At 46.1% G+C, this 85585-nt stretch carries 71 protein-coding genes, 1 other RNA gene, 2 pseudogenes and 1 other annotated feature; of the genes and pseudogenes, 43 read left to right on the top strand and 31 right to left on the bottom strand.

Going from position 1 to position 85585, the window contains the following annotated elements; genetic code table 11:
* Positions 1-68 precede the first annotated feature (68 nt).
* From TW84_RS09550 to leuA, 5 genes are all read right to left on the bottom strand, one after another.
* Positions 69-851 (bottom strand): DUF547 domain-containing protein, encoded by a 783-nt coding sequence (locus TW84_RS09550; protein WP_045975429.1) that lies wholly within the window; start codon positions 849-851, stop codon positions 69-71.
* Between the two features lie 287 nt (positions 852-1138).
* The gene (gene leuD, locus TW84_RS09545) at positions 1139-1741 is read right to left on the bottom strand and encodes a 3-isopropylmalate dehydratase small subunit (protein WP_045975428.1); all 603 of its coding nucleotides are present in this window, start codon (positions 1739-1741) and stop codon (positions 1139-1141) included.
* Between the two features lie 11 nt (positions 1742-1752).
* Positions 1753-3153, bottom strand: coding sequence for a 3-isopropylmalate dehydratase large subunit (leuC, locus tag TW84_RS09540; protein ID WP_045975427.1), 1401 nt, complete (start codon positions 3151-3153; stop codon positions 1753-1755).
* A 54-nt stretch (positions 3154-3207) separates the two neighbouring features.
* Positions 3208-4299 (bottom strand): 3-isopropylmalate dehydrogenase, encoded by a 1092-nt coding sequence (gene leuB / locus TW84_RS09535; RefSeq protein ID WP_045975426.1) that lies wholly within the window; start codon positions 4297-4299, stop codon positions 3208-3210.
* 60 nt (positions 4300-4359) lie between these two features.
* The gene (gene leuA, locus TW84_RS09530; RefSeq protein ID WP_045975425.1) at positions 4360-5907 is read right to left on the bottom strand and encodes a 2-isopropylmalate synthase; all 1548 of its coding nucleotides are present in this window, start codon (positions 5905-5907) and stop codon (positions 4360-4362) included.
* Between the two features lie 466 nt (positions 5908-6373).
* Between leuA and TW84_RS09525 the strand changes: the two are divergent.
* The 7 genes and pseudogenes from TW84_RS09525 (at position 6374) to ilvN (ending at position 14543) form a co-directional block, all read left to right on the top strand.
* Positions 6374-6898: pseudogene (locus TW84_RS09525) on the top strand (phosphatase PAP2 family protein).
* Positions 6899-6980: 82 nt separating this feature from the next.
* Positions 6981-7511 (top strand): phosphatase PAP2 family protein, encoded by a 531-nt coding sequence (locus TW84_RS09520; protein WP_045975424.1) that lies wholly within the window; start codon positions 6981-6983, stop codon positions 7509-7511.
* Positions 7512-7514: 3 nt separating this feature from the next.
* A complete protein-coding gene (locus tag TW84_RS09515) occupies positions 7515-8561 on the top strand; it encodes an MJ1255/VC2487 family glycosyltransferase (RefSeq protein WP_045975423.1) in 1047 nt (348 codons plus the stop codon).
* Positions 8562-8951: 390 nt separating this feature from the next.
* Positions 8952-9911 carry a transcriptional regulator LeuO gene (gene leuO, locus TW84_RS09510; protein ID WP_045975422.1) on the top strand — a complete coding sequence of 320 codons (960 nt, stop codon included), beginning with the start codon at positions 8952-8954 and terminating at the stop codon, positions 9909-9911.
* A gap of 166 nt (positions 9912-10077) precedes the next feature.
* The gene (locus TW84_RS09505; protein WP_045975421.1) at positions 10078-11886 is read left to right on the top strand and encodes an AMP-dependent synthetase/ligase; all 1809 of its coding nucleotides are present in this window, start codon (positions 10078-10080) and stop codon (positions 11884-11886) included.
* A gap of 436 nt (positions 11887-12322) precedes the next feature.
* Positions 12323-14047: an acetolactate synthase 3 large subunit gene (locus tag TW84_RS09500; RefSeq protein ID WP_045975420.1), complete on the top strand. Its 1725-nt coding sequence runs from the start codon at positions 12323-12325 to the stop codon at positions 14045-14047.
* A gap of 1 nt (position 14048) precedes the next feature.
* Entirely contained in the window at positions 14049-14543 is a 495-nt protein-coding gene (ilvN, locus tag TW84_RS09495) for an acetolactate synthase small subunit (RefSeq protein ID WP_045975419.1), read from the top strand.
* A 50-nt stretch (positions 14544-14593) separates the two neighbouring features.
* Here ilvN and glpQ read toward each other — a convergent pair whose 3' ends face one another.
* From glpQ to TW84_RS09465, 7 genes are all read right to left on the bottom strand, one after another.
* Entirely contained in the window at positions 14594-15649 is a 1056-nt protein-coding gene (gene glpQ / locus TW84_RS09490; protein ID WP_045975418.1) for a glycerophosphodiester phosphodiesterase, read from the bottom strand.
* Positions 15650-15700: 51 nt separating this feature from the next.
* Positions 15701-17065 (bottom strand): glycerol-3-phosphate transporter, encoded by a 1365-nt coding sequence (gene glpT, locus TW84_RS09485; protein WP_045975417.1) that lies wholly within the window; start codon positions 17063-17065, stop codon positions 15701-15703.
* A gap of 335 nt (positions 17066-17400) precedes the next feature.
* Positions 17401-18630 (bottom strand): phosphoglycerate dehydrogenase, encoded by a 1230-nt coding sequence (gene serA, locus TW84_RS09480; protein ID WP_045975416.1) that lies wholly within the window; start codon positions 18628-18630, stop codon positions 17401-17403.
* A gap of 253 nt (positions 18631-18883) precedes the next feature.
* Complete coding sequence (gene rpiA / locus TW84_RS09475; protein WP_045975415.1) at positions 18884-19540, bottom strand: ribose-5-phosphate isomerase RpiA; 657 nt, start codon at positions 19538-19540, stop codon at positions 18884-18886.
* 63 nt (positions 19541-19603) lie between these two features.
* A complete protein-coding gene (locus TW84_RS09470; protein WP_045975414.1) occupies positions 19604-20191 on the bottom strand; it encodes a 5-formyltetrahydrofolate cyclo-ligase in 588 nt (195 codons plus the stop codon).
* A 31-nt stretch (positions 20192-20222) separates the two neighbouring features.
* Positions 20223-20405, bottom strand: a non-coding RNA gene (ssrS, locus tag TW84_RS23845) — 6S RNA.
* A gap of 20 nt (positions 20406-20425) precedes the next feature.
* Positions 20426-20734, bottom strand: coding sequence for a cell division protein ZapA (locus tag TW84_RS09465; protein WP_045975413.1), 309 nt, complete (start codon positions 20732-20734; stop codon positions 20426-20428).
* A 234-nt stretch (positions 20735-20968) separates the two neighbouring features.
* Here TW84_RS09465 and TW84_RS09460 point away from each other — a divergent pair, with 234 nt between their 5' ends.
* Genes TW84_RS09460 through TW84_RS09450 form a run of 3 tightly spaced genes read left to right on the top strand, consistent with a single transcriptional unit; the run spans position 20969 to position 23987 of the window.
* Positions 20969-21544, top strand: a complete 576-nt coding sequence (locus tag TW84_RS09460; protein WP_045975412.1) for a YecA/YgfB family protein — start codon at positions 20969-20971, stop codon at positions 21542-21544.
* Between the two features lie 12 nt (positions 21545-21556).
* A complete protein-coding gene (gene ubiH / locus TW84_RS09455) occupies positions 21557-22735 on the top strand; it encodes a 2-octaprenyl-6-methoxyphenyl hydroxylase (RefSeq protein ID WP_045975411.1) in 1179 nt (392 codons plus the stop codon).
* A 25-nt stretch (positions 22736-22760) separates the two neighbouring features.
* Positions 22761-23987, top strand: coding sequence for an FAD-dependent 2-octaprenylphenol hydroxylase (locus TW84_RS09450; protein ID WP_045975410.1), 1227 nt, complete (start codon positions 22761-22763; stop codon positions 23985-23987).
* Positions 23988-24048: 61 nt separating this feature from the next.
* Here the strand turns inward: TW84_RS09450 and TW84_RS09445 are convergent, their stop codons facing one another.
* From TW84_RS09445 to ygfZ, 3 genes are all read right to left on the bottom strand, one after another.
* A complete protein-coding gene (locus TW84_RS09445; protein WP_006957803.1) occupies positions 24049-24255 on the bottom strand; it encodes a DUF1107 domain-containing protein in 207 nt (68 codons plus the stop codon).
* Between the two features lie 620 nt (positions 24256-24875).
* Positions 24876-25352, bottom strand: coding sequence for an aminoacyl-tRNA deacylase (locus TW84_RS09440; RefSeq protein ID WP_045975409.1), 477 nt, complete (start codon positions 25350-25352; stop codon positions 24876-24878).
* On the bottom strand, positions 25342-26310 hold the full coding sequence (gene ygfZ / locus TW84_RS09435) for a tRNA-modifying protein YgfZ (RefSeq protein WP_045975408.1): 969 nt from the start codon (positions 26308-26310) through the stop codon (positions 25342-25344). The genes TW84_RS09440 and ygfZ overlap by 11 nt, the downstream gene beginning before the upstream one ends.
* Positions 26311-26497: 187 nt before the next feature.
* Here ygfZ and TW84_RS09430 point away from each other — a divergent pair, with 187 nt between their 5' ends.
* Positions 26498-26758: an FAD assembly factor SdhE gene (locus TW84_RS09430; RefSeq protein ID WP_006957800.1), complete on the top strand. Its 261-nt coding sequence runs from the start codon at positions 26498-26500 to the stop codon at positions 26756-26758.
* Positions 26727-27125 carry a protein YgfX gene (locus TW84_RS25320; protein ID WP_420806540.1) on the top strand — a complete coding sequence of 133 codons (399 nt, stop codon included), beginning with the start codon at positions 26727-26729 and terminating at the stop codon, positions 27123-27125. The genes TW84_RS09430 and TW84_RS25320 overlap by 32 nt, the downstream gene beginning before the upstream one ends.
* Before the next feature lie 12 nt (positions 27126-27137).
* On the opposite strand, the gene nadB is transcribed toward TW84_RS25320, so the two are convergent.
* Positions 27138-28754 (bottom strand): L-aspartate oxidase, encoded by a 1617-nt coding sequence (gene nadB, locus TW84_RS09420; protein WP_045975431.1) that lies wholly within the window; start codon positions 28752-28754, stop codon positions 27138-27140.
* A 385-nt stretch (positions 28755-29139) separates the two neighbouring features.
* Between nadB and rpoE the strand changes: the two genes are divergently transcribed.
* The 11 genes from rpoE to acpS all read left to right on the top strand — a co-directional run bounded on the left by rpoE (position 29140) and on the right by acpS (position 38431).
* Positions 29140-29718: an RNA polymerase sigma factor RpoE gene (rpoE, locus tag TW84_RS09415; protein ID WP_045975406.1), complete on the top strand. Its 579-nt coding sequence runs from the start codon at positions 29140-29142 to the stop codon at positions 29716-29718.
* A 26-nt stretch (positions 29719-29744) separates the two neighbouring features.
* On the top strand, positions 29745-30368 hold the full coding sequence (locus tag TW84_RS09410; RefSeq protein WP_045975405.1) for an RseA family anti-sigma factor: 624 nt from the start codon (positions 29745-29747) through the stop codon (positions 30366-30368).
* Positions 30365-31327 (top strand): sigma-E factor regulatory protein RseB, encoded by a 963-nt coding sequence (rseB, locus tag TW84_RS09405; protein ID WP_045975404.1) that lies wholly within the window; start codon positions 30365-30367, stop codon positions 31325-31327. Before TW84_RS09410 ends, rseB begins: the two co-directional genes overlap by 4 nt.
* Positions 31327-31797 carry a SoxR reducing system RseC family protein gene (locus TW84_RS09400; RefSeq protein WP_045975403.1) on the top strand — a complete coding sequence of 157 codons (471 nt, stop codon included), beginning with the start codon at positions 31327-31329 and terminating at the stop codon, positions 31795-31797. The genes rseB and TW84_RS09400 overlap by 1 nt, the downstream gene beginning before the upstream one ends.
* Before the next feature lie 105 nt (positions 31798-31902).
* Positions 31903-33696 carry a translation elongation factor 4 gene (lepA, locus tag TW84_RS09395; RefSeq protein WP_045975402.1) on the top strand — a complete coding sequence of 598 codons (1794 nt, stop codon included), beginning with the start codon at positions 31903-31905 and terminating at the stop codon, positions 33694-33696.
* An 88-nt stretch (positions 33697-33784) separates the two neighbouring features.
* Positions 33785-34681 (top strand): signal peptidase I, encoded by an 897-nt coding sequence (gene lepB / locus TW84_RS09390; protein ID WP_045975401.1) that lies wholly within the window; start codon positions 33785-33787, stop codon positions 34679-34681.
* 163 nt (positions 34682-34844) lie between these two features.
* The gene (gene rnc, locus TW84_RS09385; protein ID WP_006957792.1) at positions 34845-35522 is read left to right on the top strand and encodes a ribonuclease III; all 678 of its coding nucleotides are present in this window, start codon (positions 34845-34847) and stop codon (positions 35520-35522) included.
* Positions 35515-36492 (top strand): GTPase Era, encoded by a 978-nt coding sequence (gene era, locus TW84_RS09380; protein ID WP_045975400.1) that lies wholly within the window; start codon positions 35515-35517, stop codon positions 36490-36492. The genes rnc and era overlap by 8 nt, the downstream gene beginning before the upstream one ends.
* A 93-nt stretch (positions 36493-36585) precedes the next feature.
* Complete coding sequence (gene recO, locus TW84_RS09375; RefSeq protein ID WP_045975399.1) at positions 36586-37314, top strand: DNA repair protein RecO; 729 nt, start codon at positions 36586-36588, stop codon at positions 37312-37314.
* Positions 37311-38042 carry a pyridoxine 5'-phosphate synthase gene (gene pdxJ / locus TW84_RS09370; protein ID WP_045975398.1) on the top strand — a complete coding sequence of 244 codons (732 nt, stop codon included), beginning with the start codon at positions 37311-37313 and terminating at the stop codon, positions 38040-38042. Before recO ends, pdxJ begins: the two co-directional genes overlap by 4 nt.
* A gap of 5 nt (positions 38043-38047) precedes the next feature.
* Positions 38048-38431, top strand: coding sequence for a holo-ACP synthase (gene acpS, locus TW84_RS09365; RefSeq protein ID WP_045975397.1), 384 nt, complete (start codon positions 38048-38050; stop codon positions 38429-38431).
* On the opposite strand, the gene barA is transcribed toward acpS, so the two are convergent.
* Positions 38416-41199 (bottom strand): two-component sensor histidine kinase BarA, encoded by a 2784-nt coding sequence (gene barA / locus TW84_RS09360; protein WP_045975396.1) that lies wholly within the window; start codon positions 41197-41199, stop codon positions 38416-38418. The two genes, acpS and barA, sit on opposite strands and share 16 nt — an antisense overlap.
* Before the next feature lie 165 nt (positions 41200-41364).
* Here barA and rlmD point away from each other — a divergent pair, with 165 nt between their 5' ends.
* From rlmD to eno, 5 genes are all read left to right on the top strand, one after another.
* Complete coding sequence (rlmD, locus tag TW84_RS09355) at positions 41365-42684, top strand: 23S rRNA (uracil(1939)-C(5))-methyltransferase RlmD (RefSeq protein ID WP_045975395.1); 1320 nt, start codon at positions 41365-41367, stop codon at positions 42682-42684.
* 73 nt (positions 42685-42757) lie between these two features.
* Entirely contained in the window at positions 42758-44977 is a 2220-nt protein-coding gene (gene relA / locus TW84_RS09350; RefSeq protein WP_045975394.1) for a GTP diphosphokinase, read from the top strand.
* Positions 44978-45295: 318 nt separating this feature from the next.
* Positions 45296-46090 (top strand): nucleoside triphosphate pyrophosphohydrolase, encoded by a 795-nt coding sequence (gene mazG / locus TW84_RS09345; protein ID WP_045975393.1) that lies wholly within the window; start codon positions 45296-45298, stop codon positions 46088-46090.
* Positions 46091-46252: 162 nt separating this feature from the next.
* A complete protein-coding gene (locus tag TW84_RS09340; RefSeq protein WP_045975392.1) occupies positions 46253-47893 on the top strand; it encodes a CTP synthase in 1641 nt (546 codons plus the stop codon).
* 78 nt (positions 47894-47971) lie between these two features.
* On the top strand, positions 47972-49270 hold the full coding sequence (gene eno, locus TW84_RS09335; protein WP_045975391.1) for a phosphopyruvate hydratase: 1299 nt from the start codon (positions 47972-47974) through the stop codon (positions 49268-49270).
* A 589-nt stretch (positions 49271-49859) separates the two neighbouring features.
* Here the strand turns inward: eno and TW84_RS09330 are convergent.
* Entirely contained in the window at positions 49860-51071 is a 1212-nt protein-coding gene (locus TW84_RS09330) for a multifunctional CCA addition/repair protein (protein ID WP_045975390.1), read from the bottom strand.
* Positions 51072-51161: 90 nt separating this feature from the next.
* Between TW84_RS09330 and TW84_RS09325 the strand changes: the two genes are divergently transcribed.
* Positions 51162-52769 carry an ExeA family protein gene (locus TW84_RS09325; protein ID WP_045975389.1) on the top strand — a complete coding sequence of 536 codons (1608 nt, stop codon included), beginning with the start codon at positions 51162-51164 and terminating at the stop codon, positions 52767-52769.
* Positions 52769-53545 (top strand): general secretion pathway protein GspB, encoded by a 777-nt coding sequence (locus TW84_RS09320; RefSeq protein WP_045975388.1) that lies wholly within the window; start codon positions 52769-52771, stop codon positions 53543-53545. Before TW84_RS09325 ends, TW84_RS09320 begins: the two co-directional genes overlap by 1 nt.
* Before the next feature lie 40 nt (positions 53546-53585).
* Here the strand turns inward: TW84_RS09320 and TW84_RS09315 are convergent, their stop codons facing one another.
* The 3 genes from TW84_RS09315 to TW84_RS09305 form a co-directional block, all read right to left on the bottom strand.
* Complete coding sequence (locus TW84_RS09315; RefSeq protein WP_045975387.1) at positions 53586-54197, bottom strand: TIGR04211 family SH3 domain-containing protein; 612 nt, start codon at positions 54195-54197, stop codon at positions 53586-53588.
* A 154-nt stretch (positions 54198-54351) separates the two neighbouring features.
* A complete protein-coding gene (locus tag TW84_RS09310; protein ID WP_045975386.1) occupies positions 54352-55611 on the bottom strand; it encodes an inorganic phosphate transporter in 1260 nt (419 codons plus the stop codon).
* Positions 55612-55740: 129 nt separating this feature from the next.
* A complete protein-coding gene (locus TW84_RS09305; RefSeq protein WP_029236343.1) occupies positions 55741-56421 on the bottom strand; it encodes a TIGR00153 family protein in 681 nt (226 codons plus the stop codon).
* Positions 56422-56625: 204 nt separating this feature from the next.
* On the opposite strand from TW84_RS09305, the gene TW84_RS09300 reads away from it, so the two are divergent.
* Entirely contained in the window at positions 56626-58143 is a 1518-nt protein-coding gene (locus TW84_RS09300) for a CYTH and CHAD domain-containing protein (RefSeq protein ID WP_045975385.1), read from the top strand.
* A 28-nt stretch (positions 58144-58171) separates the two neighbouring features.
* Here the strand turns inward: TW84_RS09300 and TW84_RS09295 are convergent, their stop codons facing one another.
* A complete protein-coding gene (locus TW84_RS09295; RefSeq protein WP_045975384.1) occupies positions 58172-58936 on the bottom strand; it encodes a potassium channel family protein in 765 nt (254 codons plus the stop codon).
* Between the two features lie 119 nt (positions 58937-59055).
* On the opposite strand from TW84_RS09295, the gene TW84_RS09290 reads away from it, so the two are divergent.
* The 3 genes from TW84_RS09290 to hldE all read left to right on the top strand — a co-directional run bounded on the left by TW84_RS09290 (position 59056) and on the right by hldE (position 64742).
* Positions 59056-60312 (top strand): methyl-accepting chemotaxis protein, encoded by a 1257-nt coding sequence (locus TW84_RS09290; RefSeq protein ID WP_045975383.1) that lies wholly within the window; start codon positions 59056-59058, stop codon positions 60310-60312.
* Positions 60313-60410: 98 nt separating this feature from the next.
* Positions 60411-63251 carry a bifunctional [glutamate--ammonia ligase]-adenylyl-L-tyrosine phosphorylase/[glutamate--ammonia-ligase] adenylyltransferase gene (gene glnE / locus TW84_RS09285; RefSeq protein WP_045975382.1) on the top strand — a complete coding sequence of 947 codons (2841 nt, stop codon included), beginning with the start codon at positions 60411-60413 and terminating at the stop codon, positions 63249-63251.
* A 60-nt stretch (positions 63252-63311) separates the two neighbouring features.
* A complete protein-coding gene (hldE, locus tag TW84_RS09280) occupies positions 63312-64742 on the top strand; it encodes a bifunctional D-glycero-beta-D-manno-heptose-7-phosphate kinase/D-glycero-beta-D-manno-heptose 1-phosphate adenylyltransferase HldE (protein ID WP_045975381.1) in 1431 nt (476 codons plus the stop codon).
* Between the two features lie 134 nt (positions 64743-64876).
* Here the strand turns inward: hldE and arcA are convergent, their stop codons facing one another.
* Positions 64877-65593, bottom strand: a complete 717-nt coding sequence (gene arcA / locus TW84_RS09275; RefSeq protein WP_045975380.1) for a two-component system response regulator ArcA — start codon at positions 65591-65593, stop codon at positions 64877-64879.
* Positions 65594-65917: 324 nt separating this feature from the next.
* On the opposite strand from arcA, the gene TW84_RS09270 reads away from it, so the two are divergent.
* Together TW84_RS09270 and TW84_RS09265 are read left to right on the top strand one after the other, a co-directional pair.
* Positions 65918-66307, top strand: a complete 390-nt coding sequence (locus TW84_RS09270; protein ID WP_045975379.1) for a DUF3293 domain-containing protein — start codon at positions 65918-65920, stop codon at positions 66305-66307.
* Positions 66308-66336: 29 nt separating this feature from the next.
* Positions 66337-66822: a putative 4-hydroxy-4-methyl-2-oxoglutarate aldolase gene (locus TW84_RS09265; RefSeq protein ID WP_045975378.1), complete on the top strand. Its 486-nt coding sequence runs from the start codon at positions 66337-66339 to the stop codon at positions 66820-66822.
* Here TW84_RS09265 and TW84_RS09260 read toward each other — a convergent pair.
* The gene (locus TW84_RS09260; RefSeq protein ID WP_045975377.1) at positions 66819-67280 is read right to left on the bottom strand and encodes a hypothetical protein; all 462 of its coding nucleotides are present in this window, start codon (positions 67278-67280) and stop codon (positions 66819-66821) included. The genes TW84_RS09265 and TW84_RS09260 overlap by 4 nt on opposite strands.
* A gap of 269 nt (positions 67281-67549) precedes the next feature.
* Here TW84_RS09260 and thrL point away from each other — a divergent pair, with 269 nt between their 5' ends.
* From thrL to thrC, 4 genes are all read left to right on the top strand, one after another.
* Positions 67550-67627 carry a thr operon leader peptide gene (thrL, locus tag TW84_RS25315; RefSeq protein ID WP_080555901.1) on the top strand — a complete coding sequence of 26 codons (78 nt, stop codon included), beginning with the start codon at positions 67550-67552 and terminating at the stop codon, positions 67625-67627.
* Positions 67563-67682 (top strand) — a sequence feature (Thr leader region). It overlaps the preceding gene by 65 nt.
* 31 nt (positions 67683-67713) lie before the next feature.
* Positions 67714-70173 carry a bifunctional aspartate kinase/homoserine dehydrogenase I gene (gene thrA, locus TW84_RS09255; RefSeq protein ID WP_045975376.1) on the top strand — a complete coding sequence of 820 codons (2460 nt, stop codon included), beginning with the start codon at positions 67714-67716 and terminating at the stop codon, positions 70171-70173.
* A 17-nt stretch (positions 70174-70190) separates the two neighbouring features.
* Positions 70191-71147, top strand: a complete 957-nt coding sequence (gene thrB, locus TW84_RS09250; RefSeq protein ID WP_045975375.1) for a homoserine kinase — start codon at positions 70191-70193, stop codon at positions 71145-71147.
* Positions 71144-72427 carry a threonine synthase gene (gene thrC / locus TW84_RS09245; protein WP_045975374.1) on the top strand — a complete coding sequence of 428 codons (1284 nt, stop codon included), beginning with the start codon at positions 71144-71146 and terminating at the stop codon, positions 72425-72427. The genes thrB and thrC overlap by 4 nt, the downstream gene beginning before the upstream one ends.
* A 216-nt stretch (positions 72428-72643) precedes the next feature.
* On the opposite strand, the gene TW84_RS09240 is transcribed toward thrC, so the two are convergent.
* The 4 genes from TW84_RS09240 to mtnN form a co-directional block, all read right to left on the bottom strand.
* Entirely contained in the window at positions 72644-73264 is a 621-nt protein-coding gene (locus tag TW84_RS09240) for a TRIC cation channel family protein (protein ID WP_045975373.1), read from the bottom strand.
* Positions 73265-73348: 84 nt separating this feature from the next.
* Positions 73349-74173 (bottom strand): vitamin B12 ABC transporter substrate-binding protein BtuF, encoded by an 825-nt coding sequence (gene btuF / locus TW84_RS09235; RefSeq protein WP_045975372.1) that lies wholly within the window; start codon positions 74171-74173, stop codon positions 73349-73351.
* Positions 74174-75127, bottom strand: coding sequence for a cobalamin biosynthesis family protein (locus TW84_RS09230; RefSeq protein WP_045975371.1), 954 nt, complete (start codon positions 75125-75127; stop codon positions 74174-74176).
* A gap of 23 nt (positions 75128-75150) precedes the next feature.
* Entirely contained in the window at positions 75151-75849 is a 699-nt protein-coding gene (gene mtnN / locus TW84_RS09225; RefSeq protein ID WP_045975370.1) for a 5'-methylthioadenosine/S-adenosylhomocysteine nucleosidase, read from the bottom strand.
* 611 nt (positions 75850-76460) lie between these two features.
* On the opposite strand from mtnN, the gene rpsO reads away from it, so the two are divergent.
* Positions 76461-76730 (top strand): 30S ribosomal protein S15, encoded by a 270-nt coding sequence (gene rpsO, locus TW84_RS09220; RefSeq protein ID WP_045975369.1) that lies wholly within the window; start codon positions 76461-76463, stop codon positions 76728-76730.
* Between the two features lie 185 nt (positions 76731-76915).
* On the opposite strand, the gene TW84_RS09215 is transcribed toward rpsO, so the two are convergent.
* Both TW84_RS09215 and TW84_RS09210 read right to left on the bottom strand, forming a co-directional pair.
* A complete protein-coding gene (locus tag TW84_RS09215; RefSeq protein ID WP_045975368.1) occupies positions 76916-78022 on the bottom strand; it encodes an ATP-binding protein in 1107 nt (368 codons plus the stop codon).
* Positions 78019-79260: a vWA domain-containing protein gene (locus TW84_RS09210; protein ID WP_240478158.1), complete on the bottom strand. Its 1242-nt coding sequence runs from the start codon at positions 79258-79260 to the stop codon at positions 78019-78021. Before TW84_RS09210 ends, TW84_RS09215 begins: the two co-directional genes overlap by 4 nt.
* A gap of 330 nt (positions 79261-79590) precedes the next feature.
* On the opposite strand from TW84_RS09210, the gene TW84_RS09205 reads away from it, so the two are divergent.
* Both TW84_RS09205 and TW84_RS09200 read left to right on the top strand, forming a co-directional pair.
* Positions 79591-82398, top strand: a complete 2808-nt coding sequence (locus TW84_RS09205) for a leucine-rich repeat domain-containing protein (protein ID WP_045975367.1) — start codon at positions 79591-79593, stop codon at positions 82396-82398.
* A 21-nt stretch (positions 82399-82419) separates the two neighbouring features.
* A complete protein-coding gene (locus tag TW84_RS09200; RefSeq protein ID WP_045975366.1) occupies positions 82420-85263 on the top strand; it encodes a BRCT domain-containing protein in 2844 nt (947 codons plus the stop codon).
* A 22-nt stretch (positions 85264-85285) separates the two neighbouring features.
* Here TW84_RS09200 and TW84_RS25040 read toward each other — a convergent pair.
* Positions 85286-85411: pseudogene (locus TW84_RS25040) on the bottom strand (IS982 family transposase); the annotation flags it as partial.
* Positions 85412-85585: the final 174 nt, after the last annotated feature.

Raw genomic sequence — 85585 nt, 5'->3', positions numbered from 1 at the left:
TTCCAGTTTTCCAGTTTTCCGTAGGGCGAAGCCCGTTCCCGCATCCCGCATCCCTCATCCTCTTTCCGCTATTCCTTATCATTCAAATCCCAGTCGTACTCATAACTAAATTTGCCGTTTAGATTTGCTAATTCTGGGCGATATTTAGCTAGGTGTTGAATTAATTCTTGTTTGTTCCCAAAGTCCTCTGCAAACCAATCATAAATGGAAGAAAGCTGAGTCTTGCCTTTTAATTGAAGGACGCCTTTATTACTGTTAATAAACTCTTTAGCTGCTTGCTCTAAGAGTTGCTCGGTATTATCAGCAGTAAAAGCTCGGGTTTGTAGATTTGGACAACCTAAGCTGGCACAGTTCACCGCATAGTGAGTACGAGGGTCATTCCAAATTGGGCGAAGAATGCGGTGTTCAATATCATTGAGAGTGAGCTTCTTACCGGCGATTGTAACCACTTCATCTCCCCATGGACCAAAACTAAATAGTCCACCTAGCTTAGTGATTGACTTGACTGGGTAGTCATCAAGGATCAAGTTGACAGTAATTGCATTATAAAGATTGATCCAATAAGCGTACTGTTCACTTGAGGAGTGCTCTCTAGGATCAATAGCCGCTAGTGTCGCTATATACTGCTTTAGGTTTTGCTTATCTCTAGGTGAAACAGAACCGTATTTCACTAGGGTATTGTCGCCATCTTTGACCAAGTAGCTATCTAGAAAAGATTGCCAGTCCTGATGAGAAATCGCGGTGGTATTACTTTGATTTGATTGCTGCCAAAAAGGCCAAAGCTCTGATTTTGGTGCGGCAAATGAATGAAACGAGATAAGAGTCAGTAGCAAAGTAATAATACGCATCATCAGGTTAAGTCCTTTGTAAAAGTGTTTTGATACCAATCACACCAATTATCTTATCATTCTTGCTTGTTAAAACCGCTGATAACTGCGTTAAAGATTTTGTAGGTAGAACAACTAGCTAGCTGCAATCTTTGCCTTGTTCTAAGCGGTTTTCCCTACGCAATTTTCTGAACATCTAATTAATGCGATTGGTCTAACTACTAGACCTAGCGAAAAGCAAGTTTGTTTCAGCGCCCCAAAAAAAAGGTTAGCCGTGGCCAACCTTTTGTTTAATAGAGTGTTAACTTAGCTTACTTTAGGAAGCTTGGAATCTTGGCTTCATAAGCGGCAATTTTATCTTCGTGCTGTAGTGTCAAACCGATGTTGTCCAAGCCATTTAGCAAGCAGTGACGACGGAATTCGTCGATCTCAAATGAATACTCTTTACCGTTTGCGCGAACTCGGTTGGCTTCTAAGTCGACCTCAACCTGTGCCCCTTCATTTGCCTCTACAAATTGGAAGATTTCATCGACTTCTTGCTCTGTGAGACGAACCGGTACCATTTGGTTGTTGATTGAGTTGCCATAGAAAATATCGGCAAAGCTTGGCGCGATCATCGCCTTGATGCCATAGTCTGCCAGTGCCCATGGAGCGTGTTCACGTGATGAACCACAGCCAAAGTTTTCGCGAGCGAGTAGGATAGAGGCACCTTGATAACGAGGTGCATTCATTACAAACTCTGGGTTTGGCTGCTCACCTGCATCATCTAGGAAGCGCCAATCATGGAATAGGTGTTTACCAAAACCCAAGCGAGAAACTTTTTGTAGGAATTGTTTAGGGATAATGGCATCAGTATCGACGTTCGCGGCATCTAGAGGAACGACTAAGCCTGTGTGTTGTTTAAAACCTGACATCTGTTCTCTCCTTAGTCCAACTCACGAATATCTACAAAGTGACCAGCAATTGCTGCCGCTGCTGCCATCGCAGGACTTACTAAATGGGTACGGCCATCACGACCTTGGCGGCCTTCAAAGTTACGGTTTGAAGTTGATGCGCAACGTTCGTGTGGACCTAAGCGATCGTTGTTCATCGCCAAGCACATTGAACAGCCAGGAAGGCGCCATTCAAAGCCCGCTTCTTTAAAGATGATGTCTAAGCCTTCTGCTTCTGCTTGCGCTTTGACTTGCTCAGAGCCTGGTACGATAAGAGCTTGCACGTTGTCTGCAACTTTACGGCCTTTTGCTACCTGTGCAGCCGCGCGCATGTCTTCGATACGAGAGTTAGTACAAGAACCAACAAATACCTTATCGACTTTGTAATCTGATAGTGCTTTGCCAGCTTCTAGCCCCATATACGCCAATGCTTTTTCTGCTGATGCTTTCTCGACAGGATCTGCAAAGCTTTCTGGTGCTGGGATAGGTTGATCAACGGCGATTACCTGACCAGGGTTTGTACCCCAAGTCACCTGAGGCTTGATTTCCGCAGCATTTAGAGTGACGACTGCATCAAACTCTGCATCTTCATCAGTTTTGAGTGAAGACCAGTACTCAATAGCTGCTTCCAAATCATCTCCTTGAGGTGCGAATTTGCGGCCTTTGATGTATTCGAACGTGGTTTCATCAGGTGCGATTAGACCCGCCTTGGCACCAAGCTCAATAGCCATATTACACACTGTCATACGACCTTCCATCGTTAGATCAGTAATTGCTTCACCACAGAACTCAACTACATAGCCCGTACCGCCAGCTGCTGTTGTCTCACCAATGATGGCTAAAACGATATCTTTCGCTGTGATGCCAGGGGTAACCTTACCTTTCACCTCAATCTTCATCGTTTTGGCTCGTGCCTGCTTTAGCGTTTGAGTCGCTAAAACGTGCTCAACTTCAGAAGTACCGATGCCAAAAGCTAATGAGCCAAACGCACCGTGAGTGGCTGTGTGAGAGTCACCACAAACGATCGTCATGCCAGGTAAGGTAATACCCAGCTCTGGGCCCATTACATGCACGATACCTTGGTATTTGTGGTTAATGTCGTAAAGAGTGACACCAAACTCTTCACAGTTCTTTGACAGCGTTTCCATCTGAATACGTGCCATCTCACCAGATGCATTGATATCTTTAGTAGTGGTGGAAACGTTGTGGTCCATAGTAGCAAAGGTCTTGCTGACCTGACGCACTTGACGACCTTTTTCACGCAGGCCATCGAAGGCCTGAGGTGAAGTCACTTCGTGTACCAAGTGGCGATCGATATACAAAATTGGGTTCTCACCCTCGGCGGCTACGGCAACGTGTGCATCGTAGACTTTCTCATACAGTGTTTTGCCCATTATTACTATCCCGTGTATAGCACCTGACAACGGCTTATCAGGTGCGAATAATTATTATGAATTTAAAATATACTCAGCGATTTTATCGCCCATTTCTGATGTCGAAAGGGCTGGATTGTCACCTGCTAGGTCGGCGGTCAGCTCTCCAGCAGACAGTGCTTTAGATACTGCTGCTTCAATATCTTGTGCAGCAGCTTCTTCACCTAGGCTGTAACGCAGCATTAGTGCAGCAGAAAGAATCTGTGCAACAGGGTTTGCGATGTTTTTACCTGCGATGTCTGGTGCACTGCCACCTGCTGGTTCATACAAGCCAAATTGGCTTTCGTTCAAGCTGGCAGAAGGTAACATGCCCATAGAACCAGTGATCATTGCACATTCGTCAGAGATGATGTCGCCGAAGATGTTTGAACACAGCATGACGTCAAACTGCGCAGGATCTTTGATTAGCTGCATGGTCGCGTTATCGATGTACATGTGTGACAGCTCGACATCTGGATAGCTTTTCGCCACTTCTTCGACCACTTCACGCCACAGGATAGAGCTCTGTAGGACGTTCGCTTTATCGATAGAGCACACTTTTTTGCGACGTAAGCGCGCTGATTCGAACGCTATTTTAGCGATGCGCTCAATTTCAAAACGGTGATAAATCTCGGTATCAAATGCTTTTTCATTCGCTCCTTCGCCTTCACGACCTTTTGGTTGGCCGAAGTAGATACCACCTGTCAATTCACGTACCACGACGATATCAAAGCCATTGCCAGAAATATCTGCACGTAGAGGTGAGAAAGCTTCTAGGCCTTTGTGAATTTGGGCTGGGCGCAAGTTACAGAACAACTGAAAGTGCTTACGCAGAGGTAAAAGAGCACCACGTTCAGGCTGATCATTTGGCGGTAAATGTTCCCACTTAGGGCCGCCGACTGAGCCGAATAGTACTGCATCTGCTTCTTCACAGGCTTTTACTGTGCTGTCTGGTAGTGGGCAACCATGGTTGTCGATGGCAATACCACCCACATCGTGTTGGTTGCGAGAGAAAGCAATACCGTGTTTCTTTTCGATGGCGTCTAGCACTTTGTGTGCTTGCTGCATTACTTCTGGGCCAATGCCGTCTCCTGGTAGAACGGCAATATTGTAAGATTTGTCTGTCATGGTAATCCTTTAATCTTTATATCTTTTGTTCCAGAGATGACTCGCATCCCTAGAGTCTATTTATACTGTTGCGATTTTTTGCTGTTTGATTTCGGCAATCTTATCTGCACGGTGAATGCTGTTGATTACGTGCAGTAGTGCTTGACCAGAAGCTTCTACGATGTCTGTTGATACACCAGTACCATGGTATTTACGACCTTTGTAGTTGGCGATAATATCAGCTTGACCAAGCCCGTCTTCACCTTCGCCTTTCGCTGTTAAATCAAACTTGTCTAGCACGATATCATATCCGGTGACGCGATAGATACACTGGTAAAGCGCGTCAACAGGGCCGTTCCCTACCGCAGCTTCAGACGTCTCTTTATCACCACATTGCAGTTTAATACTTGTGGTTGCCATGACGCTACCTGACTGAACGCTTAGGTAGTTCAATTTGTAGAAATCGTCTTCTTCACGCAAGTTAGAAAAGTGCATTAGCGCTTCTAAATCGTAGTCAAAGACTTGGCCTTTGCGGTCAGCCAGTTTCAAGAAGTCTTCGTATAGCGCATCCAAGTTGTACTCGTCTTCTTTGTAGCCCATGCTATCCATATGGCTTTTCACTGCAGCACGTCCACTGCGGCTGGTTAAGTTCAACGCTTGATTTTTCAGACCGATTGACTCTGGGGTCATGATTTCGTAAGTGTTTTTGTTCTTTAGCATGCCATCTTGGTGGATGCCTGAAGAGTGACTGAATGCGTTGGCACCAACAATTGCCTTGTTGCTTTGGATTGGCATGTTACATAACTGACTGACCAATTTACTGGTGCGATGAATCTCATCATGCTTAAGACCAGTGCGAACACCCAAGAATTCCTGACGAGTCTTGATAATCATCGCGATCTCTTCTAGGGAGCAGTTCCCCGCTCGTTCACCAATACCATTGATCGTACCCTCAATTTGTCGTGCGCCTGCTTGAACAGCTGCAATTGAGTTAGCGACTGACATACCTAAGTCATCGTGACAGTGAACAGAAATAATGGCTTTATCAATATTTGGAACACGATCAAACAGAGTTTGGATAATTCCGCCAAACTCGTTTGGCACTGTGTAACCAACGGTATCAGGAATGTTTATCGTGTTAGCACCAGCGTTGATAGCGGCCTCAACCATGCGGCATAAATTGTCAATTGGGGTACGGCCAGCATCTTCACAGGAAAATTCGACATCATCAGTGTAGCGACGGGCGTGTTTTACCGCTTTGACTGCCATCTCGACAACGTCATCATAACTGCGGCGTAGTTTGTCTTGGACGTGAACGGTGGAAGTAGAAATGAAGGTATGAATACGGAATTGATCAGCGATTTTTAACGCTTCACCTGCAGCGTCAATGTCTTTCGTAACGGCACGTGCTAACGCACAGACTCGGCTGTCTTTTACGTGTTTAGCTATGGTCTGCACGGATTCGAAGTCACCAGGAGATGAGACGGGAAACCCCGCTTCAATTACATCAACACCTAGCCTTTCTAGCGCATAGGCAATCTGCAGTTTCTCTTTAACTGTCAAGCTTGCTGACAACGCTTGTTCGCCATCACGCAATGTGGTGTCGAAAATAATGACTTGATCGTTCATGTTTGCTTCCTTCCTGACTTGTGTGTTTACCACACTGTTAATCGTTTTCTTCCGGTATTTTAGGTATAAAAAAACCCGCATCTGTGTGCGGGTTTCTGATATCTCGTTGTGGTTATTTTTCTTCCACAGCCTACCCGCGCGATCGTGTCACGATAAGGAGGAGGCTCAGCAGGATAGAAAAACGCTTCATCATTGTTAACGGTTCCTATTAGGGCGTTAAATAAACCACAAAATTAAGTTAATAAATTAGTACCGCACTCCACTGAGTACGTCAACCCTAAAGTTGTTTTTTTATTCATCAATAGTCAAATGAACTAATTTATGGCGATAAACCATATTAGATATACAGCAGATATTGTCCTGCTATTCGAGCAGTGAATGGCAGGAAGAACGAGATGATTAATCTCTGGTTCATCTCACTATACCTATGATGTGACTTCGCATGTGACCACAGGAGAAAAGTACCGTGCGTGCCGTTGAACCCATCATCAAATTTGACTTGGCATTGTCCTCATTTTGCTTAGGTCATCCTTTAATCTGCCGCTGGCTAAGCTGAGTCGCCTGATTTCTCATACTGGATGATGGGCATCTGTATTTGCTGATTGGCTTGATCGCTTGGGCGCTGGATACGACCACAGGTGCCGCTTTTCTTAAAGTCGGCATTCTGGCATTTATCATCGAATTACCCATTTACTGGGTTTTGAAGAATGGTTTTCGGCGCCGTTGTCCCTATGAACGTTCCGAATCACTCACCTCATTTATCCAACCTGCGGATCAGTATAGCTTGCCATCCGGTCATACTGCGGCTGGATTTTTGATGGCTACATTAATTGCGAGCTTTTACCCTCAATATGCGATTGCAGCGTACGGCTGGGCGGCAGCAGTGAGCACCTCACGTATTTTTCTGGGCGTGCACTTCTTCACTGATATCGTGATAGGGGCGGGTTTGGGCATTGCGTGTGCCAAGCTGGCGTTGATGTTGACGATGTAACTGAATCAACCTGAAAGCTTCACTGATTTGTCACTTACTTCTCTTAATTTGAACGTAGAACCGTCGTTGCAAGGAGTCGGTAATGCGTTCAATCGAACCAATCGCCAAGTTTGATTTGGCATTCTCACTGTTTTGTCTACAACATAAATTCTCATATCCACTCTCTCGATGGAGCAAAGCCGTCTCTCACACGGGGGATGGGCATTTGTATGCTTTGATAGGCCTTGTCGCTTGGTGGTTTGGTGGCGAAATCGGTAGGCTCTTTTTACTGGCCGGTTTGCTTGCCTTCGCCGTGGAGCTACCTATCTACTGGACAGCTAAAAACCTCTTTAAACGTCGTCGACCAGAAGAGCTGTCTGAGCTGGTGACGTCCTTCATTACACCTTCAGATCGTTACAGCTTGCCTTCAGGGCATACAGCCGCCGCTTTTTTAATGGCTACGCTGATCAGTCACTTTTACATCGACCTAGAAATGTTTGTCTTTTTGTGGGCGGCTTTGATTGCAGCTTCTCGTATTTTACTGGGTGTCCACTTTCTAACAGATGTGGTACTCGGTGCACTATTGGGTATTGGTTGCGCCCAAATTGGACTATCTGTGATCATGGGAGTGTAAAGTATGAGAGTTCTGTATGGGGTTCAAGGTACAGGAAATGGTCATATCGCTCGAGCTAGAGCAATGAGTTACGCACTCAAACGTCGGGGTATTGACGTTGAGTTTCTTTTTTCTGGTCGTGCAGTCGATAAATACTTTTCAATGGAAGCGTTTGGTGATTATCACACACGACGTGGTTTGACATTTGTGACTGAGAGTGGCCAGGTTAATTACCATAAAACATGCCTGCGTAATAACTTACTCACTTTCTGTAAAGAGGTGAGGCAGCTTGATTTAAGTAATTTTGATATCGTTTTGAATGATTTTGAGCCCGTTTCAGCATGGGCATCGAAAATCCAAGGCAAGGTTTCCATCAGTATCAGCCATCAGAATGCATTCCGATACTCTGTGCCTCTCAAAGGAGCGAGTTGGCTAGACAAAAAAATCATTAAGTACTTTGCTCCTGCTTTGCACCATATCGGTTTGCATTGGTACCACTTCGATCAACCCATTCTTCCTCCTATTGTTCATACCCATAATGAACAAGTCGAAGGTGAAGACTTTGTGCTCGTATATTTGCCATTTGAGAGCATAGATGATATCGCGGAGCTATTGCTGCGATTCTCACAACAGCGATTTGTCTGCTTTCATCCGGAAATAAGGCAGGAGCAAATTGTCGACAATGTATGCTATTTGCCATTGAGTTTTCAGAAATTTCAATATCACCTTAATCGCTGTAACGGTGTTATTGCCAATGGTGGCTTTGAACTCCCATCGGAAGCTCTGACTCTAGGGAAAAAATTATTGCTCAAGCCCCTGAGTGGGCAGTTTGAGCAGATGAGTAATGTGGCAACCTTAGAAGTTCTAGGCCTAGCCAGTTGTATGGACATGCTTGATGCTTCTGTTGTACGTCATTGGCTAGATGATGATCAAGCGGAAAGCGTCACTTATCCCGATGTAGCTGGAGCGATTGCTGACTGGCTGATAAAAGGTGACTGGGATAACAAGTCTGAGTTAACTCAAACCTTGTGGGATAAAGTAGACTTTCCAAGTTACGTCACCAATATTTAGCTTATTGCCACTTTTCTCGGGTACACAGCATCAAATTATTGATGCTGTGTTTGTATCGGCCCCATAAATTATTTTTTCTACCAATACATCTCATCACGATCTTAACTCCATGCTTAAACCTAATTGATTAGCTGATCCTTTACAGTATGTGCGATTTATAATTTTTTATATATGACATAACTTAATGATTAATAATATTAATTTTATAGCTTAAGTAAAAAATACTGATTAATTATCAATCTTGTTGCTAATCATTGATTGATTCGCTGATAGTAGAAATCCGCCGGGAAATATCTGACGGATAAATATAACACTATCTGGGTTATCTATTCCCAACCAATATTCATTTTAAGAACCATTTACATTGACGAATACAAGAGGCTTGCCCTGATGATTGATAAGAAAGAATCTATGAGTGCGATTGCTAGCTACCGAATGGAAAGTACTCTACGTGGAGTAGATCTAAACCTTCTCACTGTTTTTGATGCAGTAATGCAAGAACAAAATATTACCCGTGCCGCTCATAACTTGGGCATGTCTCAACCAGCAGTAAGTAATGCGGTTGCACGCTTGAAAGTTATGTTCAATGACGAGCTATTTATGCGTCAGGGGCGTGGTATTCAACCAACTCAGCGTGCGCGCCTGTTGTTTGGTCCAGTTCGCCAAGCACTGCAACTTATCCGTAATGAGCTACCAAGCTCAATTTTCTCGCCTGAAACATCAACGCGTTTGTTTAAACTGGCGATCTGTAGTCCTTGTGATATGCGTTTTGCGCCTAGAATTATGTCGACAATTCACGATCAGGCTCCAAATGTCCAGCTTCATCTTGATGCTGAATTTGACCGCCAATTAGCGGAGAGAATGCGCTATCAAGAAATCGACTTCGTGATTGATTACGCACGTTTCGACGAACAAGGCTTCTCAAGTACAGAAATCTTCCAAGACGAGCTTGTTGTTGTTGCTTCTAAATCTCACCCACGTATTCAGGGTGCCGTAACTGCTGAGCTTCTTAAAGGTGAGCGTCATGCGAAACTATCTCGTGTTCATGGTCAGCGCAGTTTCTCTGAGCAAGCATACCGTGATCTAGACGTGCAGGCGTATTACGAAGGAACAAGCTTGAGCAACGTGCTTTACGTGGTTGGACAATCTGAGCTTGTGACTATCGCACCACGTTGGATGGTAGAAAATGCAGCGAACAAAGAACAGTTGCAAGTACTGGATTTCCCATTTGAAAATGGCAAGATCAGTGGCTTCCTAAGCTGGCATGAATCAAGCGAAAAAGACAAAGGTCATATTTGGTTACGTGATCAGCTAATGATGATCTGCGGTGAAGTAGTTGCCCTAGACTAATTTACAGTTATTTATGGCAAGAATGAAACCTTGAGTGGCTATTCGCCATTCAAGGTTTTTTACGATTTAATGGATAAGTTTGATACCCGTCAGTTGCCTTTTATGGCCTTAAATGTACACTTGTGCGCTCTAAAAAGCTTACAGGTGTAAGCTAAAGGTAGAAAAGATGGCCAACTTAGATTTTCATATTGTAAAAAGAATTCGTGAACAGATTGCCAAAAGCGGTGACCATATTGCTCTAAAACACAAAGTGGGTGATATGTGGAATGGCATTAGCTGGAAGCAATTTGGTCAGCAAGTGGATGCTTTGTCACTTGCTTTGTTGGCTCATGGGATCCGAATTCAAGATAAGATCGGTATCTTCTCTAACAACATGCCGCAGTGGACAGTGGCGGACTTTGCTGCTCTTCAAATTCGCGCGGTTACTGTACCCATTTACCCAACGAACACAGCGGCTCAATCTGCGTATATCTTACAAGATGCAGATGTGAGAGTTCTGTTTGTTGGTGAACAGGCTCAATTTGATGCTGCCGTTTCTATTTTTAATCAATGTGAACAACTAGAACTTATTGTTGCTATGTCTGATGATATTGATGTGGGGGAGCACGGATTTGCCATCCGTTGGCAGCGACTCATTGCCAATGTAGATAAAGCCCAACAGCAAGAACTCGATACTCGCTTAGAGCAAGCGAATTTAGATGATCTTCTCACTTTGATCTATACCTCAGGTACCACAGGTCAACCGAAAGGTGTGATGCTCGATTACGCCAATATCGGTGCTCAACTTGAAGGTCATGATCAGCGTTTAAGCTTATCGCAAACTGACGTTTCTCTCTGCTTTTTACCTCTTTCTCATGTTTTTGAACGAGCATGGACTTTCTACGTTCTGTATAAAGGTGCTACCAACTGTTATCTACAAGATACCATGCAAGCACGTGATGCCTTGAGTGAGGTGCGCCCGACAGTGATGTGTGCGGTTCCGCGCTTTTACGAAAAGATCTTCTCTGCCATCCATGAAAAAGTCGCTAAAGCCCCATTCATTCGCAAAGTCTTGTTTACTTGGGCGGTTAACATGGGGGCTAAGATGGCGGTTTGTCATCAAGAGCGACGTAAGCCTTCTATTGTATTACAGAAATCTCATGATTTAGCGAACAGGTTGGTGTTGTCTAAATTACGTGCTCTTCTTGGTGGGAACATCAACTTTATGCCTTGTGGTGGCGCCAAGCTAGACGAAACTATAGGCCGCTTTTTCCATGCTATCGGTATCAATGTTAAGCTCGGTTATGGTATGACAGAAACCACTGCGACGGTATCGTGTTGGGATGACAAATGTTTCGATCCAGACTCAATTGGTATGGCAATGCCTGGCGCTCAAGTAAAAATCGGCCAAAACAATGAGATCCTAGTCCGCGGACCTATGGTAATGCGTGGTTACTACAAGATGCCAGAAGAGACGGCAAAAACGTTTGATGAGCATGGTTTCCTCAAAACCGGAGATGCGGGCCATATCGACGAAAATGGCAACTTGTTCATTACCGAACGCATTAAAGAGCTTATGAAAACATCAGGTGGTAAGTACATTGCGCCGCAGATGATCGAAGGAGCAATTGGCAAAGATCATTTTATTGAGCAGATTGCAGTGATTGCCGATACGCGTAAGTTTGTTTCTGCGCTTATTGTACCGTGCTACGACAGTTTGGAAGAGTACGCGAAAGAACTGAACATAAAATACCATGATCGTGTTGAACTGATTAAGCATCACCAAGTGGTGGAAATGCTCGAACAACGAGTCAACGACCTACAGCAAGAGCTGGCGAAGTTTGAGCAGGTTAAGAAGTTCAAATTGTTACCAAAGGCTTTCTCAATGGATGATGGTGAACTAACACCAACACAGAAATTGCGTCGCAAGGTGATTAACGACAAATATCAGGACGAAATCGAAGAAATGTACAGTGATACGGCAATGAAAAAGTAAATCTCTAACAAGTTAAATTTTGAATTGTTTAAAACTCCCTCAATCGGTTGCCTTTGACTGTTGAGGGATTTTTTATACCTAAACAGATGACCTGATGAGGGTAAAGCTTCGCTCCTATCTGACATTGGCTAATATTTTACTCTGAATTTTTTGTTTTTTTTTATCTCATTTTCTGTTTTTTTTGTTTCATCTGGTGTTCTTTCCTTATATTAGTTTGATAAATAGCATATTGCTTAAAATGAGAATTATGTCTCATTAGACCCTTTGATAAGAAAACGTTACATTTGTTGCGTGAACTTGTTTTCTGTTACGACAGAGCAAGGCATAGCCGAAAAAGTGAAAGTATTTCGATTTAGGCTACGAATAAGCCCTAGACTATGTAAAACCAGCCCAATTAGTTGACCTTATTAATTGGTATACTGGTGAGGAGAATAATATGACAGCAATGTTGTCCGGTGCGGAGATGGTTGTTCAATCTCTGATCGAAGAAGGCGTAGAACAAATTTTTGGGTACCCTGGCGGTTCCGTTTTGGATATCTACGATGCGCTTCATGCTAAGACAGATCAAATTAAGCACGTCTTAGTTCGTCATGAACAAGCGGCTACCCATATGGCAGATGGCTATACCCGTGCCACTGGCAAGCCAGGCGTTGTTCTGGTGTGCTCTGGTCCCGGCGCGACCAATACTGTGACAGGTATTGCAACCGCGTACATGGACTCGATTCCAATGATCGTGATTTCAGGTAACGTACCTAATAACCTGATTGGTAATGATGCTTTCCAAGAATGTGACATTGTCGGTGTTTCGCGCCCTATTGTTAAGCACAGCTTCTTGGTTAAGAAAGCGGAAGATATTCCTGAAATCATGAAGAAAGCTTTCTATATTTCGACGACAGGGCGTCCTGGCCCGGTTGTTATTGATCTGCCGAAAGACGTGATGAATCCGCAGGTCAAATTGCCATACGAATATCCTACCAGCATCGTAATGCGTTCATACAAGCCAACCACAACGGGCCATAAAGGTCAGATCAAAAAGGCTTTGAAGGCATTACTAGAGGCGAAAAAGCCGGTTCTTTACGTCGGTGGCGGCGCTGTGATTTCAGAAGCTGATGAGCAGCTTCTGAAGTTATCAGAGGCGTTAAACCTACCTGTTGTCAGCACTTTAATGGGGTTAGGCGCCTTCCCAGGTACGCATAAAAACTCGCTTGGTATGTTGGGGATGCACGGTGTGTATGAGGCCAATATGGCCATGCACAACGCAGACTTAATTTTTGGTATCGGTGTGCGATTTGATGATCGAACCACCAACAACCTAGAAAAATATTGTCCGAATGCCAAAGTGATGCATATTGATATCGATCCGTCGTCTATCTCGAAAAACGTCAAAGCAGATTTGCCTATTGTTGGCTCAGCAGAGAAAGTGCTGGCGAGTATGGTGTCACTCTTGGAGGAGCAAGGCACCACCAACGATGGTGAAGCACTACAAAGCTGGTGGGATGATATCCAGACTTGGCGTGATCGTGAATGTTTGTCTTATGAATCCACGCCTGAGCGTATTAAACCTCAACAGGTTATTGAAGTTCTGCACAAGCTGACAAATGGCGATGCGTACGTTGCTTCTGATGTGGGTCAACACCAAATGTTCGCAGCGCTCTACTATCCGTTTAATAAACCACGTCGCTGGATTAATTCTGGTGGTCTAGGCACGATGGGCTTCGGTTTGCCAGCTGGTCTAGGGGTTAAATTTGCTAAGCCTGATGAAGAGGTCGTAGTGGTGACTGGTGATGGCAGTATCCAGATGAACATTCAGGAACTGTCGACGGCGTTGCAATACGATATCCCAGTTAAGATTATTAACCTAAACAACCGTTTCCTAGGCATGGTGAAACAGTGGCAAGACATTGTTTACCAAGGAAGACATTCTAACTCATATATGAGCTCCGTTCCGGACTTTGTTGCGATTGCAGAAGCATACGGACATGCGGGAATTCGCATTGAAACGCCAGACCAACTTGAGTCTGGTTTAAAACAAGCATTGGAAATGAAAGATCGCTTAGTGTTTGTGGATATCAATGTTGATGAAACTGAGCATGTATACCCAATGCAAATTAAAGGCGAAGGTATGGACAAGATGTGGCTAAGCAAAACGGAGAGAACGTAATATGAGACACATTATTTCACTGCTAATGGAAAACCAACCGGGTGCATTATCTCGAGTGGTAGGTCTGTTCTCACAACGTGGTTACAACATTGAGTCTTTAACGGTGTCACCGACAGATGATGAGACGCTGTCGCGCATGAACATCACTACGATCTCGGATGACATGCAGCTTGAACAGATCCAGAAACAGCTCAATAAGCTGATTGATGTATTGAAAGTTCAGGAAGTTACCGAACTTGATCATATTGAGCGTGAGCTGATGATGGTTAAAGTGAAAGCCAGTGGCTTTGCTCGCGCAGAAGTCAAGCGCACAGCGGACATCTTCCGTGGTCAGATTGTTGATGTCACCGCTTCTCAATACACGGTTCAACTAGCGGGTACCAGTGAAAAGCTGGATGCGTTCATTCAAGCGATTTCAGAAGTGACTGATGTCATTGAGGTTGCGCGAAGTGGTGTGGTAGGGATTGCACGCGGTGAGCGTTCACTGAAGCCTTAACTTGAGAAAGAAAAGCCTTAGTCATGGACTAAGGCTTTTTTGTTTAAGGGCTATTTGTTGAGAAAGTTAACTGCTTTGTCTGGGAAATCGGTAAACAGACCATCTACTTTGACCTGATTGTAGAAGATATCTATCATTCCCTCGAAGCTATCAGTATAACTCGGAATACGCCCTGGATCGGCTCGGAAAGTGTATGGGTGAACATCTAGGCCTGCTGCTTTTGCCTCTTTCATCAAGGGTTTGATAATAATGTTGTCTTTGGTTGATTTATCATCGACCAACATTGGTTTCCAAGGGCCAATGCCTTCGGCGTACTTGGCAACTTCCTTCATTGCGCCTGATTCGAACATCCAATCATAGCTATACGGGGTTGCCGTGTCGCCTTTGTAGACCATGGTTTCGTTCCAGTCAGTGTAAGCCATCAGCTGCACTAATTTGAGATCCATGTCCATACTAGGCATGAGTTCATTGTTGATGCGTTTGAGCTCATTAGCGTCAAAGCATTGTAGGTAGACTTTGTCATCCTGACTGTCATAGCCGTACTGTTTTAATGTTTTGAGTACCGCAGAAGAGATGTCTTTTCCTTCATGACGGTGGAACCATGGAGCTTTGATTTCAGGGTAAATACCAATATCGTAACCAAGCGTTTTGTTGAGCCCTTGAATGAGCTCAATTTCTTCAGCGAGAGTAGGGACGCTGAAGTCGGATTTCCACATTGGAAAACGGGTCGGATAACCCGCAACTTTATTACCATTGTCATCAATATTGAACCCTTCTGTCACTTTTAGGGTTTTGATTTCTGCGAGCGTAAAGTCAATTGCATAATAGCGGCCATCAGCACGAGCACGATCAGGGTAGCGTTCTGCTACATCGGTGACTCGATCTAAGTAATGATCATGGAGGACAACCAGTTGATCGTCCTTAGTCATGACAACATCTTGTTCGATGTAATCCGGTTTCATTGCGTAAGCCAAAGCTTTAGCTTCTAGAGTATGCTCTGGCAGATAACCTGATGCGCCGCGGTGAGCGATGACTAGAGGCTTAGCCAAAGCTCCAGCAGATAGACTAAGAGCCAGAAATGTAGCGCAAACTGACGTTGTTTTCATTCTTCATTCCTTGATTAAAATAAGGCAGCCGTGCTGCCTCTTTGATGAGTATTAAGCGAGTGCTGCCTTTTCGGCTTCTTTCTGTTTATGGTGAGCACGTTCGCCAACAAATGCATAAATTAGACAAATAATAGATGCGATACAAGATGCGAACAGAATGATAAAGCCACCATCCCAGCCAAAGTGATCCACTGTGTAACCCAGAATCGCGTTAGCTGCAACCGCACCGCCAAGATAGCCAAATAGTCCGGTTAGACCTGCAGCCGTACCTGCAGCTTTTTTCGGAGCGAGCTCAAGAGCATACAAACCGATCAACATCACAGGACCGTATATCAGGAAGCCGATGGCAACCAGCGCCATCATGTCTACGGCAGGGTTACCAGCTGGGTTGAACCAGTAAACCAAGACCGCAACTGTCACTAAGGCCATAAACAGGATACCGGCTGGGGCGCGACGACCTTTGAACAGCTTGTCGGAAATCCAACCACACAATAAGGTGCCAGGAATACCCGCCCATTCGTAAAGGAAGTAAGCCCATGAAGATTTATCAACCGTGAAATCTTTTGCTTCTTTGAGGTAAACCGGCGCCCAGTCAAGCACGCCGTAGCGAATGAGGTAGACAAACGCGTTCGCAATGGCGATTGACCAGAGTAGTTTGTTAGAAAAAACGTACTTAAAGAAAATTTCTTTGGCCGTCATTTCCTTTTCATGTGATTTATCGTAGTCGTCTGGGTAGTCGTTTTTGTACTCTTCAATAGGTGGTAAACCACAGGATTGTGGCGTGTCGCGAACTGTCATCCAGATAAAGATGGCGACTAGCGTGGCGAAGAAAGCAGGAACGTAAAAAGCGGTACGCCAGTCGTCATTGAATGCCCACAGGCCAAGGATAAACAGAGGACCAATTAGGCCACCGCCAACATTATGAGCGACATTCCATACCGAAACGATTTCCCCACGTTCTTTACGAGACCACCAGTGCACCATAGTTCGACCACAGGCAGGCCAGCCCATCCCTTGGAACCAACCGTTTAGGAAAAGCAAGATGAACATGGCAGTGATACTACCGGTTGCCCAAGGCATGAATCCGAAGCAAAACATGATCAACGCCGACATCAGCAAGCCGCCACTGAGGAAATAGCGCGGGTTTGAGCGGTCAGAAACGCTACCCATTAAAAATTTTGATAAGCCGTAAGCAATCGAAACTGCTGCTAAAGCAACGCCAAGATCTCCGCGGCTAAAGCCTTGCTCAATTAGGTAGGGCATTGCCAAACTAAAGTTCTTGCGAACTAAGTAATAGCCAGCATAGCCAACAAAAATACCGATAAAGAGTTGCCAACGTAATCGGGAATAAGTGCTGTCGAGCTTATCGGAAGATAAGCGGTCGATGTGCGCCTTAGGTTTGAAGATTCCAAACATAGGGACCTCATTGTTATTGTGCGATGGTAAGTAAAGGGAAAGTGAACGAGCAAAATTAATTTCGTTCGAAAGCGTTGGGCATTGTATGAATAATGACAGTTATTTCTGTGATAAATGTTGCATAAATATTAAAGTTTTCGAAAATACAGAAAGTTAGTGTGAAAAAGTTCGACTTGGATTCCGTAATAGACCAGTTGCGTGATAGTTCAGAAACACATCAACGAACTGCTTTTGTTCCTAAGGGAACATTATGACTCGATACTTTTTGAGGGGAGAATGTGAGTTAACAAAAAGCCACTGCAATAGCAGTGGCTTTGATAGCGTCGAGGTTTAACTTAGTGAAGGATACGCGCGCGTAGTGTGCCTTCAATACCTTTGAGTTTCTTGAGTGCTTCTTCGGAGCGGCTGGTTTCAACATCAATGACGACATAACCGATATCGGCGCTGGTCTGCAGATACTGACCCGCGATGTTGATGCCTTCTTCTGCGAAGATAGTGTTAATTTGAGTCATGATACCTGGGCGGTTTTTATGAATGTGCAACAGACGCGAACAATCACGATGCTCAGGTAAAGAGACTTCAGGAAAGTTAACACTTGAAAGTGTTGAACCATTGTCAGAGTATTTCGCCAGTTTACCCGCTACTTCTACACCAATATTCTCCTGAGCTTCCTGTGTAGAGCCGCCCACGTGTGGGGTAAGGATAACATTGTCAAATTTTTGCAGTGGTGATTCAAACGGGTCTATGTTGGTTTTAGGCTCGGTTGGGAACACGTCAATCGCAGCACCAGCAAGGTGACCGGACTCCATTGCATGACAAAGCGCTTCAATATCAACTACAGTACCGCGTGCAGCGTTAATGAAAATCGAACCAGGTTTCATACGAGAAAACTCTTCAGCGCCCATCATGTTTTTGGTGCCCGCGGTTTCTGGAACGTGTAAAGAAATAACATCACATTTGTTCAATAGCTCACTCATAGTATCTACTTGAGTTGCGTTACCAAGTGAAAGTTTGTTCTCAATATCGTAGAAGTAAACACGCATACCTAAGTTTTCAGCGATAATACCCAGCTGTGTTCCAATATGGCCATAGCCGATAATTCCTAATCGTTTACCTCGTGCTTCATAGGAGTTGTCGGCGCTCTTTTTCCAGATCCCACGATGTGCCAGAGCGTTTTTTTCCGGAATACCGCGCAGCAAAAGCAAGGTTTGACCGAGCACCAACTCCGCCACACTGCGGGTGTTTGAGAAAGGAGCATTAAACACTGGAATACCACGAACGGCAGCAGCATTAAGGTCGACTTGGTTGGTACCAATACAGAAGCAGCCAATCGCCACTAACTTTTCTGCAGCATTAATCACTTCCTGAGACAGGTGAGTACGAGAGCGAATACCGATAAAATGAACATCCTTTACAGCTTCTAGTAATTCCTCTTCTGGCAACGAGCCTTTGTGATATTCAATATTGGAGTAACCAGCAGCCTGCAATACTTCTACCGAAGATGAGTGAAGACCTTCAAGCAGGAGGATCTTAATTTTGTCTTTTTCCAGTGAAACTTTGGCCATTGTCTTCGTCCTTAAAATGGAAATTTGGGGCTTAACTGGCGCACAAGTAGTGTAATGTCATTAAAGCAAACGTTTTGTTAGCAAAAAGACTCGCGCAAACGTTTTCCTTGTGCGTCTTCTGCTCACTAAGTTAACAAAAAAAATACACTTTGGGTAAGAAAATTACGGAATAAGGAATAATTTTTATAGGATAAAAGACAAAAACGGCACCTAATGGTGCCGTTTGTAATGAAATAACCGAAACTAGCTTGAATTAATCTTCGATTTTTGCCCCTTGAGGTGTACCCGTGATCACCACGTCCGCACCACGGTGGGCAAATAAGCCAACCGTCACAACACCTGCGATTGCATTGATTTTATCTTCCATTTCTTTAGGATTGGTGATCTGCATGCCATGTACATCAAGGATAACGTTGCCGTTATCTGTCATCACACCTTCGCGGTACACAGGGTCGCCCCCAAGTTTTACCATTTCACGAGCAACGTAAGAACGCGCCATTGGGATGACCTCTACAGGTAACGGGAACTCACCCAGAACGTCAACAGCTTTGGTACCATCTACGATACACACAAACCTATCTGAAATAGCCGCTACAATTTTCTCGCGTGTTAGCGCCGCGCCACCACCTTTGATCATGTCGCGTGCAGCGTTGATTTCGTCAGCACCGTCAACGTAGACATCTAAATTCGATACTTCATTACAGTCGAAGACTTCAATGCCTAAACCTTTCAGTTTTTCAGTTGATGCTTCTGAGCTAGAAACCGCACCTTTGATATCGTCTTTTATTGTACCGAGTGCATCGATGAAGTGATTTACCGTAGAGCCTGTGCCAACACCGACAATGCTGTCTTTTTCAACATACTTAAGTGCTGCCCAACCAGCTTCTTTCTTCATTTCATCTTGAGTCATGCCCATCTCCTGAATGAGGTTTGAATTTAACGTTTGCGGCGCGATTATATAACCAATCTAAGGCTATTCCCAATCCCAGATCTGCTTTGGTGTCACTATTTTGGGTAAAGGCACATCCCAGGATTCAATAGGCAGTTGTTCGACCTGCTGGCAGTCATGCGCGAGGCCTATGGGTTTTGGCCCTGATTGATGATGGAACCAAGGCTCTAACGTTCGGTCGTAGTACCCTCCACCCATGCCGAGACGATGTCCTTGGTGATCAAACGCGACTAGTGGAGTACAGATAAGATCGAGCTGATTGACGGGAATGACTTGAGTTTGATCCAGCTTAGGTTCCTGAATCTTATATCGATTAAGTACCATAGGTGTTTCAGCGTCGTAGCGCAGAAACAACAAATGTCCGACTGAAAATGGGTGGATAACGGGAAGATAGATCGCTTTTCTTTGCGCTCTTAACCAGTTAATCAGTGGTGTGGTATTGATTTCACCGTCAGCAGGCAGATACAGGGCAATATGCTGAGCTGAAGAGGCTTCCGGTATTTGTGCAAATTGGGCAATTAAATCGAATCCTGCTTTTTGCTGTGTTGCATCACTGAGTTGATTGCGCTTGCTGCGGATCAGCTTTCTAAAATCTTGTCGGGATAGAGTCATAAGAGTACCCATGGTTGCTGGGTACCGAGGAGGATACCCCAGAGTGCCGTTGGAGATTTTGACCCTTGAACCAGCTGGTTCAAGGCGGATCAGCAATGATAACCGTAGGCTTCTCGGTTCAAGCCGAGCTTGCTCAATAGCTATCAAGTACTAACCCTTAGGGATTGCTTATCGGCTCAGGGACTTAATCCCCTCACGAACACTCCAGGGTAAATTCTTGTTTGGCGGTAAAGGCTATTGCTGTCCTGGCTTTACTTTACTTAGTGCATCACTGAGTGATGCCGTGAGCTTTTCCAATTGCTCATTTAACGCATTTTTTTGCTGCTCATCTACTGTATCACGGCTTTCGAGCTCATGACAGACATTCAGAGCGACAAAGGTGAGCAGTTGAACTTCGTTGGTAATCTTGGTTTTAGCAGACATGTCTTGTAAGCGTTCATCAAGGCGCTGAGCTGCATTACGCAAAGACTCTTCTTGTCCTGATGGGCAATTCACCCGGGTTAGTTTGCCTAAAATTTCGACTTCAACTGCTTGATTGCTCATACTGACTCTAAATGCGTTAGTAGGGGTGATATGCAGACAATCACCGAGGAGGAAACTATAGAAAAAGGCTTGTTAAGATTCAAGCTTTTCCCAATCAAGGTGCTCAAATCATGACGTAATAACACAGTAATTGGACAAATTGTGTAAATGCTATCCACAATTGCGCAATCGCTCGTTTTCGCTGGTCTTGGTAAATGGTAGAATTGATCTTATTTAGCAAACTTAGGTCTCTTTATGAGCGAACGCAATCTTCCAGAATACCTGATATTGGCTAGTGAGCTTCAGTCGGCCGGTCTGGCAGTGAATCCTGCAGAACTGCACGGCCTTTTAGCAGGAATGCTGAGCGGCGGTTTAAGTCTGACAGACAAAAGCTGGCAGCCCCTAATTTTTGATTACACTAATGATGGTCTGGGGTGGCCTACTAAGTCATTGCAATTGGCTCAAGCGACATTGGACGCAACCATCGCTGAATTTACGGGTTCAGGTATGGATATCTCAATGTTGATCCCTGATGAAGATGCCAGTGCAAGTCTGTTTGATACGGCTGATGGTGTCGCGGAATGGGTGAATCACTACATTTCTGGTTTAGGCCTTGTGAATGCTGAACTGAAAAAAGCCTCGACAGATGTTAAAGAGGCGTTGGCCGATTTAGAAGAGATTGCCAAGCTGGGCATTGATGAAGATGACGATATGCAAGAGCAAGCTCAGCTGCTAGAGCAGGTGATTGAACATGTTAAAGCATGTGCGTTGACGATCCACGCTGAATTTGGCCAAAAGCCGGTAGAGCAAAAGGCTCCAATCATCCATTAATCAGGACTCCCCATGAAGCAGTTTGATGTTGTAATTGCTGGTGGCGCAATGGCGGGCATGACGCTGGCACTGGCGATCAATAAACTTTCTCAGCAGCCGCTGTCTGTAGCGGTTGTCGAGCCTTACAAAGTCGACCATCAGGCTCACCCGGGCTTCGACTCTCGTTCTATCGCTCTGTCTTACGGTACCGTCAATATTCTTAAGCAATTCGGGCTGTGGAAAGACATTTCAACCTTCGCGACGGCTATCCGTCATATTCATGTTTCTGACCGCTCTCATGCAGGTATGACTGAAATTGATAACCTTGAGGTTGGCGTGGAAGCTTTGGGATATGTGGTCGAGTTAGCGGATGTTGGCCGTCTCTATCATGAAAAGGTCGCGCAGGAGCCTAATATCACTTTACTGTGCCCTGCCTCGGTTAATCAGATCGAACGACGACAGCAATGCGTCCATATTGAGCTGGATGATGGTCAAACCATCAGTGGGAAACTGCTGGTGGCGGCGGACGGTGCCATTTCGACCTGTTGCCAGCAAATCGGACTTGATTTCAACGAACACGATTTCGAGCAAGTTGCGGTTATTGCTAACATTAAGGCGGCAGAGCATCACCTAGGGCGCGCTTTTGAACGCTTTACCTCTTCTGGCCCTGTAGCTCTGTTGCCAATGAGCGAACATCGCATGTCTTTGGTTTGGTGTGTAAGGTCAGATGACGCTCAGCGTATTCTGTCGCTCGATGATGATGCCTTTCTACAAGAGCTCCAGCACGCATTTGGTTGGCGATTGGGGAAATTGGTAAAGGTCGGCCAGCGTGCTGCATATCCATTATTGTTGCGCTATCGAGAGCAGAACACATCACATCGATTTGCCATTGTTGGCAATGCAGCACAAACATTGCACCCGATTGCTGGGCAAGGGTTTAACCTTGGAATTCGTGACGTAGCGACACTGGCCGAGTCGATAGCCAATCATAGCGGCGATCCTGGAGATTATTCGGTACTGAGCCAATTTAAACGTCGCCGCGAAAACGATCGTAGTGAGACGATTTCACTGACATCGTCTCTGGTTCATATTTTCTCTAATGATTATCTCACACTACGTATTGGTCGAAATTTCAGCTTGGCCGCGATGGACAACATTCCGGTGTTGAAAGCGCCTTTATTAGCAAGAACTTTAGGCTTAGTTGCTCGATAGCAGCTTGAATGAGGATTGAATTCAGATGATGCAAAGTGTTGATATTGCAATTGTCGGTGGTGGCATGGTTGGCCTAGCTTTGGCTGCAGCATTTAAAGAGACCGATTTACGTATTGCGGTGATAGAAAGCCGAGTACCTGAGAGCGAATTGGCGGACTTACCGGATGTTCGCGTGTCAGCCCTAAGCCGTTCAAGTGAAAATATATTGCGTAATTTAGGGGCTTGGAATGGCATTATAGAGCGTCGTGCCGCACCATACTCGGCGATGGAAGTCTGGGAGCAAGACAGCTTCGCTCGAATTGAATTTGATGCGCAAAAGCTCGCTCAACCCGATCTCGGACACATTGTTGAGAATCGTGTGATTCAGCTATCACTACTTGAGCAGGTGAAGCAGCAGTCGAATGTCAGTTTGTTTATGCCTGCACAGTGCAACTCTATGGCGGTTGGAGAAAGTGAAGCTTGGCTCACTTTGGACAATGGTCACGCATTGACGGCTAAACTGGTGGTCGGCGCGGACGGTGCCAACTCTTGGGTGCGCAAACAACAGGATATTCCGTTAACGCACTGGGACTATGGGCATAGCGCTGTGGTTGCGAATGTCTGGACTGCAGAAACTCATGCCAAAGTAGCACGTCAGATCTTTACCCCACAGGGACCTTTGGCTTTCTTACCTATGGGAGAAAGTAATATGAGTTCGATCGTTTGGTCTACAGAGCCGAATCGCGCAGAGAGTTTAGTAGCGATGTCCAATGAAGAGTTCAATAAGTCACTGACGGCTGAATTTGACGCTCGACTAGGATTATGTGAAGTCGTTGGTCAACGTTTTGCTTTCCCGCTCAAAATGCGTTACGCACGCGATTTTGCTGTTGAACGAGTCGCTCTAGTGGGGGATGCTGCACATACAATTCATCCATTAGCAGGTCAGGGTGTAAACCTTGGTTTACTTGATGCGGCGAGCCTAGCGCAAGAAGTGATGACTTTGTGGCGCAAGGGGGAGGATATCGGCACCAAGCGTAACCTACGTAGTTATGAACGCTGGCGTAAATCCGAAGCGGCAAAAATGATTGCTTCGATGCAAGGCTTTAAAGATTTGTTTGCTGGTGATAACCCTGCGAAGAAGCTAGCGCGAGGTATTGGCATGGCTTTGGTAGGACAATTGCCAGGAGCGAAAGATGAAATCATGAAACACGCCCTTGGTTTAAAGGGGAATCTTCCTGCATTAGCGCAATATCATGAAGCGACTTTGCCTTAGTCGTCATTTTAAATGACAAGGGTTGGCAAAATAAAAAATGCCAACCCTTTTAAATTCGTACCTACGCATATGCACAGCGCAGTCTCATGATTTCCTGATTCACTTCCTTGACTGTTTGGAAATGTCGCCGTTCGGCTTTTTCTGGCAAGACAAGCTTGCCGTTGTCAAATTCAAACTTACCAATACCGTAGATATAAATTCTTCCCTTAAATAGCCGACTTACATGTTTAGCAATCATACCTGGTGTGTATCGCTTAAACAGTCTCATAGAGTAATCCTTATGTTTAGCAAGCACTGCAAAGTATACGATTTTCCGCCTGTTATTTATGTGATTTTGGTGGAGGAATATGCAGTAAAATGAGTTTGTTTGGATATTTGTGTTGTTGTGGGCAAAACAGCCGATAAATATCCACTTTATTGTGATGATTACCTCACTTATGTTCTGTGGTGGGAACTCATCTTGGTTACTCATTCAACACAATCGTTAAACCAAGATTTATGACATTTATAAGATTAGATTATTTTTTAAATAATATGCCAACTTACGGTAAATTTTTTGCTTAAAAAAAGCCCGCATAAATGCGGGCGAATAGTCACAGATGCATTACACAAAAAGTGAATGTCCTCCAATAATCAGCGGATTCACTTTTTCGTTGGAGAAGAGGCGTGTTTATTGCTATGCAAACACTCAGCAGTCAAACACACCAAGCAGTACATCATGGTTTGCCTGTACTTTAACCAACAAAAAAAAACATAAACCAAAATACCACTCTTGACTATATATGCTTGCTTGGTGAATAAGAATTTAAACTTTTCGTGCTTTTTATTGAGGGTTCTGTCACGTAAATATTGCAATTATGAGATTGGATACAAGAAAGTTTGAATGACTTATTTACGACAGATGTCAGCAAGTATCGGATTACAAAGACGGATGAGTTCGTCTCGCTGCAATGCTATTCCTGCCATATTTGAACCGCTGCTTATAGTCACTGTCTCTTCATTCAGCAGTCGACGATCAAATATGATTGGCATCTCTACTGGCAAGAGTAGGGGGGTTACCGTGCCAATCTGGTAGCCGGTCAGTTCTTCAACCATGGAGAGATCAACACAGGTCATTCGGCGGCAAGCGAGCAACGCTCGCACTTTTTGGGGATCAACAGATTGATCACCTGGCGTACAAGCCAGCGCATACAAATCGCCCATATCACGCAAAAGCATAGATTTGACCATTTGAGCAGGTCTCACTCCTCGCTGATAAGCGGCGTCTTTAATCGTGGTTGCAGGGGTACGATGGGGAAGAATGCGGAAAGATACCCGCTGCTCGGTTAAGTAGCGGGTCAGTTTCGTCTCAAACTTATTCGTCATCTTCAAGAGAATATGGCAGTGCTTGCATTGTCCAGATCGAATCTGGCGCATCTTTCAAACGAAATTGTGTATCAGAATCAAGGTTGTTTGGCAGTACGATGAGGCCGATAGAGACGCCGTCATTGAAGCGGTAACTGCTCATCAACTGACCAGCGCTGCGCCAATTGTCCCCAACTGAACGTTCTATTTCAGCTCCGACTTTTATTTCGTAATCGGAGCGTCCTTTAAGTATTTGTAACGCGCGCTTGTTCATACCGCGGTACTTGGCACGAGCAACCGTTTCTTGGCCTGTGTAGCAACCTTTGCTGAAGCTTATTCCACCCAGAGCTTGTACGTTAATCGCTTGAGGAATATGTTCGTTTTGTTGTTCTTGTGTGACTGCAGGTATAGCGGCTTCAATATCCAGTCGAGTCCAGATATCTTCATAAGCTTTGGTCGCATTTATCGACTGGCACAATTGTTCCGCAGTCGTGGCATCTGTAGCTAGCAACCAGCGTTGGTTATCGATTTTAATCGCGGTTCCCCCATCAATTGCTCGAACATCACCGCTTTGTTGTGAAAGATCTTCAACGATATGGGTCGCTTTCTCGCCAATTAATCCGAGTAAGACATCAGTACTTTGTGTGAATTCTATTTTGGAAAAAATGGCGTATTTTTTGAGTTCGGCGAGCTCAGTCTCAATGGCTGAATTTGGCTGTAGCATTGCGTAACCGCCTCGATGGTGGAACAAACGGAATACACTCCAGACTTTTCCTTTTGCATCACAATGCGCGCCAAACGTAGCGGTATCTTCGGCTAGTTGAACAACATCGCAGGTAACCTGACCTTGTAGATAAGACTTTTTATCATCGCCTAGTGCGGTGATCATTCCCCACGATGTGAGGTGGGTGAGTACGAGCTCGGGAAGAGAGTCAGTGCTAGAAAGAGAAAGGGGAGCAAAGTCGTGTTGCCATTCCATGATGTTTACCTGAATGCTATCGAATAGTGCTATGTTAGCGCTTAAACACTAATTGAAACAACCTTTCTGATGTATGGGTTTTTACAGTAAATGCCTGAGCTACCTCTGGAGTGTGACTGAGTTAGTAGTTGTGGGCAACTTTGATTGTTACACTCGGCGCATACAACCGAACAGGTGAGGAATGAGAATGTACACCACCGAAGAAAAAGCGCGAATTAAATGGGCGTGTCGTCGTGGAATGCTAGAATTAGATGTTGTCATTATGCCTTTCTTTGAAGAATGTTTTGAAGAATTGAAAGACAATGAACAGAGGGATTTTGTGTCTCTGCTTGAGTGTGATGACCCCGATTTGTTTACTTGGATTATGGGTCATGGTCGCAGTGAAAACTTAGGTCATGCCTCTATGGTAGACAAGATTGTTGCCCACAACCTCAGTAAAGTGCGTTAGGCTATTAGCTTCAACGTCATTTGTTTCGCAACAGGTCAACTTCGGTTTGCTGATGTTGGCCTGCTGTTTTTTGATTGCCTCCGAATTACCTCTGATACCTACTATCTTTACGGTGGTGTTAATCCTTAAATATCACAGTCAAACCAACTGGCTTGTTGAACCGATGCAAGGGCGTTTGGTTTTCTTCTCTGCTAAATCATGCGAAATCGATAATGAGTCCATGGAGATCCAAAGAAGTGTCTTGAGTTTAGCCGTATTAGGAGTCCTTATTTGGTCCAAAAGCGGCAGCAAACACATTATTTGGCGAGACAGTGTGAGCGAAGAGCACTACCGGCAGTTATTAGTGGTGTTAAAAAGGGAGCGCTAAGCTCCCCCATGATTAACAGTTGATTTTCTCTGGTTCAAGGATCGTTGGACCGCTGTCTGGGGCGAGCTCTGGATAATCGAGTGTATAGTGTAGGCCTCTGCTTTCCTTTCGCTCCATTGCACAACGGACCATAAGCTCTGCAACTTGAAGTAGGTTACGCAGTTCAAGTAAGTTGTTAGACACTTTGAAGTTGCTGTAGTACTCGTGCGTTTCCTGTTGCAACAACTGAATACGGCGGAGCGCACGTTCAAGGCGTTTGTCAGTACGAACAATTCCCATGTAATCCCACATGAATAAGCGTAATTCGTGCCAGTTGTGCTGAATCACGACCTCTTCATCAGAACAGCTAACTTGACTTTCGTCCCATGCTGGCAGAGAAGGGGGGAGCTTGGCAGAGTCCATTCGGCGGATAATATCGTTCGCTGCCGACCATGCATAGACGACACACTCTAATAATGAGTTTGACGCCATTCGGTTAGCGCCATGCAATCCGGTATAGCTCACTTCTCCAATGGCATACAGATGAGAAAGGTCCGTTTCACCTTGCTTATTAACCATGACCCCTCCGCAGGTATAGTGAGCTGCTGGTACGACAGGTATGGGCTCTTTGGTCATATCGATTCCAAGGTCCATTAAGCGTGTGTAGATGGTTGGAAAATGTTTTTCGATGAAGTCTGCCGGTTTATGACTGATGTCTAAATACATACAGTCTGCACCAAGGCGCTTCATTTCGAAGTCAATTGCACGTGCGACGACATCACGAGGAGCTAATTCTTCTCTTTGATCAAAGTCTGGCATAAAGCGAGTGCCGTCCGGACGACGCAGGTAAGCGCCTTCACCACGCAGAGCTTCAGTGAGCAGGAAGTTTCTTGCTTCAGGGTGATACAGGCAAGTTGGATGGAATTGGTTGAACTCCATATTCGCGACTCGGCAGCCTGCTCGCCACGCAATGGCAATACCATCACCAGAGGAAACGTCTGGGTTGGATGTGTACTGATAAACCTTCGAAGCGCCACCGGTTGCGAGGACCACAAATTTGGCTCGAACCGTTTCAACATGTTCTTGGTTTCGGTTCCAGATATAAGCGCCAACAATTTTTTGATTGTCGCCACCGACCTTATCTTCACATATTAAATCGAGGGCATTGTGTCGTTCCAATACCGTGATATTGGGGTGGTTGTGAGCATTATCTTGCAAGGACGTTTGCATGGCCATGCCTGTGGCATCGGCTGCATGTAGAATTCTACGATGGCTATGGCCACCTTCACGTGTCAGGTGGTAGCGTGGTTTTTCGTCGCTGTCGCCATCTTCTCGATCAAATGGAACTCCGCCATCAATGAGCCACTGAACACACTCTTTCGCATTTTCAGCGATAAACTCAACGGTTTCTTGTTCACATAGACCAGCGCCAGCTATTAACGTGTCCTCTACATGCGACTCAATGCTATCTGATTCGTCAAAAACAGCAGCTATCCCTCCTTGAGCGTAAAACGTGGCGCCTTCGCTTCTCGGCCCCTTACTCAATACAATGACTTTGCCATATTCCGCGATACGTAACGCTAAAGACAGACCGGCTGCGCCACTACCCACCACTAACACATCACATTGATGTTCACGGTTTGCGTTCATAAAACTTTTAAATTCCCGAGTTAAGTTGTACTGGCGCCAATCCAACATTTTAGCGTCAGTAATAGAGCGTTCTCGCTCTCCAAATCAATTTTAAAATTGCAACATGGACCCTGAAAAAAACAGAGTTAGCTCACTATAGTAGCACTGGAGTGCTTGCAATTCTTCGTAAATAACATTGCTTTTGAACTCTTTCGTCCCCACAATCTGGAACAGAAGTTACTAGTCCATTACTTCCCAAATAAAATTCGAAGAAAGTTTGAACTTTATATTCATTACAGAGTCACAATAGTGCTCAAGTAAGCAGTGGTGTCAATACTACATTTTGCATAATTAATGCTCATATCTGTCAAGATAGGGGTTAATAACAATAGGAGTACCCGCTCGAATGAACGAGCAGCTGACCGATCAGGTGTTAATTGAGCGAGTTCAGAGTGGAGATAAGCAAGCATTTAATTTGTTGGTCACAAAATACCAAAACAAAGTATGTAATCTTATTTCTCGCTACGTCAATAATCCAGGGGATGTGCCCGACGTAGCACAAGAAGCATTTATTAAAGCTTATCGTGCTATACCAAGTTTTCGTGGTGAAAGTGCCTTCTATACTTGGTTATATCGAATTGCTGTTAATACTGCGAAAAACCATATTGTTGCTCAGGGTCGTAGACCGCCTGCGCAAGATGTGGATACTGAAGAAGCTGAATATTACGAAACTGGTAGTGCATTAAAAGAAATTTCGAACCCTGAGAACTTAACGTTGTCCAAGGAATTGAAACAAGTAGTTTTTAGTGCGATCGAAGCACTACCCGATGACTTGAAAACCGCAATGACGTTGCGCGAGCTTGATGGCTTGAGTTACGAGGAGATCGCTGCGGTGATGGATTGTCCTGTTGGAACGGTACGTTCGCGTATCTTCCGAGCTCGTGAAGCGGTTGAAAAAAAGATTCAACCTCTTTTGCAACGCTAATACCAGTAACGTTAATGGTGAAAAGAATGGCTGACAAAGAGAAACTTTCAGCACTCATGGATGGAGAGTTGGTCGATAAGGCTTTAATCGGTGAATTAGAGCAAGACCAAGCTAGCCTACAAATCTGGAAAAATTACCATTTAATTGGTGATGTGATGCGAGGTGAAGCGCCGGAAAAACCGGAGTGGAATATTGCAGACAGCGTTGCTCTTGCGCTAGAAGACGAACCAGCGCATTCAACGTTTACTTCTGGCAAAATCGCTGACATAAACCGTATAGAATCACAACCAACGCCTTCTCAAGCTCGCCGGCAGCTTCCAGCATGGCTGAGTCAGTTTGGCCAAGTAGCCGTTGCGGCCTGTGTGTCACTCGCTGTCATTTTGGGCGTTCAACAATATGGTGGTAGTGATCCTAGTCAACCAGAAACCGAACAGTTGCCCGTTCTGCAGACGATTCCATTTACCGGCAGCGCTGAACCAGTGAGCTTGACACGTTCTTCGGTAGAGCAGCAGACTGCTGCAAGTGAAGCTAACATCCAAGAGCAGCGCCGTCGAATTAACGCTATGCTGCAAGACTATGAATTACAGTTGCGTTTAAACAGCGACAGTGCTGCAGAGCATAACGACAACCCAGAAACGGTAGTTGAATGAGAAAATTTCTGATCAGTGCGCTGACACTGTTCAGTTTGAGCTCGCCACAAGCCTTTGCAGAAGAAAAACCTGCAGAGGCTTTGTTGCATCAAATGAACGAAGCCAGTCAGCATCTCAATTATGAACTGTCTTATATTCTGATTAAGAAAAACAGCATCGAACCTTTACTTTATCGTCATGCTCGTAGCGAAGATCAGCAACTCGCTCATCTTGTATATCTTAGTGGACCTGTACGTGAAGTGATTCGCCGAGGTGATGAGGTCAGCTACATAGAGCCAGGTGTTGAACCGTTTACCATAGAGTCCGGTAATATGGTTGCCCCAACTATCCCACTTCTAAATGCCGATGTTGATGAACTGAGTGGCATTTACGACTTTATCCAAGTGGGTCGAGCGCGTGAAGCGGGAGCGGCATGTCAGGTATTGAGAATCGCACCGAAAGATGGCCTACGTTATTCTTATATCCTGTGGATCGATGAGCAAACTAAACTTCCACTAAGAGCGGATCTTGTGGATCGTGATGGCGAGGTTCTAGAGCAGTTTCGCACGATTTCTTATAGCGTGAACGATCAGATTTCAGATATCTTGAGTCGACTCAATACCGTCAAATTGCCGGACGTGCTCTCTTTACCCAAAGGGGAGCTGGAGGAAAGCTTTTGGACGGTTGGCTGGATTCCGAAAGGATTTGAGTCCAAAGAATTGAATCGTTATCGAATGGCGAACACCAACCGTATGGTTGAGACACAGATGTATAGTGACGGGCTGTTTAGTTTCTCTGTTTACGTGTCAGCGAGTGACAATTATTCGCTTAAAGGTCAATTGGTTCGTCAGGGACGTCGTACACTTCATAGCTTTGTAAAAGGTGATAAAGAGATCTCAGTGATCGGGGATATCCCACCAGCAACCGCTAAGCGCATAGCGCAATCTGTTACCATCAATAAACAAACGAGTACCAAGTAATGATGACCGCGTTAGCGACAGTATCGGAAGTAAAGTCAGGGCCTAAAGGCTATGATGTTGAGCTGAATTGCGAACAGCAAACAAGCTGCAGTAGTTGTTCATCGCAAAAAAGCTGTGGTACTGGTATTGTCTCGAAAGCGGTGGGGAACAAATCTCTGCACTGGCATCTAGTGACGAGTACAAGAGTTAAAGAAGGTCAGGTTGTGGAAATCGGCTTACCAGAGAAAAGCCTACTGCAATCTGCTGCCGTCGTTTATTTGGTTCCGCTGTTTGCCATGATTTTAGGTGCAGCTCTAGGGCAGTGGCTATTCGCCCCTATTTTAGGTCTTGGTGAAGGTCCTGCTATCCTGACATCTGCTATCTTTACTATGGCAGGCATTTATGGTGCCAAAAGTTTGGCCAGTAATTTTGAACGCCAGTCGCTACGAGAAGTCATACTACTTCGGGTTTTGGGAGATCCAATTAGCTAGTGCGAAGTGCACAGAAATTGGGTAGAATCTGCCAACTTGATTGAAACGCCGTCACAAGACGGCTTTCTTATTTCCCTATTTTAAAGAGTTTAGTCACACCAAATCATGAAGCACATTCGTAACTTTTCGATTATCGCCCACATCGACCATGGTAAGTCGACCCTATCAGACCGTTTGATCCAAGACTGCGGTGGATTGAGTGACCGTGAAATGGCAGCTCAGGTTCTGGACTCCATGGATCTTGAACGTGAGCGTGGCATCACTATTAAATCTCAAAGTGTGACACTCAACTATACCGCTAATGACGGTGAAACTTATCAATTAAACTTCATCGATACACCAGGACACGTTGACTTCGCCTATGAAGTTTCTCGTTCTCTAGCAGCATGTGAAGGTGCGTTGCTGGTGGTTGATGCGGGTCAGGGGGTTGAAGCTCAGACTTTGGCGAACTGCTATACCGCGATCGAAATGGATTTGGAAGTGGTGCCAATTCTGAATAAGATTGATCTACCAGCTGCGGATCCTGAGCGAGTAGCAGAAGAGATCGAAGAAATTGTTGGCATCGATGCGATGGAAGCAACCCGCTGTTCAGCTAAAACGGGCCTAGGTATTGAGGATGTACTAGAAAACATCGTCTCTGCGATTCCGGCACCAGAGGGTGACCCAGAAGCACCACTGCAAGCTTTGATCATTGACTCTTGGTTTGATAACTACCTAGGTGTGGTGTCTCTGGTCCGTATTAAAAATGGCGTCCTGAAGAAGAACGATAAGATCAAGGTGATGAGCACTGGCCAAGTTTGGGGTGTTGATCGTCTTGGTATCTTCACACCTAAGCAGGAAGACACGACGGAACTGCGAACGGGTGAAGTTGGTTGGGTTGTCTGTGGTATCAAAGATATCCTAGGTGCGCCTGTTGGTGATACGCTAACGCTGGCAAAGCATGGTTGTGATGAGCCGCTGCCAGGGTTTAAGAAAGTGAAGCCTCAGGTATATGCTGGACTATTCCCAGTCTCTTCGGATGACTACGAAAACTTCCGTGATGCATTAGGTAAACTGAGCCTAAACGATGCGTCTCTGTTCTATGAACCAGAAAACTCTGCTGCACTAGGCTTTGGCTTCCGCTGTGGTTTCCTTGGCATGCTGCACATGGAAATCATCCAAGAGCGTCTGGAGCGTGAATACGATCTCGATCTGATTACCACGGCGCCAACGGTAGTTTACGAAGTAGAGCAAACGGATGGTGACATTCTTTACGTTGATAGCCCAGCTAAGCTACCAGCAGTGAATGATATCGAAGAAATTCGTGAGCCGATTGCACGTTGTAATATCCTTGTACCTTCTGATTACTTAGGTAATGTGATTACTTTATGTGTTGAGAAGCGCGGCGTTCAGGTTGATATGGTGTATCACGGTAACCAAGTTGCGGTGACTTACGATATTCCGATGGCGGAAGTGGTACTCGATTTCTTTGACCGTTTGAAATCAACGTCTCGTGGTTATGCGTCTCTGGATTACAATTTTCAGCGTTTTGAAGCGTCTAACATGGTTCGTGTGGATGTACTCCTTAACGGTGACAAAGTGGACGCACTGGCATTGATTACGCACAAAGATCAATCCCAGACTCGTGGCCGTCAGCTCGTAGAGAAGATGAAAGAATTCATTCCACGTCAGATGTTTGATATTGCGATTCAGGCGGCGATTGGTAACCATATTATTGCGCGTTCAACGGTTAAACAGCTACGTAAGAACGTAATTGCAAAATGTTACGGTGGTGATGTCAGCCGTAAGAAGAAGCTACTGAAGAAGCAGAAAGAAGGTAAGAAACGTATGAAGCAGATCGGTAACGTAGAGCTGCCTCAAGAAGCCTTCTTAGCCATCCTACACGTAGGTAAAGATTAATTTGTTGGGTAACGACTCAATATAAAAACTTGTTAAGTGAAAGGGTTTCGGCTCTTTCACTTTCGTATTTTTGAGGTAAGGGAAGTCAATGGCAAATACATTTTCACTGATCTTGGTTATTGTCACTCTAGTCACTGGTATTGTTTGGGTGTTGGAAAAACTGGTGTTTGCGAAGCAACGTCAGGCTAAACTAGCTGCTGTTGAAGCTCAAACAAACGGACTGGATACTGCAACGGTTGAAAAAGTGGAAAAGCAACCATGGTGGATTGAAAACAGTGTCTCAATTTTCCCTGTTATTGCCGCTGTCTTGGTATTGCGCTCGTTTATCTATGAACCGTTCCAAATCCCTTCAGGTTCAATGAAGCCGACCTTATTGGTTGGAGATTTCATCCTGGTTGAAAAATACGCATACGGTCTGAAAGACCCTGTGTGGCGTACACAACTTGTTGAAACGGGTAAGCCAGAGCGCGGTGACATCGTAGTATTCAAATACCCACCTCAGCCAAACATTGACTATATCAAGCGTGTTGTTGGCCTACCGGGTGATACTGTGCGTTATAGCAGCAAGAAAGAAGTCTGTGTTCAACCGAAAGGTGAGAGCCAATGTACTCAGGTACCGTTGTCGAATGTGGAAGAAAGCCCATTTATCCAAGATGGTGTGCCACTGATTCAACTGAATGAAAAACTGGGTGAGGTTGAACACCAAATTTTGGTGAACCCATTACGCCGTGATCGCGTATCGGCTTATCAGCCACGTGCTGGTGTTAATGAGTGGGTTGTACCGCAAGGTCAGTACTTTGTGATGGGTGATAACCGTGACAACAGTGCAGACAGCCGCTACTGGGGCTTTGTTCCAGAGGCGAATCTGGTTGGTAAAGCAGTAGGTATCTGGATAAGTTTCGAGTTCGAACGCAGTGCAGATAGCGTTTTACCATCATGGATTCCAACTGGTGTTAGGTTTAACCGCATCGGTGGTATTAACTAAATTTTCGTCATAGTTGGTTTCACAGTGTTGTGACTGCATAAATCCACCGCAACGCTGGCCGCCCAAATTATATAGAATTCTCTATGCTAATAGGGTTGGATTTATTTGTCGCCTAGCCGTGAAATCAACTATTTAGAAAATTCGAAATTATTAATGAGAGAGCATGAATTCTCCTATTGCCAAACTAGAGAAAAAGCTCGGCTATCAGTTCAATGATGCAGAGCTTATTAACTTAGCACTGACTCACCGCAGTGCTCATGGAAAACACAATGAGCGTCTTGAGTTTCTGGGCGATTCAATTTTAAGTTTTGTCATTGCTGACGATCTTTATCACCGATTCCCTAAAGTGAATGAAGGGGACATGAGCCGCATGCGTGCGACACTTGTTCGTGGCAACACGCTGGCGGAGCTAGGTCGAGAATTCGAACTAGGAGATCACTTAAAATTAGGTCCAGGTGAATTGAAGAGTGGCGGTTTCCGTCGTGATTCAATTCTAGCTGATGCTGTTGAAGCTATCATAGGTGCAATCTACCTAGACAGTGATATTGAAGTGGTGCGTGGCATTATCCTTAGCTGGTATAAGCAACGCCTTGAAGCGATACAGCCGGGCGTTTCTCAGAAAGACCCTAAAACGCGTCTTCAAGAGTTCCTGCAAGGACGAAGAAAACCACTGCCAGTCTACACAGTGACTAATATTAAAGGTGAAGCACACAACCAGCAGTTTACTGTGTCGTGTGAAGTCGCAGGTGTCGGATCGCCTGTAATAGGTAAAGGCACCAGCCGCCGCAAGGCAGAACAAGCGGCTGCTGAACTAGCACTAGAGCAACTGAGCAATGACTGATTCAACTGACAACAACGAATTTGATATCGATGCGTTTTTCTCATCGAGTGACGAGCAAACAAGTACACCAGAAAATCAACATTGTGGTTTTGTGGCGATCGTTGGTCGTCCGAATGTAGGTAAATCAACGCTACTGAATCGAATTCTTGGACAAAAAATTTCGATCACTTCTCGTAAGCCGCAAACAACGCGTCACCGCATTATGGGGGTAGATACCGAGGGTGATTATCAGGCGATTTACGTCGATACACCTGGTCTTCATATTGAAGAGAAGCGGGCAATTAACCGTTTAATGAACCGTGCGGCTAACTCATCATTGAGTGATGTAAACCTAGTATTTTTCCTTGTTGACGGTACTCATTGGACTAGCGACGATGAGATGGTATTGACTAAACTGCAGAAGTCCAACTTCCCAGTGGTTTTGTGTGTCAATAAGGTAGACAACGTACAAGATCGCAATGAAGTCATGCTACACATGATGGAGATGTCGAAAAAGATGGAATTCGTAGATGTGGTGCCTATCTCCGCGAAGCAAGGCAAAAACATCGATGTACTGCGTAAACATGTTCGTGACCATCTACCACAAGCGACACACCACTTCCCAGAAGAGTATGTCACTGACCGTTCTCAGCGCTTTATGGCATCGGAAATTGTACGTGAAAAACTCATGCGCTTTACTGGTGAAGAGTTGCCTTACTCTGTGACGGTGGAGATTGAACGTTTTGATTACAATCCTGAAACCGATGGTTTCCATATCAATGCGTTGATTCTGGTTGAACGTAATGGCCAGAAGAAAATGGTGATTGGCAAGGGCGGCGAGAAGATCAAAACGATTGGTCGTGAAGCACGTCTAGATATGGAAGAGCTGTTTGGTCGCAAGGTTTACCTAGAAACGTGGGTGAAAGTGAAATCTGGCTGGGCCGATGATGAACGAGCACTACGTTCTCTTGGTTACATCGATGACCTGTAATTTTTGCAGCGAAATCACTTCGCTCCAACATAAGTAAGTATAAGGAGCCATCAGGCTCCTTATTTTTTATGTAATATTCATCTGGCAACCTCTATGACCTCAGAAGGATTACAGCGCTGTTTTGTTCTTCATCGTCGTCCTTACAGTGAGTCGAGTTTAATTCTCGATGTTTTCAGTGAGGAGTTTGGTCGCGTTACTTTGATGTCTAAAGGCGCGCGCAGTAAACGCTCAAACCTCAAAGGTGCGTTACAGCCATTTACGCCTTTATTGCTCAAGTGGTCGGGTAAAGGATCGATGAAGACATTGCGTCAGGCAGAACCGATCAGTCTAGGTTTGCCACTCACGGGTATCAACCTATACTCCGCCATGTATGTCAACGAATTGATAGGACGAGTGTTGATGGCCGAAGTGTCAATGCCGGCCCTGTTTCATGATTACCTTCACGTTCTCACCGAACTGGCTCAGTGTGAGAATCCGGAACCCGCATTGCGCCGTTTTGAACTGGCACTGCTGTCTGCAATGGGGTATGGCGTCGATTTTCTGCATTGCGCTGGTACAGGAGAGCCGATTGACCCTGAAATGACCTATCGATATCGAGAACAAAAGGGTTTTATTGCCTCAGTGCGGCGCGACAATCTGACTTTTGTTGGTAATGAATTGATTGCGATTAGTGAGCGTAGGTTTACCACAAAAGAACAACTTAAAGCGGCAAAACGCTTTACACGGATAGCATTAAAGCCGTATCTTGGCGGCAAACCATTAAAGAGTCGGGAGCTATTTATGCAAATTTTAGCGCCCAAATCACGGAGTATTGGAAAATGAGCTCAATTTATCTGGGTGTTAACATCGATCACATTGCTACATTACGTAACGCGCGCGGTACCAAGTACCCAGATCCTGTTCATGCAGCTGAAGTTGCCGAGCGTGCTGGAGCAGACGGCATTACCATTCACCTTAGAGAAGACCGCCGTCACATCCTTGATCGTGACGTACGTATCCTAAGAGAAACGATCCAAACTCGTATGAACCTTGAAATGGCTGTAACGGATGAGATGGTTGATATTGCCCTGAAAACTCAACCTGAATACGTGTGTTTGGTTCCAGAAAAACGTGAAGAGCTCACTACTGAAGGGGGGCTGGACGTGGCGGGTCATGTAGAAAAGATCAAAGCGGCAACGAAAAGACTGACAGAAGCGGGCATCAAAGTCTCTCTGTTTATTGATGCAGACCGTGAACAGATTGATGCAGCAAAAGCCTGTGATGCACCTTATATCGAGCTTCACACTGGTCATTATGCTGATGCGAAAAACGATGAAGATCAGCAAGATGAACTAAAGAAAATTGCTGCTGGTGCAAGCTATGCGGCTGATTTGGGTATTACCGTAAATGCAGGTCATGGTTTGACTTACCATAACGTAGCTCCTATCGCCGCTATCCCTGAAATCTATGAGCTGAACATTGGTCACTCTATCATCGGTCGTGCGGCCTTTGATGGTTTGCATAAAGCCGTAGCTGATATGAAAGCACTGATGGTTGAAGCGCGTAAGTAACCGTAATGGCGATTGTAGGTCTAGGGACAGATATTGCGGAAATTGAACGTATTGAAAAGGCACTGTCCCGCAGTGGTGAAGCGTTTGCTCGACGTATTTTGACGGATATTGAGCTACAACGCTTTCAATCGCTTAAGCAACAAGGGCGCTTTTTAGCGAAGCGCTTTGCGGCTAAAGAAGCGGCGTCTAAAGCATTAGGGACCGGCATCGCATTGGGAGTGACTTTCCATGATTTCACTATTACCAATGATGAATACGGTGCGCCAAATTTGTCTTTGTCTGGTAAAGCTCTAGAGTTTGCCCAAAAAAAACAGGTGGAGAGCATCCACCTGTCTATTTCTGATGAACGGCATTATGCCGTTGCTACTGTTATTTACGAATCTAAGTAAGGCGCCGCACTCGCGGTGACCTTCTCCATTTCGTCTTGCAGCTCAAACAGCTCCGGTTCGACATCTTCAAGACTTTCACCCGAACGCAGGGCTCTCTCTATGGTAGCACACACTTTTTTCAGTCTTGGGACGCCACAATATGAACTGCTACCGTGTAGCTTATGTATGTGATGGATCAGTGTCTCGCTGTCAAAGTCATCCTCTTCCAGAGCGCTTTCAACCACACTGTTCACCTCAGGAATGAAGTCGATCAGCATTTGCAGCATGTCACGTGCAAGATCTTCTTTATTGGCGGATTGCTTTAGCGCTGCTTGCCAGTCGATAATGATGTTGTCATGCTCAATCACTGCTGATGAAGGTAACCCTGACGGTTCAATGTTGGACGGCAACTCAATCTTAGCCATTTCTGATTGTGTCGTGTGCGGGTTCCAGTGCATTAAGACTTGTTGCAAAACATGCTCCTCAATTGGCTTAGTGAGGTAATCATCCATGCCGGCTCCGAGGAGTCTGTCACGTTCTCCACTCATCGCGTGTGCGGTAACAGCGATCACTGGAGTGTTAGCATTAAGCTTAGTTTGTTTGATTTTGCCACAAGCTGTCACGCCATCCATGTGTGGCATCTGAATATCCATTAGGATGATATCGAAATGCTGACTTTCAGCTTGAGTCACAGCATCGAGGCCGTTAGTACAAGTCACCACTTTTTCAACCCGTTCCTGAAGCAGGGCACTGATCAATTTTAGGTTTGCTGGGTTGTCATCAACGGCCATAACCGTTAGAGGAAGCGTCTCGTTGTAAGCTGGTTCAACCTCAACCATCGGTAAGCTGTTCTGGTTAGCGGCTAATATCTGTAATAGTTTTCGGCGAGATAATGGCTTCGTAATGCAATGAACGTGATAGGTTTGTGTTAAGTGATCAGACAAAGCCAACGCAGTACTCGGAATACCGACCACGACTTGAGGTGAGCATTTCTGGGCTTGTTTTACCCACTGTTCGACAAGCTCAGGCTCGTTGGCTCTGTTCGGCGCAAGGTTCAACAATACATAATCAAACGGGCTAGCCTCTTCTGGTACTGATGAGCGATAGGTTACGATCAAACCTTCTTGTACCAATGTTTGTTGAGTGACAGAAGCCGCTTGCATGTTAGGTTCAATAAGCAGTAGCGTGCGAAGCTTCAGAACCTGAGTTTCGAGTAAATCGCTCATTGGCATATCGGTTGAGTTTAATCTCAGCGTAAACCAGAACGTCGAGCCTTGGTGTAGACGACTGGTAAGACTGATCTCACCTCCCATCTGGCTAACGAGTTTCTGAGTGATGACTAAGCCAAGTCCAGTACCGCCGTAACGGCGAGAAATACTCGCATCTGCTTGGCTGAAAGCTTGGAATAATTGTGATTGCTGGCGTTCAGAAATACCAATGCCTGTATCTCGCACCATAAATTGCAATTCAACAACATCTTCTTTTTGTGAACGAAGTTCAACACTGATGTCAATGTTACCTCGCTCGGTAAATTTGATTGAGTTACCCACTAGGTTAGTCAGTACTTGCTGGATTCGCAGCGGATCGCCAACAAGACCTGCCGGGATCTTATGATCCACTTTGAGTGTCAGTTCTAAGCCTTTTTCATGCGCGCTGGTGGCTTGTAAACTGACCACTTCTTCGAGTGTTTCTTGGAACTCAAACGGAATATTTTCCAGTGCTAACTTGCCCGCTTCCAGTTTAGAGAAATCCAAAATGTCGTTAATAATATTGAGCAGGTTATTGGCTGACTTTTCAATGGTCTGTAAATAATCCGCTTGGCTGTTAGTCAGTTTGGTTTTTAGCATCTGACGCGTAAATCCAATCACACCATTTAATGGTGTGCGAAGCTCGTGAGACATATTGGCAAGGAACTCAGATTTCACTCGTGCAGCTTCCTGAGCTCGTTTCTTGGCTATATCCAATTCAACGTTTTGAATCTCAAGCTGTTCAAGAGTTTCCCGTAAGTCTGAAGTTGCCTGATCAATGCTGTGTTGCATTTCGACATGGTATTCCGACAATGAGACCGCCATGGCGTTGATGCCATTTTTGAGGGAGTCGAGCTCACCATGCATCTTGCCTTCAATTCTAACATCTAAGTGTCCACGACGGATTCGGTCGACCATATTTTTCATATGCGAAATCGGGCGTGTAACATCGTGCATAAGTCGATAAGCAAACATGGCTGACAAGCCCAGCCCAGAGAGCAGAACCAAAAAGGCTGAGAAAATTTCTTGATATTGTTGCAGGCGCAGGGAAGAAAGATCGAGCTCTACGGCAATGTAGCCAAGTGCTGGATTAGTGTTTTGACCTTTTGGTGTCGATATTAGCCCTGACTCGGTAATGATAGGAGCACGTAAGATCAGTGTGTTCTCCTGTAGGTCTGAAGTGACCAATAGGGGAATGACTTCGTTGCGAGGGAAAGTCAGAGATTCAAAGTTTGGATGAAAGTTGGAAGTGACGAATAATTCGTGGTTGTAATCGAAAACGGCAATACTGCGGACAAACTTTGAGTTTTTCCGGTGCGCATAACTAATAATCCGCCGAACAGACTCGCGGCTATTATTCTTTAGACCCTCTTCACTGGCAATGGCTAGGGGCTCAATAATACTTAACCCTGAATTGATGACCTGCTTTTCAAGATCGTGGTAGCGGTTAAATGAGAAAAACGCGCTCAATAACAGGCCAATGATCAACGTCGGTGCGAGGGTAAGGGTAATAACGCGGGCGCGTAAGCCATATCTTGTCATTATTATCTAAACATCGTGGTGTGGATATGGGAAAATAACTTCCGCAAAAAGAAGCCGTCGAATACTTAAGCATAATCAACTCGTTCGGCTCAGACAACGATTCAGGTCTGAAAAGGTGCACCTGGACAGCAATACAGAGCAACAGTAAAAGGCACAGATCAAAGCATGGCGCGTTTCTTCCAACCCAAAAAGAAAACTCAACTCAACACAAAGCATCAATCGCTTAAGATTGAAAAACTCGATCACCACGGTGCCGGCATAGCTTATCAGAATAAAAAACCGATATTTATTGAAGGTGCACTGCCTGGGGAGCAAGTGTTAGCTCAGTTGATTGAAAGTAAGAGTAAGTTCTCACGTGCGGCACTCATCAAAGTGCAAACGACGAGTGAACAGAGAGTTGAGCCCTTCTGCCCTCATTACGATCAATGTGGCGGGTGCAACATGCAGCATCTGAGTAGTGAACATCAGCAAGCTTATAAACAGCAAACATTGAGTCAACTGATGAGCAAGTTTGCGGGTCAGACACTTCATTTAGAACCCCCGATTGTAGGTGAAACAAAAGGGTACCGCCGTCGCGCCCGTATCAGTGTCAAGGTGGACAAAAAAACACGCCAACTGCAGTTCGGCTTTCGCAAGAGACAGAGCAAGGATATAGTGACTTTGACTCACTGCCCAGTATTGATGCCAGAGTTGAATGAGTTGTTGCCAGAGTTGCATCAATTACTTAAGAGCTTTTCTCAACAAGATCAACTTGGCCATGTTGAATTAGTCAAAGCCGATAACACTCGCATTCTGGTTTTGCGTCATCTCAAACCACTGAAAGATAAAGATCATGATGCATTGCTTGAATTTGCCAAGCTTAATCAGATTACGCTTTATCTGATGCCAAACAATGAACAGTTGGTGCTTGAAGCCGGTGAAGCGGGTGTTTATCAGGAAACAAGCGTCACTATCCCCTTCGAGCCAAATAATTTCATTCAAGTTAATCAACAAGTGAATGCACAGATGGTTGCTCAGGCGCTGGATTGGCTGGCGTTATCTGAGCAAGACCGAGTATTGGATTTGTTTTGCGGGCTAGGGAACTTCAGTCTCCCTATTGCTAAACAGGTAAAAAGCGTGACAGGAGTGGAAGGGGTTGATGAGATGGTCAACAAAGCCACCCACAATGCTCAAATAAACCAGATTGAGAATGCTAAGTTTTATCAGGCTAATTTGGAACAAGATATGTCTGGTCAGCTCTGGGCGAGAGAAAAGTTTGATAAAATACTACTGGATCCGGCACGAGCTGGTGCCAGTGGAATTGTCGAGCAAGTTTCATCGCTAGGTGCGACAAGAGTCGTTTATGTTTCTTGTAATCCTGCTACTCTAGCGCGAGATTCGCAGAGCTTGCTTAGTCAGGGGTTCAAGTTACAACGATTGGGAATGCTAGACATGTTCCCACATACTAGTCACTTAGAATCCATGGCGCTTTTTGTGAAGGATTAATGCGAACTTACCCTTTCGAGCAGGGTCTCACTGTGGGTTAGGTCGAAGAAAAAAGTATAACAGGACAAAGACAATGGTTGCGGTAAGAAGCGCACATTTGAACCAAGATGAACAGTTTGATTTAGATAATTGGATTGCTAGCTTAGAGCAGGACACGAAAGTCGCGAAGCGCCTTAAAGAGGTGTACCGCCATTGCGAAACGATTCTTGAAGACAACGATCGCGGACCATTGCTCTTGTGGCGTGGTAGAGAGATGATCGAAATCCTCATCACCCTTTCCATGGACAAAGCCACGTTAGTGGCTGCCTTGTTGTTCCCAGTGGTGTCCAGCGGTGCATACGAACGCGAAGTTTTGGAAGAGGATTTTGGTAAAGAAACGATCAAGCTGATTGACGGTGTTGAAGAAATGGCTGCACTGGGCCAACTCAATGTCACTATGGAGGGTAGCGCAGCTTCTGCTCAAGTAGATAATGTTCGCCGCATGCTATTGGCTATGGTGGATGACTTCCGCTGCGTGGTGATAAAACTTGCAGAACGAATCTGTAACCTGATTGAGGTCAAGAAGGCTCCGGACGAAGTGCGTCAGGCAGCAGCGAAAGAATGTTCAAACATCTATGCGCCTTTGGCCAATCGTCTTGGTATTGGTCAGCTTAAGTGGGAAATCGAAGATTACGCGTTCCGTTATCAGCAACCTGAGACTTACAAACAAATAGCGAAGCAGTTATCTGAGCGTCGCATTGTTCGAGAGCAGTACATTACAGACTTTGTTAATGACCTTTCTAATGAAATTACTTCTTCAGGCATTAATGCGGAAGTGAGCGGTCGTCCTAAACACATCTATAGTATCTGGCGCAAAATGCAGAAGAAGAGTCTGGCATTTGATGAGCTGTTTGATGTTAGAGCCGTTCGAATCATTGCTGATAAGCTTCAGGATTGTTATGCGGCTTTGGGTGCGGTGCATACTAAGTACAAGCATTTGCCAAGTGAATTCGATGATTACGTCGCGAATCCAAAACCAAACGGATATCAGTCAATTCATACCGTTATTCTTGGCCCCGAAGGGAAAACCATCGAGATTCAAATTCGTACCAAAGATATGCACGAAGACTCGGAATTGGGCGTCGCTGCGCACTGGAAATATAAAGAAGGTGGCGGCGGTCGCAGTGGGTACGATGAGAAAATCACGTGGCTGCGCAAACTGCTCGATTGGCAGGAAGAAATGTCTGATTCGGGCGAGATGCTTGATGAAGTGCGCAGTCAGGTATTTGATGACCGAGTGTATGCTTTCACGCCTCGTGGCGATGTCGTCGATTTACCAATGGGTGCTACGCCACTTGATTTTGCTTACCACATTCACTCTGAAGTCGGCCATCGTTGTATTGGCGCTAAAGTTGCGGGCCGCATCGTACCGTTTACTCATAAGCTTTCTATGGGAGATCAGGTCGAGATTATTACTGCTAAAGAGCCGAACCCTTCTCGAGACTGGCTGAATCCATCAATGGGGTTTGTGACTTCTGGTCGTGCGCGCGCTAAGATCAATGCTTGGTTCCGTAAACAATCACGAGAGAAAAACGTCGAAGCAGGGCGAGATATTCTCGAAGTTGAATTGCAGAAAATTGGTGCGACTTTAAAAGATGCAGAGCAGTATGCGTTGAAGCGCTTTAACGTCAATAGCACTGATGAACTGTACGTTGGTATCGGAAGTGGTGACTTACGTATCAACCAAGTTATCAACCACATCAATGCCTTGGTCAATAAGCCAACCGCCGAGGAAGAAGATCAACAAGCATTAGAAAAGCTTCAAGAAGCAGAGACTAAAGCACCAGCGCAAAGTCGTCCTAAGAAAGACGCAGTCGTTGTGGAAGGGGTTGATAACCTGATGACGCATCTTGCGCGCTGTTGTCAGCCTATTCCAGGGGATGAAATCTCAGGTTATATCACCCAAGGTCGAGGTATTTCAGTGCATCGCGCTGACTGTGAACAGCTTGAAGAGTTGCGCCATCATGCACCAGAACGCATCATTGATACCGTTTGGGGGAGTGGCTTTGTTGGTTCTTATATCCTGACAGTTCGTGTAGAAGCGATGGAGCGCAGCGGATTACTGAAAGACATCACCACCTTGTTTGCTAACGAGAAGATCAAAGTGACTAGTATGAAAAGTCGTGTTGATTATCGCAAGCAGCTATCGATTATGGATTTTGATCTAGAGGTCACCAATATTGAGATTCTGCAGCGTGTGTCGAAGCGAGTTGAACAGATTAAAGATGTTATGTCGGTAAAACGCCTAGGCTAAAATTCTCGTCATACTTGAAGCTGATAGCGTTGTTGCCTGCGCATACTCCGGAATGCCGGCCCAGCCTCATCACATAGGCGAGCTATGCTCAGGAGTCGCGAAAACTTGTTGCCTTGTTAGAGTAACAATTACTTAGTGAAAGTAAAAATGAATGCGGTCATTCCCTACAGTGAGGGACGAACGCGATAGGGAATCTCTTAAAGTAATTAGAGATCTCAATTCGTTTCACTCTTTAGGATGATAGATAACAATTAAAGGTGAGTGGTTTGTACCGCTCACCTTTTTCTTTAGATAGATAGGGTTAAAGGAACAAAGATTATGAATCACCCGATTGAACGACTAGAAGCGATAATGTCGCAGCTTCGTGACCCTAAGAATGGTTGCCCGTGGGATTTAAAACAAAGCTTTGACACGATTGTCCCGCATACGATTGAGGAAACGTATGAAGTGGTGGATGCAATTCACAATCGTGATTGGCCGAATCTGCAGGAAGAACTCGGGGATTTGTTGTTTCAGGTTATCTTTTACAGCCAGTTGGCGAAAGAGCAGGGGTTATTTGAATTCGTCGATGTTGTTGACACGGTCAATGAGAAGCTGACTCGCCGTCATCCCCACGTCTTTTCTGATATTGAATTCGAATCAGACGAAGAAATCAACGCCAACTGGGAAGCAGAAAAAGCCAAAGAAAAAGCTGAATTGGGCAAAGAAGAACAAAGTATCCTAGACTCAATACCGAGTTCGCTCCCAGCGCTTTCACGTGCCAACAAAATTCAGAACCAATGTGCCAAATTTGGCTTTGATTGGGACTCGCTAGGCCCGGTTGTAGACAAGGTACGCGAAGAGGTTGATGAAGTCATGGATGAGGCTCTGCAGGTGTCCCCTGATGATGAAAAAGTTGAACTTGAGCTGGGGGATTTGTTGTTTGCAGTCGTGAACTTAAGTCGGCATCTTGGGCAAAATCCTGAATCGGCATTAAGTAAAGCAAATCTCAAATTCTCTCGGCGATTTAAAGGGGTTGAGAAGATGGTTGCTGAACAAAGTAAGCAGTTGACAGATTTCGACTTACAGCAACTCGATGGCATGTGGGATGAGGTGAAACGTCGAGAATCGTAACAATAAACCCAGTGTGTCGAGCTGCTTGAATTTGATTTGAAGCAAAAAATAAAAAATAGCAGTGTGATAGATTTCACGTTGTGGCGATAAGGGTCTTCTGGTATATTTATCTCCCGTCCAGAAGAAATCCATTTCCCTCATTCAACCAATTTCAGGTTAAACATGACGACAAATTACATTTTTGTTACTGGCGGGGTCGTATCCTCTCTAGGTAAAGGTATTGCAGCAGCATCTCTTGCCGCTATTCTTGAAGCTCGTGGTCTTAAAGTGACTATGATGAAGCTTGACCCTTACATCAACGTTGACCCGGGCACAATGAGCCCAACTCAGCATGGTGAAGTGTTCGTTACGGAAGATGGCGCAGAAACTGACCTAGATCTTGGTCACTACGAGCGTTTCATTCGTACCAAGATGACTAAGCGCAACAACTTCACTGCCGGTCGTGTTTACGCAGATGTTCTCCGCAAAGAACGTCGCGGTGATTACCTAGGTGCAACGATTCAGGTTATCCCTCACATCACTAACGCCATCAAAGATCGTGTAATCGCTGGTTCTGAAGGTCATGATGTTGCTATCGTTGAAGTCGGCGGTACAGTTGGTGATATCGAATCACTACCATTTATGGAAGCCATTCGTCAGCTAGCCGTAGAGCTGGGTCGTGAGCGTGCTATGTTTATGCACCTAACACTGGTTCCTTACCTTGCCGCAGCGGGCGAAGTGAAAACGAAACCGACACAACACTCTGTTAAAGAGCTACTGTCTATCGGTATTCAACCAGACATTCTAGTTTGTCGCTCAGATCGTATGATCCCAGCGAACGAGCGCAAGAAGATTGCTCTTTTCTGTAACGTGCAAGAAAAAGCAGTTATCTCTATGAAGGATGTCGATTCCATCTACAAGATCCCTCAACTGATCAAATCTCAAGGTCTGGATGATCTTGTCTGTTCTCGTTTCGGTATCTCTGCTCCTGAAGCTGATCTGACAGAGTGGGAACAGGTTATCTATGAAGAAGCGAACCCGACGGCGGAAGTGACCATTGGTATGGTTGGTAAGTACATCGAACTGCCGGATGCTTACAAGTCAGTCAACGAAGCGCTGAAACACGCAGGATTAAAAAACCGTCTGAGCGTTAAGATCAAATACGTTGATTCACAAGACGTAGAAACCAAAGGTGAAGAAGCGCTAGAAGGTCTAGATGCTATCCTTGTTCCTGGTGGTTTCGGTGATCGTGGCGTGGAAGGAAAAATTCGTGCAGCGCAATACGCTCGTGAAAATAAGGTACCTTACCTAGGTATTTGTCTGGGTATGCAAGTAGCACTGATTGAATACGCGCGTAACGTTGCGGGTATGGAAGGTGCACATTCAACAGAATTTAACAAAGAGACCAAGTACCCTGTGGTAGGTTTGATCACAGAGTGGGTAGACGGTGAAGGTAAAGTTGAAGAACGTACCGAAACGTCTGATCTAGGCGGTACGATGCGTCTTGGTTCTCAGCTATGTCACCTAGAGAAAGGGACTAAAGCTCGTGAACTCTACGGTAGCGCGACGATTCATGAACGTCACCGCCACCGTTACGAAGTGAACAATAATCTGCGTCCAAAAATTGAAAAAGCGGGCCTAAAAGTGTCAGGCCTGTCAGCAGATAAGAAACTTGTGGAAGTGATTGAGAATCCAGCTCACCCATGGTTTGTAGCGGCTCAGTTCCACCCAGAGTTCACTTCGACACCTCGCGATGGTCACCCACTATTCGCAGGGTTCGTAAAAGCGGCTGGTGAATTCCAACGCGGCGAATTAGAGAAGTAAAAAGGATACGGGCAGTGGCGAAGGTTGTGCTGCTGCCTTTTAAATTTGACATTTATATTTGAACGAGAGGAAACATTAATGTCTAAGATCGTTAAAGTTCTAGGTCGTGAAATCATCGACTCACGTGGTAACCCAACTGTAGAAGCTGAAGTACACCTAGAAGGCGGTTTCGTAGGTATGGCTGCTGCTCCATCTGGCGCATCAACTGGTTCACGTGAAGCTCTTGAGCTACGTGACGGCGACAAAGCTCGTTTCCTAGGTAAAGGTGTTCTTAAAGCTGTTGAAGCGGTAAACGGTGAAATCGCTGAAGCTCTAGTTGGTAAAGACGCTAAAGACCAAGCTGCAATCGACGCAGTAATGATCGAGCTAGACGGCACTGAGAACAAATCTAAGTTCGGTGCTAACGCAATCCTAGCTGTTTCTCTAGCGAACGCTAAAGCTGCAGCAGCAGCTAAAGGCATGCCTCTATACGAGCACATCGCTGAACTAAACGGTACTGCTGGTCAGTTCTCTATGCCTCTACCAATGATGAACATCATCAACGGTGGTGAGCACGCAGACAACAACGTTGACATCCAAGAGTTCATGATCCAACCAGTTGGTGCTAAGACTCTTAAAGAAGGTCTACGTATTGGTGCTGAAGTATTCCACAACCTAGCTAAAGTTCTTAAGTCTAAAGGCTACAGCACTGCAGTTGGTGACGAAGGTGGTTTCGCTCCTAACCTTAAGTCTAACGCTGAAGCGCTAGAAGTTATCGCAGAAGCTGTGGCTGCTGCTGGTTACGAACTAGGTAAAGACGTAACTCTAGCGATGGACTGTGCAGCATCTGAGTTCTTCGACAAAGACGCTGGCATCTATAACATGAAAGGCGAAGGTAAGACTTTCTCTTCTGAAGAGTTCAACCACTACCTAGCTGAGCTAGCTAACCAATTCCCAATCGTTTCTATCGAAGACGGTCTAGACGAGTCTGACTGGGATGGCTTCAAGCACCAAACTGAACTACTAGGTGACAAGCTTCAACTAGTAGGTGACGATCTATTTGTTACTAACACTAAGATCCTTGCTGAAGGTATCGAGAAAGGCGTAGCTAACTCTATCCTTATCAAGTTCAACCAAATCGGTTCTCTAACTGAGACTCTAGCTGCAATCAAGATGGCTAAAGATGCAGGTTACACTGCAGTAATCTCTCACCGTTCTGGCGAAACTGAAGATGCAACTATCGCTGACCTAGCGGTAGGTACAGCTGCAGGTCAAATCAAGACGGGTTCTATGAGCCGTTCTGACCGTGTTGCTAAGTACAACCAGCTAATCCGTATCGAAGAAGCACTAGGTAAGCGTGCTTCTTACAACGGTCTGAAAGAAGTTAAAGGTCAATAATCTCTCGTAGATGGTTAATCTAAGCTTTGAATGCCTCGCAATAGCGGGGCATTTTTTTATCTAGAATTTGTCATTCCATAGAGCGACGCAGGAGAGAGTAAGGAATCTTCTCAAGCGTTCGGCTCGCTTCAAGAGTTCCCCGACTCGTTTGTTCCTCACTGAGGATGACGGGTTTGGACTTCGTGTCATTCCATAGAGCGCCGAAGGAGAGAGTAGGGAATCTCATTAAGCATTCGGCTCGCTTCAAGATATCCCCAACTCGCTCGTTCCTCACTCTTGAGGATGACGGGTTTGGAATTCGTGTCATTCCATAGAGCGACGAAGGAGAGAGTAGGGAATCTCAACAAGTATTCGGCTTTCCTTAAGAGATCCCCAACTCGTTCGTTCCTCACTCTTGAGGATGACAGCAGAAAATTGAGCTTATGTTTAACTCGTCATTCCATAGAGCGACGTAGGAGAGAGTAGGGAATCTCAACAAGTATTCGGCTTTCTTTAAGAGATCCCCAACTCATTCGTTCCTCATTCTTGAGGATGACAGTATTGGTTTTGTCATTCCATAGACTGACGAAGGGAGGAGTAGGGAATCTGCTTAAGCGCCTTTAATTGCCTCAACCCGACGCTTTTCCATTTCTTCTTTTATTACCGCACCCTTAAACCCATCTTTAATAATGTCTTGCACGTTGACGGAAAGTGCGGCTTGATAGGCTTGCTCAAAAATGGCTTTTTGCGGGTAGTCGATATCTTCAAACCCAGTGCGTCCACGACTATCAGCCATACAACAAATCAGAATGTCTTCTAAGCGCTCTGGTTTACGCCAAACATCAAACTTGTTCAGAACCTTGAGCTTGGTTTCTGGGCGAAGTTCTGCAGCTCGATGAATATTGGAGTGCTGCTCACAGACTATCAATGCGAGGTCACGATATTCATTAGGGACTCTGATACGTTCACACAGCGATTTAATCTGCTTCAGCCCTGTATGACAGTGCATTTTATGACTTGGCCATTCATCCTTTGGTGTCACGCCTTTGCCTAAGTCATGCATCTGAGCAGCAAAGCGTACTTTGGTTGATGGGCTAAGCAAAGCGGCCTGTTTCGCCACTAAAAGGTTATGAATACCTGTATCGATTTCCGGGTGCCATTTTTCTGGTTGAGGTACACCAAACAAGCGATCCAGTTCAGGAAGAATCACTTTGAGGGCACCGCAGTCGCGTAGCACCGATAGAAAAACCTGCGGATCTTGGGTTGAGAGCGATTTGTGCCATTCCTGCCACACACGCTCAGCTGTTAAATGCGCAAGTTCTCCAGACTCGACAATCTGAGCCATTAACTGTTGAGTTTCTGGGGCGATAGTAAAACCAAGGTGATGTAGTTTCGCCGCGAAACGTGCGACTCTGAGTACGCGAAGAGGATCTTCTGTAAAAGCACCTGAAACGTGGCGAAGAACGCGATCATTGAGATCTTTTTGGCCGCCGTAAGGGTCGATAATCCGACCTTGCTTATCTTCTGCCATTGCATTGATGGTCAAATCTCGGCGGATTAAGTCTTCTTCAAGGGTGACATCAGGAGCAAAATAACAATCAAAGCCTTTGTAGCCCGAACCTGTTTTGCGTTCGGTTCTTGCTAGGGCATGCTCTTGCTTGGTTTTTGGGTGCAGGAACACGGGGAAGTCCTTTCCAACAGCGACAAACCCTTGTTCGAGCAAAAGCTGAGGCGATGCGCCAACTACTACCCAGTCTTGGTCGTAAACGTCGATTTTCAGCAGTTTATCGCGGACTGCACCACCAACCAGAAATATTTGCACAGATGTCTCTCTTAAATTCGGATTTTAGAATTGGCTATTTATGCCAGCAATGGTACTTTTCTTATCGGTAAATTCCCAGAGACGAGAAGTATGTATAAACAACATTTTGGATTCACAGAGCTGCCGTTTTCGATTGTGCCGAATTCTCGTTTCCTGTTCCAAAGCCAAAGGCATAAAGAAGCGCTGTTTCGCCTACAAGCGGGCCTTGGCGAGGGCGGGGGCTTTGCGATGCTGTCTGGTGAAGTGGGAACAGGTAAGACAACCGTTGCACGTGCATTGCTGAAATCACTCGGCACGGATACTCAGCCCGGTTTAATCCTCAACCCTACCTTTTCAAGCATAGAGTTGCTTGAAGCAATCTGCGATGAATTTTCTATTGAGTATCAATCTGGCGCAACGCTCAAACAATTGAATCAGAAGATTCATGAATTTCTGCTCAATACATATGCGAATGGTATTCAGACTTTGCTGGTGATTGATGAAGCACAGCATTTGTCCGCTGAAGTGCTAGAACAGTTGCGCTTATTGACCAATCTTGAAACGGACAACCAGAAGCTACTCAAAGTGCTACTCGTTGGCCAACCAGAATTGCAGCAGAAATTGCAGATGCCTCAATTACGCCAGCTAGCGCAGCGTATTACGGGACGATATCACCTATTGCCATTGGATAGCAAAGAAACCGCTAATTATATTCAGTATCGTCTTGAATTGGCGGGTGGTGAAGTGAGTTTGTTCTCTGCTAAGTCACTCAAACATATTGCAACTGAGTCACTGGGCATACCACGCCTGATTAACCTGATTTGTGATGCTGCTTTGAAACGAGCGTATAGTATTGGTGAAACGGTACCAAGTCATTCTAGTGTCGAAGCGGCTTGTGAAGAGGTGATGAGTTTTCAAACCTCATATAAGTCGGTTCATTCTACGCCTTCATTGCCACGCCGTTCTCCTCTGACTATCGCTGCTGCCGTTGGGGCAATATTAGCTGTCGGTAGTTATTGGTTGACTCCTAGGTTTCTGAATGCGTCAATTGAATCGTACCTGAGTGAAGCGTATCCAGTGTCAGATGTTGAAGTGTTAGAAAAGGAAGTCTTCCCTGTTGAACTACAGTCCACTCTTGCTCGTGCAACGGATTTTCAGCAGGGTATTGCGCAGCTTTACCATGTATGGGGTTTTAATGCATCTGTCGCTGAGCGTCTTTGTCAGCAAAGTGATCAAAGTGTGTTTCGCTGTACTCAATCACGAGGCACGTTAAATACGCTCAGGCAAGGGGATGTTCCCGTACTCTTGTCCCTCAGCAAAGACGGCCTGCAAAGTTATGCTGTGCTATATAAACTTACACCGAATTCGGCTCAGCTATTGTTAGGAATGGAGCGAATCGAATTGCCTATCACCAAACTCAAAGAGCTCTGGCAGGGGCAATATCACCAGATCTGGCAAAGTTACTGGCATCAGACTCTTAAACCTAATATGTCAGGACGAGCAATCGCTGAATTAGATGAACGTCTATCTAAAGTTCTGGGTGAGTCGGAAGGGGAGTCCGAGGCTTATGATCATGAGCTCAAGCGCAAGGTTGAGCTATTCCAACAATGGCAGGGTCTCCATGTTGATGGCATTGCAGGGCGAAGAACCTTGGAGCGTCTTGAAAAGCTCTCTCAAGAGCATGCCCCTTCGTTAACCGCCTCAGAGGAGAAAGCGTAATGTCAAAAGTACTGCAGGCTTTAGAACACTCAGAGCAACACCATCAGACGTTTAGTAATATGAATCTTTACCAGTCGGTCAATGATCCTCGACCTCGACGGACTGTATCAGGCTGGTTATTAGCTACGGTTGTTGTAGCCCCTGCGTTGGTAACGGGAGCCCTAGGCACATACCGGAGTTACCTCGATCAACGAGTGGAATGGCAAGCAAGTCATCAAGCGAAACCTCAAGTGCTAGAAGTCCCGTTTGCGTATCAAACTTTGCTTTATCCATCATTTAGTGACCTTCGTGAAACTTATGAATATGCTAAGACCGATACTGATCGTATAGAACTGGTAGGTCAACAAGATCAAACTCCTAAGGCTCAACCACAGGTATCTGTAAAACCGAGTGTTCAGCATACTCCTAAGTCAGAAAACAATACGCTACTAGATGGCTTGGATTTATCAGGTTTATCGCCTGAGCTTGCCATGCGGGTTGAATCGGCTCTGGAATCAAGTACAACCCCTGAGGCGAAGTATGATGACAGCAAGGCGTCCGATCTTGCGATACACAGTCGCCAGTGGCAAGGAAAGTTACCGCCAATGAATTTCCAGACCCATGTTTACTCAAGCAATCCTGATAAACGTTGGGTGAAGGTTAATGGCATCGAGTATCGTGAAGGTGACTGGATCAATAATGACATTCAACTCCAGCATATCGAACCGCAGCGCAGTGCGATTTTATTTAAAGGCTCGGTGATTGAAGTGCCAGCTTTGTATGATTGGAAAGGATAATAAAAAAGGTCGCCTTGGCGACCTTTTTTATATTCTGTATTTAGGCCCAGCCCGATGGAGAGCGTTTTTTACGTGGAATAATGTGTGGCAAGATCAGGCCAAACAGCAATCCAATACCCGCTACGCCACCGCCGTACATAAAGTACTTCAGTAGTAAATCATCTTTCTGAGTGTCCAGTTTGGCACGTAGGTTACGAACTTCTTCCTGTGAAGCCGTCAGTTGTTGACTGATTTCACCATAGCTCTTCTCAAGATCAGCAATTTGACGATTTCGGTTTTCCAGTGAATCTGCCAACCCTGCTTTTTCCTGGTCCGCGCTAGAGCGTGCATTCGCAAGTTTGCCCTTAACATCGACCAGTTCTTTTTCTAGTTTAGGCAGACGAAGCGCCATACTTTCTTGTCTTGTGACGAAACGGCTCTCTATCCAGCCCTTGCGACCTTTGGCATCTTCAATCTGGGTGTAGCCAGTATCGCGGTTGGTTGAAAGTTGCTTCACTTTGTCACCAGCATCGACACTGCCGATGATGCGGAATTGGTTGCTAGGACCAGAGTGCATGTAGGTAAATAGCTTATCAGAAATGTATCGATCTTGAGCCATTGCTGCTGGAACAGCGAGCATTGATGCTAGAACGAAGCAAACCAGTTTTTTCACGGTAAATCCTTTAACAGTCTTGTGTCTATAACTTGCTAATGCCAAATAGTAAGTAGTTTCCCCAGTCACTGCAACAAAGAAGGGAGGCTAAGCCTCCCTTTCTGTGGATTTGAGTCAATAATGACAGTGAGTTAACACGTCATTGACTTGCTTATCAGATGAACATAGCTTGAATTGCGTAGAAGAATACAACCGCTAAGAGTGCACCAGCTGGCAAAGTTACAATCCATGATGCAACGATGTTGCGTACTACACCTAGGTTGAGTGCAGCAATACCGCGAGCAAAGCCGACACCCAGAACCGCACCAACTAGCGTTTGAGTGGTAGATATTGGTAATCCAGTACCAGAGGCCAGTACAACGGTACATGCTGTTGCTAGCTGAGCGGCAAAGCCACGGCTCGGTGTTAGTTCAGTTATACCAGTACCAACTGTTGCCATGACTTTGTGACCAAGCGTTGCCAGACCGACAACAATACCCAAACCACCAAGAGGTAGAATCCACCAAGCGATAGCGCTCTTAGTTGTGATTTCACCCATGTGCTCAATTGTAGAAACTACCGCAGATAAAGGACCGATGGCGTTAGCAACGTCGTTTGAACCGTGAGCGAATGCCATCGCACACGCAGTGATAACCATAAGTACGCTGAAGATGCCTTCTACGCCTGCAAAGCCGTGATCGTCTTCTCGGCTTGAGAATTTCTTCTGAATGTAGAAGTAGCCTCCAGCCATGACTAAGGCAGATACTGCCGCCGCCCATACCCACGCTTCACCATCAGTAAGGTGGAGGCCAACATGCTTTAGGCCTTTCTTGATGGTGACCAGTGCAATCACCATCGTAGTAATGAACATGTAGACAGGTACAAACCGTTTCGCGTTGAAGAGAGGCTTTTCGGTATCAAAAATGAGACGCTGGGCGCTAACGAAAATTACATAGGCAAAGAAACCTGAGATGACCGGAGTAATAATCCAGCTACCGACTATGCCTTTGACTGATCCCCAATCAACCGCTTCTGTACCTACAGAGACACAGGCGAAACCAATGATGGCACCAATGATTGAGTGAGTGGTCGAAACGGGCCAGCCCATATAAGAAGCGAGAAGAAGCCAAGTACCAGCTGCAAGTAGTGCTGACATCATGCCGAAGACAAGTACGTCCGGTTGACTGGCAAAGAGTGACGTTTCGATGACGCCTTTACGGATGGTGTCAGTGACCTCACCGCCTGCAAGGTATGCCCCTGCAAATTCAAAAATCATCGCGATAATGATCGCTTGTTTTACAGTCAGTGCTTTAGAACCCACTGATGTACCCATCGCATTGGCTACATCATTCGCGCCAATACCAATCGCCATCATAAAGCCAAAAACTGCTGCAATAATAATCAGGACAGTGCCGTAGTTCGCAAGGATATCCATCGTAATACCTAGTTGTTGATAACAAGCGGAGCAAATTAGGCACGACAAAACCCCTTCAGCGTTTCATTTTTTACGCTTATAAGGGGAGTGCTATTAAGATGCTCTTCGTTATTTGGTTAACTTATTTATTTATGAGCGAGACAACATTAGCTCAAGACGCGCACCAACACGTTGCGCCTGATCAGCTATGCCACCTACCCATTCAAGAATCTTATAGAGGAACATGACATCGATCGGATTCAGATCGTTTTCAACCGCCATCAGTTGTTGACGAAGCTGAATCTGCATCGCGTCTGTATCGTCCTCAATCACATCCAGTTGATGGATCATTTCAGCCACAAGTGTCACTTCACGGCCTTTAAATCCAGTTTCCAATAACTCATCGAGCTCATTGATGACTTTTTGCGCCTGATTTGCTGCGTCGAGACAACGTTTAACATACGCAATGAAGTTTTCTTGGAGAGGCTCTGGGATAGTCAATTGACGACCGTAGACACGGCCAGCAATATCTTTTGCGAGGTTTGCCAGTTTGTCTTGCTGAGTCAGTAGTTCAAGCATGTCGCTACGATCTACTGGCATAAACAAACCGCGAGGAAGTTTAAGGCGAATTTCGCGCTTAAGTACGTCAGCTTCTTTCTCAAGATGAGAAATCTGTGCACGAATTTCTGAAGCTTTCTCCCAGTCACCCTTTGAACTTACTTCAAAAAAGTTAACTAGGTGAGAACAACATTCGTTGACACACACTACGTGGCGCTGCAAAGGCTTAATAGGGGACTTTGCAAATAACCCCATAATTGTATTTACTGGCATGGTCAGTCAACCTAATTAATATAACCTAAAAATAACATACACCATTCATGGTGAAATGTTGAACGATGGCTATAAAGGCGCGCATGGTAACGCATTAAATCCATCATTAAAACTGTTTTAGATCATCATTGCTGTGATATTTCTTTCTTGCCCAGTACGAAAATTGGCAATATCCTGTTTGTATCTGCTTTAAAAGGTATAACTATGGAAACCGAGATAGAACTGAAGTTTTTTGTTTCTCCTGATTTTTCAAATACTTTACGAAAAAAGATTGCTCAAGAGAAAGTACTTCAGCATAGCTGTCGTGAGTTAGGGAATACCTACTTCGATACTCCCGACAATTGGTTACGTCAGCATGACATTGGTTTGAGAATCCGTCGTTTTGACGATGTGTATGTCCAGACGGTCAAGACTTCCGGACGTGTGGTAGCAGGATTACACCAACGACCTGAGTTTAATGCTGAACATCACAGCAATAATCCGCTTCTTTCTCTCCATCCTTCTGATATCTGGCCGATAGGTAAAGATACTGAAACGCTCCAGTCGGAACTTGTTCCGCTTTTTTCGACTAACTTCACACGGGAACAGTGGTTGATTGCGATGCCTGATGGCAGCCAGATTGAAGTAGCGTTTGATCAAGGCAAAGTCGAATCTGGTGACAAAGAAGACCCTATTTGCGAAGTGGAGCTGGAACTAAAGTCCGGTCAAACTGATGCATTGTTTACATTAGCGCGTTGTTTTTCTGAAGAAGGCGGGATGCGATTAGGTAACCTTAGCAAAGCAGCAAAAGGTTATCGTCTTGCGAGTGGCTATACTGGAGATGACGTTAAACCTATTGCCTTGGTGAGTACAGACAAGCATGACAGTGTCGAGTCTTGCTTTGTTAATTCTTTAGAACATGGACTTTCTCATTGGCATTATCATGAGCAAATTTATGCTGAGCGAGAATCTATTGATGCTTTGCATGAAATTAGGAATGCCATCAGTTTTATCCGCCAGGTTCTTACAGTATATGGTAGTGTGGTGCCACGCCGAGCGAGCGCGTTGGTTCGTCAGGAACTCAAGTGGCTTGAACAGGGCTTAGAGTGGTTGAATGATTATGATTACCTCGAAGCACTCCTAGATGATAAGGGCCATGCGTTGCGTAAACTTGATGCGCGTAAGTTTTTGGTTGGTGAGCTCAAAGTCGTCCAGGAAGCGTTGCCGGATCGCGCTGAGATACTGACGCTTCTCAATTCCGCCAGATATACCGCTCTTCTACTTGACTTAAGCCGTTGGATTTTAACACGTGGTTGGCAGCCATTTCTTGATGATAAGGCGCGTGATAAGATGGCGCTGACGATTGAACCTTTCTCTATTAAGCAACTTGACCGTACTTGGGCCGAATTAATGGAAGCTTTCCCACCTGAACGGTCTTTAAATAGTCAGGATTACATCGATCAGCAATATCGTTTGAGGCGAAACCTTTATACTGGTGTGAGCTTTGCTAGCCTGTTTGATTTCGAAGAGCGCAACAACTTTCGCGTACCATGGAGTGACTTACTTCATGGCATTGATGATCTGATTAAACTTCGCACACTAGGCAATATGGTCGATAAGCTCGAAGGAGACGAGAAAGAGCAGCTACAGCGTTGGTTGTCGCGTCAGGAAGGTTCCATTCTTCATGCTATGGAACAGACTCGTGTGATCTGCATCGAAGCAGAACCATACTGGCAAGATTAATCCATTTATGACTATTGAAGCGGGAGCCTTAGGGCTCCCGTTTTTGTTGATTTTGTTGTTCCAGCCTATCGAGCCTCTTTAGGATTTCGTCCTGTTTTGCAACCAATTCTAGAAGTAGACGTTCTTTGTTCTCGGAACGCTTAGCTTGAACCTCTGTTGGTGAGGTGAGCAATGAGGTGATTAAACCTGAAATCATACCAAAAATGCCCACGCCACAAATGATAAGCCCAGAGGCGAGGATCTTTCCTGCATCAGTGACAGGGAAGTGATCACCGTAGCCTACTGTTGAAATGGTCACCAGTGCCCACCACATGGCGTCTCCTCCAGTTTGGATATTGGCATCTGGAGATTTGCCTTCCACAAACAACATCATGCTTGAGCCTAGAGTGAGTAAGACTACCATCAGCAGCAAAATAGAAGCTAGAGTAGTTTCACGACGATTGACTAACAGCTGTTTGATAAGGAAATTACTGGAGCGAATGACCAGAATCACGCGCAAGATATGGAACAGGCGAGCAAAGCGCAATGGCTCGATCATTGGGATACTGGCAAGGAAGTCGATCCAGTGTCGTTTCATAAATTGCATACGATCTGTTGAGCGGATCAAGTCTATGCTCAACTGGAGAAGAAAGACACTACAGATAATAAAGTCTAAGCCGATAAAGACTTGGCGTGTTTGAGTACTAAGTGGGAAGAACAGCAAACCAGATATCACAAACAGCGCCATAAATGACAGAATTAGTGACAGCAAGCTCATTGGTTTTGTATCAGATTTGATATCATTTCTATTCATACGAGGCTCTAAATAAATACATATTCGCTATCTACCGATAGTAACGAGCGGAAGTTTACATCGTCCTGACTGCTATCAGGAATAACAACAAATATATAAGACTTAGCGGAGAACTAACAATGACCAAGATGGCATTTAAGCCATGGGAGCGCGTGATAACGGATATTCGCCTCGTTCCCAAAATGGTGCTCTTGATGGTGTTCAGTACCATTTTGATCATCGCCAAACAATTATGGGATGCAAGTACCTTCTATAACGCTCTGCTCGCGGCTACTCAAAATGCTCAGGTTGCTCAGAAGCACTATGAGGCATACATGGTGCAAGTTGCATGGCAGACAGCGATCATGATCATAGTATTTGTCGTTCTACTTCTTTTTGCTGCACGTATCATGCTGCGTCAAACACAATATCTGAGTGATTCGATCAAGTTAATGGCGGACCGCAACTTATCGGTAGCTATTGAGATGGATTGTAAGGATGAATATGGCGATGTAGCTCGTGAATTAGAAAAGACGAGAATGCAGTTGCAGGAAATGATCAAGCTACAAATTGATGCGTCACAGGAATTAGCAGGTCTGACAGAAGTTATGACATTGAGCATGTCGGAAACAAAAGAGTCAGCACAAGAAGAGTTTCATGAGATCGACCAACTGGCGACGGCAATGAGCGAAATGTCATCTACTGTACAAACCGTGGCTGATCACGCTCAGAGCGCATCTTCTTTAACAGAAAATGCTTCTGGTCAGGCGGAAAGCGGCCAGCGTTTTGTTCAGGGAACTGTTCATAAGATTAGCCAGCTATCGAAAGATATTTCCGCTTCTGCACAAGCAGTGAATCAGGTCGAAGAGAGTGTGGAGTCGATAGGCAGTGTTGTCGGAACGATTCAAAGTATTTCTGAACAAACGAACTTGTTAGCCTTGAATGCAGCGATTGAGGCTGCTCGCGCTGGTGAAGCTGGTCGTGGATTTGCCGTCGTTGCGGATGAAGTTCGCAGTTTGGCGCAGCGTACTCAGAATGCGACGGTAGAAATTCAGGACATGATCACCCAGTTACAATCCAGCGCCACTTCAGCAGTTGAGCTTATGGAGCAAAGTGTGGTTGAAGCTGCCGAAGGTGTGGAGTTAGTCACCAATGCTGGGAGTGAATTGGATGGAATCGTGGTGCAAGTGAAGCAAATCAATGATATGAATTTCCAGATTGCGACAGCGGCTGGTCAGCAAAGCAGTGTTGCTGGAGAGATGAATCAGAACCTGACGAACGTCCGTGAGTTAGTCGAGGCGTCGGTGACCGTGGTATCTGAACTGCTTGAAACGTCAGAGATCATGCAGAAGAATGCCGAAGCTCTGGATGCCAAGATCACATCCTTTAAAGTCTGAGCATCATAATAGTACGAATAAGCGCCCACTCATTGTTAGTGGGCGTTTTTTATTGGTATAAATCCCTATCAACGAATTTATTGACCCAAGGAAGAGCCATGCAACTGCCCGCGAGTCTTGCTTCTGTTTCTCAGATTGCTTTAGAGTCCCTACTGCAATATCAGGCCATTCAGGAATGGCCTGAGTGTCGCCGCAAGGAACTCAGTTATGTGGCCGGATTGAGCCAGTTTATTGTCGATACTGTTCAGCAAGATGAGTATTTGCATCAACATTTGCCAGAGATGTTGGAGTTAGAATCTCGACACGAAACATATCGACAGCGTCTAGCAGGTTTACTGGCAGAGTGTAGTGATGAAATGCAAGGCCATAGAGTCTTAAGGCAGTTTCGCAATCGCGAGATGGCTTATATTGCGTGGAAAGATTTTGTTGGTAGCTGGGCGCTTGAACAGAGTCTAGAGCATTTGTCTCAACTAGCAGAAGCGGTGATCTTTGAAACTTACCAGTGGCAATACAAAGCGTGCTGTGATTTGTGGGGGACGCCTTGCAATGAAGCCGGTGAGGCACAGCCAATGCTGATCATTGGTATGGGGAAACTTGGTGGCGGCGAACTGAACTTCTCCTCTGACATCGATCTGATTTTTACTTATCCCGAGAACGGTGAAACTCAAGGAACACGTCGTAGTCTTGCTAATGCTCAGTTCTTTACTCGTTTAGGTCAAAGGATCATTAAGGCCCTTGACCAGCAGACTTTTGATGGCTTCTGCTATCGTGTTGACATGCGCTTGCGTCCTTTCGGTGACAGTGGACCTTTGGTGATGAGCTACGCTGCATTAGAGGATTATTATCAAGAGCAAGGACGTGACTGGGAGCGTTATGCGATGATTAAAGCGCGAGTGATGGGGAGGGAAATGTACCCACAGTATCAAGAACTGCGTCAGATGTTGCGTCCGTTCGTTTTCCGCCGCTATATTGACTTCAGCGCGATTCAATCTCTGAGACGTATGAAGTCGATGATCAGCAGCGAAGTTCGTCGACGTGGGTTAAGTAACAATATTAAACTCGGTGCGGGCGGAATTCGTGAAATTGAGTTTATCGCACAGGTATTCCAGTTGATTCGGGGTGGCCGTGAGCCGAATCTGCGTCAACGCGGGTTGTTGGTGACCCTCGACGCGATTGAAGAGTTAGAACAGCTTACTAGTGAAGAAGTCAGCCAGCTTAAGCTATCGTATAAATTCTTGCGTAGACTTGAGAATTTGTTGCAGGCGATGGCAGACAAGCAAACTCAGACCTTGCCGGAATTGGAGACTGAACAGCTTAAGTTAGCGGTGGCGATGGGCTATAGCCAGTGGCCAGAGCTTATTGCTGATGTTCAACAACATATGGCCAATGTTCACGCTGTTTTTGCCACTTTGATCGGTGAGGAAGAGGAAGATCAGCAAGATATTGCCAAGCACTTTACCGAGCTGTGGGATATGGCAGCCAAACAAGACGTCATTGTGCATATCTTAGAGCATGATATTCAAGCCGATGATCCGCAGCAAATGGCGCAAACCATTATCCAATTTAAGCAAGATTTGGCTAAGAAAACCCTCGGTCCGCGTGGCCGTGAAGTGCTTAACAAGCTGATGCCTAAGATCTTCTCGGCCATTTATAGCCATCAAGATGCCAAGTTTGGCCTGCCGCGCGTTTTGCATTTATTGCATAAGATTGTCACTCGAACCACGTATTTAGAGCTACTAGACGAACACCAAGCGGCACTGGTCCAGCTCGTTCGTTTATGTACTGCAAGCCCGATGATCTCGGAACAACTTGGTCGTTATCCAATTCTGCTTGATGAGTTGATTGACCCTCAGCAGTTATACAATCCCGTACCACTGGAAAGCTACCGCACTGAACTGCGTGACTTCCTCGCTCGTATCCCGGAAGACGATATGGAGCAACAGATGGAAGCACTGCGTCAGTTTAAGCAGATCTGTATTTTGCGTATCGCTGCTGCAGACATAGCAGGAGTGCTACCTGTCATGAAAGTCAGTGATCACCTAACTTACCTCGCTGAAGCGATTGTGGAGTCTGTGGTGAATCAAGCATGGCTGCAAATGGTGGAGAAATATGGTGAGCCAACGCATATTAAAGACAGAGATGGCCGAGGTTTTGCTGTGATTGGCTATGGCAAAGTCGGCGGGTGGGAATTGGGCTATAACTCAGACCTAGATATCGTCTTTATGCATGATTGCCCTGTTCATACTTATACTGATGGCAAAAAAGAGATTGATGGTCGTCAGTTTTACTTACGTTTGGCGCAGCGTATCATCCATATATTCTCAACGAGAACAGCATCAGGCATCTTATACGAAGCAGATACTCGCCTGCGCCCATCCGGAGCTTCAGGCTTATTAGTGAGCCCGGCAGATGCATTTGATGAATACCAGCATAATGAAGCCTGGACATGGGAGCACCAAGCGTTAGTCAGAGCACGGATGATCTACGGTGATCAACCTCTACAACAGGCATTTTCTCAAACACGGCATGATATTTTGAGTTTGGCGCGAGAGGAATCAAAGCTCAAAAAGGATGTGGCTGAAATGCGAGTGAAAATGCGTGAACATCTGGGTGGAAAAAAATTAGGTCGTTTTATGCTTAAGCAAGACCCCGGAGGTATCACAGATGTGGAATTTCTTGCCCAATATCTGGTCTTAAGATACAGCCAAGATAAGCCTAAACTGACTCGTTGGAGTGATAACGTCCGAATCTTTGAATCCATGATGTCACAAGGCATTCTGGATGAAGCCCCTGCAATGGCGTTGACTGAGGCATACACAACGATGCGTGATCAAATCCATCATCGCAATTTGCTCAATCTTGATGCGGATGTAGCTGAAGAAAAGCTGACCAAAGAGCGAGAGCTTGTTAAAGCGCTTTGGCTGGAGTGGCTAGAATAGGTTTAGGGTCCTTATCCCCTGTGTTAAACTCTTGCCCGAATTAGAATTTGGAGACCCACAATGAAACCAATCCTACCGAACTATAGTGACTCTGGTGTATTGATCATCGGTGACGTGATGCTTGATCGTTACTGGTATGGCCCGACTGGACGCATCTCCCCAGAAGCCCCGGTTCCTGTAGTAAAAGTAGAAAATAACGAAGAGCGTCCAGGCGGTGCAGCTAACGTAGCAATGAACATTGCTTCTTTAGGCGGCCATGCGCATATCGTAGGTTTAACTGGGATTGATGAGCCTGCCAAAGTGCTCAATGAGACGCTGTCTGCACTCAAAGTAAAGTGTGACTTTGTGGCTCTACCAAACTATCCAACCATTACTAAACTTCGCGTTTTGAGCCGTGGTCAGCAGCTGATCCGCTTAGACTTCGAAGACAAATTTGAAAACACCGATGCCGAGCTGATTTTAGACCGTATGGAACAGGCATTGCCAAAAGTAAAGTCGGTTGTTCTGTCTGACTATGCGAAAGGTGCATTGGAACATGTTCAACAGTTCATTCAGAAAGCACGAGTTGCTAGAGTGCCTGTATTTATTGATCCTAAAGGTGCGGACTTTGAACGTTACCGTGGTGCGACGTTGCTGACCCCAAACATGGCAGAATTTGAGCATGTGGTTGGTCAGGTGAAAACGGAAGAAGAACTGGTCGATAAAGGCTTAGCGCTAATTGAAGAGTTCGACTTTGAAGCTCTACTCGTGACGCGCAGCGAACATGGTATGACATTACTACGTCGTGGTCAGGAGCCGTTCCATTTACCGACTCTTGCTAAAGAAGTCTATGACGTGACAGGTGCAGGCGATACGGTTATTTCTGTCCTTGCTGCATCGGTCGCGGCAGGTAAACCGCTTGATGAAGCTTGTGCATTGGCAAACGCAGCAGCAGGCGTCGTAGTAGGTAAGTTAGGTACATCAACAGTATCGACTATTGAGCTGGCGGAAGCGGTCCATGGCAGCCAAGACACTGATTTTGGTGTTATCACCGAACAGGCGCTGATTGATGCTGTGAAGAATGCACAATCGAAAGGCGAGAAGGTAGTGATGACCAACGGTTGTTTCGATATTCTACATGCCGGACATGTTTCTTACCTAAACCACGCTGCTGAGCTGGGTGATCGCTTGATTGTTGCTGTCAATACCGACGAATCAGTAAAACGCCTTAAAGGCCCAGGTCGCCCTGTAAACCCTACTGATCGTCGCATGGCAGTATTAGCAGGTCTTGGTGCGGTTGATTGGGTGGTGCCTTTCGGTGAAGACACGCCGCAGCGCTTGATCTCTGAAGTGTTACCCGACTTGCTAGTAAAAGGCGGAGACTATAAACCTGAAGAAATTGCTGGTGGTAAAGAAGTGATTGCTAATGGTGGCGAAGTGAAAGTACTTAACTTTGAAGATGGCTGTTCAACGACTGAGATCATTGACGCAATCAAAGGTGGCAAAGGCTAAAGAAATATCCGGCAGAGTGTTATTAGGCTCTGCTTGAATCACAGCTTGCTGATAAGTTGATACCATTTAAGCCATAGCTGATAAAACAAAAAATGGAGCCTACTGGCTCCATTTTTTTATCTTTACCTTGGTGGTTACTCTTCTAAATCACCACAGAATCGGTAACCTTCACCGTGAATCGTCGCGATGATTTCCGGAGTACCTGAGACTGATTCAAAGTGCTTACGGATACGACGGATAGTGACATCTACCGTGCGGTCATGTGGCTTCAGCTCACGACCTGTCATCTTCTTAAGCAGGTCGGCACGTGTCTGGATCTTGCCTGGGTTTTCACAGAAGTGAAGCAAAGCACGGAACTCAGAACGTGGTAGTTTGTAGCCATCACCTCCTGGACTAACCAGTGAACGGCTATTGATATCCAATACCCAGCCGTTGAATTCGTATTTCTCAACGCTGCGTTTTTCTTCCGTGACCACACTGGAGCTCATGGAACGATTCAGCAGATTGCGAGCACGAATAGTTAGCTCGCGAGGATTAAATGGCTTAGTAATGTAGTCATCTGCACCAATTTCAAGTCCGAGGATCTTATCGACTTCATTGTCACGACCAGTCAGAAACATTAATGCCACATTTGCTTGCTCGCGCAGCTCACGCGCAAGCAGAAGGCCATTTTTGCCCGGCAGGTTAATGTCCATTATAACCAGATTTACTTGGTTGTCAGACAGCACCTGGTGCATCTCTTCACCGTCACTGGCCTCGAAAACAGCGTATCCCTCTGCTTCAAAAATACTCTTTAGAGTGTTACGAGTTACTTGCTCATCTTCAACAATAAGAATGTGCGGGGTTTGCATTGGCGGTACCTAAACTTGTGAAAAAACTGTGCTAATAGAATAAATTCTAGGCAAAAACCTAACATACAGGTAATGTGATGTTGATAATAAACCAAAGACTGTAAAAATACATTGTTTCTTTGACTGCCCGCCTTCCGTGGTCCCAATTCGCTTATTGAGGTCCCTTTTCCTCACTGTTCTATTAGTCTTTGAGGCGGATTCTATAATGTTAACAGCATGCTAACAACGTCAGAATGTTAATTCCATGCACTTTGTTGATTTACATCAAGAGTTCGAATGTAACAAATATTAATAGTCTAAAACAAATGTAAAACTGTGGTTTATATGATGATTGATGCACAAATTTGGCAAGCATATTCAGACCCTTACTTCAAATTCACTCGCTCGCCAAACTGTCATCGGTTTGCCATTATCACTGCGTGGAACCCCGCCAGTCAGTGGCAGTCTAAACAACAAAATGAAGGAAATAATCGCCACTTAGCTCAAGAATTTAGCCATACTTACTTTGTTGAAGTGCTAGTCGGAGATGAAAGTTTTGGTTGGGCTGAAGAGAGTTTCGCTGTCGATATTGATGAGTCACAAGCACTATTGCTAGGACGTAAATATCAGCAGAATGCCATCTACTATGTTGATGGTAACGAGCTGTTTTTGCTCTCTTGTTTGGCTGACGGAATGAAAGTCGGTTTAGGTGAGTGGAAGTATCGATGCAAATAAGGAATTAAAGCCATATTCATGGAGGGAAAATGAAAGATATAACACCAGATATATGTGATAAACATGAAGAGAAAGTAACGTCGTTGGATTTACCCTTACACACTTTTGGTAAAAGAAGTGCCTTTTGGGGAGAAATTGTTACGGTTCGCTGCTACCACGACAACTCTAAAGTTAGGGAAACCTTGAGTAATGACGGGAAAGGCAAAGTGCTGATTGTCGACGGGCACGGTTCCTGTCAAAAAGCCTTGCTTGGTGATCAATTGGCGATCCTAGCGATTGATAACAACTGGGAGGGCGTGATTGTTTATGGTGCTATTCGTGATGCGGCTGCAATGGCGGAAATGGAACTGGGAGTCAAGGCGCTTGGAACCAGCCCATTTAAAACGGAAAAGCGTGGGGCGGGTGACACGAATGTGACTTTGACGATACACAACCAAATGATCCAGCCTGGGGACTACGTCTACGCCGACTGGAACGGTGTGTTAACCTCTACAGAATTGTTGGACTGGAGTTAGAAACGAAAGCCGATGCCGACTTCCAGCTCCTGTTGCCACTCTTGATGTTCGAGAGTGGCGTGGAGATCGAGGTTTTCTGTCAATCTCATGCGACTAGAGACTTCTGCCGCTATGACTTTATCCGTCCCCTCTGCCGTGTTTCCTTCGTTGTACGAATGCAGAGTACTTTTTACTGAGACCCTCGGTGTTATCTGATAGCTGACACCACTTAAAAATCCACTTTCGTTGATATGACTCCCTTGATTAATGCGGGCTCCTACGTACAAGTCGATATTATCAAACACGTTATAAGAGTAACCGCCATCAATCTTCCAAGTGTCGAAGTCGCGTTGTTCGCTCTCACTAGAGAGGAACAGTTTATGTGGAGATATTTTTTGTTGTGATGGTAAAGCTGGAAGCTCTGTAGCCATTGACGAGCTCGCAACAAGAGTAAGCAAAAGGCTTAGTATTATTTTCATTCTGCCACTCCTTGATTGTTAACTGTCCACTGCAAGATCAATTAAAGCATAAAACAAAAGCACGGGGAGAATCTTTTTCAGCTAAAACTAGAACTCATCAATATGCAATTTGACTCATTTTGTTTTCTAGTGACATAACTTATTGAACTGGCTCACAGAAGCCAATGGGACCGAAGTGTAAAAAAAAATAAAATTTTTCGTTGACTCATACTGAATAAATAGGTTAAACGTATGGGTAAGCAAACACACAATCGCAATAACATTAAACTATGCAAAACCACAGCCACTTAGTAATGACCACAACCATTATTATTACCGACATCACACATGTTGGGGCAGGCTGCTAAGCGAAAGAAATTCATAAAAAAGGCCTGTATCCCACAAGATACAGGCCTTTTTTTTATAACTAATTTACAGATATTTGGAGGAAGGGATGCGTGTTTTAAAGTTTGGAGGCTCATCATTAGCAGATGCCGATCGTTTTTTACGAGCAGCAGATATTATTGCTAATAATGCTCAGCAAGAAGAGGTTGCTGTTGTTCTCTCTGCGCCCGGAAAAACAACAAATAAACTCGTTGCCGTGATTGAAGGTGCGTTGAAAAATGGTGAGGCCGAGCTGCAAATCGCTGAGTTGGAGGATTCTTTCCGCGATCTGTATCAGGATATCAAGCAAGTCCTGCCTACTATTGATGGCTCAGATTATGATAACCAAGTGAAAACCTCGTTGACTCAACTGCGTCAGTTTGTACATGGGATTAACCTGCTGGGCATGTGTCCAGACAACGTTAATGCACGTATCATTAGCAAGGGTGAACGGGTATCCATTCAGCTTATGAAAGCGGTATTGGAAGCAAAAGGTCAACCAGCTAGCCTTATAGATCCAGTGAAATACCTCTACGCAAACGGTGAACACTTGGAGGCGATGGTTGACGTTGAGGTCTCTACCCAGAATTTCCGTCAAAACCCTTTGCCTGAAGGCCACGTCAATATCATGCCAGGTTTTACCGCAGGTAACGAAGAGGGGGAGCTTGTCACTCTCGGGCGTAACGGCTCTGACTACTCGGCAGCAGTGTTAGCAGCCTGTTTGCGTGCTGATTGCTGTGAAATTTGGACGGATGTCGATGGTGTATACAACTGTGACCCACGCTTGGTTGATGATGCGCGTCTACTGAAATCACTCAGCTATCAAGAAGCGATGGAGCTATCTTACTTTGGTGCTTCTGTACTTCACCCTAAAACCATTGCTCCTATCGCTCAGTTCCATATTCCTTGTTTAATTAAAAACAGCTTCAACCCTCAAGGGGCTGGGACGCTAATTGGTCAAGATACTGGCGAGGATAACCTAGCAATTAAAGGGATCACGACGCTTAGTGACCTGACCATGGTCAATGTCTCAGGTCCGGGTATGAAAGGCATGGTCGGAATGGCGAGCCGTGTATTCGGTGCTATGTCTTCAGCTGGTGTTTCTATTGTGCTGATCACTCAGTCTTCTTCCGAGTACAGCATCAGTTTCTGTATTGAAGCGGAAGATAAAGCCATCGCTCAGCAAGCACTCAGCGACTCGTTCGAGTTGGAGCTCAAAGATGGTCTTCTTGAGCCAGTTGAGTTTATGGACGATGTCGCCATTGTGACACTGGTTGGTGATGGTATGCGTACCTCGCGCGGTGTCGCTTCTCAATTCTTCTCTTCTCTAGCTGAAGTGAACGTCAATATCGTGGCCATCGCTCAAGGATCTTCTGAACGTGCGATTTCTGCTGTGATTCCTGAAGATAAGATTTCTGAGGCGATAAAAGCGTGTCATGAGAACCTGTTTAACTCTAAACACTTCTTGGATGTATTTGTTGTCGGTGTCGGCGGCGTTGGTGGCGAGCTGGTGGATCAAATTCAGCGTCAGCAAGCGAAACTGGCAGAAAAAGGCATCATTCTAAGAGTTTGTGGTTTGGCGAACAGCAAGGGATTACTGCTTGACAGTGAAGGTCTGCCTTTAGAGCACTGGCGTGACCGAATAAACGACGCAACTGAAGACTTTAGTCTTGCACGTTTGATTTCATTGGTTCAGCGCAACCACATTATCAACCCAGTTTTAGTGGATTGTACTTCTTCAGAATCTATCGCTAACCAATACGCAGATTTCTTAGCCGCGGGCTTCCACGTTGTTACACCAAACAAAAAAGCCAATACGTCGAGCATGGCTTACTACCATCAATTGCGCGATGTTGCTCGTAGTTCTCGTCGCAAGTTGATGTATGAAACAACAGTTGGCGCTGGTTTGCCAGTGATCGAAAACCTGCAAAATCTTATCTCCGCAGGGGATGAACTTGAGCGCTTTAGCGGGATTCTTTCTGGTTCGCTGTCCTACATCTTCGGTAAGCTTGATGAAGGTATGACACTGAGCCAGGCGACCAATATTGCTAAAGATAATGGCTTTACCGAACCAGACCCACGTGATGACCTGTCTGGTATGGACGTTGCTCGTAAGCTATTAATCCTAGCGCGTGAAGCCGGCATGAATATAGAGCTGGAAGACGTACTGGTTGATCAAGCATTGCCACCAGGTTTTGATGATTCGGGAAGCGTAGATGAATTTATGGCACGACTGCCTGAGGCAGACACATACTTCCAAGAGTTGTCTGCCAAGGCTGCGGAAGATGGTAAAGTGCTACGTTATGTTGGAGAAATCAATGATGGCCAATGTCGTGTGAGTATTGCTGCTGTTGATGAAAATGATCCTATGTACAAGATAAAAGATGGTGAGAACGCATTGGCCTTCTACAGTCGCTACTATCAGCCGATTCCACTAGTATTGCGTGGTTATGGTGCGGGTACAGAAGTGACTGCAGCTGGGGTGTTCTCAGATGTGATGCGTACTTTAGGATGGAAACTAGGGGTTTAAAGCGGATGAGTAGTGGTATGGATGTGGTGGTTTACGCCCCAGCGTCAATTGGTAACGTGAGTGTTGGTTTTGACGTACTCGGCGCTGCAGTATCGCCTATTGATGGCACCTTGCTCGGTGATCGAGTGATGGTGAAAGCTGGAAACGAGTCTTTTAGCCTCAAAACGGCGGGCGATTTTGTTTCCAAGTTACCGGAAAACCCTAAAGAAAATATCGTTTATGATTGTTGGCAAGTGTTCGCCAGAGAGCTAGATAAGAAAGGCGTGACTCTGTTACCCCTTGAAATGACGCTTGAGAAGAACATGCCTATCGGTTCTGGGTTAGGCTCTAGTGCCTGTTCTATTGTCGCGGCTCTGGATGCGCTAAACCAGTTCCATGGTAACCCGTTGGATAAAACTGAGCTGTTGGCATTGATGGGTGAGATGGAAGGGCAGATATCTGGTGGTATACATTACGACAATGTCGCACCATGCTACCTAGGTGGTGTTCAGTTGATGCTTGAAGAGCTTGGCATCATCAGCCAGGAAGTACCATGTTTTGATGACTGGTTCTGGGTCATGGCGTATCCGGGTATTAAAGTATCAACGGCAGAAGCCCGTGAGATCCTACCATCTCAGTATCGTCGTCAGGACATCATTGCTCATGGTCGACACTTGGCCGGCTTTATCCATGCTTGCCATTCGAACCAGCCAGAGCTGGCGGCTAAGATGATCAAAGACGTGATCGCTGAACCGTATCGTGAGAAACTGCTACCAGGCTTTGCTGATGCACGTAAATATGCAGCTACAGCTGGTGCTTTAGCTACTGGTATTTCTGGAAGTGGTCCGACGCTGTTTAGCATTTGCAAAGATAAAGATGTCGCTGAGCGAGTTGCTCGCTGGTTAGAACAAAATTACGTACAAAACCAAGAAGGATTCGTCCATGTTTGTCGTTTAGACAAACAGGGCTCGAAAGTAACAGGAAGTGAGCTATGAAGCTTTACAATATAAAAGAAAATGATGAACAAGTTTCCTTTGGCCAAGCCGTTCGCCAAGGGTTAGGTCGTAACCAAGGCCTCTTTTTTCCACAAGAGTTGCCTAAGTTCGATGATATTGATGCCCTGTTAGCAGAAGATTTTGTTTCACGAAGTACAAAAGTTCTTTCTGCGTTAATTGGTGATGAGCTTGCGGAAGAGAAAGTGAACTCGCTAGTGGATGCGGCTTTCCAATTCCCTGCGCCAATCAATCAAGTTAAAGATGGTGTCTATGCCCTAGAGTTGTTCCATGGTCCAACTCTAGCGTTTAAAGACTTTGGTGGTCGTTTTATGGCGCAATCACTCGCGGCTGTTTCTGATGGCGGTAAAATCACCATTCTAACCGCAACATCGGGTGATACGGGTGCAGCAGTGGCTCATGCTTTCTATGGAATGGAAGACATCAATGTGGTGATTCTTTACCCTAAAGGTAAGATCAGCCCATTGCAAGAGAAGCTATTCTGTACGCTTGGAAAAAACATTCACACTGTAGCGATCGATGGTGACTTCGATGCTTGTCAGGCGCTTGTGAAACAAGCTTTCGATGATGCTGCGTTACGTGAAGAAATTGGCCTTAACTCAGCGAACTCCATCAACATCTCACGTCTAATGGCGCAAATTTGTTACTACTTTGAAGCGGCTTCACAGCTAAGCAAAGAGCAGCGTGAGAATCTTGTTGTTTCTGTACCAAGTGGCAACTTCGGTAACTTGACTGCAGGTCTATTGGCTAAAGCACTGGGTTTGCCAATCAAACGTTTTATTGCGGCGACTAACGCTAATGATACTGTGCCGCGCTACCTAGAAACCGGTAAGTGGGAACCCAAGCCAACAGTGGCAACCACATCGAATGCTATGGATGTCAGCCAGCCAAACAACTGGCCACGTATCGAAGAGCTATGCCGCGTGAAAGAGTGGGGCTTAGAGACTCTAGGTAAAGGTGCGGTTTCTGATGAGCAAAGTGCGCAGTCGGTGAAAGACTTGCACTCGCTTGGTTACTTATGTGAGCCACACGGTGCGATTGCATACCGCGTCCTTGAAGAGCAATTGCAAGAAGGTGAAACGGGTCTATTCCTTTGTACGGCTCACCCAGCTAAGTTCAAAGAAGTAGTCGATGATATTCTAGGTTCCGATATCGAACTACCAGGACCACTCGCAAAGCACGCAGCAATGGAGCTTCTATCTGAAGACCTAGCTAATGACTTTGACTTGCTAAAACAAGTACTGCGTCGAGTGCAGAAATAATCTGCGTCGCTTGAATATAAAAAAGGTCACCTCGGTGACCTTTTTTGTTTCTGTGGGTAGTTACCCGAGAGTCATTCCTTGCTTTACTACTGTCATCCTCAAGAGTGAGGAACGAACGAGTTGGGGATCTCTTAAAGCAAGTCGAATAGGGTATAGAGATTCCTTACTCACTCATGCTTCGTTCTAAGGAATGACAATAAGAGCAACAACTCTTGTTTAACGATTCAAAGCAAATGTTGGTAGAGACAAGTGCCAGCGAATCGCACCTAGGCGAATCAACAAAGTAGAAAAGACGCCTGCTAAGAATGCAGTGTCAGGACCATGCCCCATCGCCAGCGCCGTGGTGTGGAATACTCCACCGATGATACACGCAGTAGCATAGACTTCACTTCTCAGTACCATAGGCACTTCCCGCGCAAGTACATCACGGATGATACCGCCTCCACATCCAGTAATTACACCCATGATGATGGCAACCAGTGCTGAATCCTGATAGGCCATGGTTTTATCAACACCAATACCAACAAACACCGCAAGACCGATTGCATCACATACTGGCAAAATCCACCAAGCTAGACGTTTAGGACGGCGAACAATGAGCATCGTTAGCAGGCAGGTGATCAAAATGGTCCATAAATAATTGGTGTCAGTAATCCAGAATACCGGAGTGGCACCTAATGCCATGTCACGGATTGTACCGCCTCCAATAGCGGTTACGCTGCCAAGTACGGCAACACCAAAAGGGTCCATTTTGAGTCGGCCAGCAAGCAGTACTCCGGAGATAGCGAAAATGGCGGTGCCGAATAAATCGACACTGTATAGCAGCATGGAATCCACGGGATGAATATCTCTTACAAATGCTCAGTTGATCCTGAGGAACAAAAACGACGGCGGATTGTATGGTATCAGACCTAAACGGTGTTAGCGATTTCGCCTGACGGTTTCGAAGTGCTCACAAACTTCTTTAATTGCATTAAGTGTTCTGGGCGTCGGCCGGTTGAGCCAATCTGAATTCAGTGACCAGACGTATCCGTTTTCTACCGCTGACAACTGTTGTTTCCAGTCTAACCAAGTGCTCCCTTTTGCGATGGCATGCTCTGAGGTAAAGATGACTTCTGGTTCACTTAACACCACTTGTTCAGTGCTAACTTGTGGGTACGGTACTGCACTTTTTGCAAACACATTCTCACCTCCACAAAACGAAAATACTTCGCTTGGCCAATTCCCTTTTGCGACGGTAATGATCGGCTGTTCGCTTAGCTGGTAGAAATACCTCACTGGGAGGTCTGTTTGATAGCGCTGTTTAAATGTTGCCAGCCGACTTCTATATTGCTTGGCTGCATTGAGTCCGACGGATGGATCTTGCGAATATTGACTTAATTGTTCGATGTTGTTGGCAATGTCATCCAGTGAGCCGGTGGTCGAGTAGTAAATGTTGATACCAAATTGTTTCAGCTTTTCCAGTTCTTTCGCCGGATTTCCGGCTGGCCATGCAATAACAAGATCTGGCTGGAGCGCGATAATGCGCTCTAGTTTTATGCCTTGGTAGTTGGAAACCTTTTCCAGCTTTGTTGCCTCTTCAGGGTAATCGCTGTGGTCACTTACGGCGATTAGTTTGTCGCCCAAACCTGCAGCATAAGCTATTTCGGTCGCGTGAGGGGCTAAGCTAATTACGCGCTCCACTGGATCTGCGTTAACCAGCGCTGAAAACAGTATTGTAACGAGGGTAAGCAGCCGTATCTGCATTTAGATTCCTTGATAAATGAGGCCCATGATAGCGCTTTGTACCATGATCCAAGCGAACATTCGCCATGCTAGCAGGCGCTGTACTTGAGCAATATGTATGGCAGAGGGTGCTATTCGTCCTCCCAGCTTGCTGCGCACCGATTTCTTACCGTCATAAATAGCAGGCCCTCCGAGAGAAAGTTCTTGTTTCGCACCGACAGCTATGATCAACCATGATGGACCTGGTAGCGGCCAACTACTCGCTTGTTGCTTGAACAGTGCAAACACTTCACGGGTGCGTTTTCCCAATGCAATCATTAGTGCAAATAGGCGCAGAGGAATATAGTCTAACACCGCCACGACACGAATGACGGGCAGGCCAAAAGGAGAGAATTTCTCGCGAGATGGAGACCAAGCACGAGCTAGCTCAACAGTCATTCGATAAATGAAGGCACCAATTCCGCCTGCGATGGCGTACCAAAACATTACAGCGACCACGTTGCGACCGTAAGACATGATTAGCGTTTCTGTTCCGGCTTTCCCTAAGCCGAGAAGGGATAGTGATTGGGTTGAACGGTTTACCATTGGCTTGAGCAGCATTTTAGCGTGCTCTTTATCTTCTCTCGCCAGTGCTTCGACAAAGTGTGCAGTGAATTTATCGGTATTACGCCAGTCTATAGCGAGCAATAACAGGGCAAGCTCAAACAGTTGGGTCTGCCAAACCAGAGGCTTTAAGGCGAGCAGCACGATCAGCATAGGCGTGATCATCAGCAACCATGCCAGAGTGCCAGAGATCATACTTTGTGAATAACTGGAATTGGTATTGACCTTGTCGGCCAGTTGCTCAGCGAATTTGTGCCAGAGAATAGCTGGGTGCGCTTCACGGGGAAAAGGGAGGATAAGATGAAACAATAAAGCGCCCCATAACACTAGAAGCGCTCCGTTTGAATATAACTGATTAAAAGTCTCTTCCATGATTATCAGTCACTTGATTTCGATTATGCTCTAAGCAACTCAACCATTTTGAAGACCATTTCAGAAGAGCTCTTTGCCGCTAGCGGCAGAAACTCTTCGAAACTCATTGGTGACTCTTTGTCAGCTACGTCTGAAATGGCACGAACGACAACAAACGGTACTTTAAATTGGTGACAAGCCTGAGCAATCGCAGAGGCTTCCATTTCAACGGCAATCACTGATGGGAAATGTGTACGGATAAACGCTTGACGCTCAGCGGTGCAGACAAAAGCATCTCCAGTGCAAATCAGGCCGCGGACGGCGTGCTTGTCTTCCATTTGCGCCAGTGCTTTTTCAGCCACATCCATCAGTTTTTCATCAGCTAAGAAAGCCGCTGGTTGCTGAGCCATTTGGCCCATTTCATAACCAAATGCAGTTACGTCTGCATCGTGGTGACGTACTTCAGTTGAAATAACAACGTCGCCAAGGTTTAGGCTTGAGTCAAAGCCACCTGCAGAACCTGTGTTAATCACAACATCAGGCTTGTACTCGTCAAGAAGCATAGTTGTGCCTATCGCAGCAGCAACTTTGCCAATACCTGACTGAAGGAGCACGACTTCTACACCATTAAGCTTACCCGCGTAGAAAGTACAACCTGCTTTCGAGACTTCTTGGCAGTTTTCAATAGCTTGCTTAAGAATAGAGACTTCTTGCTCCATTGCGCCGATGATGCCGATTTTCATAAGGAATCCTGTTATTTCAATTAGGTAGCTTTAATCCGCTAAGTGTAACAGAAAAGGGAAGAATGGGAACGGGCTGCGCCATTCGGGATCGCTTCGCTCATGGAACGGGCTACGCCCTATGGAAATCGGGATCGCTGCGCTGCTGGAACGGACTTCGTCCTTCGGGAACGCTTCGCTTTTGGAACGGACTTCGTCCTGTAGAACACTTCTTTTCGGGAAAACGGGATCGGGCTTCGCCCTGCTGGAGTGCTACGCGTTGAAAATCTAAGGTGGACAACGTCCTTTGAGAGGTAAACTGTCATTCCATAGACTGACGAAGGAAGGAGTAGGGAATCTCATAAAGCTTTTTGCTTGCTGTAAGAGATCCCCAACTCGCTCGTGCCTCGCTCTCGGGGATGACTCTGATGAAAGGGATGCTCTTATTAGCTGACGTCTCAAGCTCTCCAGCTCTCCATAGGACGAAGTCCGCTCGCGCTTCCCGCCTCCCGCGCGAAGCGCGCAATTACCTATTGCTTAACCTATATACATCCCCTATAATTCGCGCTCCTCGTGTCGGCTGAATCAGAGATTGGCTGGCACAACGTTTAACCTACTCTTATTAGGAGAGAATTATGTCTCTGAATGCAGAAACTAAAGCAACAATCGTTGCAGATTACGCACGTGGCGAAGGCGACACTGGTTCACCAGAAGTACAAGTAGCTCTACTTACAGCTTCTATCAACCACCTACAAGGTCACTTCAAAGCGCATAAAGGCGATCACCACAGCCGTCGTGGTCTTCTACGTATGGTTTCTCGTCGTCGTAAGCTTCTAGATTACCTTAAAGGTAAAGATCTAGATCGTTACCACGACCTAATCAAGCGTCTAGGCCTACGTCGCTAATAAGCGACTGCATAGAACAGTTTGTCGAAAAAGGGGCTTTTAGCCCCTTTTTTGTATCTGAAATTCATAAATTGACAGCTCTATTTGTTATATCCTTGCTGAAAAGTAAGTGATCAATCGCCTTAAATAAAAATGCCAGTTCTCTTAGCGAACTGGCATTTTTATTTAGGGAAGTGGTAACAAGGTTAAGCGTTACTTAGGAACAGCTTAGCCAGTTCCGCATCTGCTAATACCCCTTTCACCGAAGCATTACCGCTGTTCATCAGATCCTGCATCAGTCCAAGACGCAGATCGTTTGGTAGGAAACCTAGCTTAAGAAACGCCTGAACATTGCCAATTTGAGCCGGTTTAAGCTTAACGCCACTGACTTTCAGATAGTGGTACAGGCGGGTACACAGAGTGGCCAGAATGTCTATTCGTGGTGCGGCACCGCCGGCGATACGCTCAATTTGCGGAGCTATCTCCTTATCGAAGGATTTGGCCTCCACCATCGTCTGAGGCGAAACCAGCTTACTCAGGTTCTGTTCCACAAAGGCGATGAAGGCGGCGCAGGTGGTTTCATCTAAACAGGAGCGAGCAAGAATGTTCACTAGTGGCAGCTGCGACTTAAGATCCTCAATTGGCGCAATGGCTTGAAAGAACTGTACTAGAGAGCGAGGGGTGGTGCGCTCGCCGCTGACCAGCTCGGGGTAGGTCAACACAAAGTCGATGCCTCTAGGATCAATGTTGGCACCTTCTGCCCACAATGCCCACGCTTTCGCATCAAACTCCATGGTGATGTGCATCATGCGGGTCAGCATGGCGTCGTCCATTGGCGTGACCGAGTAGTCGCCACCATCTGGGTTTGCTGTAAGCACAATTTGCCAGCCTTCGGGCAGTGCCCAGCTGATGAGTTCATGGTTTTGCAGCAGCTGCATGATGCCTCGAAGGATGCGCTCGTCGGCGCGGTTAACGTCATCAATCAGTAGGATACCAGGTCCGGGTTCGGTCGGCACCCAGTGGGGAGCGGCAAATTGAGTTACGTTTTCTCCCCGTTCATTTTGGGTTACCTGAGGCATTCCCAACAGATCCCCCATCTCCTCAAACTGAGCTGGAGCAATGGTGCGCCACTGCATTCCTCTCTCTTTGGCGATCTGCTCCACCATCTGGGTTTTACCTATGCCGTGACGGCCCCAGATGCAGACAGGAACGCTGCGCTGACCTGATTTAGGTAGCAGATGCTCGATGAAGCTGCGCACTTCCGGCGCTTGGCAGGTTAAGCCGTAGTAGCTGTAGTTGTGGCTATGTGTCATGAATGTCTCGTGCTGGTTTCGGTGACGGTATTGGTATCGGCCATGGGGATCACCCGACCGCATTGGCGAAGAGGTGTGTTTTTTATCGAAGTTCTGTCGTTGTGGATAAGCCACAGAATAGGTGCCCCCGCCGAAATCTCCGGCGGCGGCGCTTCACCGTCGGTGAAGTAGATGGTGGCATCAACCCGCAGTCGATTGGCCATTTCAATGGGTGCGTCAAAGCAGGTGCCTCCGCGTCCACTGATCGTTTTCGGCGGTTCACCACGGTAGCTGTATTGACTTTTAATCTCGGTATCGCATTCAACGATGGTGAGTTCGGCGCCGGCACGCCAGATATGGTGTAGCTCCTCAAAAAAACGCTTGAGCTGTTGGTCATCGACACTGGCCGAAGTATCTATAGCGACCAGAATGTGTTGATGAGGCTGAATGCGGGTTCCGGGAGTGGTACCGTAGCGTTTAGAAGGTCGTTGTAGGGTATTTTTTACTGAGGTGCGCCGAGCGCTAGAGGCGAACAATCTTAGTAGACGTCGCCAGTTAACTATAGGGCGACGACGAGCAATGGCCTGGGCAAGCGCTTCTAGTACGCTGGCGGGCAAAAGGCCTCGCGCTCTGGCGTTTACCTGCTCGGTGCGTTGAGCGCTTTCCTCCAGTTTACTGTCTAGCTGCTGACTCACCAGAGAGCGATGGGCTTCATCGATCTGGCCCAGTGCGTTCCAGCTTTGGTGCCCAAGCCCTGCTCCGTTAAAACCCTGATTGCTCGGGAATTGGTTGCTTTGGGGCAGTCGTTGGTAGTAGTAACCCAGTTCGCGATGTGGCTCTAACTCTGGATGGCCTAATCCCGTCAGCCACTGGTTTACCAGTTCGAGAGTTGGGGCATTTGGGGCCAATTGGTCAGAGCTGAGATATTGATTCACCACCAGATCTGCCGCTAGATCAAAACGGGCTGAGTCTGCGTATTGGTGGCGGCCGAAGGGATGCCCAAAGACCAAGTGCAGGGCTTCATGTTTCAGTGCCCCTAGCTGTTGAGGCTCACTCAATACGGCCCAAGATGCGAAGTGGCATATGAACTGAATATTACTGTTTTCTTTTAGTTTTATCTCAAGAGGAGCGGTTCCTTCGTCGCCTCGCTCTAGGGTAGCCTTATGAAAACTACTCAGATAATGGCCGTAAAAGGGCTCATTGAGCATCAGTTTGACGAGGATTCGTGACAGATTGGCGTTGTTTATAGTGTAATCCATATTAACTATATGATTTTAAATTAATTATCCATATAATGCTCAGGTGGTCAATCCACGTTCGATTTTAATAGTAAGAGCTTTAGGAGCATTTCGTTGAAAGCGATGGCTGGTGATTTTAACGTAAAGCCCGGTACGCGCAGTAATCATATACAGAAGAAACCTCTCAGTACCGATCTGGAAACCTATCCACCATGCTCGACTGAGCGAATCAATTTCTGCTGCCACCCAGTGTTTCGAAGTTGAACCTAATCGAATTTTAGAGGTGATTCTCGCTGGTCACCCTTGTTGCCGTGCCTTTGTCGCGTCCCCCCAGAACAGTAAGGAGGCTCCATGCAGAGTGTGGAACTGGAAGATTACAATCACGACTCCCTGTTGGAATCGGTACACCTTGATGTCGAGCATTTGTTTTATGATAGTGATGAGCCGATGGAGAGTTGGCAGCAGCTCAGCCGAGCCTTCCCTCGACTTCGTAAGCTGACCTTTGAGGATCTTGGCCGCGTCGGTGGTCGCAAAGAGATCAATGCGGAGTTTTTCCAGCAGTTCCCCAGCTTGTCTGAACTGGAGATGCCGACTCGAAGTCGCGATAAGCTGTCGGTGAGGTTGGAGAACGTTAATCCGGAGCATCTGGCCAATTTGGAAAAACTGAAACTGAGCCAATGCCGAGATGAGGATCTGGCGCTGCTCTCAAGCCTGCCTAAATTGACTGAGTTGACAGTGCGCCTCTACCAGTCCAGCGTTAAGATTGCCATCAGTGACCAATCCTCTTTGAAGTTACTTAAGGTGGGGCTGGATCCTCAGGTAAGGGCACTCAGTTGTGATCTTGAGAGCAGCCAACTGATCTCTGTGGTTCTGGGGCAACTGGATTACTATGATGATGGCCCGGCAGCTCTTTCTGTGAATCAGCTTTGTTTGCCAAGTTCACTGCAAGAGTTCACCTTAGATGCCCATTGTGTCGGAAAACTGCCCGGCGCTGTCTTGGGTGCCAACCAAAGCCTAAACCAGTTAACTCTGAATTTGGGCTCCGCTGAGCTTGCGGAGGACCTTCTCGGCGAGCTTAAGGAGTTGAACCGACTTACCCTGACCTTAACCGAGCCGACACCGCCCTTGCCTCCGGCTCTATTTGCCAAGCTGACTCGAGCTACTAAGTTTGAACTCAAGTGCGAACAGACCCAGATCCCAGAACTACTGCTGCCTCATGGAGTGGTGGTGGAGGACTTTAATTACAGCAATGCCAGTGGGGCGCTAGAGAAAGCCAATGAGTTGGTACTGCCAGAGCTTACTCGGGCGTGGATTTGTGGCTTGAACGGCGATCAACTGGATTGGTTGGCTTACAGCCCGAAACTGAACGACTGTAATTTTTTAATAAAGGGCAAAGTATCGCAGATGCCTGAGCTGCCGACGCTTACCAGTTTGACCCTACGAGGAGGGGAACTGGATCAGTTACCTACGTCGGTACTGAGCAGTAGCACTATTGAGCGTCTTAATTTGCTGTCAGTTACCTTGCCTCGACTGGGGGACATGAGCCAGATGACGGCTCTTGCTGACGTGTGGATTCAGCCTTGGCGTCATGAGCAAGCATCACTGCCAGAACAGCAGGACTTGGTCACCATTCCCGCTCTAAAATCGCTGCGTCTAGACATCGAACTGAAGCAGTTTGAACCCGCCTGGATAAACTTAAATGCGGAATTGGATCTGGATATCAGCAACGAAAAATTGGCGGCGGAATGGCAGATCTTAAAGCGCTCTCACTTAAGTGATGAGGAGTCTTTAGGCTACCTGAATATCTTGGCTCCTGTGTATAAGCCCGCTGAGCTGCCAACGATGCCAGTTAATTTCCATTTGACGATGATGGCGGCGAAGTACAGCCGCTTTAAGGCGCAGCACAAAGCGTGGCTAAGCCAATTGGCTCAGCACAATGAGCAGCAGCGACCTTTTGGTGTCGACAGTATTTTGTTTGTTTCCGGACGCAGTGGCTTTAAAGCCACTGAACTCAAAGCTAAAGCTGAGGAAGTGGGCTTTAGTCTCAGCAAGAAACTGGATGACAATGTCACTCACATCTTGCTGGGCAGTGCTCCTAAGAACACCGAGAGTTTCGACCTTGAGCGCCATGCCATCATTAATGATTCGGTACTGCAGCAGTGCTTCGAAGTCAATGCGCCTAAGTTTCTGCAGCAGGAGGGCGGCGAATTGATGGAGGCCAGTGTATTGGAGATGTTGGCCTCTTCCGATGAAGCGTCCCACAAGGTTGCCGTACAGATGTTGGAACAGGGTGGGGTTACCGAAGCGATGCGCCTGCCGCTGTTTCTGATTTTGAAAACCACCGCCGACAATGGCTTTCGTAAGCAGATCAAACATCTGCTGGCGGGCATGGGGGATGAAGCTTTTCAACTGGCAGTGAACGATCGCATCCTGTTCCACAACTGCCGTGGCCTCGACGATTACGGCAACCTCAAGGGGCAGGGCGTGATGGTAGATAAGCTTAAGAAGCAGCGCAGAAAGTGGGGCGACGTGCTGTGTATGGAGTTTGCGCAGTTGTTCTTTAGGCGTTATGGCGAAGGCCTTATCTACGTGATGCTGCAAAAGACCCCAGCTGAGCTGCGTTTGCCAATGCTGGAATCACTGGTTGAGGGTGATTGTCTTAACTGGCGTCGAGGCATGGGGATGGATCAGATTCAGGAGTTCTGGGACAAGGAATCCCAGATTAACCTGCACTGGCATCCGATGTTCTATCTTAATAACGATAACCTACTGGGCGCAGTGAAAATCGAGATTCCAAAGGAGTTGGCCAGCGGGCGTACTATTCGTCGTCTGGATCTGGGCAACTGCTTATTGAGTACGCTGCCAAAAGGTGCCGACCAATTTACCGAGATCACCAGCTTAAGCTTGGCCCACAACATGTTGGACTCCCTGCCGAGCGCAATGACTAAGTTTACTCAGCTTGAGGTGCTGGATATCTCCTTTAACCACTTCCGTGAATTTCCCAAGGTGTTATTGAAGATGCCTTGGCTGAAGAAGCTGGATTTTCGCCGTGCCACCCGTCCTGGACTGGATGAGGATTATGGTTCGCACTATCACAAATTGCGTGTGCCGCAGGCATTTTTAGAAGCCTGCCCAAACTGTGAAGTGCTTCAGGATTAATGAGTTAGGACACAATTTTTGATGACAAAAAAAGCTTCTTTATATGAGTATGATCTGGAACAGTTGGAACAGATCCACTCGGACGTCACCAATCTGCGCTACTGCATAAGTGACATTGCCCCTGACTGGAACAAGGTCGGTCGAGCTTTCCCTAACGTTGAAGAGCTCTATTTCGGTAGCTATCTGGAGCCTCTGCGCCCCATTGATGCTGAGATGTTCAGTGCGTTTCCTAATCTCAAGATTCTCAACAGCGAAACCAATCCGCTGGAGCTTTCCGACGTCAAGCCTGAGATGGTTAAAAACCTTAAGGCGATTCGGGGAGCAGTGGTTACCCAAGCCAACCAATTGGGTTATCTTAAACACTGTCAGGCTCTCACCGAGCTCTATCTTGAGGTGGAGAAGGGACCTTTGGCTCTGGAGGTGCCTGAAGGAAGCCGCCTCCAATCGTTACATCTGCGGGTAGATGAAGTTGAACGACTGGCCTTAAACCTCTCTGGGGCCCAGGAGCTGAAGGAGCTTCACCTCTATTGTCGCCACTACAATGCGGAGTCTTATAAGATGGAGGTGGAACAATTGCTGCTGCCCGACTCAATTAAGAAGATCTCGATCTCTCCCCATTGCCAGATGCAGATAGAGCGAATTATCGATGCTGGAAACGCTGAACTTGATGAGATGCGACTGGAGGCCGATAAGTTAATTGTGGCTCCCGGTGGCTTGATTCGGGCTAAGTCTGTTAAGGAGCTGCACCTAAATGTAGGGCTCAATGACACTGAGGTTGCCAGCGATCTGTTTTGCCAACTTGGCAGCGCTGAGCGTTTGATGTTCCTGCCCCACAACGCCAGTTATAACCTGACGGAACTAGTAGCGCCGCTGCAATCCTTAACCTCGATCTATCTATTCTCTGAGGGCAAAGGAGTGGTTGGTGAGCTTAATTTGCCACACTTGGATCACCTGTTTGCCACCGGTGTGCCATTTGTGCAACTGGACGGCCTGAAAAACTCACCACAGCTGACGAAATTGGAGCTGCGTGACTCGGGAGAGTTGGGCGAAGCCAAGGTGCTTAGCGCCTTAACCAAATTGGACTACTTGCAGCTGGAAGGTTTTACTGATGCTGAGCTGCCGTTAACGCTGCGTCAGCATCCCGGTATTACACGGCTTCGAGTAAGCAATGGCCCTACCGATCAGCTTGGGGATCTGAGCGCCATGACAGGCATCACCGAGATTCGAATCGAGCAGTTTAGTCATCATGGCCCATGCACCACATTGCCTGCATTGGAACAACTGCTGACCGCACCATCGCTGAAGCGTCTGGCTCTCAACCTGACGGCACAAAGCGGCGATCGCACTGACTTTTTGATGCGCATGCCCCCAGAGATTGAGGTGGAGTTTGGCATCTACGACCAAATGGCCCGCAGTGAAGCCCTGAACAAACAGCGGAAGATTTTGCTCAATGCTCCCTTAACTATTGAGCAGCGCCAAACTTACTGGCAACAGCTGTATCATGCGCCAAAACCAAGAGACCTGCCTCAGATGGAGGGCCGCTTCCATTTGACCTTCCTTGAGGCGAAGTACTCTCCATTTAAGAAACACGCTCACGCCTGGCTGAGGGCCAACGCCGAGCAGGCGTTAACTTGCCGCACACTCGGTAGTGATACTGTGCTGTTTGTCTGTGGTAAGAGTGGGTTTAAGCTCACCGAGCTCAAGGCTAAGGCAGAGGAGCTGGGCTTTAGCATCAGCAAGAAGTTGAACGACAGCGTGACCCATGTGTTGGTTGGTGCCAATCCGAAGCAGACCGAGCTGCTGGATCTACAGTATCATCTGCTGATAGACGATACTGCCCTAAGCCAGTGGTTTGAGCAGGCGGCGCCGCAGTTTTTGCAACAGGAGCAAGCTGTTGACAGCGGCATGGTTGATACCGTGATGACGATGCTGAACTCCCCAGATGAAGCCTCCCATCAAGTGGCGGTGGAGATGTTAGCTCAAGGGGGCGTCACAGAAGTGATGTGGATACCGTTGTTCCTGATTCTGAAAACCACCAGCGATAAAGCACTGCGTAAATCGATACAGCAATTGCTGGCTGGTAAGGGGGACTACCTGTTCCAGTTGGCGGTAAAAGATCGCATCTTCTTCGAGTCGGACCTGCGAGGTCTGAACTGGGAAGGTCACCCAACCGGTGAAGGGCCGATGTTTAAGAAGCTCAAGGGGTTGACCAAACGTTGGGGGCGTCCTCTGTGTATCGATTTCTCCAAAGCCTACTTTGACCGCTATGGCGAGGGGCTGTTGTGGCTGCTGACCCAGAAAGAGGAGTGTGAGCGCCGCCAAGCCATCACCCGCTCGTTCGTGGAAGGTGAGTGCCTCAATTGGAACAGAGCCTGTGGCTTCGAGTTGATGGTGAAAGATGCCGATGAGGAGCATTTGATCAACTGCCATCGCTCCCCTGACATCTACATGCAGCACAGCTATGAGTTGGGTAATCCGAAGACTCGTTTACCGGAAACGCTGCCCGAACAGACTCGGATAACTGAGCTTGACCTGCACAACTCCTACTTGAATGCGTTGCCTGCTAATTTCGAACGTTACCTGCAGGTGAAGAAGTTAAACTTGAGCTTCAACCATTTGGAAAAGTTGCCGCCGAAATTGGCTGAGCTGACTGAGTTGGAGGAGCTGGATCTCTCCTTTAACCACTTTGCTGAGTTTCCCAAGGTGTTGTTTAAGCTAAAGAAACTGAAGAAGATTGACTTGCGTCGTGCGGCAGAGCCTTTGTACCGCTGGGGCTATGACGCGGAGCAGGGCTATGAGTCGATTAGAGCTCCGCAAAAATTCCGCGATGCGTTCCCAGACTGTGAAATTCTAGAGGACGTTTAAGGGTATGAGTGGCGTAGTTTTAAATGAGACTAAGATAAAAATTCTTAAAGTTACGTTGATGCGATATATGAAAAGCAATAATGATGGTTATTATTTCGCTTTCAGATATTTGCCCTTTGCGGTCCCTTTTACGTTGAACAGTTTCAATAAATTCTACGGGATTTACCCCTCGAACTAGTCTATAATCGTGCCGCTATTTTAGTAACTTTACGATAGGTTTCTGAATAGCGGCATTTTTGTCCACTGACTACAGTCACGTAAGTCGACCAAATGGTCGCGGCTATTAAAAGTTGGTTAACTTTCTATTGGTCTTTCTTTTGGC

The organism is Vibrio neptunius (genome assembly GCF_000967495.1).
In the GTDB taxonomy this organism is placed as follows: Bacteria; Pseudomonadota; Gammaproteobacteria; order Enterobacterales; family Vibrionaceae; genus Vibrio; species Vibrio neptunius.
Note: the sequence above shows the minus strand (reverse complement) of the source record. Positions and strands in the feature narration are given on the sequence as shown.

Coding starts and splice junctions, on each gene's coding strand:
- TW84_RS09340 (WP_045975392.1), top strand. CDS start 46,253: ATGACGACAAATTACATTTTTGTTACTGGCGGGGTCGTATCCTCTCTA.
- thrB (WP_045975375.1), top strand. CDS start 70,191: ATGGATGTGGTGGTTTACGCCCCAGCGTCAATTGGTAACGTGAGTGTT.
- leuD (WP_045975428.1), bottom strand. CDS start 1,741: ATGTCAGGTTTTAAACAACACACAGGCTTAGTCGTTCCTCTAGATGCC.
- TW84_RS09460 (WP_045975412.1), top strand. CDS start 20,969: ATGAGCGAACGCAATCTTCCAGAATACCTGATATTGGCTAGTGAGCTT.
- barA (WP_045975396.1), bottom strand. CDS start 41,199: ATGACAAGATATGGCTTACGCGCCCGCGTTATTACCCTTACCCTCGCA.
- pdxJ (WP_045975398.1), top strand. CDS start 37,311: ATGAGCTCAATTTATCTGGGTGTTAACATCGATCACATTGCTACATTA.
- leuO (WP_045975422.1), top strand. CDS start 8,952: ATGATTGATAAGAAAGAATCTATGAGTGCGATTGCTAGCTACCGAATG.
- lepB (WP_045975401.1), top strand. CDS start 33,785: ATGGCAAATACATTTTCACTGATCTTGGTTATTGTCACTCTAGTCACT.
- ilvN (WP_045975419.1), top strand. CDS start 14,049: ATGAGACACATTATTTCACTGCTAATGGAAAACCAACCGGGTGCATTA.
- TW84_RS09550 (WP_045975429.1), bottom strand. CDS start 851: ATGATGCGTATTATTACTTTGCTACTGACTCTTATCTCGTTTCATTCA.
- TW84_RS09410 (WP_045975405.1), top strand. CDS start 29,745: ATGGCTGACAAAGAGAAACTTTCAGCACTCATGGATGGAGAGTTGGTC.
- thrC (WP_045975374.1), top strand. CDS start 71,144: ATGAAGCTTTACAATATAAAAGAAAATGATGAACAAGTTTCCTTTGGC.
- mtnN (WP_045975370.1), bottom strand. CDS start 75,849: ATGAAAATCGGCATCATCGGCGCAATGGAGCAAGAAGTCTCTATTCTT.
- TW84_RS09230 (WP_045975371.1), bottom strand. CDS start 75,127: ATGGAAGAGACTTTTAATCAGTTATATTCAAACGGAGCGCTTCTAGTG.
- arcA (WP_045975380.1), bottom strand. CDS start 65,593: ATGCAAACCCCGCACATTCTTATTGTTGAAGATGAGCAAGTAACTCGT.
- TW84_RS09450 (WP_045975410.1), top strand. CDS start 22,761: ATGATGCAAAGTGTTGATATTGCAATTGTCGGTGGTGGCATGGTTGGC.
- TW84_RS09515 (WP_045975423.1), top strand. CDS start 7,515: ATGAGAGTTCTGTATGGGGTTCAAGGTACAGGAAATGGTCATATCGCT.
- TW84_RS09320 (WP_045975388.1), top strand. CDS start 52,769: ATGTCAAAAGTACTGCAGGCTTTAGAACACTCAGAGCAACACCATCAG.
- TW84_RS09470 (WP_045975414.1), bottom strand. CDS start 20,191: ATGACTCTATCCCGACAAGATTTTAGAAAGCTGATCCGCAGCAAGCGC.
- ubiH (WP_045975411.1), top strand. CDS start 21,557: ATGAAGCAGTTTGATGTTGTAATTGCTGGTGGCGCAATGGCGGGCATG.
- TW84_RS09270 (WP_045975379.1), top strand. CDS start 65,918: ATGATGATTGATGCACAAATTTGGCAAGCATATTCAGACCCTTACTTC.
- rnc (WP_006957792.1), top strand. CDS start 34,845: ATGAATTCTCCTATTGCCAAACTAGAGAAAAAGCTCGGCTATCAGTTC.
- glpT (WP_045975417.1), bottom strand. CDS start 17,065: ATGTTTGGAATCTTCAAACCTAAGGCGCACATCGACCGCTTATCTTCC.
- TW84_RS09465 (WP_045975413.1), bottom strand. CDS start 20,734: ATGAGCAATCAAGCAGTTGAAGTCGAAATTTTAGGCAAACTAACCCGG.
- rpiA (WP_045975415.1), bottom strand. CDS start 19,540: ATGACTCAAGATGAAATGAAGAAAGAAGCTGGTTGGGCAGCACTTAAG.
- eno (WP_045975391.1), top strand. CDS start 47,972: ATGTCTAAGATCGTTAAAGTTCTAGGTCGTGAAATCATCGACTCACGT.
- thrL (WP_080555901.1), top strand. CDS start 67,550: ATGCAAAACCACAGCCACTTAGTAATGACCACAACCATTATTATTACC.
- thrA (WP_045975376.1), top strand. CDS start 67,714: ATGCGTGTTTTAAAGTTTGGAGGCTCATCATTAGCAGATGCCGATCGT.
- recO (WP_045975399.1), top strand. CDS start 36,586: ATGACCTCAGAAGGATTACAGCGCTGTTTTGTTCTTCATCGTCGTCCT.
- TW84_RS09260 (WP_045975377.1), bottom strand. CDS start 67,280: ATGAAAATAATACTAAGCCTTTTGCTTACTCTTGTTGCGAGCTCGTCA.
- TW84_RS09265 (WP_045975378.1), top strand. CDS start 66,337: ATGAAAGATATAACACCAGATATATGTGATAAACATGAAGAGAAAGTA.
- hldE (WP_045975381.1), top strand. CDS start 63,312: ATGAAACCAATCCTACCGAACTATAGTGACTCTGGTGTATTGATCATC.
- leuA (WP_045975425.1), bottom strand. CDS start 5,907: ATGAACGATCAAGTCATTATTTTCGACACCACATTGCGTGATGGCGAA.
- TW84_RS09295 (WP_045975384.1), bottom strand. CDS start 58,936: ATGAATAGAAATGATATCAAATCTGATACAAAACCAATGAGCTTGCTG.
- rpoE (WP_045975406.1), top strand. CDS start 29,140: ATGAACGAGCAGCTGACCGATCAGGTGTTAATTGAGCGAGTTCAGAGT.
- glpQ (WP_045975418.1), bottom strand. CDS start 15,649: ATGAAAACAACGTCAGTTTGCGCTACATTTCTGGCTCTTAGTCTATCT.
- TW84_RS09505 (WP_045975421.1), top strand. CDS start 10,078: ATGGCCAACTTAGATTTTCATATTGTAAAAAGAATTCGTGAACAGATT.
- lepA (WP_045975402.1), top strand. CDS start 31,903: ATGAAGCACATTCGTAACTTTTCGATTATCGCCCACATCGACCATGGT.
- TW84_RS09430 (WP_006957800.1), top strand. CDS start 26,498: ATGTACACCACCGAAGAAAAAGCGCGAATTAAATGGGCGTGTCGTCGT.
- ygfZ (WP_045975408.1), bottom strand. CDS start 26,310: ATGGAATGGCAACACGACTTTGCTCCCCTTTCTCTTTCTAGCACTGAC.
- TW84_RS09210 (WP_240478158.1), bottom strand. CDS start 79,260: ATGGATTACACTATAAACAACGCCAATCTGTCACGAATCCTCGTCAAA.
- TW84_RS09200 (WP_045975366.1), top strand. CDS start 82,420: ATGACAAAAAAAGCTTCTTTATATGAGTATGATCTGGAACAGTTGGAA.
- serA (WP_045975416.1), bottom strand. CDS start 18,630: ATGGCCAAAGTTTCACTGGAAAAAGACAAAATTAAGATCCTCCTGCTT.
- rseB (WP_045975404.1), top strand. CDS start 30,365: ATGAGAAAATTTCTGATCAGTGCGCTGACACTGTTCAGTTTGAGCTCG.
- TW84_RS09215 (WP_045975368.1), bottom strand. CDS start 78,022: ATGACACATAGCCACAACTACAGCTACTACGGCTTAACCTGCCAAGCG.
- TW84_RS09205 (WP_045975367.1), top strand. CDS start 79,591: ATGCAGAGTGTGGAACTGGAAGATTACAATCACGACTCCCTGTTGGAA.
- TW84_RS09290 (WP_045975383.1), top strand. CDS start 59,056: ATGACCAAGATGGCATTTAAGCCATGGGAGCGCGTGATAACGGATATT.
- relA (WP_045975394.1), top strand. CDS start 42,758: ATGGTTGCGGTAAGAAGCGCACATTTGAACCAAGATGAACAGTTTGAT.
- TW84_RS09300 (WP_045975385.1), top strand. CDS start 56,626: ATGGAAACCGAGATAGAACTGAAGTTTTTTGTTTCTCCTGATTTTTCA.
- btuF (WP_045975372.1), bottom strand. CDS start 74,173: ATGCAGATACGGCTGCTTACCCTCGTTACAATACTGTTTTCAGCGCTG.
- acpS (WP_045975397.1), top strand. CDS start 38,048: ATGGCGATTGTAGGTCTAGGGACAGATATTGCGGAAATTGAACGTATT.
- rpsO (WP_045975369.1), top strand. CDS start 76,461: ATGTCTCTGAATGCAGAAACTAAAGCAACAATCGTTGCAGATTACGCA.
- TW84_RS09500 (WP_045975420.1), top strand. CDS start 12,323: ATGACAGCAATGTTGTCCGGTGCGGAGATGGTTGTTCAATCTCTGATC.
- leuB (WP_045975426.1), bottom strand. CDS start 4,299: ATGACAGACAAATCTTACAATATTGCCGTTCTACCAGGAGACGGCATT.
- nadB (WP_045975431.1), bottom strand. CDS start 28,754: ATGAACGCAAACCGTGAACATCAATGTGATGTGTTAGTGGTGGGTAGT.
- TW84_RS09305 (WP_029236343.1), bottom strand. CDS start 56,421: ATGCCAGTAAATACAATTATGGGGTTATTTGCAAAGTCCCCTATTAAG.
- leuC (WP_045975427.1), bottom strand. CDS start 3,153: ATGGGCAAAACACTGTATGAGAAAGTCTACGATGCACACGTTGCCGTA.
- TW84_RS09520 (WP_045975424.1), top strand. CDS start 6,981: ATGCGTTCAATCGAACCAATCGCCAAGTTTGATTTGGCATTCTCACTG.
- mazG (WP_045975393.1), top strand. CDS start 45,296: ATGAATCACCCGATTGAACGACTAGAAGCGATAATGTCGCAGCTTCGT.
- TW84_RS09445 (WP_006957803.1), bottom strand. CDS start 24,255: ATGAGACTGTTTAAGCGATACACACCAGGTATGATTGCTAAACATGTA.
- glnE (WP_045975382.1), top strand. CDS start 60,411: ATGCAACTGCCCGCGAGTCTTGCTTCTGTTTCTCAGATTGCTTTAGAG.
- TW84_RS09440 (WP_045975409.1), bottom strand. CDS start 25,352: ATGACGAATAAGTTTGAGACGAAACTGACCCGCTACTTAACCGAGCAG.
- TW84_RS09325 (WP_045975389.1), top strand. CDS start 51,162: ATGTATAAACAACATTTTGGATTCACAGAGCTGCCGTTTTCGATTGTG.
- TW84_RS09400 (WP_045975403.1), top strand. CDS start 31,327: ATGATGACCGCGTTAGCGACAGTATCGGAAGTAAAGTCAGGGCCTAAA.
- TW84_RS09310 (WP_045975386.1), bottom strand. CDS start 55,611: ATGGATATCCTTGCGAACTACGGCACTGTCCTGATTATTATTGCAGCA.
- rlmD (WP_045975395.1), top strand. CDS start 41,365: ATGGCGCGTTTCTTCCAACCCAAAAAGAAAACTCAACTCAACACAAAG.
- era (WP_045975400.1), top strand. CDS start 35,515: ATGACTGATTCAACTGACAACAACGAATTTGATATCGATGCGTTTTTC.